Genomic DNA, 115343 nt, shown 5'->3' with positions numbered 1-115343 from the left:
ACATCGGCGTCGACGTCGCCGGCGGGACGGCCCTGCGTGCCCGCATAGATGGCGACGCGGCGCTGCAAGGCCTGGCGTTTGAGCACTTGCGGGCTCGATGACGGCACGAAGTCGACCACCTGGCGCAGCGGTATCATGACGGGCTTGCCGTTCGCGTCAAGCTTGCTCGAGGCCAGCGACAGGTCGGCCAGGTCGGCCACCTTCTGCCGGCCCGATTTGGGCAGCTGCACGTTGACGTCGTAGTTCTGTCCGTCGGATGCCAGCCAGTGGCTGACCGTGTCGCCGGCGACAAACGGGCGCAGGGCATTGCCGATCTGCTGCACCGACAATCCCAGGTCGCTGGCCAGTTCGTTATTGATCTTCACGGTGGTCGACGGATTGGCACCTTCCTGGCTGTATTCCATGTCGGCCAGGCCCTTGATGTTGCGCATCTTGTCCATCAGCGTGTGCGCCACCGCATCGAGCTTGCCTTCGTCCGTGCCGAGGATGGCGATGAAGATGGGGCGCTGGCCGACGGACAGGGTGATGCCGGCAATCGGCGCCAGGCGCTCGCGGATCAGCTTTTCCAGTTCCTGCTGCGAACGGCGCTTGTGCGTCTTGATGTCCGTCAGCTTCAGGTTCACCTCGGCCGCGTTGCGGCCATCGGGCGTGCCGATATTGGCCACCAGGCTGTCGATTTCGGGGAATTCCTTCAGGGCCGTTTCGATCTGGCGCACTTTGCTATCCGTGTATTCGAGGCTGGAGCCGACGGGCGTCTTGAAGCGCAGGTTGACCCAGCCCTGGTCCGTCTCGGGGAACATCTCGCCGCCGATCATGGGCACGAGCATCAGGCTGCCCGCGAACAGCGCCACGGCCGTGGCCAGGGTCGTCTTGCGCCAGCGCAGGGCCACTGCCAGCACCTTGCCGTACCAGACGTGCAGGCGGTCGATGCCCGTCTCGATCCAGGCCATGAAGCGGCCCAGCCACGGCACGTACTTGAAGCGGTCCTTGACGGGGTCGCGCCAGACGGACGACAGCATGGGGTCGAGCGTGAAGCTGACGAACAGCGACACGAGAACGGCGACGGCCACGGTGATGCCGAACTGCAGGAAGAAGCGGCCGATGATGCCGTCCATGAAGGCGACGGGCACGAACACGGCGACGATGGCGAACGTGGTGGCCATCACGGCCAGGCCGATTTCATTGGTGCCGTCGTTGGCCGCCTTGTAGTGGTTCTTGCCCATGCCCAGGTGGCGCACGATGTTTTCGCGCACGACGATGGCGTCATCGATCAAGAGGCCAATGCACAGGGACAGCGCCATCAGGGTCAAAAAGTTCAGCGTAAAGCCGAAGGCCTTCATGGCGATGAAGCTGGCCAGCACGGAAATCGGCAGGGTCAAGCCCGTGATGATGGTCGAGCGCCACGAATGCAGGAACAGGAAGACGATCACCATGGTCAGCACGGCGCCTTCGATGATGGTGCGCTTGACGTTATTGAGCTGGCTTTGCACGCGTTCCGATTCGTCGTCGAGCACGCGCAGGGTGATATCGGGCGGCAAGGTCTTTTGCAGGTCGGCCGCCACTTTCAGGATGCCGGTGCCTACTTCGACCACGTTGGCGTCCTGCACCTTGGTGATTTCCATGGTCACGGCCTGCTGGCCGTTCATGCGCGAGATCGACAGTTCTTCCTGCTCGCCGTCGACGACGGTGGCTACCTGGTCCAGGTAGACGGGGCCGATGGCGCGGCGCGCGACGATGATCTTGCCAAATTCGCGCGCATCCTTGATCTTGCCTTCCACGCGCACCAGTTGCTCGGCCGCGCCATGGCTGATGGAGCCGGCCGGCAAATTGGTATTCGTGGCCTGGATGGCGCGGATCACTTCATCGACGCCGATGCCCTGGGCATTGAGCTCGATCGGCTTCATGCTGATGAGGATTTGGCGCGCGCGCAAGCCGCGCAGCTTGACTTGCCCCACGCCGGCCACGCCCTGGAAGCGCTTGCTGATGATCTGCTCCGTCATGGTCGACAGCGCGCGCAGGTCATGCCCGGTGGATGTGAGCACGATGGTGGCGATGGGGCGCTCGTTGTCGCCTTCGGCGCGGGCGATGAACGGGTCCTTGGCTTCTTTCGGGAAGCGCGGACGCACGAGGGCCACCTTGTCGCGCAAGTCCTGCATGGCCTTGTCCATATTCGTCGACAGCTCGAATTCCAGGTAGACGCCGGCGCGTCCCTCCCACGAGTTGGCGCGGATGGTCTTGATGCCGCTGACGGTGTTGACGGCGTCCTCGATGGGGCGCGTGATGTCGTTTTCCACGGCCTCGGGCGAGGCGCCCGGGTAGTTCACTTCAATGGCGGCGAACGGGAACTGCACGCTGGGCATGCTCTCCACGCCCAGTCCCCGGTAGGAGAAGATGCCCAGCACCACAAGCGCCACCATGACCATGGTGGCGAAGACGGGATTCTGGATACTGACTTTGGTCATCCACATGGCTTAATCCTTCCGTGCCAGCACGGCTGCCGGCGCGGCGGGGGCGGCGGGCGTCGGTGCGGCGAAGGTCACGCCGTGGCCAGGTTTCACGCCATCGAGCTTGGCGACGATGACTTTCGCGCCCGGCACCAGGCCGGACGTCACTTCCGCATAGCCTTCATCCTCGTTGCGCAAGCCCAGGGTGACGGGTTGGGCGACGACCTTGTTGTTGACCAGCGCATACACGACGGGGCCCTGTTTTTCATTGCGCACGGCCGTCAGGGGCACGAGCGGCGCCACGGGCGAGCGCTCGGTGACGATGCTGCCCTTGGCGAACATGCCGCCGCGCAGCGCGCCATCGCCATTGTCGACGGCGATGTAGACGAGCATGGCGCGCGAGCCGCTCTCGGTGGTCGGGTTGATGCGCGTGACCTTGCCGGCGAAGTCGCGCGCGCCGAAGCCGTCGACCTTGAAGTGCACATCCTGGCCCAGCTTGATGCGGGGGATTTCCGCGCTGGGCACGGGCGCTTCCAGGGTCAGCTGGGCCAGGTTGACGATGGTGTAGACGGGCATGTCGGGCGAGACTTTTTCGCCGGCCTGCAGGTGGCGCTTGCTGACGATGCCGGCCATCGGTGCGCGGATCACCGTGTCGGCCAGCGCGATGCGGGCGATGTCGAGCATGGCGGCGGCGGACTTGACGTTGGCGCGCGCCAGGTCGACGGAGTTCTGCGTCGTGTCGTAAGCCGTCTGTGAAATGTATTTTTGCTTGAGCAGCGCCTGGCTGTTCGCTTCATTCTTGCTGGCCATCGACAGGCGCGCCTGCGCTTCGTCGAGCATGGCTTGCTGCTGCGTCAGGCGGGCGCGCTGGTCGGCCGCGTCCAGGCGCACGAGGATTTGCCCGTTGGCCACGTGCTGGCCTTCCTGCAAGGTCGTTGCCTCGATCACGCCGGAAACCTTGGCCTTGATGGTCGCCTGGGTCACGGGCGCCAGCGAGCCGGACAAGGGTAGGCTGATACTGAGGGCGCGCGCATCGATGGCGGCCACGTCGCCCTGCGCCAGTTCATGCACGGGCGTCTTTTCCTGCTCCTTCTTCTTGCTCGCCTGCTGTTCGGCCGCCTTGGCGGCTTGCTGCTTCGATTGCATCACCGTCCAGCCGCCGCCGGCCAGGCCCAGCACGACAAGGATCAAGACGGGCGTGCGCCAGCGCCGGCGGCGCGTGGCGGCAAGGGGGGAGGCGGGGGGCAGGGTCTCGTTTTTCATAGGTTTTTTAGTCAGGAGCGGCGCAGGGGTTCGGCGCCAGGTCTCGGTGCGGCCGGCCTGCGGCAGGCCGGGGGAATTCGGGTAGCGCATCACCGTGGCGGCCGCAGACAGCACGCCTGCCGCTGCGGCCGTTCACGGCGATGCGCATGTTGCCACTTTAGGAAGATTCAAGGCTTGCCGCCATCGCCGTGCGACAGATTGCACAAAATCGGGGCTGGAATGCAAAAAACGGCGACCGGAGACCACGGCCAGCATGCCCGCCATGCGCGTCACGATGCTTGCGCATCCTCAAGAAGCCGATTCGCTGGCGCGCAAGAATGGTCAAGATGGTTGCGCCACCGGACAGGCCATACGCCTGCCGGTTGTCGCGCGGCCGCGCCACAGGGGGCCTGATGTCTGATCGGATTGCCGGAGCCACCCCGTCGCCGGGCCGTTTGCTGGCCGCGGCCGAACCGCAGGCGGGGCCGGTCGGCAAGGCGCTCGATTTGCTGTCGATCATTGTTACCGCGATCGAACAGGCGCCCGGCCTGGCCGTGCGCGGCATCGACCGCGACGGCATGGTGCGCTACTGGAGCGCTGGCGCGGCGCGCCTGTATGGCGTGGCGGCCGAACTGGCGCTGGGCCAGCCGTGGGCCACAGTGGCCGCCGCGCTGCCCGGCGCCGCCAGCGTGGCCGAGGAGGCGGCGGGCGAACTGACGGCCGTGTGGGAAAGCGGCAAGGCGCGCAGTACGCGCCTGTGGAAGCTCGCTGCAGACGGGGCCGCGCCGCGCTGCATCTGCTCCACCGTGTTTCCCGTCATCCAATCCGGGCGTGTGCGGCAAGTGGTCTGCATCGATGTCGACATCACGGCCAGCGGCCAGGATGGGGTCGCGCAGGGCGCCTTGTTGCTGATGGGTGACAATTTCCGCCAGTTGTACGAGAAATCGGCCGACGCCATCCTGCTGTTGCGTGACGAGCATATCGCTGAAGCGAATCCGGCCGCCATTGCCCTGTTTCAATGCGAAGGCCGGCCACGGCTGCTGGGGCGCCGCCTCAGCGACTTTTCGCCTTTGCGCCAGCCCGATGGCGCATTGTCCTCGTTGCGCGGCACGCAGCTGGCCGCGCAAGCCCATGCCGACGGCAACTGCCGCTACGACTGGCGCTATCAGACATGCACCGGCGAGCTGTTCTGGGGCGAAGTGCTGCTCACATCCGTCACGCTTGACCACACCTATCTGTTTTATGCCGTGATCCGCGATATTTCCTCGCGCAAACTGGCCGAGCGGGCCCTGTACCTGTCGGCACAGGTGGTCGAACATGCGCGCGAGGCCATCGTCGTGATGGACCCGCAGCAGCGGGTCGTCAGCATGAACCCCGCGTACAGCGAGATCAGCGGTTACAGCCTGGACGATATGCTGGGCAAACCCTTCGTCCTGCACGGCGTGGAGCCGGACGCGCCCGCGTTTTTCGACCACGTGTGGGATGAGGTCGAGACGAACGGCTATTGGCAAGGCGACATCATGGGCCAGCGCAAGGCGGGCGGGCGCTACCCGGCCTGGCTGTCGCTGACGGCCATCCGCGACCCGCAGGGACAATTGAGCAATTACCTGGCCATCCTCAGCGACATCAGCGAGCGCAAGAAGAATGAGGAACACACGCGCCATCTGGCCGAGCACGATTTCCTCACCGACTTGCCGAACAGGGTGCTGCTGCTGGACCGGCTGTCGCTGGCGCTGGCGGCCGCGCGGCGCAAGCTGAGCATGCTGGCCATCCTGTACCTGGACCTCGACCACTTCAAGCACATCAACGACAGCATGGGCCACCACGTGGGCGATTTGCTGCTCAAGGAAGTGGCGCGGCGCCTCGTGCGCTGCGTGCGTGGCGTCGACACGGTCAGCCGGCATGGCGGCGACGAGTTCGTCATCATCCTGGCCGAGGTGGGCGGCATCGACCAGGTGGCCCACGTGGCGGCCAGCCTGCTGCATGCCGTGACGCAGGTGTACCAGCTGGGCGAATACGAACTGCATGTGTCGACCTCGATCGGCGTGGCCATCTTTCCCAGCGATGGAGACGGCATCGATACCCTCGTGCACAACGCCGACATCGCCATGTACCACGCGAAGGAAAACGGGCGCAACAATTTCCAGTTTTTCAATGCGGAAATGAATGCGCAAATCGTCGAGCGGGCCAGCCTGGAGCAAGGCTTGCGCGAGGCATTGGGCCGTGATGAATTCGTGCTCGAGTTCCAGCCCGCGCTCGATGTGGCCAGCGGGCAGATCCTCGGCGCGGAAGCGCTGTTGCGCTGGCATCACCCGCAATTGGGCGTGCTGCCGCCCGAGCGCTTCATCGCCGTGGCCGAGGAATGCGGCTTGATGGTGTCGATCGGTAACTGGGTGCTGCGCCACGCCTGTCTGCGCGCACGGGCCTGGCACGATGCGGGCCATGCCTGGAGAGTGGCCGTGAATCTGTCGCCGGCGCAATGCCTGCACAATAATTTATTGCTCAGCGTACAAGAAGCGCTGGCCGTGTCCGGTTTGCCTGCCGCCAGCCTGGAACTGGAAGTGACGGAATCCTTGCTGATGAAGGGCGGCGCACGTCTGGCCGGCGTGCTGGCGCAGCTGCGCGCGCTGGGCGCCAGGCTGGCCATCGACGACTTCGGCACCGGCTATTCGCGCCTGGCCAATCTGCGCCATTACCCGGTGGATAAACTCAAGATCGACCCCTCGTTCCTGCCCGCCGCCGTGGACGGCGCGGCGGGCGAGTCCGACACGGCCGTGGCCGCCACCATCATTGCCATGGCGCGTGAGCTGCAGTTGACGGTGATCGCCGAAGGCGTGGAAACGGCGCAGCAACTCGCGTATCTGCGGGGGCAGGGCTGCCAGCAATACCAGGGGCGCTTTGCCAGCGCGCAAGTCGAGGGCAGTGCTATGGGGAAGTTACTACATTAGTGACTGAGTTAATGGATATTTCCCAGCAGCTTGATGCGCGCCAGCACCTGGCCATGGTCGGACGCGTGTGGCAAGCCCAGCAGCAAATGGTCGTTGAGATAAGTCACTTCCTGCAGCACGCCGATGGCGCGCGGCGAGGCAGGATGAAAATGTTCGGACACGAGGATGTGGTCGATCGTCATGTAGGCGCTGTCGTGGATATTCGTGTAGCCCACGTGGCGCAAGGCATCCTGGCGCAACTGGATGGCGTTGGCGTCGTACAGGCGCGCGCGCATTTCCGGCATGTCACCATGCGGTTCGCACGGCGCGCCGGCACCCATGACGATGGCCGTGGTGACGGCATTGGCGATGTCGTTGAAGTCGCCCAGCACGATGCGGGGACGGCCGCTATGGCCCAGTTCGCTTGCCAGCACGCGCAGGGCCACGGCTTCCGCGCCGCGCCGCTGCAGCGAGCGCAGGTTGGCCAGCGCGTAGGCGGCCGCATCGTTGCCGTCGCCATGGCGGTAGTCGGGCCGGCGCGATTTCAAATGCACGACGACCACATCCGTGAGCTGCCCGCCAGGCAAGATGACCTGCACGTGCAAGGGCGCGCGGGCGAAGCGGCAGGCGTTGTCCTCGGCGGAGACGCTCACGCCGGCGGGAAAATCCGCCCAGGCCACACCGGCGCCCACCAGGGGCAAGCGCGACACGAGCGCCACCGTGGGCAGCATGCGTCCGGCGGGGTCCATCGCGTCGTAGCCGGCCACGGTGGCTTCGCGGTAATGGCGCGTGCGCGACAGCACGTCGCGCAGGGCCGCCTGCGAGAAAATCTCCTGGAAACCGATCACGTCGGCGTCGAGCAGGTCGATCTGCCGCGCCGTCCACTCCGCCTTGGCTGCGTATTGCGCCGGGCTCAACGGTTCCAGGTTGTCATACAATTTCGCCCCGGCGGGGGCAAGGTTGCAGACATTGAATGTGGCAAAGCGGATTTCTTCCTGCATAATTAGCACTCCTCACTGAACGATCAGCGTATCACGCATGGCTAAAAAAGAGCATATTTCCGAAACCCAGGCGACGCAGTTGCTGCGCAAGCATCAAGTTTCCTTCGAAGAACACCCGTATCCGTACGAAGAGCACGGCGGCACCAGCGTGTCGGCGCGCGAACTTGGCGTGCCCGAGCACGATGTGATCAAGACCCTGGTGATGCAGGACGAGGCGGCCAAGCCGCTGATCGTGCTCATGCATGGCGATTGCAAGGTGTCGACCAAGAACCTGGCGCGCGGCATCGGCTGCAAATCCGTCGAGCCGTGCAAGCCCGACGTGGCGCAGCGCCATTCCGGCTACATGATCGGCGGCACCTCGCCGTTCGGCACGAAGAAGACCATGCCCGTGTACGTGGAAGCGTCGATCCTGGACTTGCCGCGCATCTACATCAATGGCGGACGGCGCGGTTTCCTCGTCTCGTTGGCGCCACAGGTGCTTGTTGACTTGCTGCAAGCCAAGCCGGTGCAGTGCGCCTTGCAGGATTAAGAAAACCAGTCCCCGCCCTGTCCGTAGGCGGGGTGCTGGTGTATATTCTGCTGCGCCAGCCTCGATGCTGGTGTAATAAACACAATAAAGGGAAGAAATGAATCCAGTAATCACAACCGTGGCAATGACAGTGGCCGCTTACTTGCTCGGCTCGATATCGTTTGCCGTGGTGATGAGCAAGGTCTACGGCATTGCCGATCCGCGCACCTATGGCTCGAAAAATCCGGGCGCCACCAACGTGCTGCGCAGCGGCAACAAAGGCGCCGCCATCATGACCCTGCTGGGCGATGGTGCCAAGGGCTGGCTGGCCGTGTTCCTGGCCGACCACTTTGCCGGCGCGCTGGGCGTGGGCGACACGGCCGTGGCCCTGGTGGCCATCGCCGTCTTCCTCGGCCATCTGTGGCCCGTGTTCTTCCGCTTCGTCGGCGGCAAGGGCGTGGCGACGGCCCTCGGCGTGCTGCTGGGCATCAACCCATGGCTGGGCCTGGCAACCCTGGCCACCTGGCTGATCATTGCCTACGCATTTCGCTATTCCTCGCTGGCAGCCCTGGTGGCGGCCCTGTTCGCGCCGTTTTACTATGGCTTGCTGTTCGGCGTCGATCCCATCTTGCTGTCCGTCATCGTCATGAGCGTGCTGCTCGCTTACCGCCACAGCCAGAACATCGCGAATTTGCTCTCTGGCAAGGAAAGCAAGATCGGCGGCAAGAAGGATGCGGCCAAGGCGCCCGCCAAGAAAAAGTAAAATGCCGGGGTCAGACCCGCCGGGGGTAAGCGGCCTGATAGGGCGCATACCGATTCCGAAGGAACTGACCCCAACCTTGCGGCGCCGCGCGGTGCGGCCGCCACCGACTCGCGCAAAGGCTGCCACCATGACTGTTTCCACTCCCACTCCCGTCCGTATCGATTTCGTTTCCGACGTTTCCTGCCCCTGGTGCGTGGTCGGCCTGAAATCGCTGGAGCAGGCGCTGGACAAGCTGCAAGACACCGTCCAGGCCGACATCCACTTCCAGCCTTTCGAGCTGAACGCCAACATGCCGCCCGAAGGCGAGGACATCGGCGAACACATCGCCCGCAAATACGGTTCCACGCCGGAACAGATGGCGCAGTCGCGCGAAGCGATCCGCGCGCGTGGCGAGCAGCTGGGCTTTACCTTCGCCATGGACAAGCGTAGCCGCATCTACAACACGTTTGACGCCCACCGTCTGCTGCACTGGGCCGCTCTGGAAGGGCGCAAGAAGGAGCTCAAGATGGCGCTGTTCGATGCCTACTTCACGCAAGGCCAGGATCCGTCGTCGCACGAGGTGCTGCTGGCTGTGGCCGGCAAAGTGGAGCTCGACACCGTGAAAGCGGCCGACGTGCTGGCGTCCGGCGCCTATGCGGACGAGGTGCGCGCGCAGGAGCAGTTCTACCAGCAGAACGGCATCAACTCGGTGCCGGCCGTCATCATCAACGAGCGCCATTTGATTTCCGGCGGCCAGCCGCCTGAAGTGTTCGAGCAAGCCTTGCGCCAGATCATCGCCGGCGCCTGAACGAGGCGCCAATGGCGCGCGCCATGACGGTTAATTTCGGCTACACTCCGCAGTGAAGGAGGATAGCCAAATGCCAACAGCCCGCTGGAATGGCGCCGTCATCGCGCAAGCGACCGATGCGCAGGTGCAAGTCGTTGAAAACAATATATATTTTCCTTTGTCGGCCGTGACGCAGGACTATCTGCGTCCCAGCAGCCACACGAGCGTCTGCCCCTGGAAGGGCACGGCCAGCTATTACGACCTCGTCGTCGACGGCCAGGTCAATGCCAACGCGGCCTGGTATTACCCCCAGCCCAAGGATGCCGCCAAGCAAATTGCCGGCCACGTCGCCTTCTGGCGCGGCGTCAGCGTCGAGCGCTGACACTTTCTTTCCATACTAAAAATCAATAGAAAGCAGACGATGGATTTACGCCTCGCCGTGTACCAACTCGCCTCGGCCCATGCGCTCGATGCCCAACAAACCCGGCAGTTGCAGGAAGTGGCCGGTTTCCAGCGCGAACCGGCGCGCCTGGCCCACTGGCTGCCGCGCGGCGTGGCCGTGCTGGGGGCCGCCTTGCTGGGCATGGGCTTGATCTGCTGGGTGGCCGCCAATTGGGAAGACTTCGGCCGCATGGGCCGCTTTGCCTTGCTGCAAGCGGTGTTTGCCGCCGCCTGCGTGGGCGCGTTTGCCGTGCCCAAGGCGCGCGTTCCCTTGCTGCTGCTGGCCTTGCTGGCCATCGGCGGCCTGTTCGCTTACTTCGGCCAGACCTACCAGACGGGCGCCGATCCATGGCAGCTGTTCGCCCTGTGGGCCGTGCTGGCCTTGCCCCTGTGTTTTGTCGCGCGCAGCGACGTGCTGTGGACGCCGTGGATGCTGGTACTGTCGACGGCCGTCACGCTGTGGATGCAGGCCCACGTGCGCCATAGCTGGCGCATCGATTCGTCCGACCTGAGCATTTTCCTCAGCGGTTGGCTGGCCGTGCTGCTTGCCTGTGCGTTTGTCTCGCCCCTGCTGGCGCGCTGGACGGGCGCGGGCAGCTGGGCCCTGCGTCTGGGTCTGGTGCTGGCCACCATCCTCATCACGGGCACGGCCGTCAGCGCCCTGTTCGGCAATGAGATCGAGTCGCCGTACTGGGCCGGACTGGGCTTGCTGCTCGTCGCCGGCGTCCTGCTGGCCACCGGCCGGTTCTTTGACGTGTTCGGCCTGAGCGCCGTGGCGCTCGGTATCAACATCTTGCTGGTGGGCGGCCTGACGCACGTGCTGTTCAACGGCCATGGCGATGGCGTCGGCGCGCTGACCGTGCTGGGCTTGCTGGCCGCCGTGCTGCTGGCGCTGACCGTGCAAGGCATCCTGTGGCGCACGCGCCGGGAGGCGGCATGAGCAATATCAATACTCAACGAACCGACGCGCTCGCCACCCTGATCGACGACGCCACGCGCGCGGGCCTGTTGCCGCCGAACGCCACCCGCCCCGTGCAGGATGTTCGGCCGTGGCCGCTGGTGCTGATGACGGCCTTCGGCGCCTGGCTGGCCGCCATTCCCCTGATGATTGCGCTGGGCGTGGGCCTGGAAAGCATCGTGCGCCACGGTCCCGGCGCGTATGTGGTGGCCGTCATCGTGCTGGTCGTGGCCGTGCTGCTGATCCGCACGCGCGGCGTGGCGCTGTTTGTCGAGCAACTGGCCGTGCCCTGTCTGCTCGTGGGCGGCGGCTTGCTCGGCTATGCCCTGTATCGCGACTATTCCACGCAGACGGCATCGCTGCTGCTGTGCCTGGCATGCCTGGTGGTGGCCGCCGCCTTGCCGCGCGACTGGCTGCGCGTGCTGCTGGGACTGGTCGCCTGCGGCTTGCTGGGGCTGGGCATCGTCGATAGCACGCGCGACTGGATTTTCGAAAACGATCCTACGCAACTGTATCTGGCCTGGATGCTGGCCCTGGCACTGTGGCTGGCCGCCCACTGGCTGCAGAAGCAAGCGTTCAATGATGGCCGCGGCGCGCCCGTCGCCGCCTTCCTGGAATCGCTGTCGACGGGGTGGGTATTGGCGATCCTGCTGGGGCTGGTCTTCTGGTCGGGCATGACCTTCATGCTGGGCGGTGCCTTGGGCGGTGGCTTTGCCGGCGAAGTGGCGCGCGAAGTGACGCGGCACCAGGGTATTGCCTGGTATGCGCAGGCCTTGAATGGCGTGTCGCTCGTGCTGGCCGCGGCGGCTGCTGCCTGGACGGGGTGGCGCTGGCCGGCATTGCGCCAGTTGCCCGCCATCGGCGTGGCGCTGGTGCTGATCGTGCTGGCGTGGTTTATGCCAGGGCTGGGTCCGGTGCTGCTGATCCTTGCGTATTGCGTGACAAGCGGGCGCTCGCGCGTGGCCGTGGCGGCCGCGCTGGCGGCGGCGTGGATCATCGGCAGCTTTTATTACCAGCTGGCCTGGCCGCTGGCCAACAAGGCGGCGCTGCTGGCGATCGCGGGCGCCGTGCTGTGTGCGTTGTCGTGGCTGGCCACGCGCGGCGCCGTGCTGCACCTGGTGGAAAACAAACCGGCGGAGGTGGCGCTTGAGCGCCGTGCCGCGCGCCTGGGCGTGCTGGGCGGATTGTTGCTGGTGTTGTTGGTCGCCAATGGCGGCATCTGGCAAAAAGAGCAGCTCATTGCCAAGGGGGAAGCAATCTTCGTGGCGCTGGAACCCGTCGATCCCCGCTCGCTGATGCAGGGCGACTACATGCGCCTCAATTTCGTCAATCTGGGCGTGCTGAGCACGTTGGCCAGCGTGGAGCGGGCGCCCGGCCGGCCTTTCGTCGTGGCCAGGCGCGATGCGCGCGGGGTGGCGGAACTGCTGCGCCCGTACACCAAAGAGGCGCTGGGGCCCGGTGAATTCCTGCTCGAGCTGACGCCGAAGGATGGGAATTGGGTGCTGGTCAGCGATGCCTGGTTCTTCAAGGAAGGCGAGGCGGCGCGCTGGGAAAAGGCACGTTATGGCGAGTTCCGCGTGCTGCCCGATGGCCGCGCCTTGCTGGTGGGCATGCGCGGGGAAGATTTACAGGCGCTGTAGCCGCTTGATTGAACAAACCCAATGGCAGAATCCGGGGGGCGTAACCTGAGGGTACGACCCCAAGCCTTTGCTCTTGGGGTGGCCGCATCCTGTAAAATTGCCCGATGGATAATATTACGCATTCGGTCATCGGCCTCGGGGTCGGCGAACTGGTACACCGCAGCCTGCCGCCCGAGCCGCAGCTACCCGCACAGCGCACCCGGCGTGCGCTGTTTCTATTTTCGGCATGGTTTGCCAGCAACGCGCCCGACCTCGACCTGGTGCTGACCAAGTTGTTGCCGCGCCCCTTCGGCTACATGCTGCACCACCGCGGCCACACGCATACCTTGCTGCTGGCCTTGCCCCAGGCGCTGATCTTGCTGGCCCTGCTATGGCTGCTATGGCCGGGCGCGCGCCGGCTGCTGAAGGAAAGCGTGCCCGCCCGCATCGGCCTGGCCGCCTGCCTGCTGCTGGGATTCTGCTTGCACATGAGCATGGATTTCCTCAATTCCTATGGCTTGCACCCGTTCTATCCGTTTGACAGCCGCTGGCTGTATGGCGACATGGTCTTCATTGTCGAACCGATGTTCTGGGTGCTGCTGGGCGTGCCCGTGATCATGTCCTTGCGCTACGGCATCGTCAAAAGCGTGCTGCTGGCGGCGCTGGCGGCGGCCCTGTGTTTCTTCACCTATAAAACCTATCTGGCGCCCGCCTCGCTGGCCGTGCTGCTGGGGCTGGGCGTGATCCTGGCCGTGCTGCAGGGACGGGCCGGCGAACGGGGACGCGGTCCATTGCTGCTGGCTTTCGCGCTGGCCGCTACCTTCATCGGTACGCAGGGCGTGGCTTCCGCCCTTGGCCGTACGCGCATCGAGGCGGCCGTGCAGCGCCTGGACCCCGGCACGCGCGTGTGGGACGTGGCGATGACGGCATTCCCCAGCAATCCGCTGTGCTGGATCTATGTCTCGCTCGACAGCAAGACGGACGTGTACACCTTGCGGCGCGGCACCCTGAGCCTGCTGCCCGCATCGCTGGCGCCCGCCGCTTGCCCGGCCGGGCTGGCCGAGACGGGCAAGAAGGAGCAGCAGCTGGCGCCCGGCATCGCCGTGTCCGCCCGGGCGGCGGGCAGCCTGGCCGCCTTGCGCGCCTTGCAGGAAGACAATTGCTATGTCGACGCATGGTTCCGCTTTGCGCGCATGCCCAGGTTGAATGCGGACAAGTTGACGGACGTGCGTTTCAATCCTGGCATGCAGCCCAATTTCACGACCGTCGAATTGCAACAGTTCCGCAGCCGGCCATGCCCCGCCTACGTGCCGGGCTGGGACCGTCCCCGCGCGGACATGCTGGCGCCGCCGAAATAGAGAACGGATGTGTTGCTCTTAAGCAAAAAATATCGCATGTGCGCCTGTTTTGCAACGGCCCAGCATGCAATAATTGCCAATTCGGCATGGATATCATTAAGTTAGGACTATTTTGGAAGAGCAGCACGCCTTACCGTATTTGCGAGAAACCCTGCTGTTTCTCGCCCTGGCCGGGATTTTTATCCCGCTATTGCAGCGCCTGAAGGTCAACCAGGTGCTGGGCTTCCTCGCCGTCGGCGCCCTGTTCGGCCCGTTCGGCTTCGGCCTGTGGGCCGGCGACTTCACGTGGCTGACGTATTTCTCGTTCGTGCGGGCCGAGCAGGTGAGCGGCCTGGCCGAGCTGGGCGTGATGTTCTTGATGTTCATGATCGGCCTGGAATTGTCGACGGAACGGCTGTGGGCGCTGCGGCGCTGGGTATTCGGCGCGGGCGTGGGGCAGGTGGCCGTCAGCGCCTGCCTGATCGGCGGCGTAGCCTACTACTTTGGCCTGTCGCTCGAAGCGTCCATCGTGCTGGGCCTGGTGCTGTCGCTGTCGTCGACGGCCGTCGTGATGCAGTTGCTGACCGATCAGCGTTCCTTGCAGACGCCGGCCGGCCAGGCGGGCTTTTCCATCTTGATGTTCCAGGATTTGATGGTGGTACCGCTGTTCATCCTGATCGACGTGTTCGCCAGCGGGCGCAGCGACGACCTGGCCTACCTGCTCAGCTTTGCGGCCGTGAAATCGGCGGGCGCCATCCTGCTCATCTATCTGCTGGGACGCCGCGTGATCCGCCCGCTGTTCCAGTTTTTCGTCAAGAAACACCAGCCCGACGTCTTCATGGCCCTGACCTTGCTCAGTACTCTGGGCATCGCCGGCCTGACGTATCTGGCGGGCCTGTCGATGGCGCTGGGCGCCTTGCTGGCTGGTCTGTTGCTGGCGGAAACGGAATTTCGCCACGAAGTGGAAGTGACGATCGAGCCCTTCAAGGGCTTGCTGATGGGGCTGTTCTTCATGTCGGTGGGCATGCAGATCGACGTGCGCGAAATCCTCAAGTCGCCCGTGCTGATTCCGCTGGCCGTGCTGAGCCTGTTTGCCTTGAAAGCCCTGGTCATCAGCGTGATTTTCCGCATCGGCGGCTTTCACTGGGGGCGCGCCGTGGAAACGGGCGTGCTGCTGGGGCAGGGCGGCGAATTCGCCTTCATCGTCGTCGCGTATGCACTCGGTACCAAGCTGATCGGCCCGCAGGTGGCGCAGTTCGTCATGCTGGTGGTGGGCCTGAGCCTGTTCGCCACGCCGGCGCTGGCCAAGGCGGCGCGCGCGTTCGGCAACTGGTGGGAACAGCGCCACCACCATCAGCTGGCCGACCTGGCGCACGGCGCGCTGCCGCCGCAGGGCAGCACCGTCATCATCGCCGGTTTCGGCCGGGTGGGGCAGTTGCTGGCCAAGGTGCTGACGGAGCAGGATATCGCGTATGTGGCGATTGAAAACGACGCGCGCCTGGTGACGACCTTGCATCCGCGCGGTTTCCCCGTGTATTTCGGCGATGCCTCGCGCGCGGAACTGTTGCAAAAGGTGAATGCGGACCGGGCTGCCGCCGTCGTGCTGACCATGGACCATGCGGCCTCCGTGCTGCACGCCGTGAAATCGATCCGCCGCGAATATCCGCAGCTGCCCGTGTATGCGCGGGCGCGCGACGAGGCGCATGCCGTGGCCCTGATACAGGCGGGCGCCACCCTGGTCGTGCCCGAGGCGCTGGAGTCGGCGCTGCAGCTGACGGCCACGGTATTGCACGAGGTGGGCCTGTCGGAAGCGCGCACGACGGACATCGTGCAAGCCGAGCGCGACCGGCGCAATGCCGTGTTGCTGGCGAAAAAGCTGTCGTAGTGCTGCCGTAGCGCAACAGTGCGTGTCGCCGTGCTTTGTCAATTATCTATACAATAATAGTATATGAGCACATCAACCACATGAAAGCCGCGACGAAAAGCGGAGCGGCGCCCCTGACGCCGCAGCAGCTGGCGGCGCAGGAAACGCAGCAAAAATTTGGCAAGCCCGAGCGGGGCTGGCGCGAGAAGGTGTACACCGTTATCTTCGAGGCGGAAACGCGCACGGGCCGCGCCTTCGATTTGCTGCTGATCGCCGCCATCCTGATCAGCGTGACGGTGGTCGTGCTCAGCAGTGTCGCCTCCGTGGCCGAGCGCTATGGCACCTGGCTGACGGCGCTCGAATGGTTTTTCACCATTTTATTTACCATCGAATATTTCGCTCGCCTGTCGTGCCTGCAGCATCCTGTGCGCTACGCCAAGAGTTTCTTCGGTGTTATCGACTTGCTGGCCATCGTGCCGACCTACATCGGCTTGCTGCTGCCGGGTGCGCACGTGCTGATCGACGTGCGCATTTTGCGCCTGCTGCGCATGTTCCGTATCCTCAAGCTCACGTCGTATGTGCATGAATACACGGTGCTGGGGCGGGCCTTGCTGGCCAGCCGGCGCAAGATCCTCATCTTCCTGTCGTTCGTCATGATGGTGGTCTTTCTGCTGGGCACAGTGATGTACGTCGTGGAAGGGCCGGAAAACGGTTTCAGCAGTATCCCCACGTCGATATACTGGGCCATCAGCACCATGACCACGGTCGGTTTCGGCGATATCACGCCGAAGACCGACATCGGCCGCACCATCGCCTCGCTGATGATGTTGCTGGGCTGGGGCATCCTGGCAGTGCCCACCGGCATTATCAGCGCCGAGATGACGGTACAGCGCAGCTCCAAGCTGGTCACCACGCGTACCTGCCCCACGTGCCTGAAAGAAGGGCTCGACGACGATGCCAATTTCTGCAAGAACTGTGGTGTCGCATTGCCGCCGCTGGCCCGCGATTAGCGACTGAACCCTTCATCCACCGTTTTTACTTTACTTTTTTAAGGCCAACATGATTCCAGTTCGCCTGATCGCGACGGGCAAAGCCGTGCCGTCGCACAGCGTTACCTCCGCCAGCCTGGACCTGAAACTGGGCCATCCGGCCGGCTATACCCTGCGCAAGAGCGGCGTGCTGTCGCGCTTTGTCGCCGCGCCCGATGAGTCGCAAAGCCAGCTGGGCGCCGCCGCCCTGCTCGACGCGCTGAAGAATGCCAGCCTGCGCCCGGCCGACATCGATCTTCTGATCTGCGCCTGCGGCGTGCCCGAGCAGGCGTTGCCGAATACGGCCTGCTTCGTGGCCGAACACGCGGGTTTGCCGCCAGGCACGCAAAGCTTTGACGTCAACGCCAGCTGCCTCAGTTTCATGGCCGCCTTCCGCGTGGCCGCGTCCATGCTGGCCGGCGGCGCCTATCGGCGCATCGCCATCGTTTCGTCCGATCTCGCGTCGCGCGGGGTCGACTGGAGCGAGCCGGAAGCGTCGATGATCTTTGGCGACGGCGCCGCCGCCGTCATCGTCGAGCGGGGCGACGGCAGCGCCGGCATCCGCGCCTACAAGATGGGCACGTATCCGGAAGGGCGGCGCTACTGCGAAATTCGCGGCGGCGGCACCGAGCGCAATCCGCGCAACGGCTGCGAACCGGGCGACTATCTGTTCCGCATGGATGGCAAGGCCGTGTTCCGTCTGGCCGTCAAGGTGATGCCGGATTTCCTGGCGGAACTGATGGCCGAATCGGGCGCCGGGCTGGACAAGATCGACGTCGTCGTGCCGCATCAGGCCAGCCCGCTGGGCCTCGCGCATGCGGCGCGCATCCTCGACGTTCCCGATGCTAAAATCATCAAGATCTTTGAAACGCATGGCAACCAGGTGGCCGCGTCCTTGCCCACCGCCCTGCACGAGGCGGTGATGACGGGGCGGGCCGTGGCAGGCCAGCGTTTGCTGATGATGGGCACGGCCGCTGGCCTGACCATCGGCGGCATGATACTTGACCTGTGAAGGTGGTGTGATGAGGCGGATACTGGTCACGGGAGCGACGGGCGGCTTGGGGCGCAATGCCGTGCGCACCCTGCTGGCACAGGGCGTGGAAGTGCGCGCCACGGGCCGCAACGCCGCCGTGGGCCGCGAACTCGAACGCATGGGCGCGCAATTCGTCGCGCTCGACCTGGCGCAGGCCACGCCGCGCCAGGTCGACGAACTGGTGCGCGGCATGGACACCGTCTGGCACTGCGCCGCGCTGTCGTCGCCCTGGGGCGCGGAACGCGACTTCATCGCCGCCAACGTCACGGCCACGGCCCAGCTGCTGCGCGCTGCCGCCAGCCTGCACGTGGCGCGCTTCGTGCACATCTCCACCCCGGCCATCTATTTCGACTACCGCAACCGCTACGAGGTGCCGGAATCCTTCCGCCCCGACGCCTTCGTCAACGCCTACGCGCGCAGCAAGGCGATGGCGGAAAAACTGGTGCAGGAGTGCGTCGACCGCCAGCGCGGCATGACGTGCGTGATCCTGCGTCCGCGCGCCATCTTCGGCCCGCACGACCAGGTCCTGATTCCGCGTCTGGCCAGGGTGCTGCAGGAGCGCGGCGGCAAGCTGCCGCTGCCCAATGGCGGCGCGGCCACCATCGACGTTACCTATGTGGACAACGTCGTGCACGCGATGTGGCTGGCCACCGTGCACAAGACCATCGCTTCCGGCGCCGCCTTCAACATCACGAATGGCGAGCCGGCGCGCCTGTGCGATATCTTGCGCAGCCTGTTCTGCGGCCATCTGCAGCAGCCGTTCGAGATCGTCAGCGTGCCGTATCGCGTGCTGGCGGTAGTCGCGCGCCTGATGCAGTTCGCCTCGCGTTTTACGCGCCGCGAGCCATCGCTGACGCCCTACAGCATCGGTGCGCTCAGTTTCGACATGACGCTCGATAACGCCAAGGCGCGCAAGGTGCTCGGCTACCGCCCCATCGTCAGCCTGCAGGACGGCATCGCCCGCACGGCGCAGTGGATGCGCCAGGAAGCGGCGGCGCACAAAGTAGGCAAGGAGCGCAATGGCTAGCATCACCGCGTTTCGCGTCGGCCATTGCACCCATCCGTCGTGCATGGTCTTGAAAGGCAGCGGGCTGGCCAGCCGCTGCTTCCCCTCGCGCGCCTACCTGATCGAGACGCGCGCGGGCCTGTACCTGTGGGACACCGGTTACGCCGAACACTTCCGCGCGGCCACGTCGAAAGGCGTGTACCGCATGTATGCGTGGGTGACGCCGATTTTCTTCGATGAGAATGAGTCGCTGCAGGGGCAGCTGCGCGCGCATGGCGTCTCGCCCGGCGACATCCACACCTTGCTGCTGTCGCACTTCCACGCCGACCATATCGCCGGCATGCGCGACTTTCCCGGCGCGCGGCTGATGGCGTCCAAAACGGGCTGGGACGCCGTGCGCGGCCTGTCCGGCGTGGCCGCCGTGCGCCAGGCCTTCGTGCCCGAGCTGCTGCCGAACGATATCGCCGACCGATTGAGCTTTGTGGAAAGCGTGCCCGAGACGGCCCTGCCGGCGGCCCTGATGCCATTCACGCACGGGCGCGACGTCAGCGGCACGGGCGAAATCTACATCGTCGACTTGCCCGGCCACGCCATCGGCCATCTGGGCGCCTTCGTGCTGCAGGATGGCGGCTGGACCTTGCTGGCGTCGGACGCGGCCTGGGTGCCGGAAAGCTTCCAGCAGTTGCGCGGACCATCGGAATTGTCGTTCATCATCCAGCACAAGCGCGCGCCGTACTACGCCACCCTGAACCGGCTGCACCAGCTGCACCGGTCGGGCAATGCGCAGATCCGCATCACGCATGAAGACACGGTCGACTACATTGCCGTGGCGGGCCGCACGTGAAGCGTATTTTCTGGCTGTTGCTGTCGTACTGGCGCACGCGCCGCTTGCGCTTTGCGGACCGCGCGCAGCTGGACGCCTACCAGCAGCGGCAGCTGGCCCGTTTCATCGAGGTGCTGTGCGCGCGCAGCCGCTACTTTGCCCCATACCGCAACTTGCCGCTCGATGCCTGGCCGACCATGAACAAGGCGCTGATGCTCGAGCATTTCGACGCCATGAACACGCAAGGGGTGACTTTGGCGCAGGCGATGGACGCGGCCATGGCGGCCGAGCATAGCCGCGACTTCACGCCGGCCGTCGGCGACATCACGGTGGGCCTGTCGTCGGGCACCTCGTCGCGGCGCGCCGTGTTTACCGTCAGCCCCCGCGAAAAAGCCCAATGGGCGGGCGTGATGCTGGCCAAGGCGCTGCCCGATGGCCTGTTTTCCGGCGAAAGAGTCGCGTTGTTCCTGCGCGCGAACAGCAATCTGTACACGGCCGTACGTTCGCCGTGGCTGACCTTTGCCTTTTACGATCTGTTCGAACCGTTCGATGCGCTGTGCGCGCGGCTGGCGCAATACCGGCCATCCGTCATCGTCGCGCCGGCCCAGGTGCTGCGCCAGCTGGCCCTGCGCGCCATCGACGGCAGCCTGGCGCTGGCGCCGAAAAAAGTCATCTCCGTGGCCGAAGTGCTGGAAGCGCAGGACCGCGCGCTGATCGTGCAGGCGTTTGGCGCCGTGCATGAAATCTACCAGGCCACCGAGGGTTTCCTTGCCAGCAGCTGCGAACACGGCGTGCTGCATTTGAACGAAGAATACGTGCACATCGAGCCGCAGTGGCTCGATGCGGAACCGCGCCGTTTCGTGCCGGTGATTACGGACTTCACGCGCATCACGCAGCCCATCGTGCGCTACCGCCTGGACGACATCCTGATCGCGCGCGCCACACCATGCCCTTGCGGCCGCGCCACGCGCGCCATCGATGGCATCGAAGGGCGCTGCGACGATATGCTGCTCTTGCCATCCTTGTCATCGGCGAACGGTGGTGCCCCCATCGCCGTGTTTGCCGACGTGCTGACGCGCGCGTTTGCGCAAGCCTTGCCGTTGGACGCCGACTACCGCCTGGTGCAAACGGGCGATAGCGCCTTGCAGCTGCATGCGGCGCTGGACGATGTCGGCCTGGCCGCCCTGCGCGCGCACCTGGCAACGGTGCTGCGGGGCCTGGGCGTAGCCACCGACGGCCTGGCCTGGACGATGAGCGGCGAACTGCCTCCTTTTGACCCCACCATGAAACGGCGCCGCATCCGGCGCCTTGCCACCGCATGAAATCTGTAGACACCATGACGCTGTATTCCCGCCTGCTGCACTTGCTGGCCGGCTGGGGCAGCGTCGGCCTCGTGTATTTTTCCAGCGATTTGCTGCAAGGGCAGGGGGTACTGCTGCCCGAAACGGCCATCGACCGCGCCATTCCCTACAGCGACTCTGCCATCTGGCTGTACCTGTCCTTCTTCATCCTGATCCCGTACGCCTACCTAGCGGCCGATGCGGCCCGCGTGCGCTGGCTGGCGCGCGCCATGGCGCTTTCCGCCGTCCTGTGCGGCGTGGTCTTCCTGCTGTATCCGACCACGCTCGCCTACCCGCCCGTGGGCGAGGGCAATGCGTGGAGCACGCAGGCGCTGCGCATGCTGCAGGCGGCGGACTCCACGCAAAACTGCCTGCCTTCGCTGCATGGCGCCCTCACCCTGCTGTGCGTGTGGGCCTTGTGTGACAAACGCCACCTGGTTCGTTCCGCGCTGGCCCTGGTGCTGGGCGTGGCCATCTGCCACGCCATCATCGCGCTGCGCCGGCACGTGAGCATCGACCTGGCCGCCGGCCTGTTTGTTGGCATCGCTGGCGGCATGCTGGCGAAAATGCAGGTATCCTTGGCTGCCCGCCGCGCCGTTTCCATCAAAACCGCACCATGATGAATCCATTTGCCCTGTCGTTCCTGATCATGCTGGCCTTCGTGCTGGCCGAACTGCTGATACTCAAATGGGTACGCAAGACGCCCGTGCCGTGGAAGGACGTGATCTTCAACCTCAATTCCGGCCATATCCTGATGTGGGTGTTCCGCGGCGTGGAAGTGGCGGCCTTCGCTCTGCTGCTGCGCCATGCGAACCTGCACGTCGTCGACCAGTGGCCCGTGGTGGCGCAATGGATCTTCGCTTTTTTTGCCTGGGACCTGTGCTTTTACTGGATGCACCGGCTGCACCACAAGATTCCTTTGCTGTGGGCCGTGCACGTGGTGCACCACCAGGGCGAGCATTTCAACCTGTCGCTGGGCGTGCGCAATTCCTGGTATTCTTCGCTGACGAATTTCCCCTTCATCGCCATCCTGGCCGTGCTGGGCGTGCCGCTGGAAATCTTCCTCGTCGTCTCGTCGCTGCATTACACGGTGCAGTTCTATAACCACAATGCGCTGGTGAACAAATCCGGCATCCTCGATCGTTTCATGGTCACGCCCTCGCACCACCGCGTGCATCACGGCACCGATAAACGCTACATCAACCGCAATTTCGGCGGCACCCTGCTGCTGTGGGACAGGCTGTTTGGCAGCTTCCAGCCCGAACTCGAGGGCGTGGAAATGCGCTATGGCGTGAAGGGCATGACACCCACGCACAACCCGCTGCTGGCCAGCAACGGCAAACTATTTACATGGCTGCGTGCGCGTTTCCCCCACTGGCAGTCGCGCGGCACCTTCCACGTGCCCGAGCTGTTCATCGGCACCGGCGGCGTGATCCTGTTTGGCCTCGTGATCTATTACGTCAACCATGAAGCGGTGCTGGCCGGCGCGCAGCAGGCGATCCTGTTCGCGCTGATCTTCGGCGGCACCCTGGCGCTGGGCGGCCTGTCCGACGCGCGCCGCTGGGGCGCCATCGCCTGGGTCGCCATCGCGCTGGCCATGCCGGCCCTGTACCTGGGCTGGTATGGCGCGCGCGACGTGTGGGGCATGGTGTTTCTGGCCGCGCTGCTGGCGCATGGCCTCGATGGCGCGCGCCGCCTGTGGTGGCCGGCGGCAGCGGGGACGCGCGCGTGATGCAGCCTGTACCTTCGCTGCCGCCGCTGCGCTTTCAGCCAGCCCGCGATTCGGCCTTCCGCCGCGAATTGCGCGCCCGCGCCGACGCCTATCTGGCGGATGAAGGAACGCATCGCTTCGGCGACTGGCGTCTGCATGCGAAAACCGTGTTCCTGGCCGCGCTGGCGGTGGGCCTGTATGCGCTGGCCTTGAATGCCGGCAGCACCTGGCCGTTTGTCGCCAGCTATGTCGCTTGCCTGGTCGCGGCCATGGCGCTGGCCATGAATACCCTGCACGACGCGGCCCACAGCGCCGTCTTCCGCCGGGGATTCCTGAACCGCGTGCTGATCCGCCTGGTGGGCTTGCCCGTGGGCGTGGACACGGATTTCTGGACCATCCGCCACGTGCACTTTCATCACACGTATGCGAACGTGGAAGGCTATGACCTCGACACGGAGCCGAACCCCTTCCTGCGCCAGACGCCGTACCAAAGCTGGTCGCCCCAGTACCGCTATCAATACCTGTACTGGCCCGTGGTGGCGGCCCTGTCGCTGCCGTACCTGAACTGGTATGGCGACTGGCTGGACCGCTTCGGCAAGACGCCCGTGGCGGCGCATAGCCGCTTGCAGGGCTGGCGTGGCTGGCTGTCATTCCTCGGCTGGAAGCTGGGCCACGTGGCGCTGGTGCTGGCGCTGCCCATGTGGGTGCTGCAGCAGCATGGAATAGGTTGGGGCGTGGTGCTGGGCGCGTATTTCCTGGGCCAGATGATTGCCTCGTGCGCGCTGGTGGCGCTGATCCTCGGCACCCACTGGGCCGAAGTGGAATTCTTCCAGCCGGGCGCGGACGGCACCTTGCCGCACGACTGGTACCAGCACACGTTTTATACGGCCTGCGACTGGACGCCGAAACCGCGCGCGCTGCGCTGGCTCGGTTATTGGCTCGGCGGCTTGAACCTGCACCTCACGCATCACCTGTTCCCCACCTGGAATCACCGTCACTACCCGGCGCTGGCGCGCATCCTGGCCGAACTGGCGCCGCGCCACGGCCTCGTCTACCGCGAACTCGGTTATGGCCAGCTGCAAGAGTCGCAGCAGCAGTTCCTGCGCGCCATGGGCCAGCCGCCCGCCCGCACCTGACGAATCGTGCTTGACTCGGTTTCCGTTTCGTCTTACATTTCTGTAACGACAGAAATTGGAGAAAATCATGGAACTGAGTCCCACCACGCAAAAATATATCCTTCACTGGGGCGAGATGGGCACGCGCTGGGGCGTCAACCGCACGGTGGCGCAAATCCACGCGCTGCTGTTCCTGGCGAACGAACCGCTGACGGCGGAAGACATCGCGGCCAGCCTGAACGTGGCCAGGTCCAACGTCAGCAACAGCCTGAAGGAATTGCAAAGCTGGGGCCTGGCGCGCAGTACGCACGTGATGGGGGACCGGCGCGACCATTTCGTCGCCCTGCAGGATGTGTGGGAAATCTTCCGCGTCATCATGGAGGAGCGCAAGCGGCGCGAGATCGACCCCACCCTGACGGTGCTGCGCGAATGCGCGATCGAGGGCGAGCACGATGCGGCGATACCGCCGGCCACCCTGGAGCGCATGGGCGAAGTGCTGGCGTTTTTGGAAATGCTCAGCAGCACCTACAGCGACTATAAAAACCTGCCGCCGGCGACCTTGCAGCGCATGCTGGCCATGGGCGGCAAGGTGGCCAAGTTCCTCAGCCCGGAAGACAAACCTGGCAAGCGCGCAAAATCATGAACGGCCCTTCGGAAGGAGAACTGTTCAAGAAGGTGATGGGCGCGCAATGGCTGACCCTGCACCCCGATATCCGCCGCCGCTTCGAGAAAAATCCCGCGCCGGGCCAGCCCCTGTATTACCGGGGTGAACTCAGTGAACTCACCAGCTCGCGCCTGGGAAAATTCCTCGGCTGGCTGACGCGCCCCTTCATCGATGGCGCCCTGATCCCGCATGACGATCACGATTTCCCCGTCGATATCGAAGTCTATTCGCGCCCCGGCTGCCCGTTCATCTTCAAGCAGCGCACCTACCGCCTGCACGGGCGCGCGCCGATCCGCTTCACCTCCTACATGGCGGAAAGTGCGAAGGGTGAAGTGCTCGAATACGTGGGCATGGGCCTGGGCATGAAGCTGGTGCTGCACGTCGAAGACGGCAACCTGCACTTCACCAGCGACGGCTATTTTTGGGATCTTTTCGGCTGGCGCCTGCCGCTGCCCGGCGTGCTCACGCCCGGAAAAACCTTTCTGTGCCACCGCAATGAAACGCCGCAGCAGTTCAACATCCGCATCGAGATTCGCCACGCCCTGTTCGGCACCACGTTCACGCAGGCGGGCGTGTTCCGCGAATCGGCCGCACCGGAAATCAAGGAGACACCATGAATACGCATCTGCTGGCCCTGCAACTGATGGCGGCGCAAGGCTGCCTGGGCGCCTTCGACACCATCTACCACCATGAAATCACGGAGGCGCTGCCGCAAAAGGCGTCGGCGCGCCTCGAATTGACGATCCACGCGACGCGCGCCCTGATCTACAGTCTGCTGTTCGTGGGCCTGGCGGCATGGGAGTGGCATGGGGCTTGGGCCTGGGTGCTGGTCATCGTGTTTGGCGTGGAAATCGTGCTGACCTTGTGGGACTTCGTTGTCGAAGACCGGACGCGCCTCTTGCCCGCCACGGAGCGGGTCACGCACACGGTGCTGGCGATTAACGCGGGCGCCTTCATCGCGCTGCTGGCGTTGAACAGCAGCGAATGGGCGACCTTGCCGACGGCCCTCGTGTGGCAGCCGTATGGCTGGCTCAGCGTCTTCCTCGCCCTGTGCGGCGTGGGCGTGGGCTTGTCCGGCCTGCGCGACGCGTATGCCGTGTGGCAGCTGGGAAGGCGCCAAGTGCAAGAGACAGCAGAGCAAGAGGAGCAGCTGCGCTTTGCCAGCACGCCGCAGTCCGTGCTGGTGACGGGCGCCACGGGTTTCATCGGCCAGCAGCTGGTTGCCGCCTTGCTGGCCGATGGCCATGCGGTGACGGTGCTGACGCGCCAGCCGAAGCAGGCCGCGTGGACCTTTGATGGCCAGGTGCGCTGCATCCAGTCGTTCGACGAATTGGCGGATGCACAGCGCATCGACATGGTGGTCAACCTGGCCGGTGCGCGCATCGTCGGGCATCGCTGGACGGATGCGCGCAAGGCGGCCTTGCGCCGCAGCAGAGTGGCGCTGACGCAGGAGCTGGTGGCGTGGATCGCCCGCGCGCAGCACAAGCCACGGGTGCTGCTGTCGGCGTCTGCCATCGGCTACTACGGTGTGCAGCCGCAGGGCGACGACACGGAATTGACGGAGGAGAGCGCGCCGCAAGCCATCTTCATGTCGCAGCTGTGCCAGGAGTGGGAAGCGGCCGCGCGCCAGGCGGAACGCCATGGCGTGCAGGTGGGCTGCATGCGCTTTGGCCTCGTCTTCGGCCATCAGGGTTCGTTGCCGCAGATGCTGCTGCCGATACGCTTCGGCGTGGGCGGCCCGCTGGGCAGCGGCAAGCAGTGGGTCACGTGGGTGCATGTGCGCGACGTGATCCGCGGCATCGCCCATCTGGCGCGCCGCAGCGAAGAGCAGGCAGTCAGTGGCGCGTATAACTTCTGCGCGCCGGAAGCCATAGCGCAGCGCCGCTTCGTCCAGGTGGCGGGCGCCGTGCTGCACCGCCCCAGCTTCATGCCCACGCCCGCCTTCGTCATGCAAACCTTGCTGGGCGAGCAGGCCGATTTGCTGGTCGAAGGCCAAAGGATCGCGCCGCGCCGCTTGCTGGCCGACGGCTTTGCCTTCCGCTATCCGCAGCTGGAAGGGGCGCTGCGCAGCCTCTAGCCTGGCGTAGAATGGGGCATCGGAGGAACCGAACCATGCCCCGCTTCAGCCATACGATAGACAGCCATACCTATGCGTTCGCCAGCCTGAAGGAGCTGCTGGCCAAGGCCACGCCGCTGCGTTCGGGCGACGTGCTGGCCGGCGTAGCGGCCGCCAGCGCGCGGGAGCGGGTGGCGGCGCAGCTGGCGCTGGCGGACGTGCCGCTATCGCTGTTCCTCAACGAGGCGCTGGTGCCGTACGAAGAGGACGAGGTCACGCGCCTGATCATCGATAGTCATGACCGGTTCGCGTTTGCGCCGATTGCGCACCTGTGCGTGGGCGATTTTCGCGACTGGCTGCTGGACGATGCAACGGATACGCAAACGCTGTCGCAAGTGGCCGCCGGCATCACGCCGGAAATGGCGGCCGCCGTCTCAAAAATCATGCGCCTGCAAGACCTGGTGCTGGTGGCCCGCAAGTGCCGGGTCGTCACGGCCTTTCGCAATACCCTGGGACTGGAAAACCGCTTGTCCACGCGGCTGCAACCGAACCACCCGACGGACGACGCCACGGGCATTGCCGCCTCCATCCTCGATGGCCTGCTGCTGGGCAGCGGCGACGCCGTGATCGGCATCAATCCTGCCACCGACAATGTGGCGCAGGTGGTCTCGCTGCTGCACCTGCTCGACGCCGTCATCGACCAATACCAGATTCCCACGCAGTCGTGCGTGCTCACGCACATCACCAATACGATTGAGGCGATACGCCGCGGCGCGCCCGTCGACCTCGTGTTCCAGTCGGTGGCGGGCACGCAGGCGGCCAACCGCAGCTTCGGCATCGACCTGGCGCTGCTGGCCGAAGGGCAGGCGGCGGCCCTGTCGCTGGGGCGCGGCACGGTGGGTAACAACGTCATGTATTTCGAGACGGGGCAGGGCAGCGCGCTGTCGGCCGGCGCCCATTACGGCATGGACCAGCAGACGTGCGAAGCGCGCGCATATGCGGTGGCGCGCGCGTATCAGCCGCTGCTGGTCAATTCCGTCGTCGGCTTCATCGGCCCCGAATATCTGTACGACGGCAAGCAGATCATGCGCGCGGGGCTGGAAGACCATTTCTGCGCCAAGCTGCTTGGGCTGCCCATGGGCTGCGACGTGTGCTACACCAACCATGCGGAAGCGGACCAGGACGACATGGACGCCTTGCTGACCATGCTGGGCGTGGCCGGCTGCAATTTCATCATGGGCGTGCCGGGCGCGGACGACATCATGCTCGGCTACCAGAGCACCTCGTTCCACGACGCCCTGTATGCACGGCGCGTGCTGGGCTTGCGCCCTGCGCCGGAATTCGCGGCCTGGCTGGCGCGCATGCAGATCACGGATGGGCAGGGCCGTTTGAACACGGCGCTGGCGCCGGCCTTCCAGGCAGCCCTGCTGCGCCTGGACGATTAGGGAGCACGCATGGATGAAAACTATCCTTGGCAGGCGCTGCGCGCGCATACGGCCGCCCGCATCGCGTTGGGACGCCGTGGCGTGAGCGTGCCGACCAAGGCGCAGCTGGCGTTCCAGCTGGCCCACGCGCAGGCGCGCGACGCTGTGCACCTGGCGCTCGATGGCGAGGGCCTGGCGCGCGTTCTCGCCGCGCAGGGGCAAGACTGCGTGCAGCTGCACAGCGCGGCCGCCACGCGCGCCGACTATCTGCAGCGGCCCGACCTGGGGCGTCGGCTCGATGATGCTTCACGGGCGCGGCTGGCCGCCACTGCTGCGGGAGTCGACCTGGCGCTGGTGGCGGCCGATGGCCTGTCGGCGCTGGCCGTGCAGCGCCATGCGGCACCGTTCCTGGCCGCCCTGCGCGAACGGCTGGCGCTGGAGACGTGGACGCTGTCGCCGCTGCACATCGTGGCGCAGGGACGGGTGGCCGTTGGCGACGAGGTGGGGCAACTGTTGCAAGCGAAGGCCGTGCTGGTGCTGATCGGCGAGCGGCCGGGCTTGAGTTCCCCGGACAGCCTGGGCCTGTACCTGACGTGGGCACCTGCAGTGGGCTTGTTCGACGAGCGCCGCAACTGCATTTCGAACGTGCGCCCCGAGGGGCTGGCGTATGCGCAGGCGGCGTACCGACTGCACTACCTGCTGTCGCAGGCGTTTACAAGGCAGCTGTCGGGCGTGGAATTGAAGGATGAAACGGTGGAAGAGGGCGCGGCCCTGGCGGGCGCGCGCAACTTCCTGCTGAAGTGATCAGACTTCCCGGATCTCGTCCAGCGGCCAGCGCGGGCGCACGTTGAACGAGTAATCGTGCTTGGCGGCGTCGGGATTGATCTGCAGGCGCATGGCGCCCGCAAAGGCGATCATGGCGCCGTTGTCGGTACAGAATTCCAGCTCCGGGTAATACACTTTGAAGCGCTTCTTGGCGGCGGCCGCATTGAGCGAGGCGCGCAGTTGCGCGTTGGCGCCCACGCCGCCGGCGATCACCAGGCGTTTCAAGCCCGTGTGCTTGAGGGCCGATATGCATTTGGCCGTCAGCACGTCGACGATGGCGTCGACGAAGCCGCGCGCGATATTTGCCTTGTCCTGTTCGCAGATGTTCGCGATGACTTTTTCTTCGTGGTTTTTCACCACCGTCAGCACGGCCGTCTTCAGTCCCGAAAAACTGAAGTTGAAATCCTTCGAATGCAGCATCGGGCGTGGCAGTTTATACGCGAGCGGATCGCCGAATTCGGCCAGGCGCGAAATGGCGGGGCCGCCAGGATAACCGAGTCCCAGCAGCTTGGCCGACTTGTCGAACGCTTCGCCGGCCGCATCGTCCAGGGTTTCGCCCAGCATCGTGTACTGGCCCACGCCATCGACGCGCATCAGCTGCGTATGGCCGCCCGACACCAGCAGGGCGATGAAGGGGAATTCCGGCGGCTCGGACGCCAGCAAGGGCGACAGCAGATGGCCTTCCAGGTGGTGGATGCCCAGCACCGGCTTGTTGATGGCCAGGCCCAGGCTGCAGGCAACGGAGGAGCCGACCAGCAGCGCGCCGGCCAGGCCAGGACCTTGCGTGTAGGCGATGGCGTCGATCTCGGGCAGGGCGATGCCGGCCCTGGTCAGGGTTTCTTCGAGCAGCGGGATGGCGCGGCGGATATGGTCGCGCGACGCCAGTTCCGGCACCACGCCGCCATATTGCTCGTGCATGGCGACTTGCGAATAGAGGGCGTGCGACAGCAGGCCGCGTTGCGTGTCGTACAAGGCCAGGCCGGTTTCGTCACAGGAGGATTCGACGCCAAGAACAATCATGAAGGTGCTAAATAGGGAGGAGTAATCCGCCATTGTAAAGGAAAGCCGGGCAGTCCACCGTGCGGCCGGTGCACCATTTCAGCGGCAGTGTGCACTTGCGCAGTGCGGCGCGGTGCCATTTTTCCCTGGATTTTGGCCGCTTTGCGCCTGTGCCGGCACTGGCACCGCTCTTGCTTATGCAAGCGTGTACCTTTCTCGAGGGAGTTCGCGATGCCGGAACAATGGAAAATGATTTGCCGCCTGAAGGATATGCCGCTGGCGGGTGCGCGCATGGTGCAGCGGGGCCTGGCGTGGCAGGATTTGCCGGGCGTGGCGCTGTTTCGCGCGGCTGACGATACGGTGTACGCGCTGCTCGACACGGTGCCCTGCCTGGGCGGCCCGCTCGCGCAGGGAGTGCTGATGGAGAAAAACCTGATGGGGCCGAAGAACAGCTGGATCATCGAGCTCGATTCGGGCCGCCTGGTGGCGCCCGTGCAGGGCATGGCGCGTATGTACGCCGTGCGCATCCTGGACGGACGCATTTATCTGGACTTGAAGGAACTCAATGTCCCGGCCAGCAAGGCCGAGCAGGCGCTGGCCGGCTCGTTTGCGCTGCTGCCGCATGTGCAGATGGCGTGATATGTCTCGTGGTGGTGTCGGCTTACGTGCTGTGCGCTAAGCCGACCTACGGCCGGCCGGGTAGGTCGGATTAGGCCCACAGGGCCGTAATCCGACAACATTGTTGGCGGTATATTTACGCCGGGCGATTGACGAGGTGCGCATGCGCATCGCGCAGCATGGTCGCCGTCGTGTCCCAGTCGATGCAGCCGTCGGTGACGGAGCAGCCGTAGGTCAGTTGCGACAGGTCTTGCGGGATCTTCTGGTTGCCGCCGACGATGTTCGATTCGATCATCACACCCACCAGCGAGCGGTTGCCCTGGCGGATCTGGTTGACCACGTCGGCCATCACCAGCGGTTGCAGTTCCGGCTTCTTGTAGCTGTTCGCATGCGAGCAGTCGACCACCAGGTTGGCCGGCAGCTTGGCCTTGGCCAGCGCCTGTTCGGCGATGGCGATCGAGACCGAATCGTAGTTCGGACGGCCGTCGCCGCCGCGCAGCACCACGTGGCCGTACGCGTTGCCGCGCGTGCGCACGATGGCGACGTTGCCTTCGCCATTGATGCCCAGGAAGGAGTGCGGATGCGCCGACGACAGGATCGCGTTTACCGCGATGCTGATGTCGCCATCGGTGCCGTTCTTGAAGCCGACTGGCGTCGACAGGCCCGACGACATTTCGCGGTGCGTCTGCGATTCCGTCGTGCGCGCGCCGATGGCGGTCCAGGCGATCAGGTCGCCCAGGTATTGCGGCGAGATCGGGTCCAGCGCTTCGGTGGCGGTAGGCAGGCCCAGTTCGCACACGTCGAGCAGGAACTGGCGCGCCTTTTCCATGCCTTCATTGACCTTGAACGAATCGTCCATGTACGGGTCGTTGATATAGCCTTTCCAGCCCGTGGTGGTACGCGGTTTTTCGAAATACACGCGCATCACCAGCAGCATCGTGTCCTTGACTTCCTCTTGCAGCGCTTTCAGGCGGCGCGCGTAATCGAGGCCGGCGACGGGGTCATGGATCGAACATGGGCCGACGACGACGAACAGGCGCTGGTCCTTGCGGTCGATGATGTTGCGCAGCGCTTCGCGGCCGCGGCTGACGGTGTCGAAGGCGCTCTCCGACAGGGGCAGCTTGGCGTGCAGTTCGGCCGGTGTCGGCATGGGCGCGAAAGAGGTGACGTTGATATTTTCGATGTCTGGCGTATTCATGATTCTGGCTCGGCTTTCGCGATTGCGTTCTTTAAGAGGCAATAGTGTAGCGGAAATGCGGCCTGGCGGCGGGGATGGGGGCAAAACGGCAATGCTTCAGTTGTTTTTATGGCAGGGCCGGCACGCTGCCGGCCTCTGTGCGTTCAATGGCCGCCGGCCAGGCTGGCGCCAACGCTGTAGCGGGCGATGCGCTGGTAGTTGCCGGCCAGCTCGGGCGGCCGGGGCAGGCCGGGATGGCGCTTCACATGCTCGAGGATGGCGCTTTCGTGCTGGCGTATCTGCGCGTCGAGGCAGGCGATCTGCTGGCGCAACAGGGCGTGCAGCGCATGCTGGCCAGCCTGCAGATGCGCATTCAGGCGCGCCGATTCCTGCTGGCGCACGCCTTCGATGGCGTGCAGGCGGCGCAGCCATAGCCGCAGTTCCACGTAGGCGGGCGAGGGCGGCGTCCAGCGCGCGGGGCGCCTGTGCGCACAGTAGTTGGCCAGCACCACGGCGCTGTGCGCCGCGTCATCGGGCAAGCCCTGGCCGCGCAGATAGTCGTCCAGTTGCGCGGGCTGCGCATCGCAAACCACCATGCCCATGTCGGCCAGCATGCGGGCTGGTGCCTCGCTGTATGGCATATCGAGGCGCATGCAGACGCGCAAGCCGATGACGGGAATGTCGTTCCTTTGCAGCCAGCTGCGCAGCCAGCGGTAGCCGGCCACGTCGTTTTCCAGCACTTTGCACAGCACTTCGTTACCCGAGAGCAGCACGGCTTTCAGCAGCAGCTTGCTCGTTTCGATGCCGACGAAGGCCGTTTCCCGTTTGATCGCGTGTTCCATGATGAGTCCCCCTGTGCAGTCTTATACGCAGCGGTGGCGCGTTTGGATGCAGCCGCGATGCGGATTCATTCAAAAAAGAGCTTGAAAGACTGTTGCATAGTCGCCTAAGCCGCCTGCCTGCCCGTCTGCAAGGGAAAAAATCCGTGTAAGCTGGCGCCATGACGACTGTTTCCATACCCCATACCGATGTGGCCGGTGAGCCATTCCCCGCAGCACGTTTCATCAAGGAAATAGGACGCGGCAAGAACGGCGCGCGCAGCATGACGCGTGACGACGCCTGCGCCCTGTACCGCGCCATGCTCGAGGGCCGCGTGTCGGACCTGGAGCTGGGCGGCATTTTATTGTCGATGCGCATCAAGGGCGAGTCCGTGGACGAGATCGCGGGCTTCCTCGACGCTGCCGAAGCGTCATTTGCCCCGCTGGCCGCGCCGGCCGGCGAATTTGCCCCGATCATCATTCCCAGCTACAACGGCGCGCGCAAGATGGCCAACCTGACGGCCTTGCTGGCGCTGCTGCTGGCGCGCGCGGGCGCACCCGTGCTCGTACATGGCGTGACCAGCGATCCAGGCCGCATCACGACGGCCGAAGTGCTGGCCGCGCTGGGCGTGCCCGCTTCCACGGACCATGCGCAAGCCGAGGCCGCCATGGTGCGCGGGGAGGCCGCCTTCCTGCCCATCGAAGCGCTGGCGCCGCGCCTGGCCTGGATGCTGTCGCTGCGGCGCGTGCTGGGCGTGCGCAATTCCACGCACACCCTGGTGAAAATCATGCAGCCGTTTGGCGGTCCTGCCCTGCGGCTGGTGTCGTACACGCACCCGGAATACCTGGAAATGCTCGGCGAATATTTCCTCACCGCCTCAGATCCCGCGCGCGGCGACGCTTTCCTCATGCGCGGCACGGAGGGCGAGACGGTGGCCAACGCCAACAAGGCGCAGCAGATCGACTGGTTCCATGGCGTGGAACGCACGGTGCTGGTGGAAAAGCAGTTGCTCGTGGAAGAGTTGCCGCATTTGCCCGCCGAGCGCGATGCGGCCACCACGGCGGCCTGGATCGCGGCCGTGCTGCGCGGCGAGGTGCCCGTGCCGCCATCGATCGCCGAGCAGGTGGCGCAATGCTTGACGGCATCGCGACAGATTGCGGCACGGCCGCGCTAGCCGCGTCGCCGCAGTTTACAATGGCGTCTTTGTAATCAGCGGTGACCGGAATTTTTATGGCAAAACAATTTGATGTGGCAGTGATCGGCGCGGGCGCGGCCGGCATGATGTGTGCGGCTGTGGCCGCCCAGCAGGGCAAGCGCGTGGTGTTGATCGATCACGCGGCCAAGCTGGCCGAAAAGATCCGCATCTCGGGTGGTGGACGGTGCAATTTCACCAATATCAACGCCACCCCGCAGAACTTCCTCTCGGAAAACCCGCATTTCTGCAAGAGCGCGCTGTCGCGCTACACGCCGCAGGATTTCCTCGCGCTCGTGAAAAAATACCGGATCGGCTACCACGAGAAGCACAAGGGCCAGCTGTTTTGCAATGAATCGGCCGAGCAGATCATCGACATGCTCAAGGACGAGTGCGCCGCTGGCGGCGTGCACTGGCGCATGCCGTGCAAGATCGACAATGTTGTCCAGCAAGCGGATGGCGGCTTCGTGCTGCAGACCGATAGCGGCGACATCGAGACGGCCAGTATCGTCATCGCCACGGGCGGCCTGTCGATTCCGAAGATCGGCGCCACGGATTTTGCCTACCGCATCGCCAAACAATTCGACTTGACGATGGTCGAGCCGCGTCCGGCCCTCGTGCCGCTGACGTTCGATGCGGCCAGCTGGGCGCCGTTCGCGGAATTGTCCGGCATCGCGCTGGAAGTGGATGTGGAAACGGGTAGCCTGAAAGGCCGCAAGGCAACGGGCGCGCGTTTCCGTGAAGACTTGCTGTTCACGCACCGTGGCCTGTCGGGCCCGGCAATTCTGCAGATTTCCAGCTACTGGCTGCCGGGCGAGCCCATCGTCATCAACCTGCTGCCGGAAGTGGACGTGGCGCAGACCTTGATCGAAGGCAAGGGCACCTTGAAGAAGCAACTGGGTAATATCGTCGCCCAATGGCTGCCGCAGCGCCTGGCTGACTGTTTGCTGGCCGTCAACGGCCTGGCGCCGGACGCGCGCATCGCCGACATGCCCGACGCGCAGCTGCGCAAGCTGGGGCAAGCCATCAATGCCTGGTCCATCGTGCCGAACGGTTCTGAAGGCTACCGCAAGGCCGAAGTGACGCGCGGCGGCATCGATACGCGCGAACTGTCGCAGCAGACCATGATGGCCAATAAGGTGCCGGGCCTGTATTTCATCGGCGAATCGGTCGACGTGACGGGCTGGCTGGGCGGCTACAACTTCCAGTGGGCCTGGGCTTCGGGCGTGGCGGCAGGTATTGCCTTGCAGTAAGCAAGTCTGTAGGATGGGGTTCTGGCGCCCCGTGCGCCCACCCCGGTGCGTGGTTTACGCCACATTCCGGCAGCGACAGCAGGCTGCATGCCGCACGCAAGTGGGGGAGGGGCTTCCCTTTCCGAATAAAAGCTGCTACTATCTATCTCTTCCTATACACCACCTCAACGGTTTGAATTTTACATGACCACTATTCGCCTTAAAGAAAACGAGCCGTTCGAAGTCGCAATGCGTCGCTTCAAACGCACCATCGAAAAAACGGGTCTGCTGACCGAATTGCGCGCTCGCGAATTCTACGAAAAGCCAACAGCTGAGCGCAAGCGCAAGCTGGCAGCTGCTGTCAAGCGTCATTACAAACGCATCCGCAGCCAACAACTGCCGAAAAAATTATTCTAAGACTGTTCAGTCAGAACCAACCCGGGTAGTTCGGCGCATTGTTCGCCACGGGTTTTGTTTTGATTCGCCTGAAGTGATACTTCAGATGAGTCGCATACCCGCTCCGGTTCGCCGCAGCGGGTTTTCGCTTTTGTGGCCGCCTGCTTGGAGTGCCTGCACGAGCATCGAACCCCACTTACCAACACGAGGATTGCCATGAGCTTGAAAGAACAAATTACCGAAGACATGAAAAACGCCATGCGCGCCAAGGAAGCGGGCAAGCTGGGCACGATTCGCCTGTTGCTGGCGGAAATTAAGCGCAAGGAAGTCGACGAGCGCATCGAACTGACGGATGTCCACGTGACGGCCATCGTGGAAAAGATGATCAAGCAGCGCAAGGATTCGATCACCCAGTTCGAAGCCGGTGGCCGCGCCGACCTGGCTGACATCGAAAAAGCCGAGCTGGTCCACCTGACGGGCTACATGCCTGCCGGCCTGTCGGACGAAGAAGTGGCGGCCGAAGTGGCTGCCGCCGTGGCCGCCTCTGGCGCCGCCGGTCCGCAAGACATGGGCAAGGTCATGGCCATCGTCAAGCCGAAGCTGGCTGGCCGCGCCGACATGACGGTGGTGTCCGCCCTGGTCAAGAAAGCCTTGACGCCGGCAGCGTAAGCAACAATAGTAGCAAGGGCTGCCAGCCGTCGCGCTGGCAGCCTGTTAACAGCCCACACGTTGACCTGGCTCAACCTCAGGCCACGTGCGGTAGTATAGTCTGACCTATAACAAGACCCGCCCTAGCCAGTGATACCTCAATCCTTCATTTCCGATTTGCTCAACCGCGTCGATATCGTCGATGTCGTGGGGCGCTATGTGCAACTGAAAAAAGGTGGCGCCAATTTCATGGGCTTGTGCCCGTTCCACAGTGAAAAGTCGCCCAGCTTTACCGTCAGCCCCACCAAGCAGTTCTATCACTGCTTCGGCTGTGGCGCGCATGGCACCTCGATCGGCTTCCTGATCGAGTACTCGGGCATGGGCTTTGTCGACGCCGTCAAGGACCTGGCGCAGAACGTGGGCATGGTCGTGCCTGAAGCGGACGACAAGATTCCGCCAGCCCAGCGCGCGCAGATCCAGGCGCAGAGCCTGGCCCTGTCCGACGCCATGACGCAGGCGTGCGATTATTACCGGGGGCAATTGCGCCACGCGCCCGAAGCCATCGCCTACCTGAAGAACCGGGGCTTGACGGGCGAAGTGGCCGCTCGCTTCGGCATGGGTTTTGCGCCCGGCGGCTGGGACAATCTGCGCTCCGTCTTCCCTGAATACGACGTGGTAGCCCTGGCCGAGGCCGGTCTTGTGATCGACAAGGTCGATGAGGAAGGCAACAACCGCAAGCGCTATGACCGTTTCCGCGAACGCATCATGTTCCCGATCCGCAATACCAAGGGGCAAGTGATCGCCTTTGGCGGCCGCGTGCTCGACCATGGCGAACCGAAATACCTGAACTCGCCGGAGACCCCCTTGTTTTCCAAGGGTTTCGAACTATATGGTCTGTTCGAGGCGCGCCAGGCTATCCGCGACGCCGGCTACGTGCTGGTGACGGAAGGCTATATGGACGTGGTGGCGCTGGCGCAGATGGGTTTCCCGCAGGCAGTGGCGACCTTGGGCACGGCGTGCACGCCGACTCACGTGCAAAAACTGCTGCGCCAGACCGATAACGTGATTTTCAGCTTCGACGGCGACAAGGCCGGCCGCCGCGCCGCCCGCCGCGCGCTGGAAGCGAGTCTGGCCCACGTGTCGGACAATAAAACGATCAAATTCCTGTTCCTGCCCTCGGAACACGATCCGGACAGTTATATCCGCGAATTCGGCGCCGAGGGGTTTGAACAGCAAGTGCACGAAGCCATGCCGCTGTCGCAATTTTTGCTGAAAGAAGTGTCGGGCGAGCATGATCTGTCGGAACCTGAAGGGCGCGCCCGCGTGCAGTTCGACGCCAAGCCGCTGCTGCAGCTGATGGCGCCGTCGTCGCTGCGCCTGCAGATCGTGCGCGGCCTGGCGCAACTGACGCAATCTACGCCGGCCGAGATTGAAGCCCTGTTCGAGCTGGCCAAGCCTGTTGCCGTGGCGCACCGGGCGCCGCCGAAATCGGGCCGCCCCGTGCCTGTCGGGCTGGAATTGAAGATCATGCGCATGCTGGTGGCGCATCCGCCGCTGACGATGCGTATCGACGAAGCCGCCCTGGCCGCCTTCCAGCATCTGGGGCCGGACGCGGCGCACAGTCTGGGGCAGCTGGTGGCCGTGGGCCAGGCCTTGGGCGAACACGGCAGTTTTGCCGCGCTGGCGCAGCAGTTGAAGGAGCTTGGCAGTGAATACGACGAGATCATCGGCGAGATCGCGGCCGGCACGGAATCCGATTACGACAGCGAATTGTCGTGGCTGGTGAGTACCATCCGCGAGATCAAATTGAATGCCTTGAAGGCGGAATTGCAGCAATTGTTTGCCTCGGGTTTGCCATCGGAGAAAATTGGTGTACGCTACCGCGAAATCATGCAGGAGCAGGGGGCGCTGGAACGCGAGCGCGACGCCGAGTTGGTGAATCGCTAACCTTGCTCTGAGGGTATGGCGCGCACTGGAAAAACATTTTTCGCGTGCTATAATTAAATGCTAAGTATTGTGTGCTTTGGCAAGCTAGTTCTGTTTCGTAAATAGTATTTGTTTTCAGTAAGTTAGGCTCTTGATCGGCGCGGTGGATCGTGTCGGCAGCCAGGGCCAACAGGCGCTTTCGGCGTTGCGGGCAAGGCTCGCAGACGCTGGCAAGCCGCGCCAGGCTCTCGCTCCCAACGCGGTCGATGCAGGAATTTTTGCCGAGGCGGCTGGCAACAGCCGGTGGACAGGAATTGCTGCGCTTCCCGCGGATCGTGGCCGATGAGGTGTAAGTAACGTAACAGTGTCGAATTTGCGTAGTCGGCAGGTTCGAAGATGGTGGTTCCCGCAGGTAGACAGGGAACTGGCAGCAAACTTTATCCTAATCCACCGTAAAGCAAGTCGTTGTGTAATCGAAAGCGCCTGTGCCAATCAAGAAACCCGAATCCAAAGCGGCTGCAAAGCCCACTAAAGTTACCACGAAAGCCGAAAAGGCGCTCGACCGGCCAGAAGCGCGCGTCACCAGCGCGCCTGTGGTCAGCCAGACCACCGACGCCGCCACCCTGGCCGCGATCGATACGTCCGGTTATGTCTTGCCGTCGGTAAAAGTGCCAGGCCGCCGCGGCCGCAAGCCTAAAGAATTCCAGCCAGAAAATGATGAAGTCGCCGCCCTGAACGCCGTCGAGCGGGCCGAACTGAAGGCCGTCGACAAGGCCAAGGCCAAGGACCGCAAGGCGAAAGAGCGCGCACTGCTGAAGGACGCGTTCTCGTCCGACACGGAAGCGAGCGAGGAAGAACTCGAGCGCCGGCGCCAGAAACTCAAGACCCTGATCAAGTTCGGCAAGGAACGCGGTTTCCTGACCTACGCGGAAATCAACGATCACTTGCCTGAAAACATCGTCGATCCGGAAGCCATCGAAGGCATCATCGGTACCTTCAATGACATGGGCATCGCCGTCTACGAGCACGCGCCCGATGCGGAAACGTTGTTGTTGTCCGATAACGTTGCCGTCGTCACCAGCGACGACGAGGCGGAAGCGGCAGCCGAGGCCGCATTGTCGACCGTCGACTCCGACTTCGGCCGCACCACCGACCCCGTGCGCATGTATATGCGTGAGATGGGCTCGGTCGAGCTGCTGACGCGCGAAGGCGAGATCGAGATTGCCAAGCGCATCGAAGATGGCTTGAAAGACATGATCCAGGCCATTTCCGCCTGCCCCGTGACGATCGCCGAGATCATCGCCGCCGCCGACCGCATCGCCAACGAAGAGATCAAGATCGACGAAATCGTCGACGGCCTCGTCGATGAAAATGAACCGGTTGCCGCCGCCCCTGTCGTGGCCGCGCCCGTCGAAGAAGACGAGGAAGAAGGCGAAGCGGAAGAAGAGGAAGAAGAAGAGGAAGAAGAAGCGAGCGCTTCGGGCGCCGCCGGTTTCTCGGCGGAACAGCTGGAAACCCTGAAACGCACGGCGCTGGAAAAATTCGCTATCATTTCGCAGCAATTCGACAAGATGCGCCGCGCCTTCGAGAAAGAGGGCTATAACTCGAAACCGTACGCCAAGGCGCAGGAAGCCATTTCGCAAGAATTGCTGGGCATCCGCTTCACGGCCAAGGTCGTGGAAAAGCTGTGCGACACCCTGCGCGGCCAGGTCGACGAAGTGCGCCATATCGAGAAGCAAATCCTCGACGTGGCCGTGAACCGCTGCGGCATGCCGCGCGCCCACTTCATCAAGGTCTTCCCGGGCAATGAAACCAACCTCGACTGGGTCGATGGCGAAGTCAACGCAGGACACGCGTACAGCGCCATCCTGGGCCGTAACATTCCGACCGTCAAGGAACTGCAGCAACGCCTGATCGACCTGCAAGCGCGCGTTGTACTACCGCTGCCTGACTTGCGCAACATCAACCGCCAGATGGCGGCCGGTGAAATGAAGGCGCGCAAGGCCAAGCGCGAAATGACGGAGGCCAACTTGCGCCTGGTTATTTCGATCGCCAAGAAATACACGAACCGCGGCCTGCAATTCCTCGACCTGATCCAGGAAGGCAATATCGGCCTGATGAAGGCCGTCGACAAGTTCGAGTACCGCCGCGGCTACAAGTTCTCCACGTATGCGACCTGGTGGATCCGCCAGGCCATTACGCGCTCGATCGCCGACCAGGCGCGCACGATCCGCATTCCCGTGCACATGATCGAGACGATCAACAAGATGAACCGCATCTCGCGCCAGATCCTGCAGGAAACGGGCGCGGAACCCGATCCGGCCACCCTGGCGATCAAGATGGAAATGCCCGAGGACAAGATCCGCAAGATCATGAAAATCGCCAAGGAACCGATCTCGATGGAAACGCCGATCGGCGACGACGACGATTCCCACCTGGGCGACTTCATCGAGGACAACAACACCCTGGCGCCGGCCGATGCAGCCCTGCACGCCTCCATGCGCGGCGTCGTCAAGGACGTGCTCGATTCCCTGACGCCACGCGAAGCGAAAGTGCTGCGCATGCGTTTCGGCATCGAGATGTCCACCGACCACACGCTGGAAGAAGTGGGCAAGCAATTTGACGTGACGCGCGAGCGCATCCGCCAGATCGAAGCCAAGGCACTGCGCAAGCTGCGCCACCCATCGCGCTCCGACAAGCTGAAAAGCTTCTTGGAAGGCAACTAGAAGCCAATAGGGCTTGACGTACGCCCCTGATACCCCTATCCTCGCGTGTCCGTTTCCAAAACGGCCGCGCGAGGCGGGCATCAACAGCGCCGCCACGCCGCAGTCCCCGGGCCTCTAGCTCATGCTTGGTTAGAGCAGCGGACTCATAATCCGTTGGTGCCGTGTTCGACTCACGGGAGGCCCACCAGAATTTAGCAAGAATAGAACAAGCCCCGGCGGGTGACTGCCGGGGCTTTTTTTGCGCGTGACAATTAGCGCAAGGTGTGGTCGTTCGGATGGGCTGGTTCTGGCTTCGTCACTAATTTCATCTTATAGCGGTACGGAGTGCATAGGAGGTGCTGTGTACTTTGCCTGGCGTTCGACCTTGTATTTGCAATTAAGTACGCTACAGGTCATTATCGTTGTTCAATGCGGCTATGGTTGGGCTTGTGTCTGAATGGCGGACCTGAGGTAGTTCGGGTTTTCAGGACAGTTAATTAAGCACACGAAAGTGTGCTTCCACTTGCGCTGGTTGTAGTGGTCAACCCATCCCGGACACTACGTTAAGTTTTTCTTCGGCGACGGCCGGTGCCAATCCGTGATTAAACTGATGTGGCCGTATCCAGTTATACCGGTGCATCAGGTAATGGCTGATGTCCCGTTGTGCTTCCTGTGCCGTCATGTAACCAGTTGACGGCAGCCATTCAGTTTTGAAGCTGCGGAACAGCCGTTCCATCGGAGAGTTATCCCAACAATTTCCCCGACGGCTCATACTCTGTCGTATCCGCCTTTTCATTTGAACCGCGTTGCCATGGATTCTGTGGATCGCAGAAGTAGACCTGGATGTCGGTGGCCAATGTAAAGCGTTTATGCCCAGCGAGCTCGCTGCCACGATCCCAGGTCAGTGATTTATATAGTTCTTGGGGGAGCCTGCGGGCATTGTCGATCAATGCGTTGACCACCGTTTCGGTATTCTTGGCGGCGACCTTTATCAGCATGACATAGCGCGTCTGGCGCTCAACCAAGGTCACGATCTGGCTGTTGTGGCTGCCACATAGCAGGTCCCCCTCCCAATGCCCAGGCACCGCTCGATCCATTGCCGTCGCTGGACGTTCGCTGATCGACACCGCGTCGACAATTCTGCCGTGGTTGTCCGTCTTTTGGGTGTGATGACGTGAGCGGCGCATGGCGCGCGTACGGCGCAAGTGTTCCAGCAGCTCCTTCTTTAAAGCGCCTCGGGCTTGGATATAGAGGCTGCGGTAAATGGTTTCGTGCGACACGTGATACTCCTCGTGGCCCGTGAACAGCTGCTTGAGCCAGCCAGCAATCTGTTCTGGCGACCACTGCAATTGGAGCTTGCTGGCAACCATGTTGGCCAACATGCGGTTCTCCGTCAGCTTACAAGGTTTGGGGCGCCGCGTCTGATCCCAAGCATGCTGATCCGCTTGAGTTGCACGATATGCTTCGCGGCCACCATTGCGCTTGAGTTCCCTGCTGATGGTCGATGGTGCGCGTCCGAGGCGTCTGGCCAGCGCGCGGATGGATATGCCGGTAACGATTGCACGCGATACCTCCTCGCGCTCGGCCAGTGTCAGGGCCAGTCTGGAACGGCATCGCTGCACTGGCCGTATGCCACCAGATTCGGCCAGAATCCGCTGTATCGACGAATGATTGCGATCAAATAGCTGGGCTATCATCTGCAGGGAGTCGCCTTGCTTCCAGCGTTCCCACATCAAGGCCTTCTGGCTCTCGGTGTAATAAATTCGTGGTTTCTGTTTCATCTTCAACACTCCTGTAGCCTAGGTGTTTAGGTTAGAGTGTTGCGACCACGGATTGAATCCGCAACTACAACCTAACCCCGCCACTCACGAATTGGACTCGACGGTCGTGCACCTATCAGTCAATGGCGAGGCTTGATGGAAATCTGTGCACTCTAGACAAATTGCCGTCGATACGGATGAGCGCCTACTGGCAATCAACCTGATGCCTGCCGATATCGCCGACTCCACTAGGGCACAACTGGTGCTTGATGGGGGGTGGTACGGCGCTGGCCGTGGGGCAAACACCTGTTCGATGCAGCGTACGACCGTCGCAAATCGGTGGACAAGGCTGGGTTCATGGAGTTCACGGTGTGGAAGTCGTACGGCGACTGGAAAGCCTGCAAGGCTTCGCGGTTCAACGCTGGGGCGCCGAACGTACCTTCGCCTGGCTGATGCGTTACCGGCGACTGGTACGTGACTATGAATAGCGTATTGACGTGTCAGAGAACATGATTTACATGACAATGGAATCGTTGCTGTTACGTCGACTAAATGTCTGTTAGGTTATTAAACCGTCTCTAACTAAAGCAAGCATGAACAATTTTATTGTTTCCATTTTCAAATCGTTTACTGCGTGAGCATTCGGAGACATTTTTCTTAGAATATGCTGGGAATTGCTCTTGCAGTGTAGAAATCAAGCTGCAGCATCACGTTTGTATTCGAAATGTTGATGACTTACTCCTTGAGTAACAAAGTCCGCATCGGCCGGTATCGGTTCCCAGAAAAAATCGCGCTTGAAAATGGGAATTTTGTCGAATTTTTTTGAACGAAATATCCATCTATTTTTCTTGATCTCGCTATAGCGATCCCCCTTAAACTGTTGATGTATAGCGGTGAAAGGCAGCAGTCTTTCAGCAATGTCAGAAAAGGATAAACTAGGATTATTGTTTTTAAATTTCTCAAAAACTTCAAATTGATCTCTGCAAATAATTTGAATGGCTGTTTCGGGGAATTTATAACGGGGAGACCAAAGAACGTGCCATCCTGATTCAATTTCGTTAATGAAATTAACAAGGCGCGGCGTAAGAATATATGCATCAGATTCAATGTGAATAATCTTGTCAACTGCTAATTCATTTGCAATATTAATAGAGTGAAGGAAACTCCGCCACCAACCAGGGTAAGCAGACCCACTTTGGCGACCTAAGTTGTCATCAAATCGAATGATAAGATTGGTATCATTGTGCAGTGATAAAGGCGAACTATGATGTACCGTATTTATGATTTTTTCTGATGGAAGATATGGTGAGCCATCATCAATCATAATTTTTCTTATTGCATTGATTGGCATGGTTTCATAGTAGTCGAGCCATCGCTGATATCGACTTTGCCAAGACTCGGCATCTTTGATGAAACTTGTGCAAAAAATAATAGATTTCATTAACTAATAGCTTTCTTTATATTGTAAAAAATAGTAATTTTTTGTGTTGTAAATATAAAAATCGGCTACTATTTTACCAGACTGTTGTCAATATTGGTGAATTGCAATTTTGATAGTATTTTTTGCCGAGTTTGGCTGTGTGGCGAAAATTTGGGGGCCACCTAGTGATAGCATTATTGCGAATAGAGAAAATGAATTTTTTATTGCCGGTTTAGAGTGTCCGACAGAACCTATGAATGTATCGCTAGCAAATGGATATGTAGGAAAGCGAGAGGAATACCAGGTGTATATCGAAAGTGCATTCGTAGTGGATGGACAACCTGTCGAAATTCTGGACCTAATCGCATGAGTTCGACATTCCGGTGCTATGCCATTGAGTCGCGTGAGCGTCTCAATGGCATAGCGGGCGTCGGTGGTGCTTACTAGCCATGGTGGGCGCGCGATGCAGTGGCCTTGTAAGCATGCAATTTGGCAGAACATCCTTTGGTCTTCCGGACAGGCCTGTCTAGACGTATATTAATTCGCATGGAATAAGACGCTCCCGCCTGAACCTTGAATCGACAAAGGCCTTGTCTCTCTTGAGGCGATTCACGTGGCTGTGGACAGTGTCAGAGAGGAGGCATTGCGCATATCGGTCTTCCGACGGTCAGTTTAACTTTTTGCGGGCATGTTTGCATACGCTGGTCATGACGCAGCAGGTCTCGGCGAAGTCGAGGGGGAGGCTTTTTAGACGTGGTGCGATCACTGTAGCGCCAGCGCCACAAGCGCAGGCGAATACTTACTCATGTGTTGCTTTGGAGCTCGTTTGCGCTGGCTGGCTCGCCGTGATCCGCGCCAGCGGGGGAGCCATTACGGGTAATCCCCATTTTTAGAGCGTGCTAAAAGTAGAGGTTAAGCGGCCAAGGCAAGCGTCTGTTTTGGTGTGATGCCGCCAAGTGCCATGTTGGGCTGGTCGTGATTGTAAGTCCACAGCCAGCGGGTTGCAAAATCCTGGATATCATCAAGTGTTTCAAACAGGTGATGCGCCAACCAATCGTAGCGCACCGTGCGGTTATAGCGCTCGACATAAGCGTTCTGCTGCGGCTGTCCAGGCTGGATGAAGTCGATGCGAATGCCGCGTTTGGAGGCCCAGGTCAGCGTCACGGCGCTGATGTATTCCGGGCCGTTATCGCAGCGAATGACCTGGGGTTTGCCACGCCATTCGATGATCCTGTCGAGGGAGCGGATGACGCGTTCGGACGGCAAGGAGAAATCGACCTTGATGCCGAGTCCCTCACGGTTGTAGTCGTCGATCACATTGAACAATCGGATGCTTCTGCCGTCGGCCAGTTGGTCATGCAGGAAGTCCATCGACCAGGTGTCGTTGATTTGTGCAGGCACGGCCAGCGGCAGCGGCCTTTCCCGCACCAGCCGATGGCGTGGCTTGATACGCAGGTTTAGTTCCAGCTCACGATAGATCCGACAGACCCGCTTGTGGTTCCATTTAAACCCCTTCACGTTGCGCAAAATACAGGAAGCACAGGCCGAAGCCCCAGTTGCGCTGGTTGTTGGTCAGGCGTACCGGCCAGTCATCGAGCTTGGCGCGATAGCGATAACAGGTCTGGCTAATGCAAAATGCCTGACAAGCCAGTCCTATGGTGGCTGAACGCTGGGCCACGGCCCATTGCGCCATCTCCCGCCGCTGAGATGGCGCTACCATTTTTTTGTCAGGGCCTCCGCGACGATCTCGGCTTTCAAGCGCTCCTCGGCATACATCTTTTTCAGGCGCCGGTTTTCGTCCTCCGGCTCCTTCATGCGGGCCATCAGCAAGTCGTCCATGCCGCCAAACTTGGAGCGCCATTTATAGAACGTGGCATTGCTGATGCCGTGCTCGCGGCACAGCTCAGGGACTGGTGAGCCGCCCTCGGCTTGCTTGAGGATGGCGATGATCTGGCTATCGGTAAAACGGGACGTCTTCATGTAGAACTTTTAAAAATCTGAATTTGAAAAATTCTACTTTTAAACGCGATCATTTGGCGGGGGGATTACCACTTGACCTCGATTTACCTACGGACATGGTTTTGCTGGCAAACTCATAATCCGTTGGTGCCGTGTTCGACTCACGGGAGGCCCACCAGAATTTAGCAAGAATAGAACAAGCCCCGACAGGTGACTGCCGGGGCTTTTTTCGTGCTGTCGTACAATCGCGGCATAGCGATTGATGAAGGATGGAACGACATGACGGCTGAAGTGAAGATTGACGATATCGTGGTCGGTGATGGCAAGGCGGCGGCGCGTGGCGCGCTGATCACGGCCCATTACCGGGGCTGGCTGGAGGATGGCACGGAGTTTGACTCGTCGCACAGGCGGGGTGAGCCTTTCCGCTGTGTGTTGAGCAATAACAAGGTCATCCAGGGCTGGATTTTGGGTTTGCATGGCATGCAGGTGGGCGGCAAGCGCAAGCTGTGGGTGCCGGCGGCGCTGGCGTATGGCGAGCGGCAGGTGGGGTTGATTCCGCCGCATTCCAATTTGATCTTCGAGATTGAGCTGCTGGAAGTACTGACGCGCGATTGATGTCTGGACGGCGTAATCAGGCAGATACGACGCCGGCTTTTTTCAGCAGCAGTTGCTCGACATCGGCGCGCAGCGCCTGTTGCGTGGGAAAGTTTGCATAGCGCAAGGTCACGTAGCCGGCCAGCCTGAGCATGGCGTCGCGCTCCTTGTCCTGGCGTTCTCGGCCTGCATGGCTGCGGTCATCGAGCTCGATCACGGCGATGACGTGCAGTTGCTGGCTGCACAGGACAAAATCGGCCACCTTGCGGTCGAAGCGGTTTCTGTTTGCCCACCCCTTCGCCGTCACCAGCGCGGAAAACGCCACTTGCGCCAGCACCGTGCATTCCGGCAGGGCTGTCTGCAGCAGGTGGTACATCTGTTGTTCGCGCGCCGTCATCACGGGTTTTCTGTGCAGCTTCAATGGCCTGCGGGACTTGGCCGCCTGGCGCGTTGCCAGCATGGCAAAGAACAGGATCAAGGCCGCGATGGCGATCAGGGCGGTGTGGGAAGGCATAAGCTGGCACCAATATGGACGAGTCCTGATGGTACGCGAGTAGCGGCGCGTTTTCGTGCCGCTGCCAGCGTATTTCAGGTGATGCGCTTGTTGGCGATCAAGCCTGTTTCAAGTTGACCGGTATCACGTTCAGCGCCGGCACGATGTCATGCAGGCTGGCCACTTCATAGGTGGGGATGGCGGCCGAGGTATTGGCCATGCTGTCCGGGTTGAACCAGCAGCTGGCGATGCCGTAGCGGTTGGCGCCCAGGATGTCGGCGTCCAGGCGGTCGCCGATGATGATGGTCGCGTCCTTGCTGAATGCGCGCGCCATGTTGGCGGCATATTCGAAGAAGCGCACGTCCGGCTTGGCGTGGCCGCACGCTTCGGAGGTGGCGACGAAGGAGATGTAGTCGCTCAGGCCGGAGGCGGCGATGCGGCGGTTCTGGATGGACTCGACGCCGTTGGTGATGATGCCCACTTCGCCGATACGCGACAGCGTTTCGCACACTTCTCTGGCGCCATCGATGAGCACGACCGTGTCCGGCAGGGAGTCCAGATACAGACGGCTGGCCAGTTCCGGGTCGATGGCGATGCCGTTCAGTGCAAGCGTCTTGCGGAAGCGTTCCACTTTCAGGAAATCCTTGCTCACGTCGCCCGTCTCAAAACGTCTCCACAGGTCGACGTTGATCGCCTGGTATTGGGAGAACAACGCGTCAATGCCGTCGCGCAAGCCCAGTTCGTGCATGGTGTGCAGGAACGAGCGTTTTTCGGAGGCCCGGAAGTCGAGCAGGGTATCGTCGAGGTCAAACAGGAATAGCTTGTATTTCATGGCGTGTCATTGAAAGGAACTTGTCTTGCATCGTAGCACGTAGCGATGAGTTCGGTTGGCCGTGCCCTGTGAGGAAGATCCGCTACAACCGCCGCCAGACTTGTCACACGCACTTCGTTTTTCCCCATGAGCATGCATGAGAAATTCGGCCCAGCGCACTATCTGCACTGAAAACTTATTATCTTCGTTCGCTGTTGAATGGCTGCGGTGCACTGTTTGACTCCCGGCAAATCCATGCGCAGGTAGCGTTCGGTACCGGCATATAGGCAGTCCACTTGAAACAGATAGTGGGGGGCATCGAAATTGATATTCCAGCGTTGATACAAGGTGCCGGCACGTGTCCACTCCCTGATCGGGGCCAGGATAGGCAAGGCTGCGCCATCCACCGGCGGCTGATCCGCCGGATAGGACAGCACGCGCACGCTGTCGAGCCTGGCGACGGGTAGGTTCCAAGTCGATGGAGCCGCTTGCGGGCAAGAAAGAGGGGTTGCTGCAGTTGGCTGCATCGTCGTGGCCGCGATAGCCAATGCCAGCAGTGCGAGCGGCTTCATTCGACCACCGAATAGAGTTCGGGGCGATCAAAGCAAAGAGGCACGGGCGCCAGTGAGGTGCCTGGCAAGGCTGACGCACTCGCCATTTCCTACGATCTCTTTTTGCTTTGCATAGTCGGCACGCGCAATGTAGGGCATAGCGTTCTCTCTGTGGTTGACGGTAGAGAGAGCGTACGCAAGATGCGGGCAAGTATCTTGATGTGCGCCAGGGCAATACGACGCATTGACGCGTGTCATGGCCCTGGCGCACGGGCAACCTTACATATCCACCCACCAGTTGAGCAAGGTTTCATCATCGTCATCATCGAGGTTGACGTAGATGTTTGCGAAGTACCATTCGACGCCCGTCGCTTCGCGGAAGGCGTCGAAGGGACCGTTGACGTTGTAGATGCCGTGGTGTCCCGGCACGCTGAAGGTGAGGTTGCCCTTGTACTGGCCGTCCATGGTGCCGCCCAGCTGGCTTTGCACGTCGCGTTCGAGCTGGTCCACTGCCTCTTGCGACACATCGTCGGCATAGATCTGGATGCAGAAGTTGCCGCCGCGTTTTAATACTTCGGCGGGGGCGAGCGGGTCGGCGATGTTGACGATGTCGCCGCGCGCCAGGTTCAGGGTCAGACCGGGCGAGGCCAGCAGTTCGTAGACGTGCTCGTCGATCTGGCGCGCCGGCAGGGTTTCATACACGGGGCCGTCGGTGTTTTCGCCTGCCAGTACGCGGATGTGCGGCAAGCCTTCGCAATTGATGTCTTCCATTGACTCTTTCATAGTGCCGGCGCGCTGCGGTGTGGGTCGTGCCGGCTTGTGGTTTATTGCAATATTGTACCGGCTGCGTGCCAGCTGGCGGGTAAGCAACGGTGCAAACGAGGAGAGGCAATGGAGAATGCGGTGCGGGCAGGCAGCTGCTTATGTGGCGTCGTGCGCTTCAAAGTGACGGGCGATCAAGTGTGCTCGACGGGGAGCCAACACTCTGGAATGAAAAAAGCACGCCGAAGCGTGCTTGCGCGGATGACTTGCGCTGAGTATTAGTTGTGTGCGCTGATGCCGCTGCGGAATTGTTCGAAACCGGCGCGGGCGGCCTTGTAGCAATTGCCGGCGGCCGCTTCCAGGCCTTCGCGGTCGAGTACTTCGACCGTGCCGCGGCGGTACTGGATCAAGCCTTCGTCCTGCAGCTTGCGGGCCGTGACGGTGATGCTTTCGCGGCGCACGCCAAGCATGTTGGCCATGGTGTCTTGCGTCACCTTCAGCTCGTTCGACAGCGAACGGTCGAGGCGGTCCAGCAGCCAGCGGCACAGTTTTTGTTCGATGCTGCAATGGCGGCCGCCCACCACGTTCTGCGCCATTTGCGCAAACATGGCGCTGGTGTAGCGCATCAGCAATTGCGCCAGGGCGCCGCCTTCATTGAACACTTCGCGCAGGAAGGCCGTTTTCAGGCGGTAGCCGTAACCGGCCGTTTGCACGATGGCCGTGCAGGTGGCGCGCTCGGCTTCGTACAGCACCACGCCAGCGACGCCTTCGCGGCCGACGACGGCGATCTCGGTGGTGGCGCCGTCTTCCATCACATACAGCAGCGAAACGATGGCGTTGGTGGGGAAGTACGTGTATTCAATCTTGCCGCCGCAATCGAACAGGTGCTTGCCGGCAGGCAAAGCGACCAATTCCAGTTGGCAAAACAGGCGCTCCAGATCGGCGCGCGACAAGGCACGCAGCAATTCGTTCTGTTGCGCGCCCGTGATGCTGATCATGGGCGTGGCGGGTGCGGCTTGCCAGTTGTGCTGGGCGGCTGCGTGGGCATTCGTTGCTGGTGTCAGGTTGCTATAAGCTTTGTACATGGTAGGGCCTCATCTTCTGATTTTGTTGGATGGCGCTGCTTTTCTGGCTTGCTAGCGTTGTGCTGAATCTTGTATCCACTATAGAACCAGAGGGTGCTGGCGGGCATCGGATGAGCCGACGTGCTTATGTAGGCTGGGAACATTGCCCCGTGTCATCCGACTCCTACGCCTGCTGCTGCATTTTTCCCTGTGGAAACAAGCGTGCTTGAGTAAAAAACGCCACCTTGCCGCTATGCGTGAACTTTGGCCGCACGCCGCGATCAAACCACTCTGCGCTGCAGTACGACGGTGATAAAATGTTGCATTGCGGAAATTTGATTTGTGTGCCGGTATGAGCTTGCTCTCCATCACTGCTCACTTTTGTCCCGTTTGTTTAATGAAGGAAAGCAACGCATGAAATGGTTTTTTGATTTGAAAATTGCCACCAAGCTGATCTTGTCGTTTGGCGCCGTGCTGTTATTGACGGCGGCCTTGGGCGTGTCGGCGATCTTGTCCATGGCGCGCATCAATACCGCGTCGACCGACCTGTCCGACAACTGGATGCCCAGCGTGCTGACGGCCATGAATATGCGCAGCGATGTCAGCGATTTCCGCCGCTGGGAACTGGCGCACATGCTGGCCGCGCAGGATGCCGACATGGCGCAGAACGAAACGCGCATGACGGAAACCCAGGCCAAGCTGAAGGCCGATGCCGACAAGTACCGCGGCCTGATTTCCTCAGCGGGCGAGAAGGAAGTGTTCGAGCGCTTCCTGGCGCTCAACGAAGAATTCATGCGCCTGCATGCAACCATGCTGAGCCTGTCGCGCGAAATGAAAAAGGAAGAGGCGCGCGCGCTGGCCGTGGGGCCGTCGACCAAGGTCATGCTGGACATGATGGTGGCGCTCGATAAACTGGTGTCGATTAATACGGACGGCGGCATGCGCTCGAGCGCTAGCGCCGATGCAACCTATGCGGCCTCGCGTGCCAGCCTGATCGGCTTGGTGGTGGGTATCGTCGTCATCGGCATGCTGCTGGCGCTGTGGGTTGCGCGCAGCGTGGCGCGTCCGCTGATCGAGGCCGTTGGCGTGGCGCGCCAGGTGGCCGCTGGCGATCTGACGGCACAGATCGTTGTGCAATCGCAAGACGAAACGGGGCAGTTGATGCAGGCCCTGAAAGACATGAATGCCAGCCTGCAAAAGCTGGTGGGCCAGGTACGCAGCGGCACCGATACCATCGCCACGGCGTCGAGCCAGATTGCCGCCGGCAACCAGGATTTGTCGTCGCGCACGGAAGAGCAGGCCAGTTCGCTGGAAGAAACAGCCTCGTCGATGGAAGAGCTGACGTCGACCGTGAAGCAGAATGCGGACAATGCGCGCCAGGCCAACACCATGGCGCTGACCTCGTCGAGCATCGCCATCGAAGGTGGCAAGGTCGTCGGCGAAGTGGTGGGTACGATGGCGTCGATCAACGAATCGTCGCGCAAGATCGTCGATATCATCGCCGTCATCGACGGCATTGCTTTTCAGACCAATATCCTGGCCTTGAATGCCGCCGTCGAGGCGGCGCGTGCGGGCGAACAGGGGCGCGGCTTTGCCGTCGTGGCCACGGAAGTGCGCAACCTGGCGCAACGCTCGGCCGCGGCGGCCAAGGATATCAAGGTCCTGATCGGCGATTCGGTCGAGAAAGTCGAGGCGGGATCGAAACTGGTCGACCAGGCGGGCCGCACGATGGATGACATCGTTGCCAGCATCACCCGCGTGACGGACATCATGAGCGAGATCACGGCCGCCAGCAGCGAGCAGAGCGCCGGTATCGAGCAGGTTAACCAGGCCATTGCCCAGATGGACCAGGTGACGCAGCAAAATGCGGCCCTGGTGGAAGAGGCGGCCGCGGCAGCCGAATCGATGCAGGAACAGGCCGCCAGCCTGAGTGCCGTCGTCAGCGTCTTCAAGCTTGACGTGGCCAGCGCCGCCGCGCGCCCGCCGCGCGCGCCCGCCACCGTCAAGGCGCCGGCAGCCGTAGCGCCAGCAATGGCGTCGCGTCAACTGGCCAGCACCGCGCGTCGCGCGGCGCCAGCCGATGAGTGGGAAAGCTTTTAATGTAAATAAAGTCAAGCACGCTTGCGCGGCTTTTTGATGCCCTGGGTGGCGGGCGCGGCAGCGGCTTGCTGGCGCTGCTGCCAGGCCCGCAGGGCCTCTTCGTAGGCGGCCAGGTCTTCCTGATACATTTCCAGCACGCAAAAGGTGCAACCGCTATGGCAGCACTCGTCATTGCCCGGTTTGCTGGGCGCTTGTGGTTGCGGATCGTGGGCTAAGGGCGGGGTGGGCATGGTGAGGGCAGGGAGTGGAGCAGCAGGCATAGCAGCTGGCATAGGAGCTGGCATGATACGGCATCCCGGCGTGCCGTTGCTGGAACGCTTTTTGCTCAAAAATCACGGTTTCCGTGTACAGTTGCGGTGAATTAGGGTATCGTTTACAGCACTGATATTGTATCTTCTGCGCGCGATGTTCCGCCGGCGCGATCTCCGCCGCCATCGCAGCACATCTCTTCGACGCTCCCGCATACGCCTTCCAGCATGTCCCGGAGCACGGAGGTGCCGCAAGAACAATGATCCATGGCTTGCAAGACGGAGCTGCCTGTGCCCCGAAATGTTGTTTATTGAGAAAGCATGGCTTCCGCAGTGCGGAGGCACACCAGAAAATTTATGTCTGAAACCGAATCGACTCCTACGCCCAGCCCGGCGATTGCCCCTGAAGCGGCGCCCGCCGCCGCTGCGCCTGCACCAGCACCTGCCGCATCCGCTGCTCCCAGCCTGACTTTTGCCGACTTCGGCCTCGCGCCTGAAATCCAGCGCGCACTGACCGACCAGGGCTACACCCATCCGACACCGATCCAGGAACAAGCGATCCCCGTCGTGCTGCAAGGCCGCGATGTGATGGGTGCCGCGCAAACGGGCACCGGCAAGACGGCCGGTTTTTCCTTGCCGATCATTCAGTTGCTGATGGCGCATGCCAGCAGCAGCATGTCGCCGGCACGCCACCCGGTGCGCGCGCTGATCCTCACGCCGACGCGTGAACTGGCGGTGCAGGTGGCAGAAAACGTCAAGGCTTACGCCAAGCACACGCCGCTGCGCTCGACCGTCGTCTTCGGCGGCATGGACATGAAACCGCAAACCGTCATCCTGCGCGGCGGCGTGGAAATCGTCATCGCCACACCCGGCCGCTTGCTCGACCATATCGAGCAAAAGAACATCAGCCTGAGCCAGGTGCAAATGCTGGTCATGGATGAAGCGGACCGCATGCTGGACATGGGCTTCCTGCCGGACTTGCAACGCATCATCAACTTGCTGCCGAAGCAGCGTCAGAATCTGATGTTCTCGGCCACGTTCTCGCCAGAAATCAAGAAACTGGCCGCCACCTTCCTCAACGATCCGCTGACGATCGAAGTGGCGCGCAGCAACCAGACGGCCGACAAGGTCACGCAAGTGGTCTACAAGGTGACGGAAGACCAGAAGCATGCCCTGGTAGCCCATCTGTTGCGCCAGCGCGACCTGAAGCAGGTCATCGTCTTCTCGAACACCAAGATCGGCGCTTCGCGCCTGGCCCGCGTGCTGGAACAGGAAGGCATGAGCGCCACGGCGATTCATGGCGACAAGAGCCAGCAGGAACGCATGGCGGCGCTGGAAGCGTTCAAGAAGGGCGAGATCGACGTGCTGGTGGCCACCGACGTGGCGGCGCGCGGCCTGGATATTTCCGACCTGCCTTGCGTCATCAACTTCGACTTGCCGTACAACGCGGAAGATTATGTGCACCGCATCGGTCGCACGGGCCGTGCCGGCGCCTCGGGCGACGCTATTTCGATCTACTCGGATAAAGACGAGCGCCTGCTGGCCGATATCGAGAAACTCATCAAGCAAAGCATCAAGCGCGGCGAATTGACGGGTTTCAACCCGGCTCCTGCCCGCAGCAGCGACAGCGAGCGTCGTCCGCCGCGCCGCACTGAAGGTGGCGAGGCGCGTCCCTCGCGCGCGCCGGAGGGCCGCCATGCCGGCGAGAGCCGCGACAGCCGCTCCGCCGAGCGCGGTGCGCGTCCTGCCTTTGGTCCCGGCGCCCGCCGTGAGAAGGCCGATCCCTGGTTCCTGAAGCCATATGAGCCCGCCAAAGCAGCCGCTCCCGCTGCCGCCACTATCGCGCCTGCCGCGGCCAAGCCGAAGCAGAAGGTGGCCGCGTTATTGGGTGGGTTGTTGAAGCAATAAGTAGAGCAACCAGCAAACAGCGTTTGCTGGTTGCTGGAGTTCTTTGCTGCGCCATTTTTTATTGAGGAGAGTGGCGACGTATTGATTTCCTGGCGACGGGATCGCCATGCGCGTAACTGTACCGACTATGTTCATACCGGTACAGTTGCGCGTTTTACTTTGTGTCGTGACGTAGTATTGACGGCTGGGAGGGGACACATATGCCGTTAGCGCTGCGCGAATGGGAGTATTGACGACCGTTCTGGCTACCAGACTGTTACTCTGGCCGGGGGAGCCTCTCAGCAGGCCAATACCATCCTGCCGAGAGCGCATTCTCAGTCGCTTAATTGTGTGCGATTTGCAACCCACCATTGGCGCGATAGCGCAATCAGGCAGGCAAGGACGAAGCCAAGCAAGGCGCTCGCCACCAGCGCTGTCGAGAGGCGGGTGGTGCGGTTTTCCGGCAAGCTCGGGCCGGCGATAAAACGGCTTTTTTCCAGATACAGATTGATCGAATTCTGATTGTCGACCGTAATCTTGTTGTAAACCTCTTTGACCAGTTCATCATTCAAGTTCTTGTTCTTAAAAGCGCGCTCTTTGCTGGCTTCCAATGCGCGCAATACGGCTTCGCCGGATTTATTGGCGTCGAGTTCAGCCTTGGCGAAATCGTAGTAGTCACGTAGCAACAGATTTTGTTGCTGTTCCCGTTTAGCCTGGTAAATGGCTTCTTCCGCTGCATTGGCCTCGACTTCCGCACTCATCAATTGCGTCACTGGCGATAGGTAGCGTGAGTTTTCATCCGTCACAGTGACGACTTGAGATGCTACTTGCACCTCGGATTTCGGATAACGGGAAACTATCTGCTTAAGATTGCTGATGCGCCTACCGTATTCGGCCAATTTCTCTTTGCTGCCAATGATGTCATTGTCAAGTTTTGTGATTTTTGCCGTAATTTCCAAATGCTTAAAGCGCAGTGCATCGGTATAGATCAGGTAGACAATCGTGTCGATCGTGTAGTGTCCCAGTAGGGCAACGATACGCTGCGCCTCTTCTGGCGTGCGGGCTTCGTAACTGATGCGCAAACCGATTACATTATTGCTATTTTCCTTCGGTTGCTCCATCAAGTCTTTTGCATCGAGTTTGGTAAAAGGGAAAATTGGCACGATGGTCGTGTTCAAGTTTTTTTCGTTGGTAATGTTGCCGCGTAGACTGAGTATGCCGGGAGTATTCTCGAGTTTGGTGGCGCGCACATAGTCATCGAAGCGGCCACGGCTGCCAATCGCCGCCGAGTATCGCTTGTAGTCACTGAGTTGGATGCCGGCAGCGGCTGCCTTGATGTCGTTTGACTTTGGCGTTTTTTCTGTTTGCAGGGGGATGGGGCCGCCAAATTGCAAAAAACCCTCACTCTTGTACTTGGCAAAAAACAGTGTACTACCCAGCCCCAAGGCAATGCAGGCCACGGTGATTCCAGCAATCATGCGACGCGCATGCCATAGTGTACTCAGGAGATCGGTCAGGGAAATCAGACCTTCGTCGTATTCTGTGCTGTGTTGAGCGAACTCTTCCTGCTTTTTCATGTAATTTCTCAAATTATGTATAGATGAATAATATGTACAGAGGAGGACCTGCAGGCACTTGTGCTTTGTCGGCTGTGCGGTCTCTCCCTGGCTCCGGCATCAGCCGCGCAATGCCCGTGCCTTATTTCTTTCGGACCAGATCAAGTCCTCAATGCCGCATTGCGGCGTGTATTCCTTCACCGCCTTCAACAGTACGGTCCGCACATCCTCATAGGCGAAGCGCTTGCAAGCGTCATCGAGCTCAGCCAGCAGTAGCTGCAATTCGGCGTGCGGTATTTCAGATTCCTGTGCGCGCATGATCAGCGGGTGATCTGTCCCCTCGACATTGTCTCCGATGAGCAGTTCTTCGTATAGCTTCTCGCCGGGGCGTAGCCCGACATGTTCGATTTCGATGCCGTCCGGGGACGACTTGCTCTTCACTTCGAGTCCGCTCAAATGTACCATGCGTTCGGCCAGATCCATGATCTTCACCGGAGCCCCCATGTCGAGCACGAAGACATCACCGCCTTCGCCCATTGCGCCGGCCTGCAGCACCAGTTGCGCCGCCTCGGGAATGGTCATGAAATAGCGCGTAATTTCGGGGTGAGTCAGGGTGATGGGGCCACCGGCCATGATCTGCTTGCGGAACAGAGGGACGACTGAACCGGACGACCCCAGCACGTTGCCAAAGCGTACCATGCAAAAGCGCGTCCTGCCGCGTTCCTGTGCAAAAGCCTGCAGTATCAGTTCAGCCAGGCGTTTTGTCGAGCCCATCACATTTGTCGGGCGCACGGCCTTGTCGGTAGAAATCAGCACAAAGCATTTGACTCCGGTTTCCATCGCCGCTTGCGCAATGCTGAGTGTGCCAAAGACGTTGTTGCGCACGCCTTCGACAGGGTTATATTCCACCAGTGGAACATGCTTATAGGCGGCGGCATGATATACCGTTTCCACCGTGAAGGTACGCATGATCATTGTGCATTTTTCCGTGTCCAGCACAGAACCCAGGAAGGGAATCAGTTCGAGCTCCTGCCCATGCAGGTGTTTCAGTCCCTTCAGCTCCTGCTTGATCGAGTACAGCGCAAATTCAGACATTTCCAGAAGAATGAGTCTCGATGGTTGCAGGCGGAGGATCTGGCGGCACAGTTCAGAGCCGATCGAACCGCCAGCGCCAGTCACCATCACCGACTTGCCGGTGATGCAGCTGGCAACCAGATTCAAGTCTGGCGCTACTTGATCACGGCCGAGCAAGTCTTCGATTTCAATGTCGCGGACGTCTTGCAGGCGCTGTTCGCCGCTGACCAAGCTTTCGACAGGAGGAGTTACCTTGATCTTCACCTTGAACACTTCGAGCTTGTCGAGAATGCGTTTTTTTTGACTTTTCGTCAATGACGGCATGGCGAGCAGAACTTCACTGATATTTCGTTTGGCAATCAGTTCTGCCAAGTCCGACGGAGCGTGTACCTTGATCCCGGCCATGGTCGTACCTCTAAGCTCCTTCATGTCGTCGATAAAGGCCAACGGCTGATATTCGTGCCCTGCGCGCAAGGCTGTGGCTAGCTGTGTCCCAGCCTTGCCTGCGCCATAGATGGCAACACGAACTGCCTTGTGCTCTGCATTGGCTTGCAGCAGGAAGCCGCGTGCCAGAAATCTGCTTGCCACCACATAGGTGATTGCACTCACCCAGTAAATACCAAAGACACCGCGGGAAAGCCCTTGCATATGTGTCAGAAATGCACCCAAGGCCACCAGCAGCGCCACCGAGATCGTCACGCCCAATAAAATGACGTAAACGATTTTCTGGTCAATGAAGCGTATGACGGCGCGATACAAACCAAGACGGATAAAAATGGGAATCGAAATGAGTGGAGCTGCCAGGATAATCCACAAATATTGGCGGAATAAACTGTAATCGACGACGTCATACCGCAGAAGAATGGCAAGGGCGAATGTCAACGGTAAAAGAAATAAATCAGCCGTTGCCGCGATCATTTGTTTATGGAAACGCGATATATCAAGAAAGGATTTCATGTCACTATTGTAGCGTGGTGGTGGTGGTGGTGGTGTTGTTGAGCAGTGGTATTGTTTATGATGCCTGCTCAACAATATGACGGCAAAAACCACATCAAGGTAAAGTTGGTATCTAGTGCGTTACGCCATCTCTGCGCACGACCTTCAGGAAGGTCAGGAAGATAATCTTTATGTCGAAGAAAAGAGATTGCTGCTGCATATACTCAGCATCCAGCCTTACTTTTTCAGGTATTGCCAATTCATCGCGTCCGCTGACCTGGGCCAAGCCAGTCAAACCCGGCAATATTGTGCTGACACCCTGTTGTGTGCGCAGTTCAATAAGGTCTTGCTGATTGAACAGCGCCGGACGGGGTCCCACGAAACTCATGTCGCCGCAGAGGATGCTCCACAACTGGGGTAACTCGTCAAGGCTGGATTTACGCAGAAATGAACCTGCCGGGGTCAGGAATTGCTTCGGGTCAGTTAGCAAATGGGTCGCTACGGCCGGGGTCCCTGTACGCATTGTACGGAATTTTGGCATGCGGAAAATACGATTGTGCCGGCCAACGCGGTCTGACCAGTATAGAACTGGGCCGGGTGAGGTCACTTTGACCAGTAGCGCGACCAGGATAATCGGCGGTAGCAGCAGGATGAGCGCGATTAGTGACAGAGTGAAATCGAAAAACTTTTTCATGTTAGAACCGTTAATGGAGGGATAGAAAAGCGGAGGCAGTTTTGCGCACCGCTTCAGGCAGACTCACCACCGGCAACCAGTCCAGAGTTTGCTTAGTATGTGAAATATCCACTTGCAGTGATTCCAGCAAGCGCCGTGCTTGCGTCGATTGCCCCAGCAGGGAGGCAACGAAGGTAAGGCATGACGCAGGTATAGGAAGCAGGCAGGCACGCTTGCCCATCGCCGCCGATAGCATCTTGAGCAATTCTCCAATGTTGACATCGCAGTCATCCGAGACCATGAAGGTCTCACCAGCCGCTCTGGGGTGGGAGCTGCAGAGTATGAGCAGATCGACGAGATTGTCTAGGGCCACCATGCTGCGGCGATTATGTACGGCTCCCAATGGTAGCGGCAGCCCGGTTTTGGCCAACCGCATCAGACGATGAAAATTGGCGCGTACGCCAGGACCGTACACCAAAGGCGGTCTCACGATCACCACTTCCATACCGCTTTGTCGGGAGAATTCTCTCAGCGCGCATTCGGCTTCGTGCTTGGATTGGCCATAAGGGTCCTGTGGTGCGGCGACATCTGATGCAGTGAAGGGTTTCGTCAACGTGGACTCCCCGTTCACCTTTACGCTGCTGACAAAGACAAATCGCTTCACGCCTTGTTGTGCGGCCTGCCGTGCGAGATTCATTGTTGCCGCAACGTTGATTTCCCGGTAAGCGCCCAATGCATCGGCAGCGTTCTCCTGCATGACATGTACTCGGGCTGCCAAATGAATGACAACGGAACAAGACTCCAGCGCTTCAGTCCATTTCGTTGTCGCGCTCAAATCACCGATTGGAAACGTGGATGGCGTCATTTTCGTTCGCGCGGCTGCGGAAAATTGGAGTTGGCGCCGCGTCAGTTCTTCGCACAGCGCGGCGCCGACAAAACCATTGGCGCCAGTAATCAATATTTTTTGCATTATTATAAGATAAGATTCTTGCGGTATTTTATGACGGCGGCACAGTTGATTCTGTAAGATAGAGTAAGCTTTGTATCTATTTGCAACAACATCTAAATAAAGCACCCCAGCCATGTGCGGTTATCTATTTCATACCCATGCGCAGGCATATCTGTTACCTGTTATGCGCATCGTGCATGTCTGTTTAATCGCTGCTATTGAAAAAAGCATGAACGCAAGTTATAAATCCGGCGAATGGCGTACTTGCTTTAGAAAAGGACTCGCAGCATACCATGCCAAGATGGCCGCCACTTCTGTTTCCATGGCATGCCACCTTTTTCTTATACCTCATCACTATCGATGCAACACTTCTTGGGGTGTGAGTTGCGACCTACTTTTTTATCGCAGGGTGCCAATGGATTGCGCTTGTCAGCGTCGCTCCAGTCAAGCGCAACACCAGGCAGCTTGTTGGCTGGGATTGTCCGAAACGCGGGTGCCAGGTGCTTTCCACGATTTTGAGCGTTCCTCCCGTGAGCCCGAAGTCGACAAGCTGGCCTTCCGGTAACCTTAACTGGCATTGCTGCTGCGAAACCCCATCCATGATGCGGACATCGGGATGCAAGTGGAAGTGTGCTTCTGCCTGGCCGAAGGCGCCGCTTACAGTGTCGCCCAGTTCCAGGGAACCAGGCGCGATGTGCCATATACGGGTGTGCAGGTTTTTTCCGGGAAGGCGATGATAGCCGTCGTGCGCGCAAGAGACCGAGATTGCATCTTGGCCTGGATTGATCTGCAATGCTGTGGTGCGGGCGCGGCGCGCAACACGAAACCCGCTCCATACTTCGGAGGAATCTTGCTGGTCGACGCAGACCGTGTTGTGGGCGCTGGTGCCGCGCTGGCGTAGACGCTCAGTCCCAAGGCCGTATTCTGAGGTGCCGGAATTGACGAAGACGCGCTGCCCAAATAAAGACAGCTCGAATGACAGGGTATCGGCGTGGGCATGGCCAGGCAGGTAGTCCGGTCCAATTGGTCCTATATCGAGTAAGGCCACTGCCTGGTCTTGTTGAATGCGCAAGTAGCCGCTATCGGAAAGGTGATGTACACCGTCCGACAGGGAGGGTACACAGACATGGCCAAGCCGTGACGCATACCTTTCCAGTTCCGGTGTCGGCACGGCAATGTCGAAAGCGGCGTCATTGAAGAAGCTGATTCTCCGGTCAGGGTGGCTCATCGCCAGCAGCCAGAGGTACATGGGGCCTGCCAAGGCACGCCAGCTATCGGCCAGCGTGCGTGCACGTGCGTCGAGAGCCGCGCCGAACGCTTGCGTCACATTGTCTAGGTCAAGGATATCTTCCAGCGCGAGCGCATGGTACATCGTGCTGCGTTCGAACTGGCCCCCGTCGGGCAGGATCTGCTCGGGAATTTCGCTGGCCAGTATTTGCATTCCCGTTGCCAGCCATTCCGCTGCTTCGGATCCCGAAAAAAAGAGTCCGGCAAAAATCAATGCCTTTGCGTTTGCAAACAGGTGGTTGCCTAACAGGTGGATCTCCAGTCGCTTCGACAGCCAGCGCACCTGGGCTGCCAGGCTGTCAAGTTCTACTGGCGACAGTGGCATGCCGTTCAGCGCCCATTTGATCCAGTTGATGACTCGCAGCGAAGTCGGGTAAGGCTCCCAGCCACTACCTTGCCCAGGCGGGTTTTCGCGCATCCAGCGGCCCAGCAAACGGTGATGTTGCGGCCCCTGCCCGGCTGCGTCATCGCTGTGCAGCATATCGAAATAGTGCAGATTGTAGCGCCACAGTTTGCCTACGGCAGGATCGTCCCAGCCCTGCAGCGTATCTAGGTCGTGTGTTTCATTCAGGAAGCAAAAAACAGCCTCTCCCGAAAGGCTGGTCGCGCGCGCCGCTGGCACCACCCATATGCCTGACAGTGGACGCAGCGGCGGGGCCGGACGCAAGTCGGCACTTACCGGCTTGTACTTGAACCAGATCCGGCCATAGAACTGAATAGGTTTCAGGTGCCGCAAGGTGTGCCAGTACTTGAGCGCCACGCTGTTCATCGGATCACCCACACGCAGGCGGCGAATTTTTCGCCTGCTCCACCGTACTGGCTCAGCATTGTGCAGCGGTGGCTAGCGCGATCGTCACCCGGCTCACTTCCATGACTTCATCGTATGGAATAGGGGCTTTTCCGGTGTCTTGCATTGCTGCGACGAATGCCGCCGCGCATTGCTTTTGTCCCTTGTCCTGGCGCCAAAGATTCATCTTGGAAAAACCAGGCCAGCCAAATGCCGTCAGCTTGCGGAAGTTGTCTAACTGCAATACCCGACCGCTGGTGAAAATTTCGAGTCGTTCTTTCGGGAAGGCTTTGCTGCCATTGGCCAAATAGTGAATGGTGCCGATCGAGCCATCCGCGAAACCGAGCTGAAGTGCGACGGTGTCAGTGGTGGCCGCTTGCATCTTGTGTACGCGGTATTCGGTAATCTGTGAGCCAGCAAGAAAGCGTAGCAGATCAATGAAATGACATCCCTCACCCACGATGCGCCCTCCGCCCACTTCATTGTCCTGTGTCCAATGCTGTGCCGGAATGGCGCCAGCATTGACCGTCATGACGAAGGTCTTCGGCTCGTGCATACTGTTCAGCAAGGATTTGATCTTTTGAATATGCGGCGCGAAGCGACGATTGAAACCGACCATGATCATGGCTGGATGGCCTGCTAGGGCTGCGGCGCGGTATGCCACGTCGATCTTGTCCAGCTCTTCGGCGTGCAAGGCCAGGGGTTTTTCAACAAATACATGTTTGCCGGCAGCGAGCGCCTGGCAAACGAGCTTGGCATGGCTATCATGGCGAGTGCTGATGACGACGCCATGAACCTGCGGATCAGTGAATACCGAATCGGTATCCGTCGTGGTGGCGTGGAAACCGAATTTGCGCCCCGCATGGACGCCCGACACGCCATTGTTCGACACCACTGTTTTCAGCGTCGCGGCTGCGCTCTTGAAGGCGGGAATCAAGACCGCCGTAGCATAGTTGCCCGATCCGATGAAGGCCAAACCAGCTCCGCGAGGCCCGGCGTCCGCCAGTGCAACCGTACGCTGGCGCAATACCGTGTCGGGAATGACCTTTTCGGATGGATATTCCAGCAAAATACCGAGCGCTGGTGCTGTGCCCGACAGCAGGGCATAGGCACTTTCTGCCTGGTCGATAGTGAAGCGATGCGAGATCAGCGCGTCAACGTTGAGTCGGCCGTCGGCCATCATGTCGAGTACGGCCTCGAAATTGCGCTGCTCAGTCCAGCGTACTAGGCCGACCGGATAGTCCTGGCCTTTTTCCTCGTAATTCGGGTCGTAGCGGCCCGGTCCATAGGAGCAGGAGACCTGGAAGCTGAGCTCTTTTTCATAGAAATCGGCGCGTGACAGTTCCAGCCCGGTGACGCCGACCAGTACGATGCGTCCGCGCTTGCGCGACATCAATGCGGCTTGATGCACCGGTTCGTTGCTGGTCGTCGAGGCGGTGATGAGTACAGCGTCGACGCCGCGCCCGCGCGAGAAGGCACTGGCCGCCGCCAGGGGGTCTTCGCCAGCGCTCAGATCGACGACCTCGGCACCATATTGTTTGGCTAGCTGCAACTTGGCAGGATCGTAATCTATGCCCAGTACGCGGCAGCCATGTGCGCGCAGCAATTGCACTGTCATCAGCCCGATTAAACCCAAACCTGTCACTACGACTGCTTCACCGAGAGTTGGTTGTGCCAGGCGGATACCTTGCAGGCCGATCGACGCCAGCACGGTGAATGCGGCCTGGTCGTCGGAGACACCTGGCGGAATCGTCGCGCACAGATTCATAGGCACGCTGACCACTGCCGCGTGCTTGCCGTTCGATATTACGCGGTCGCCCAGCGTGATGCCGTTAACGCCCTGTCCGGTTTGCAGCACCGTGCCGACATTGCAATACCCCAGAGGCAATGGCTGATCGAGCTTGTTGAATACCGCTTCTAGGGTCGGCGCCAGCCCGTCCGTTTTAATTTTGTCGAGTACCATGCGCACCTTGTCTGGTTGCTGGCGGGCTTTCTCGATCCATCCCGCCTTGCCGAACTCGACCAACATTCGCTCGGTGCCGACGGAGACCAGCGTGCGTGATGAGCGTATCAATACCGCACCTTTGCCCACATTAGGGCAGGGCACGTCGGCCACAGTAGTAGCGCCTGTTTTCAGGCTTTGCAAAATTTGTTTCACTTATTACTCCATACCTCTGAGAGGATTAAATAGCGCCGTCGTTCCGTTGGCCCGCTTTCAGGACCAACGCGTCCTTGTCTTGACGGTTGGGATAGTTGATCAGGACGGCGCGATACGTGCCCTTGAAAACAAACAGGCTGCCGGCAGCGGCACCAATAATATCGAAGCGGCGAATCAGGTCGCTCACGTCCTGCAGACTGCCGGCGCCGCCCAAAGCTGTCATGGGCAGCGTAATCGCGGCCCGTACGGTGTCGATCAGGTCGACATCGTAGCCCTTCATCTGGCCATCGCGCTCGATCGAGTTGATGACAATTTCGCCGGCGCCAAGTGCCTGCATTTTCTTTGCCAGTTCGGCCGGGCCGAGGCCGCTACCTCGGCTGCCATTGTGCGTGAATACCTCGTATTTGCGGAACAGGCCGCTCTTCTTGACGTCCAGTACAACAACGACGCTTTGGCTACCGACCTTTTCGGCTGCACGGGAGACGAGTTCCGGATCGGTCAGCGCCGCCGAGCTCAGAGCGACCTTCTCGACGCCAAGGCCGATGATCGTTTGTATCTGCTCGACCGTTTTCACGCCGCCGCCATAGCACAGGGGCATGCGGCATTCCGCTGCCAGCGACTTGATCAGTGCATAGTCGGGCTCGCGCCTGTGTACGGTGGCATCGATATCGATGACGATCAGTTCGTCAACTTCTTTCTCATTGAAAATGCGCACGGCGTTAAGCGGGTCGCCGACATACTTTGGGCTGCCGAAGTTGACGGTCTTGACCAACCCGCCATTCTGGATCAGTAGGCAGGGAATAATTCGTGGTCGTAACATCTTACAGCTCCGCAAAATTCTGTAACAACTGGATGCCCCATTGATGACTCTTTTCGGGGTGGAATTGCACGCCAAAGACATTGCCGGAATTGACGCTGCACGTGAAGGGGCCGTTATAGTCGGCCACCGCCAGCACATCTTCCTGCTTGTGCGGGGAAAAATAATACGAATGCAGGAAGTAGAAGCGTGCGTTCGTTTCCAAGTTCTTGAACAGGCTGTCGGGACGCTGCGGCACAACGTCATTCCAGCCCATGTGCGGCAAATGGGTTTGGTGCACCATGTGCGTGTCGTCGAAGCGTTTGACGTCGGCATCGATCCAGCCGAGGCCGGGCAAGCTGCCCTCGTCGCTGCGCGTGGCGAGCATCTGCATGCCGACGCAGATGCCGATGACGTGGCTGTATTCGCCCTGCACCAGTTGGTCCAGGCATTCGCGCATACCCGATTCCTGCAAGCGCGTCATCGCCCAATCGAAGGCGCCTACGCCTGGCAGGACGATTTTTTTCGCACCGCGCAACTCGGCAGCGTTGGTGGCGATCGTAACCGGAATGCCGAGGCGCTTGTAGATGTTGGCGACGGCCAGTACATTACCCAAGCCATAGTCGACGATGGTGATCATCGTTTGCCGCCCAGCTCCAGGCCAAGGAATTTCATGACCTTGGCGCCAAACAGGTAGAAACTTTCCTGCGACTTATAGTCTTTATAGCTTTTGTTCGGGGCATCCATATAGCTTTGCAGTTCGGCCACGGTAATACCCAGCTTTGTGGCCACGTATTCGAATTCCTGGCGTGCCACGTCCTCGCTTAGGGCTGGCTGTTTCAGGTTTTCCAGAGCTTGAGCTCGGGTCATCTGATTGGTCACGATTAGACTTGCGTACTGAACGCGACGGGTATCATAGCCAAATTTCTTTGGCAACCAATAACCTTCGTAGAAGCGCGTGAAGCGCGATTCGAAGTGCTTTTGCGGATATGGCTGCCAGTCGAATTTCTGCTTGAGCAGTTCAACAGCCTCTTCCTTGATATATGGTCCGAAGTTAAGCGGACGCACAATTTTAATCCCTTTGATGTAGGGTAAGTAAATCTTGTGGCGCAAGATGGAGGTTGTCGGGAAATTCTTCAGGGCCTTCTTGCCGAAGCGTCGGTGAATGTCGTGCAATTGGATGGAATCTGACTGATAGTACATCCATTCGATGGGATTGCGAATGCACTCGGTCGACAGGTTGGCCCCGGTCAGAATGTACTTGATACCATGTTTTTCGGCGAACTTGTACATCGTCGCGAAGAAGGCGTAGTCTTGCGGGGTATCAATGTGCGAGACGCCGGACTTGAAGAAAGCCAGCTGCAGGTCGCGCATTTCCTGCCAGTCGATTACTTCGGTGTACAGGTCGAGCTTGAGGCAATCGACAATGCGTTCGATATTGTTAACCGCTTCTTGCGAGTTCCAGCCAGCATCGACATGGAATACCAGCGGCCGCAAACCCAGTTTCTCCTTCGCGATATACGTCAGGTAGGAACTGTCGATGCCACCGCTCATGCCAATGATGCAATCGAAATCCTTGCCTTTGCCGGCAACCTTGATGGCGGCGGCGAGCTTGTCCAACTCCTGCTGGCCACGCGCATCCGTGTGCCAGTTTGGGGCAATTTTTTCCTTGAAAGTGGTGCAGTGATCACAGACCCCGTTCGCGTCAAAGGTAATCTTTGAATCGGACGTGTCCATCACGCAATTAGTGCAAATTTGATAATTTAACGTGGCAGCGGACGACATAATCGTTCTTATTCCTAGAGGTTGATGTTGCAATTATATTGGCTTAGTACTTATGTTTCAAAGCGGGGCGCTCGACGACATACCAAGAAAACATCGCGGCCACGATACTGATGATGACCGTGGCTAGGACGTTGATGCCTGCAGAAAACACCCCGGTGAACAACAGCACATTGATGACCGGCATATGGTAGAGATAGAGCCCGTAGGAAAAGTCTGTTTTACGGATAACGGCGGTTATTTTAGCAGGCAGTGCCAGTTGTGCCGTGCCAAACTTGAGTAGTAGCGCAACGAGCAACACGACGGCAACCGGATTGATGCCGTTTTCTGCATTCCGTTCATAACTGCCGATGAAGTTCATCGCTAGCAAGTAGGCGGGTAACAGGTATTTGTACTCGAAGCGTTTGATCTTGCTAATCCAGTCTTCGTTGAGCGCGATGAGGCAACCCAGCAGGAAAATATAGATCCAAGGAGCGAATGACACGTACAGCAATTTCATGTACATGATGCTCCAGTCCAAGTGCTGCCCAAGATAGACGTTGAGTGCCATCGACAACAAGAATAACAGTATCAGAAAGGTCTTGGCGCGGCGTGCAAGATAGTAGATGACGGGCATTAGCAAGTAAAACTGCAGTTCAATCGATACGGTCCACAGCGCGCCATTCAAGACACCGACGCCAAAGCCCCGCATGAACTCCGGGTTGTAGAACTGCAATATCGTCATTTGGCCGGTCAACCACATAAAGAACGACGACAAGCTCAGGCCAGGAGTCGGCAAATAGCCTAGGATGAACACTGTGGCGGTCGACAGCAGGATACACATCCATAGCGCCGGATAGATGCGCAGTACGCGGTTCTTGAAGAACGCCAGCAGGCCTTTTCCTTCCATGCGCTGGTAGGAGGAGCAGATCAGATAGCCGCTGAGGAAAAAAAACGTTGGTACACCGGGGAAAACTTTTAAGACCTCGACGGCATATCCACTAATCCCGAAATGGTTCAGCGCATGCACGCTCATGACCTGCAACGCGGCTAGCAAGCGGATCAGATTGAAATTATTGTGGTGACGTGGTGGCGTATTCATGAACTAGCGGTCCTGTTTCTGAGCGGGTGTGGCAGAAATTTTCCGCTGAGAGCGAAAAAGAAGGCGAAAAAATAGAAATCAAAAATCGTCGGGAACAAGATTGGTTCCGTCGCGCAGCGAAACAATACGATTAACAGCATGCTTCCGGAAAATGCCTTCACAGACGATGGTAGCCTTCTCCGCAGCAGAGCCAGGGGAAAGGCCGCCAAGGAAAGCAGGTACAGCGCACCGAAAATATGATGCGCGCGCACAAAGGAGTTATGGGGATTGCCATTGAAGTCGGACTCGATACTGGTGCCCTCGTAGTCGGCTCCGGTCAGTGCGCTCGCCCAGTTAATTTGGTTCATGTAATCGGTCAGGATGCGCTGACGCGGTTCGTCAACGAGCCCGGAGCCAATTTTTGTATTGGATTCGACGAAATCGACGATCTGGTCAGCAAAGTAAATCGAAACCAGAAATACTGCTCCAAGACCGAGCACGATGCTGCGCAGACCGCGCAGGTTGGACCTCCAGGACAAGTAGGACAACAGATTGACTGCCAAAATAGCTGTGGAAGCGAGGATGGAGCCGCGGCCGTAGCCGATGATGCAAATAAATAAGGTTAGCGAAGCGGTGATCAGACTTGCCTGGCGGTGGCGCAGGAATTTTAGCGCGGAATAGGTCGCCTGCAGCACGATGAGATAGGACGTAATGCCATTGCTGCTGGAATCGGGAATCAGGTTTTCCAATGGAAAGTCACTGAACCCGGTGACAAACAGTGCGGCAAACAGTGCTGCCAAAGCCGTTAGAAGTGAATATTTGCAAGCTACCAGCAGTGCATCTTTATCACGGCTCAGTACGAATGCAGCGGCCATGGACAGCAGGGATACGCCGTAGTGCATCGGGGCTGTCCAACTACGCATTGTGCTTAGCGGCAGCATCACTGTGAGAGTGCAGAGGAGCAAGAGCATTACGTAGCGCTCGACGTTGTTAGCCATCCGAAACATATGGACGTTGCGCAGCACGAGGCACAAAGCCACGCCGATATAGAGGCCCACCAGCCACTCAATGCGCAAGGCAAAGGCGGCAACCAGCAGTATCAGGAAAGCGGTGTACGCGAGGTGTTTCGCGTGCGCGGTGGTGAAGATCATCGCTGCCTTATTTCGCCAAAAAATCCAGTAACTGTACGTACCGCTCGTCAAAGGCATCAAAGGATTCTGCCGGTCGCTTGCTATCAATATTGTGCGCGAGCCAGGCGGTCAAGCTGGCTTCCGATTCCGAAATGAGCTCGACCAGACCGGCCTTTTTATAGTAAGAGTAATAGTCACCCTTGGATTCATCCGCCCGCAAGTTCGGGTCGAGCAGCGCTGATTTAATGCCCACCTGTGCCGCCTCTATGCAGACAGAGCTATTCCATGATACGTGCAAGTCGATATCGCGCAGAACGACTGGTAGTGGCGCCCGGGTTGCCAGTTCCCATTCCGCGTAGCCGCGCAGCGATTGGTCGAAGTATTTGATGAAGTTAGGGCCTTCATGTGTGGCGAAGCCTTGAATCTGATTCGGGTGCAGGCGAAGCAGCCAGCGATAAGTCGATGCAGTCTTGCGGATGACCTGTTCCAGTTCCTCTCCAATGAAGCCGTTTGGAATATTCGTGCAGCCCCAGGAAAGACTCATCATGACTGTTTTGCGTTCATCTCGGACAGTGCGCAACTGGTAGTCGGCGGAAAGCTCCCGCACCAAAGCATCGTTAGCTGCTGGACGGGTAAAGCGCGCCAGCCAGCGGTTGCCAATCACATTGGTGGCGACACCCTTCGGCGCGGCCCATTCGCGGATGACCTCGGCGCTTCCTTCATCCCAGCACAGGAAGGCGTTCGGCAGGTATTCGATTGGATCGGCCGCACGGAACGAGGCACCATACCATGGGTGGGTTTCTGCGATGACGCCATGCTGGACGTCGGCAACCCATACGCCGCGTTTGTGGCAAGCTACGCATAGTTCGCGCGACGGCTGGATGCCAAAGACTTTCTTTGCCTTGGTTTGATCCAGTATGTCACCCCAGATCCGCTCTTCCATCGCCGAATAGGGGTAGGCTGCACGTGTGAACTTTGCCAACAGGCGCTTTACCACTAGGGCGCGGGCAAAAGCGCCTTCCGGCGAATACACGCGTGCATAGCTCAGCTCGCCCTTCACGGTGGAGATGATACGCGCCACGCTGATGCAGGCGACGCCGCGTTGGGCCAGGTCGTCCTCCATTGTATCGATCAATGGAGAATAATATTTTCCCTTGTGCAATAGGCTGCGGTCGTTATCGTGGGCGACAGTCAGTACTGGCACCTCATCATAGCGAATTTTCTCGATCTTGAAACAATCGAGCATAATTTTTTTTATAATTGCATAGTCCATGCTTAGTCAATCTAAAGTGGTTGGTTCAGGGAGCGTGGGCGAGTCGGCTGGCAAGAAGCGTACAGCCGCCGAGCATTAATGTCGCCAATGCTGGTCCTTGCCATAACAGGTGAATCTGCCACCACTGGCGGGCGTGGAAAAATACGCCGATCGAGCGCAGCAGCATCATCGCAAAAAATCCAGCGTAGACGCCGAGCACGCCAAGCGCCAGCATCAAGGCGGCCCAGGCGATCAGACCCGCGATACTTGTTACCAGTGTTATATTCATCAGTTGATGGCCCTTGCCATGCACCAGATAATAATTCTGGATGTGCCACCACGGGATTGACACGGCGTAGGCAGAGAAGAGGAAAAACATTTCCAGTTCAAGATGCTGGTAGGGGCGCAGCGAAGGGCCGACGGCCTGCATCAGTAGCGGCAGGATGAGTAGCACGACACCGCCGAACAAGCCTAGTGCCAGACCTTGCAAGCGGTAAAATTGCTGGTTCCTGACTTCGACTTCGCCTATCGTCAATTCATGCACCAACTGGAAGAAACGTGGGCTCCATACTTGATTGAGGGAGGTTGCCACCAATTGCATGACCGACGAGATGGAATAGGCGAAGGTAAAACGTGCCACGTCATTGGGGTTGAAAAAATATTGAACGAGGTAGGTATTGCCGTAGCCGCTCAGCCATCCGAGCAGGACAATCAGAATGAAGGGCGCGATGCGTGCCAGAATCAGCCTGACGTCGCCGCCCCGGCGTGCAAAACCATAGGACGGAACTTTTTTCCACGCCAGCGCAAGCAATGACAATAGCAGTCCTAGCGCGGTACCTGCAAAAAAAGCCGGTACTGTGCCCATCGCCGCGAAAGCGAGAAAGCCGGCCAGCAGGCCGACCACTGCTGGTAGCGAATTCAGACACAGGGATGCCAAATGTTTTTCTTCGAGGCGCGTGAGCAGGGCTTGCAGGGTAAAGAAAGCGGTAATGATGCCCGTTGCGGCGACCAGTAGCAGTTCCATCCATGATGCTGGCGTACTGGATACGATGAGGCGGTAGCCGAGCAAGGTCAATATGGTTGACAATACAGCTAGCAACATGAATACCGTGTTGGCGGCACTGAACAGGCTGGTTCGTGCTTCCCCAGCGGGACGGTCCCTCAGCATGCCCACTACCGACTCAATGATGCCTGCAATAGCGAACGCGGTGATCCCCGTTTGTAGTGCATAAAACAGGCCAAATTGCGCATACGCGTCTACCGGTAGCGAGTGAGCCAGCCACAGGAACAGAAGCAGTCCCAACCCTTTTTGCACGCCAGCACTGCCCGCGTAAGCGATGGCAAATACGGCGCGCGAATTGAGGGCGGGCAGGGACTGTAATAAGGTGCGTGCCCGCGCCTTGAGCGGGGCTTGCGAACCGGTGCGCGGTTCACTCATGTGCGAACGAGGTACCGATGGCGGATGGTTCTGTAGATACCAATGGCAAGGGCACGTACAATTTTCAGATTTGCGCTCAAGGTGGTTCCAAAACGGGGCTGGCCCAGGCGCTCCCTGGTTTTCAATGGAAACTGGACGACAGGCGTGCCGCTCAGGACGCTATGGATAGCCAATTGCGTGCCAACTGAACGGTACGTATCGAATGCGCCCAGCTTTCGATACAGATCGATGTGATAGCCTTTAACGCCGCATAACGGATCATCCATCCCCCACATGCGCCTGCCGACCAGGCAGAACAGGGTTTCGCCGAGCCGCTGCTGCACGTCACGCACACCTACGGTGAGCCGGGCGCCAGCCTGCAATATGCCAACTGCGGCGATCAGGGCGGCCGTGTCATGCTGACCATCGGCATCAATAGTAATCACGAACTCACAACCGAGACGCGCCGCTTCGGCGAAGCCGCTGTCAATGGCTGCGTCGTAGCCCCGGTTGACGCCGTGGCGCACGACTACGGCACCGCCTTGCAGCGCCAGCGCGGCAGTGTCATCGGATGAGCCGTCATCGACAACAATTGGCAAGGCGATACCTTGCAAACCGCTGATGACCTGAGCGATCGTTGCGGCCTCGTTCCATGCTGGAATGACGGCCGCGATTTTTCCGCCGTGCTGCCGTGTCACGTCAGAGATCCGATGCTGATATGCTGGCCAGCGACTCCATTGACCGACAAGGTTTTTCCAATTACCTGTGTGATGCAATATGGTGGCAATGCATCTGCTGGGCACGGGCGCAGAAAATTCAGGTGCTCGGCGCGTAGCACCGTGCCTGCTGGCAAGTCAGTGGCCAAGCGAATTGCGCGGCGTTGCAGAACCACGGTTTTGCTTTCATTGTCTTCCACGCGCTTGATGCCCGTTCCCAGAGCAAATTCCAGTTCACGCGTGCGCTCGACCATGTCGCGCCAAGATGCAGGATCCATGGAAAAGGCATGATCAGGTCCGACTCGCTTGGTGTCGTCGGTGAAGTGCTTCTCGATCATGCGAGCCCCCAGAGCTACTGCGCCGAGCACGGTTGCGTGGCCTGGCGTGTGATCACTGAGGCCTAGCACCATGTGCGGAAACATTTCCCGGTAGCATTTCAGTACATTGAGCTGGATGTACTTAAAATTTTCGAGTTCTGCGGTGTAATTGGTGTTGCATTGCATTAAAGCGAGGTTCGGATTAATCGCCAGGCCCGCAGTAACGGCACGTAGCACATCGTCCATTGTCGAGGCACCTGTCGCCAGGATATAGGGCTTCTGCTTGGCCGCTATGTACTCAATGATCTCCACCCAAGTGATGTCGCCGGAGCCCACCTTGTACGCGGGAACGAAGGGATCGATAGCATCAACCAGATCGAGTGCGTAGGGGCTGGTGAAAAAGGTAATACCCGCTTTTTTACAGGTTTCGACCAGCGCTGGTGTCCAGCCCAGGCCGACGGAAGCATCTTGGTAGACGTCGAATACGGACTTTTTCCATTTAGACTGGTGCGACTGGTCACCGCTGAGAGCCTTGAAGCCATGGTCGCTGACGATGGTGTCCGCCTTGAAATGCTGGAACTTGGCGGCATCGGCGCCGGCTTCAGCTGCCATGTAAATAAGGTCCTTTGCGCGTTCCAGGTCGCCGTCATGGTTAGCGGCAATATCGGCGATGAAATACGTCGGGCCATCATTGCTGATGGTCTTGTTATCAATAGTCAATTCAGAATTAACGCGCAGCATTTTCATACTCCTTACAAACGCTATAAATTTCTTTTTGTAAAATAGGCATTGGCATACCCATGGCTGCTTCAAACTTTGCCACGTCAAGCCGCATATCTTTCGGGCGGTAGGCTGTCAGGGGGCTGCTACTGGAGCTGCCGCGGCGCATGTTTGCGCTGGACAGATTCAGTTGCTGCGCCAATGTGAAGGCGAAATCGGCTTTTGACAGACCATCTCTGCTGCCAACGTTGAAGACGCCTTGTAATGAGCGTGAGATCACCTGCTCGATGAGCGAAACCAGCGTCCCGAGAGACAAGGGACTGAATAGGACGTCATCGAATACGGTAATGGATTCGTCTTGACGCAGAGCACGCACGAGCCAGTCGCTAAAGCTGGTGCGGCCCGGGCACTGGCTGACGCCGAAGAAATTCGTACGCAGAATCGTATGCGGCACGGTTGCCGCGGCCAGTTCGCCTGCATATTTTGAAAAACCGTAGTAGTTCGATAGCACAACCTGATCTTCCCGGTGTGGGCCGGACGCATTGTACACTTGATCGCTAGAAATATGGATCAGATGGACATGCCGTGCAGTGTCGCGCATCCACGCGGTAATATTCTCGACGATCTTGGTATTCACGAGGTAGGCTTGCTGCGGCGACCTCTCACATTCGTCCACATTGGTCAGGGCGATCAGATTGACGATGGCATCCGGCATTGCCGAGTCCAAGCACGTACGCATGGCATCGTCTTGTGTCAGATCAGCCCGTGCGCCCGCAGCGGCCGCATTGGTGACGACCGTATGACCGCACTGGCGCAGGTATGGCACGAGCGTGCTGCCCATTAATCCTGTTGCCCCCAGTACCATTACACGCATCGGTGTCATTTCTCGAAACTTTGCAGCGTGGCGCGCAGGATTTCAGCCTGGCGTTCTGCATCAGCTAAATTCCAGTAATTCGTTTTGAACTGCAGCAGACGCGGTGCAATGCGTTCCGCAACCGGGCACAGGCCAGGTTTGTATTGCGCGCGGTTCTCAGCAGAGATGAAATCTTCACGGCCCAGCAGGTTCATGGTTTCGAACATCGGCTCCAGATATGTCAGTTTCCATGCCGCATACACGCCGTCGCCACCCAATTCCACGAAGCGATCCCGGAACTCATGCCAGGTTATATCCGTGTGGTCGAGACGCGCCACCCAAGTCCAGTAGGTATTGACGTATTCAGGGCCGACGAATTGCGGTTTAAACCAGTCAAAACCCTTGGCTGCATTTGTAAACAGTGCCGCAGCATCTATCCGTGTTTGCACCAGTGGCTCGATATTTTCGACCTGAGCCAGCGCCACTGCTGCGCACAGTTCGGGGATGCGGTAATTCCAGCCCATCGTCACGTGGCGCGAGTAGTATGGATCTTGAATATCTTTCTTGGTAATCTTTGCCTTTGTTGCGCCGACGCCAGCGTAGCCGAGAGATTGGACCTTGCGGATCTTTTCGGCCAGTTCAATGTCGTCGGTGATAATCATGCCGCCTTCGCCACTGCTCAGATGCTTCGAGCTCTGGAAGCTGAAGCTGGCGCAATGGCCGAGTGTGCCGACGATTTTTCCTTTGTACTTGCCAAGGAAGCACTGTGCATTGTCTTCAATTACAAACAAGTTGTGCTGCTTGGCCAGTGCCATGATCGCATCCATGTCCGGCGACATGCCATACAGGGCCACGGTGATGATGGCGCGGGTTTTTGGCGTGATGCGCGCGGCGATCGATTCGGCGCTGATCTGGAAGGTATCCGCATCGACATCGGCGAATACTGGCGTGGCGTTTGCTTGCAGTACGGCAAAGGTCGTCGCCGACATCGTCAGCGGCGGTACGATGACCTCATCGCCTGGGCCGATGCCATATGCCTCCAGTGCGGCGTGCATGGTCGCCGTGCCATTGACGAAGGAAATTGCATATTTGGCGTCGAAACGTTCGGCAAAGGCTTCCTCCAGGCGGCGCATCATGCCCGATCCCTTCGAGCTTCTGAACTCCGAATCTATCACCTCGGTGACATATTTCAGTTCGTTGCCATACAGTCTTGCGGCGGTCGCGGATGCTTGCTTGGTGGTCGTCATTTTTCCTCTGATTTCAAAGATTTAAAGTATCCCTCGTTGCGGATGGTGTCGGCATTGAGAAGGCGAATGTGCGGGTTCGATTCAAGCCACTTGATCACGGCCTGATAAGGAACCAGCGGCTGGTCCTGAAACTGCGTATAGACATGCTGCATGAATTCGAGATCCTGTGGCTTGTCCACAGTCCAGCGCCAATCTTGCAGTTCTATGTCATGGGTAAAATTCATCGCCTTGAATAGCGCGCTGTTTTTCCAGATATAAGGAGTCACGTGCTCGCGCTCGGAAGGCAGTTGTGCCTCGTGGTGTGCTGTCTCGAGCGCCGCGAAGGTGAATGCCTCGACATCGAGACCTTCGGGGAATGTCGGCGTAATCGTATTCGAACAATAGGCCAGGCTCGCGTCATCGAGAAGGAGGCGCACTGCGCGGTCGATAATCTGCGGATCCTTCAGCGGGTCGTCGGCGGTGATTCGGACAATGTGCGTTGCGCCATGCAGGCGCGCGCATTCATAATAGCGCGATAAAACGTCGTCCATTGAGCCCCGGAACACGCCTGCCACACCGCCTGCCTGCACATGCTCGGCGAGGATGTCGTCTTCCTTGCTGAGCGTCGTCGCCACGACGATTTCGTTGATTAAGCTGGCCGCAGCAACGCGTTCGATAATGCGATCGATCATGGCTCGGCCGGCAATATCGGACAAGACCTTGCGTGGCAAGCGGCTCGATCCCATTCTCGCTTGAATAATTGCAACAATTTTCATTTTTACTGTGTTCCTTACCTCGTTCGTTGCGTGCGGATGCTTACGCGTTCCATAATACGGGATTCAGGATACGGACATCGTTGCAACTGAAGTCGGCAAAATGAATTGGAGGAGAGGGAGGGAAATTGCCGAACAATTCATTTAATTGTTCAATGGACTCGACCCCGACAATAATACGTGCAATTTCCGGTATTCCCAGCAAGTGGTGCAGCGCTGCGTGCGCAGGACTGACGCCTGCCTGCGTACAGTTGTCGCGAAACGCCGTCAGCACGGGCCGAACGCTATCGAAGTTAGGGGCGAGCGTGGCAGGGTCGGCCAAGAGCAATCCTTGCAGAAAAGCTGATCTTGCATGGATTTCGATACCTTTTTCGTTAAGGCGGCGCAGCGTCCCGGACTCGATGAGCCGTCGGTCCAGCCAGTTTATTGGTAATTGAATAAGATCAATGGGGAAACGATCTGCGATCTTCTCGGCCACTTCTCCCGTATAGGCGGACACGCCGATTTTTCGCACCAGCCCGGCATCTTTCAGAGCCAATAGCTGTTGATAGACGTGGCCCCCGCCAGGTGCCAGCAGTTCGTCCGAGTTGTGAACCATCAAGCCATCGACTGAAGCGCGTCGCAGCGTCCCCAGCGCAGCTTGCAATTTTGCGCCCAAGGTTTGTGCGTCAGCTGCCGTGAAGTCGGCTGGCAGGCGCGGCGTCTTGGTAATCATAGCGAAATGTCGTGCTTCTTCGGCGCACTGACCCAGCACACTTTGCGAGGCGCCGTATTCATGCGCGGTGTCGATGACCGAGAGGCCAAAGTGGCGTGCCGCAATCAGTATGTTGCGTACCGCATCCTGCGATGGCATACCTTGGGTATTGAACCGGCCATAGGACATGCCAAACTGGGCGGCACCTATGCCAAAACGCGCCAACACTCCGGCGTTGGAAGGGAGGGGGGGCTCGATCATTCCTGGCGGGACTGGATTCAAATATAACTCCTTACTTGCTTGCACAGTACCCGGCACTATATGCCGGGTTGTTTCGTTCGGCAGTATGACGGGGCCGCGTGAAAATTAAACCTTATCGATCTCGTTTTTGTGCTGTTCGATCCACGAGCGCAAGTCAGGAATGCTCATCCATTCGCGATTGTTGTCGCTGGAATAAACGAAGTTTTCTGGTACTTTGATGCCATCCTTGATGCGGAACGGATCTTCGCTCCAATTATGAATCGCAGGCAGAATTTTGAAATGTTCCGCATATTCGTAGGTCAGCAAAGCATCTTCGGCACTAATCATCTGCTCATGCAGTTTTTCGCCAGCGCGAATGCCGATGGTTTCTTGCGTGCAGGTATCGTCGACGGCATTGGCAACATCGGTCACCTTCATTGACGGAATTTTCTTGACGTAGATTTCGCCGCCCTGCATATCTTCAAAGGCGTGCCAGACCAGTTCGACGCCTTGTTCTAGCGTAATCATGAAGCGGGTCATGCGTGGGTCGGTAATAGGCAGTACGCCTTTATCCTTAATCGATAGGAAGAAGGGAATGACCGAACCCCGTGAACCCATCACATTGCCATAGCGGACAACACCGAAGCGACAGCCATCCGCACCAGCATAAGAGTTTCCTGCTACAAACAATTTATCCGATGCCAGCTTCGTCGCACCATACAGATTCACAGGGCTACTTGCTTTGTCTGTCGATAAGGCGACGACGCGGCGCACCTTCTTGTCTATGCATGCATCGATAAGATTCATTGCGCCGTTGATATTCGTTTTCACGCATTCAAACGGATTATATTCGGCAGTCGGAACAATTTTTGTGGCCGCCGCATGTACTACATAATCGACGCCATCCAACGCTCGGTACAGACGTTCACGATCGCGTACATCACCGATGAAGAAACGGATACGTGGATCGCCTTGAAAACGTTTTGCCATTTCCCATTGCTTCATTTCATCCCGAGAATAAATAATAATCTTTTTTGGATTATATTTAGCGAGTGTCATTGGCACAAATTTATTGCCAAAGGAGCCAGTCCCGCCAGTCACCAGAATGGTGGAATTTGTAAACATATTCGTTATGCCCTTAAGTTATTAAAGTCCGATAATATCGCAGCCGACTTTTTTGGCGCGACGATTGCAGGGTAATATTGAGCCGGCGGCCATTCTTGTCGCATTGACGAAGTCCCGCATGATCGAGAGAGGGCAACTGTCCGGATTGCCCTGTTGCGCAGTTCATTGTCACTGGCCCATCTGCAGATGGCAATCAGGGAAATGGTGTGTCGTAAACAGGACCGATGTCAAGAGCGATATTGCTGAAGCAACAGCTCGGCTAACTATAGCGGTGTGCGCGTGGCAAGATCGTTGCGCACTTCAGTGCATATTGCATATTCATGCCGCGTAACATAGTCTGCAAGCCTGCGGTCAGGACGAAGTGCACGATCTTATTGTGTTAACTATAATAATTTCATGCTGGCAAGTTTCCTTTGCTTGTAGTGTCGGAGGCATAGCATCAGTGGTGCCAACTTAGTTCAAATACGCTATAGAAATGTGTGCGGCAATACTATTGCTCGCAAGAATGACGGCTATCTTGACTTGATATGTTACTCGAAATTGTAGCAAGAACGAAGTACTTTTCGTGTTTTCCTTTCGTGTAAAGTCAACCTTTACTTGTTACTCTTTCACTCTGCAGTGTATTGTCTTTAAGGCATTGCGTTGAAAATGCCCAGGTCCAAATACCTGCCTTCGAGGTAGTCTGTGTCACTTAGATCACTTCCTGCATCAAAGAATCGGGGACCAAGTTTCAAATCTCAATTGATTATTCGCGAAGTAAACGGTTATCATCCCAGACTCATGATTGTGAGAGGCGCCAATCGGTGTATCTCGCATGTATCTGATTCGGGCGAGTACGCTTGCCCGCCGCAGACCGGCAACATGTCCTCGGAACGTATATATGGCATGCGGTGTCCCGCTCTTGCGGGGCGTGGACCGGAGAGGCCACCCAAGTGCGGCGGCGTCGATAGTTAATTTTCCTGCATCGTATCGCTCCATCCGCTGGTATACAGGATACCGGTGGTTGTTGACGCTGCATTTTTTAGACGGTTTGACAAGGCTGAGGCTGATATAGCCAGGCCGGGAGATGCAATGAAGAAACAATTGAAAGTGCTGACAGTATTCGGCACCCGTCCTGAAGCGATTAAAATGTCGCCTTTGGTGCGCCAACTTGCCCTACATCCGGGCATCGATAGCAAGGTTTGCGTCACGGCGCAGCACCGGCAAATGCTCGATCAAGTACTTGACCTGTTCGATATCACGCCCGATTTTGACCTTGATATCATGCGCCCGGACCAGAATCTGTATACGGTCACGACCGATATTCTGCAGAATATTGCTGAAGTATTCGCCGAGTTTCGTCCCGACTACGTGCTGGTACACGGCGATACATCAACGACGTTCTGCGCCTCGCTGGCTGCGTTTTACCAGCGCATTCCGGTTGGCCATGTCGAAGCTGGCTTGCGCACGGGAAATTTGTATTCACCCTGGCCGGAGGAGGCCAACCGACGGCTAACCAGCGTGCTTGCCGAGATGCATTTTGCTCCGACGGCCGAGTCGAGTGGCAACTTGCTGAAGGAAAACGTGGACGCTGCTCGTATCGTCGTCACGGGTAATACCGTCATTGACGCTCTTGTCATGGTGTGTGACAAGTTGCGAGCCTCGTCGCAGTTGTACCAGGAACAGGCCGCACGTTTTCCATTCCTGCGCGAGGATGCGCGGGTCGTGCTCGTTACTGGTCACCGCAGGGAAAATTTTGGCGGCGGTTTCGAACGTATTTGCATCGCACTGCAACGCTTGGCGCAGCAATTCCCGACCGTTGACTTCGTCTACCCCGTGCATTTGAATCCGCATGTCCAAGAGCCCGTAAATCGATTGCTGAGCGGTGTCTCTAATGTACATTTGGTCGCTCCGCAGGAGTACTTGCCATTTGTCTTCCTGATGATGCGCTCCTATCTGATATTGACCGATTCTGGTGGCATCCAGGAAGAGGCGCCTTCGCTGGGCAAGCCGGTGCTGGTCATGCGTGACACCACCGAACGGCCCGAGGCGTTGGCCGCTGGAACTGTGCGCCTGGTCGGTACCGATGTCGAGCGCATCGTTGCCAATGTCACTGAGTTGCTCTGTGATGAGGAAGCGTACGGAGCGATGAGTATTGCTCATAATCCGTACGGTGATGGAGCGGCGAGTGTGCGTATCATTGACGCGCTTCTAGCACATCATGTGCAGCAGGCGGCCAAGCCGGCGGCACTTTAAATTCAACAGGAGTTATATCAAGTGAATCAAAAATTCAATTCAATTTCAGTGATCGGTTTGGGGTACATAGGTTTGCCCACGGCAGCCATGTTTGCGTCGCGAGGTGTCAAGGTGATTGGCGTTGATATTAGCCAGCACGCAGTCGACACCATCAATGCCGGTAAGATTCATATTGTTGAACCTGAACTGGATATGCTCGTACATGCCGCTGTCACCGAGGGCTGCTTGCGTGCAACTACCCGCCCGGAAGCCGCCGACGCTTTTCTTATCGCGGTGCCGACTCCGTTCAAGGGTGTGCATGAACCTGACCTGAGTTACGTGCGTGCAGCGGCCGAGTCGATCGCGCCGGTGCTAAAAAAGGGCAACATCATTATTCTCGAGTCGACCTCGCCGGTTGGCACGACCGAACAGATGCTGCAATGGATGCAGCTTGCGCGTCCCGACCTGCGCTTCCCCATCAGTGCGGCGGACGCAGACGTCGATGTACATGTGGCATACTGTCCTGAACGCGTACTTCCCGGTAACGTGGTGCATGAACTGGTGGCCAACGACCGCATCATCGGTGGTGTGACAGCGCGCTGTGCTGCGCTGGCCGCCGATGTGTATCGCATCTTTGTGCGGGGTGAGTTACTGCATACCAATGTCCGCACGGCGGAAATGAGTAAATTGGCTGAAAATGCGTTCCGTGATGTGAATATTGCTTTTGCTAATGAACTCTCTCTGATCAGCGACAAGCTTGATATTAATGTTTGGGAATTGATATCTCTCGCGAATCGCCATCCACGCGTCAATATTCTGCAGCCTGGCTGCGGCGTGGGGGGGCATTGTATCGCCGTCGATCCATGGTTCATCGTTGACAAAACGCCGCAGCAGGCGCGTTTAATCCGTACTGCCCGCGAGGTGAACGATCATAAGCCGGAATGGGTGTTGACTCAGGTGAAAGAGGCTGTTGACGCACGGGTTGCTGCGGGGAGGGCCGAATCGACGCTGACGGTAGCCATGCTGGGTTTGGCATTCAAGCCCAACATTGATGACTTGCGAGAAAGTCCGGCCCTGAGTATTGCAGAAAAATTTGCTGCAAGCACCGGCGCCCGCCTGTTATTGGTGGAGCCAAATATTGATGCCTTGTCTGGTCCACTTGCGCAGCATGCGCTCGTTTCCGTTGAAGACGCCGTTGCCCAGGCTGATATCCTTGTGTTGTTGGTTCGCCACAGCGACTTCAAGGGTATTGACGCCAAGCTGACACCTGGCGCGACGCTGTTGGATATCGTCGGTAACTCCTACGCCTGAGTATCGTTGGGAGGGCATGGTTTCAGGCGCTATTGCAGTAGAACAGAAGGAAAATGAATGAGAGTTTTGCTGTTGAGTTTTTATTATACGCCCGATCTGTGTCCAGGTTCGTTTCGTGCCGCGTCCCTGGCGAATGCCCTGCTGGCTACCTTGCCAGCAGGTTCCCATGTCGATGTGATTACGACCATGCCGAATCGTTACAGCAAATTTTCGGCCGTGGCGCCAGAAGTTGAAGAGCACGCTGGCTTGACGATTCGGCGTATTAGCCTGCCTGCACACCAGAGCGGCATGCTGGATCAGTCGAAAGCCTTCCTTGCCTTTGCCCGCAGTGCAATCAAGCTGGCCAAATCAGCAGAGTATGATCTGGTCTGCGCAACCTCATCGCGCCTGATGACGGCCGTACTGGGCGCCTGGATCGCGAGGAACCGTTCCGCTGCGCTGTACCTTGATATTCGTGACATCTTCGTCGATACCATCAAGGATGTCTTGCCCAAGCGTCTGGCCGGTATCGCCAAGCCGGTGTTTTCCAGGCTGGAAAAGTGGACGATCCGCCGTGCCAACAAGGTCAACCTGATTTCCGCAGGATTTGCCGACTATTTCTTAAGCCGTTATCCAGATCAGAAATTTTCGTATTTTACCAATGGAATTGATGACGAGTTCCTGTATATCGGCATGGGTGATAGAGCCGTTTCCACTCCTGTCGAGCCACTTATTTCGATTGTTTACGCTGGTAATGTCGGCGAAGGGCAGGGCTTGCATCTGATCTTGCCCGCGCTGGCTAAGCGTTTGCGCGGACGCGCACGGTTTACCGTAATCGGCGATGGCGGGCGGCGCGCGGCGCTGGAAAGCGCGCTGAGCGAGGCGGGTAGCGATAATGTTTCCTTCCTTCCACCGATGAAGCGGCAGGAATTGATCGCAGCATACCAAGCTGCGGATGTCCTGTTTGTGCATTTGAACGATTACGATGCGTTCAAGAAAGTACTACCCTCGAAATTGTTCGAGTACGGGGCCAGCGGGAAGCCAGTATTGGCGGGGGTGGATGGCTATGCGGCGAAATTTGTTGCTGAGGAAATACCGAATGCGGCCGTTTTTTATCCCTGCGACGCTGACGCCGCAGTCGCGGCCTTTGATCGCCTCGTGATCCAAGATACGCGTCGTGAACAATTCGTGGCCAAGTTTTCCCGCATGAACATCGCCAGGGAGATGGCCGGCGATATCATCGCTTCCTGCCCACGGCCTTGAATCCAGGCAGTGGTTGCAGCGCGGAGGGACGTTTCTTGTCCGGCGCGCTGCAACCCGAAGACTTAGAGTCCGTTCTTGTCAAAACAATGCGGGCAAGACACCTCATACACATATTCCGGCGCCAGTTGCTGGCGCGGCGTGACGACGGCGCGGCAGACGAAGCACTGCACGGTTTCCGTCGGTTCCAGTTTTGGGTTCAGGGCCGTGCGGTAGTCGAACACGAAGCAGTCGCCTGTGTAGTGCTCGCCGCCCACTTCCTCGAAATACTTGAGGATGCCGCCGTCGAGCTGGTACACGCTGTCGTAGCCGATTTCCTTCATGTGGATGGCGGCCTTTTCGCAGCGGATGCCGCCCGTGCAGAAGGTGACGACGGTCTTGCCTTCCAGCTCGTCCTTGTGGGCGGCGGCCACGGCCGGAAATTCCGTAAACTTGTCGATCCGGTAATCGAGCGTGTTGTTGAACGTGCCCACGTCCACTTCAAAGGCGTTACGCGTTTCCATCATGACCACGGGCTTGCCTGCATCGTCGACGCCGGCATCTAACCAGCGCTTGAGCGTGTGCGCGTCGACGGACGGGGCGCGGCCCAGTTCCGGCTTGATCAGCGGCATGCGCATGGTGATGATTTCTTTTTTCAGCTTGACCAGCATGCGCTTGTGCGATTGCTCGTTAGACAAGCTTTCTTTCCATTCCAGATCGGCCAGACGCGCGTCGCTGCGCACCCAGGCGAGGAAGCTGTCGATATGCTCGCGCGTGCCCGACAGGAACATGTTAATGCCTTCCGGCGTCAGCAGGATCGTACCCTTCAGTTCCAGCGCCAGGCATTGCTCCTGATACAAGGGACGCATGGCTTCCGTATCGTCGAGCGTGATGAATTTATACGCGGCGATATTGACAAACGTGGCGGCCAGCGGGCTGGCGGCGGCGGAAACGGCGGGTGTTGCTGGGGTGATGGCTTGCATGATGGCGATCGGCTTAGACTGAACAGCCGATATTATAAGCCCGACAGGCCAGGCAGGATACCCGGTCCGTACGCGCGACGCGGTAGAATAGACCCCATTGAATTTTGCACGAAACGGTACACAGGATGGAAATGGTAATGCAAGAGGCCGGCGCTCCGGCAGGTTCACAGCAAGCGATGCAGCCCGGTCCTGCTTTCGTCCATTTGCGCGTGCACTCGGAGTACTCGATCGTCGATGGCCTGGTGCGCATCGACGACGTCGTCAAGGCGGCGGCGAAGGACAAGCAGGTGGCGCTGGCCGTCACCGACCTGTCGAACCTGTTTGGCATGGTCAAGTTCTACAAGGAAGCGCGCGGCAAGGGCATCAAGCCCATCGTCGGCGTCGACGTGTGGATCACGAATGACGATAACCGCGAAAAACCGTCGCGCTTGCTGTTGCTGGCGAAAAACCGCATGGGCTATCTGCAGCTGTGCGAACTGCTGTCGACGGCCTGGCTGACGAACCAGTACAAGGGCCGCGCCGAGTTGCGCATCGAGTGGCTGCAGGCGCTGGCGACGAATACCTACGACCTGTACCCGGGCGAAAGCGCGGCCAATGGCTTGATCGTGCTGTCCGGCGCGCACTTCGGCGATGTCGGTACCGCCATCGAAAATGGCAACCTGGCTCTGGCCGAGCGCAATGCGCAGCGCTGGGCCGAGATTTTCCCCGGTCATTTCTATATCGAAATCCAGCGCGGCGGCCAGGCCAACCAGGAAGCGCAGGTGCGCCATGCGGTGGCGCTGGCGGCCAAGCTGGGCTTGCCCGTGGTGGCCACGCATCCCGTGCAATTCATTTCCCCTGAAGAATTTATTGCCCACGAAGCCCGCACCTGTATCGCCGAAGGCGAAATGCTGGCCAATGCCAAGCGCGTGAAACGGTTTAACGACAGCCAGCGCTTCCTGTCGCAGGCCGACATGGCGGAACTGTTCGCCGACTTGCCGGCCGCGCTGGCCAATTCCGTGGAAATCGCCAAGCGCTGCAATCTGACCTTGACCCTGGGCAAGCCGCAACTGCCGAACTTCCCCACGCCGGACGGCATGACGATCGACCAGTTCCTCGTTGCCGAATCGCAGGCGGGCCTGGAAAAACGCCTGATACAGCTGTATCCCGATCCCGAGCGCCGTGAAAAGGAGCGTCCGCGCTACGAGTCGCGCTTGAAATTCGAGACGGATACGATTTGCAACATGAAATTCCCCGGCTACTTCCTCATCGTGGCCGAGTTTATCCAGTGGGCCAAGGAAAACGGCGTGCCCGTCGGTCCGGGCCGTGGTTCGGGTGCGGGTTCGCTGGTCGCGTATTCGCTGCTCATTACCGACCTCGACCCATTGCAGTACAACCTGCTGTTCGAGCGCTTTTTGAATCCCGAACGCGTCTCGATGCCCGACTTCGATATTGACTTTTGCCAGGAAGGGCGCGACAGAGTCATTCAGCACGTCAAGGATTTGTATGGCAAGGAGGCGGTCTCGCAGATCGCCACCTTCGGTACCATGGCGGCCAAGGGCGCGATCCGCGACGTGGGCCGCGTGATGGACTTCGGCTACAACTTCTGCGACGGTATTTCGAAGCTGATCCCGTTCAAGCCCGGCAAACCCGTGTCGATCGCGGACGCCATCGAGGAAGAACCGCTGCTCAAGGAGCGCCTGGAAAACGAGGAAGAGGTCAAGCAGCTGCTGGACCTGGCGCAGCAGGTCGAAGGCATCACGCGCAATATCGGCATGCACGCGGGGGGCGTCTTGATTGCTCCCGGCAAGCTGACGGATTTCTGCCCGCTGTACACGCAGGGCGGCGATTCGGGCGTCGTGTCGCAGTACGACAAGGATGACGTGGAGGCCGTCGGCCTCGTGAAGTTCGACTTCTTGGGTCTGACCACGCTGACCATCCTCGACCGCGCCGTGCGCTACATCAAGCAGCTCGATCCCGCGCAGGCGAACTTCGACCTGGCGACCTTGCCGCTGAACGACAAGCCGTCGTACGACTTGCTGACCAAGGCCAAGACCGTGGCCGTGTTCCAGCTCGAGTCGCGCGGCATGCAGGGCATGCTGAAAGACGCGCGTCCCGACCGTTTTGAGGACATTATCGCGCTGGTGGCCTTGTACCGTCCGGGCCCGATGGACCTGATTCCCGACTTCTGCAAGCGCAAGCACGGCGAACGTTTCGATTATCCCGATCCGCGTACGGAATCGATTCTGTCCGAAACCTACGGCATCATGGTGTATCAGGAGCAGGTGATGCAGATGGCGCAGATCGTCGGCGGCTACTCGCTGGGCGGCGCCGACATGCTGCGCCGCGCCATGGGTAAGAAGAAGGCCGAAGAGATGGCCGAGCACCGCGAGATCTTCCGCGCCGGTGCGGCAAAAGATGGCTTGACGGCGGAAAAGGCCGACGAGATCTTCGACTTGATGGAAAAGTTCGCCGGCTACGGTTTCAACAAATCGCACGCTGCGGCCTACGCCTTGCTGTCGTACCACACAGCCTATTTGAAAGCGCATCACACGGCCGCCTTCATGGCAGCCAACTTGTCGCTGGCCATGGACGACACGGACAAGATCAAGATCCTGGTGGAAGATTCGCTGGAAATCTGCAAGCTGACCTTGTTGCCGCCGGATATCAACGAATCCGATTACCGCTTCACGCCGAGCGGTGCGCCGCCGTCCGTCAGCGGCAAGAAAGTCACGCAGATCCGCTATGGCCTGGGCGCCGTGAAAGGCTCGGGCCAGAACGCCATCGAAGCCATCATCGCCGCGCGCGAGGCGGGCGGGCCGTTCACGAGCCTGTTCGATTTCTGCAAGCGCGTGGACAAGAAGCAGATCAACCGCCGCACCATCGAGTCCCTGATCCGCAGCGGCGCCTTCGATTGCCTGAAGGTCGACCGCGCCATCCTGCTCGCATCGGTGGCATTCGCCATGGAATGCGCCGACCAGGCCGCCAAGGCGGCAAACCAGGTGAGCCTGTTCGGCGGCGACGACAGCGACATGGTGGCGCCGCCCGAGTACGTCAAGGTACCCGTGTGGACCGATAAACAGCGCCTGACGGAAGAAAAGATCGCGCTGGGCTTCTACCTGTCCGGCCACCTGTTCGATTCGTATGCGCCCGAGGCACGCCGTTTTGCGCGCACGAAATTGTCGGAACTGTCGCCGTCGCGCGAACCGCGCATGATGGCCGGCGTCATCACGGGCTTGCGCACGCAGATGACGCAACGGGGCAAGATCCTCATCGTCACCCTGGACGACAAGAGCGGCACGGTGGAAGTGACGGTGTATGGCGAATTATTTGACTCCAACCGGAAAATCTTCAAGGAAGATGAATTCCTGGCCGTCGTGGGCAAGGTGTCGGAAGACCGTTTTTCGGGCGGCTTGCGTATCACGGCCGAGAGCGCCTTCGACATCATCGCCGCGCGCGTGCAGTATGGCCGCCAGCTGGGCCTGACCTTGCCGGCCACCCTGGACGCCAAGCGCATCCGTGACGTGATCATGCCGCACCGCGCCGAGACGGGATTGCCGATCGCCGCGCGGGTCAGCCCGCAAGGCGTCAGTTGCGTGCTGCAGTTTGGCGATGAGTGGAAAGTGGCGCCATCGGATGAGTTGCAGATGGCGCTCGAGCAAATGCTGGGCGCACAAGAGGTGGCGGTCGAATACTGACCGGCACCACCCGGCAGACAACAAAGCCAAACCGCAGACATGCTGGTTTGGCTTTTTTCGTTTACATGTCTTTCAGGCCCGTGATCGCATAGCCTTTGGCGGCGATCTGCTGGTGCGGCTGTTCGATATGGTAGTCGGGCAAGATTTCGGCATCGTCGGCCACTTCGCTGGCGCGTGTTTCGAGCTGCCAGTCGGTATTGGTCACTTCTTCCGGAATGAGCTTTCCTTCCGGCACGGCGAGGTAGGAAAAAATGCCGTCGTGCTCGGCCCGGCGGTAGATGTCTACGCGCATGAATGCCTCCTAGTAAGCGTTGGGGGAACCGGCGCACCGCAGTGCATGCCGATAGCGCTAGCGTAACAGGATTGTGCCGTGCACGGGTTGTAGCGTGTGCCGCAGGAGCAGGGACGCTCAGGCGATGGCGGAAGCGTAGTCGTCGTCTTCGCCGAGCATGGCCGATTGCCGCACCTCGCCGGCGGCCGCCGCAGCACCTGCCATGGCGGCTTGCAGCGGGCTGCGATGGGCGTCGAGGCCGCTACGCAGGCAGGCGATCATGTCCAGTGTCAGTTCGTGGCGCTTGCGTGCTTCCGAGCGTTTTTTGGAAGGAATTTCTTGCAGCGCGGGAAAGGGCAAGTTTTCGCACTCCAACTCAAAATCGCCATCCTGGCGCACTTGCGCGCCCAGTTCTTGCCATAGCAAATTGTAGTCGGCGAACAAACGGCCTTTCTTGGCGGAGTGGTGCACGGCGCGGTTGATATTGCCGACAAGAAGCATCTTGCGGCAGCCGTGTTCGTACCCCAACTGGCGCACCAGGCGCACCATCAGGGTCTTCGGACGCATGCCGTGCAAGTCGCGCGTTGCCTCGCGCACGCGGTGCGCGCTGTCCTCGCCCTTCGGGCCTTGCAGGCAGCCGATGCGCATGCCCAGGGTGGCGCGCAGCTGACTGCCGAAGAAGGAAAAGGCGATCGAATACAGCACGTCGCCGTCATCCATCAGTTGCAGCACCATCTCGCCTTCGCGGTCCATCGGATGCAGCGAACACAGCTGCAAATGGTAGGGCGCGCCCGATTTTCCCGCCACCGTGCCCAGGCGTACGGGCCCGTGCGCCGCTTGGCCCATCAGCTTGCCCCAGCCTTGCTGCAAGATGAAATGGTAGTGCTCGGCCAGCAACTCCACGCGCTGCTGGCAATTCAAGGTCAGGCTCAGGTAAGGGCGGTAGACCTTGTGGATCATGTGCGGATAGGCCTGCACCAGGTCATGAAATACTGGATGCGAGTTCAGCAGTTGCAGCCAGAGGCGAGTCTGGCGCTGCTGCACGCGGGCGCGCAGATGCAGCTTGAGCATTTCGCGCCAGCGGCGCATGCCGCTCGGCATCGCCATCAAGCCGTCAGACAGGGTAATGGTTGGCATCATTGTGGCGTGGCAATGCGTGCTGCATGCATGGAAGGGATGGTATGGTCGGAAAACCATGTCATCTTATGCACGCCATCTCCCCCTGTAAATTGGCGAAACAGCGTACGGGTTCCCCTTATGCCAACCCTGTTTTAATAGCGGTAGGTGACGTACACGGCGCCGATCGGCGAGGTCTTGCGCTGCACGATGGGGCTCTTGGCCGCGTCGCCCAGGCGGCTCTCGACGCCGACCAGGGTATTGATGCCCCAGCGCGCATCGAAGCGGTGCTCCCAGTTGACGGTGGCTTGCGCTTCATAGAAACCGGCCTTGGGCGTGTATTGCTTGAACGAGGTGTTCGCGGCCTGAGTGGCCGTCACGCCATACATGGTCTGCACGTATTTGCGCTCGCCCCAGCCCAGCTGGCCGCCGATGGTCACGCTGTCCTTTTGCATGCCCTTGGCGTCGGACCTGCCGTAGACCTGGCCCGTCGCTTCGAAATGCACGTTCGCGCCGTTTTCGCGGTTCGACAGGGGAATGTCGCTCGACACGCTCAGCGACAGGCCCGGCAATGGCGAATAGCCAGCGCTGAGCAGGGCGCTGGCGTTGCCTTTGACTTCGCCCATGCCCTTCAGGTAATCGCTGCCGCCCCAGCCGTTGGCGCCATTGCGTTTGTGGTCTTCGCGGTTGCCGCGGTAGCCCAAGGCAGCGCTGTAGCTGAAGGGGCCGGCCTCGCCGCCATAGCCGATGCCACGCGAGGTGCTGAAGAACAGGCCATTGGCCATGGCGTAATCGAGGATGATCAGTGGCGAGGCCGACAGCTTGTCGGCGCCGGAATAGCTGGACACGGCGGCGACACCGCCGCCGATGGTGAAGACATTTTCCGCAGCCGGTTCGGCCGCCGCGGCAGCCAGGGGATTCAAGCTCAGGCCGCAAGCCAGCGCCAGCGAGGTCAACAAGGTTGTAGATGCGTGCATGGAGTTTTCCGTCAGGTGGAGAACCGAGTCCGGAGTGGCTCGATTGACTGCCGACAGTATCTGCCCTTGCCATGAAGGAAAAATGAGCCTTTTATTAAGATTGCATGAAGAGCGCTTCTTTACCCTTTCTTCAGCTTGCGGTGGTTTAATACTCACCATGAAGATACTGCTGATTGAAGACGATATGGACCTGGGCAATGGCGTGCGGATCGCCTTGCGCGACCAGGGCATGCAAGTGGTCTGGGTGCGCAGCCTCGAGGATGCGGCGCGCAGCATCGAGCACGACAGTTGCGAGCTGGTGTTGCTGGACCTGGGCTTGCCCGATGGCGATGGCCTCGATTTGCTGGCCCGCTTGCGCGCGGCCCGCCTGCCCGTGCTGATCCTCAGCGCCCGCGACACGCTGGAACAGCGCTTGCGGGGCCTGGACGGCGGCGCCGACGATTACCTGGTCAAGCCCTTCGTGCTGGCCGAGCTGCTGTCGCGCGTGCGCGCGCTGGCGCGCCGCAGCTATGGTTTCGACGGCGACACCATCGAGTTGCGCGGCCTGCTGCTGCAGGTACCCACGCGCCGTGTCAGCGTGCATGGCCGGCCGGTGGAGCTCACGGCCAGTGAATATGCGCTGCTGAAGACCTTGCTGATGCGCGCCAACCGGGTCATCACGCGCCGCGTGCTGGAAGAACATATCTTGCCCGGCGGACTGGCCAATGCCAGCAATACCCTCGATGTGCACATGGGCAACCTGCGCCGCAAGATAGGAGAAGGGTATATCCGCACCGTGCGCGGCGTCGGCTATGTCATCGACCAGCAGGGCGAACCGTCCACCGCGCCGGGTACTGGCGCATGATGGGGCGTTTCTGGGCCATGCTGCGCCGGCCTACCCTGGTGCGCCGCCTGATGATGGCGCAAATGCTGATGCTGACCATGGTGTGGAGCCTGGCCGTGGCGTATGTGATGGTCGAGGGGGCGGACGAAGCGAGCAATGTGAGCCGCGGCGTCCTGCACGCCATTATCAGCGTGGCCGATAACCTGGCCGAGCAGCCGCAGCGCCAGGAACAAAGCTTGCGCGCCATCGACGAAGCTTTGCGTGAAGAGTTTGAAACGGGACAGGTGCCGGAACTGGCGCCGCGCATCCTGGTCTGGCGCGAAGGCAAGCTGGTCTACAAATCGCCCGATGCGCCCAGCGGTATCCGCAGCGCCGGCCCGGAGCAGATGGAAGTGGTGTACGTCAAGGGCCAGGCCTGGCGCAGCCGCAGCCTGGCCGAGGGCAGTACGCGCGTGACGGTGCTGGAAGCGGGAGGCGCCTGGCAATTGTTCATCACGATCAATTCACGCGGTTACTACCTGCTGCCGCTGCTGATCAGTCTGCCGTTCCTGCTGGTGCCGGCCTGGCTGTCGATCCGCCTTGCCATGCGCCCGTGGCGCAAGCTGGCGCAAGAGGTAGCGGCGCGCGGGCCGCAGGATTTGCGGCCGCTGGCGTTCAAGCCGCCGCATGGCGAACTGGCGGCACTGGTCGACAATATCAATGCGCTGCTGCAGCGGGTTGATGCCAGCGCCGCACGCGAACGCAGCTTCATCGCCGATGCCACGCATGAGCTGCGCACGCCTCTGGCAGCCATGCGCGTGAATGTCGAGGCCTTGCAGGGCCAGGTACATGATGCGCGTCAGCAAGAGCTGCTGGACGGTATCTTGAACAGCGGCAACCGGGCCGCGCGCCTGGTGGGCCAGCTGCTGCAACTGACGCGCAGCGAAGTGCAGGCGGGCGCGGGCGAGTTGCCGCGGCGGCAGGCGCTCGACACCTTGCTGCAAGACCGCCTGGCGGCCCTGTCCGGACTGGCCCAGGCGGGCGATATCGAGCTTGAATTGCAAGCCAGCGTCTCGCTCAGCGTGCCGGGACAGCGCGAAAGCCTCGTTTCGTTGATCGACAACCTGGTGGAAAACGCCATCAAGTACAGCCCGCGCGGCAGCAGCGTGACAGTGTCGCTGCATGCGGAGCGGGGCCAGGCCGTGTTGCATGTGGCCGACCAGGGACCGGGCATCGCGCCGGCGCTGTATGAGCGCGTGTTCGACCGCTTTTTCCGCGCGCCGCAGCAGGTGCAGCCAGGCAGTGGCCTGGGCTTGTCCATCGTCGCTTCCGTCGTGCGCCAGCATGGCGGCACGATTCAGCTGCACAGCGGTAACGGCGGCCTGGGCTTGCTGGTGGAGGTGCGCTTGCCCTTGGCCGTGGTCTGACCGCGCTGGCAGGTTTTGCGGTATTGCATGAAAATTATGTCATGTGCATATAACGCAAGATGACATGGCGTGGCGCACGCTTGCGATGCATAATGCGGGACAGTTAAAAAAACACCGTTATGCGTCTATTCCTGTCCCGCTACCTGCCGTATCCCGCCTTTGTCGGCCTGTATCTGCTGTTTGACTGGGCCACGTATATCGACCCGATGTACGGGCTGAACATTACCCCGTGGAACCCCGATCCTGCGCTGGGCCTCGTGTTTTGGCTGATCCATGGCCGCAAGGCGGCGCTGCCATGGTTCATCGCCCTGGTGGCCGGCGAGGTGCTGGTGCGCGGCATGCCGGCAGGCCTGCCCCTGACCTTGCTCTGTTCGGCGTGGCTGGTGCTCGGCTATGGCGGTATCGGCGCAGTCCTGCGCCGCAGTTTCAGCAGCAGCGACATCTTCGACAACCGGCGCCGCCTGAGCGCCTGGGTTCTCATCGTGCTGCTGGGCACCGCGCTCAATGCGCTCGGCTACATTTCCCTGCTGTCGCTCACGGGGCGCATACCGGCCGGCGAATGGGGCACGGCCGTCTGGCGTTTCGGCATTGGCGACACGGTCGGCATGCTGGTGTCGATGCCGCTGATCTGGGTGCTGTTCAGCGAGCGCGGGCGCGAGCGCCTGCATGCCGCCGTCTGGCGCTGGGAAACCCTGGCCTACCTGGCCCTGGCCAGCTTCGTGCTGTGGAGCCTCTTCGGTTCCATCGTGCGTTCCGAATACAAGCATTTCTACTTCCTGTTTCTTCCCGTCATCTGGGCCGCATCGCGCCAGGGCTTGCACGGCGCCATGCTGGCCGTGTTTGTATTGCAGCTGTGCATCATCACCCTGGTGAAATGGACGCATGCCGTCGATATCCAGTTCTATGAACTGCAACTGCTCGACGCCGTGCTGGCGCTGGTGGGCTTTTTTATCGGCATCGTCGTCGATGAAATGCGGCAAGTGGCCGATGAGCTGAAGCACACGCTGCGCCTGGCGGCCGCCGGCGAAATGGCGGCGGCCTTGGCGCATGAGCTGAACCAGCCGCTGACGGCCTTGTCGACCTATGGCAAGGCGTGTGAATACCTGCTGGAACGGGGCGAGAGCGGCGTCTTGCTGCAAGGCGCCATCGGACACATGATCGTCGAATCGGGACGCGCCGCGGACGTGGTGCGCCGCCTGCGCGACTTTTTCCGCACGGGCGCGATGCAGCTCGAGGCGGTGCGGGCGAGTGAGCTGATCGAGGGCCTGGTACGCCAGTTCACGCCGCTGTTCCACGAGCATGGCATCGAGCTGGCGCTGGCGCCGCCGTCGCCGCTGGCCGTCAACGCGGACCGCCTGCAAATCGAACTGGTACTGCGTAACCTGCTGGCCAATGCACAGGATGCGGTGATGGGCCAGCCGCGCGGCCAGCGCCGGATCACGGTCTCGGCCGAGCCGCGCGAGGGCGGCCGGCTGCGCCTGTCCGTGGAAGATAGCGGCCCCGGCATTTCCAGCAGCCTGGCCGCACGCCTGTTCGAACCGTTCGTCTCGACCAAGGCCAGCGGCCTGGGGCTGGGGCTGGTGCTCAGCCGCAGTATCGTCGAAGCGCATGGCGGCCAGCTATGGGCCGAAGTGGGCAAGCATGGCATGTTTCGTTTTATCCTGCCCCTGGCGCACGCCGGTGCAGGCGCTACGGGAGAGTATGGTGACAAGTAATTTGACGGTGTTTATCGTGGACGACGATCCCGCCGTGCGCGATGCGCTGGGTTTGCTGTTGGGCATACGCGGCTACCGCACGGCCCTGTTTTCCTGCGGCGAGGATTTCCTGCACAGCTGGCGGCCCGAGTGGGCCGGCTGTCTGCTGATCGATATCCGCATGTCGGGCATGGATGGCCTGAGCCTGCAGCGCTGCTTGCTGGAGCGCAAATGCCTGCTGCCGATCATTATCATTACGGGGCACGGCGACGTGGCGCTGGCACGCCAGGCATTCAAGGCGCAAGCCAGCGATTTCCTGGAAAAACCATTTGATCACGATAAGTTGCTGGCCGCCATCGATGAAGCGTTTTCGCGCGAGGCGCATGCGCGCGGCCAGTTGCAGCGCCAGGTGGACGGGCTGGCCTTGCTGCGCGCCTTGACGCCGCGCGAGCGCGAAGTGATGCAGTTGGTGGTGACGGGTCAGCACAACCGCGATATCGCCCCGGCGCTGGGTATTTCCGTGCGCACGGTGGAGGTGCACAAGGCGCGCCTGATGGACAAGCTGGGCGTCGATAATGTGGCCGATCTGGTGCGCATCAGCATGCTGGCCTCCGGCTAGCCGCTGAAGCGTTCTCTAGGCGATGGTCTGCAATACCTGATCGCTTGAAATCGCCTTGACCCAGTCGCTGCGCCGCGCCACCGTGATGACGGTGCTGTTGGCGCTGTCGAAGGGGGCCCATTCCGGATTCTTCTTGCGCATCAATGCCACCACGGGCACATGCACGGCGTTCGCCAGATGCATGATGGATGTTTCCACCGAAATAATCAGGTCGCATTGCGCCAGCATGGCCGGCAGCTGGAAAAAATTGTCGACGGCACTGAAGGCTTGCGTGCGCGGCAAGTTGTGCGCCTGCACGACGGTATTCACCTTGGCCAGTTCCTGCGGCATGGCATTGATCAGGAAGCAGGCATGCTGCCATTTCGGCATCGCTTGCATGCGCTTGATCAGCTCGGCAATGCGCTCCAGGGGCCAGCCGCGCTTGTGCGATTTGGCAAACGGGTTCAATAGCACGAGCGGCCCCTGGCGCGGGGCAAAGCCCCAGGCGGCCAGCTGCTCCTGCGCCTGCTGCAATGCGTGCTCGGGAATGTGCACGAAGGGATAGCGTTCGGCCACGGGAATGTCGAGTCCCGTCAATTGATGGAACCAGTCCGCATATACGCTGCTGATATGGTGTTCGCCGGCATCCTGACCCGCATACGAGGCCAGCACGGCGTCGATCTTGCGGTAGGCCAGGTAATGCCAGGGGCGTAGCGGGCTGAACGGCTTGCGCGTGCCGATCACCAGCCCGTGCGGGCTGATTGCGCGGGCAAGGTCCGCATATTGCTGTGGCCGTACGTGGGCAAGCGACACGACGACAGGATAGTGCTCGGCCTTGGCTTCGCGCAGTGACTCTTCGTACAGTGCGGGGCTATAGGTCTTGCGGTACACCTTGGAAAACAGGCCCGACTGTTCCACCCAGTCGTACAGCGAATAGGTGCGCAAGCTTTCCCATTGTTTGGCGTCGGATGTGCGGCGTACTTCGTCCACCCACAGGTGGATCTTGATATGCGGGTAGGCCGCGGCAAAGGCGCGGAAACCGTTTTGCAGGTAGGTGAAGTCTCCCAGCGCCAGATGGGCGATGAAAAGAATTTTGTCCGACTTTTGTAGAAGTTCGGCGGGAATCAAGGGCGTCATGTATCAGTACGATTTCAGGTATTCATTCGGTGGTGTCATAGCACTTGCTGGGAAAATTGCAGGCGATGGAGGTTGGCATACGCGCCGTTGGCATCCAATAATTGCTGGTGACTGCCGGTTTCCATTATTTTCCCGTGTGACAATACCACGATACGGTCCGCACGTTCAATTGTTGATAGCCGATGAGCAATAACTAAGGTGGTTTTTCCTTGCATCAGGTGCTCGAGTGCCGCTTGCACGGCCCGTTCCGCCTCCGTATCCAGTGCCGAAGTGGCTTCATCGAGGATCAGGATGGGCGCATCCTTGTAGATCGCGCGGGCAATGGCCACGCGCTGGCGCTGGCCGCCGGACAGGCGCGAACCGTTGTCGCCCAGGCGCGTTTCCAGGCCGTCGGGCAAACCGTCGATGACGTCCGACAGGAAGGCTGCCGCGGCGGCCGCTTCGATGCGCTGCCGGTCCGGGACCGCATCGCCATACGCGATGTTGGCGGCCAGGGTATCGTCGAACAGCACCACCTGCTGGCTGACCATGGCGATCTGGCTGCGCAGGCTGGTCAGGGCGATGGCATCGATATTCTGTCCATCGAGCAAGATTTCACCGCTGCTGGCCGAGTAAAACCCGGGCAGCAGGCTGACCAGGGTAGATTTGCCGCCGCCGGACATGCCGACAAAGGCGACCGTTTGCCCTGGCGCGATGCTCAGGTCGATGTGCTGCAGGGCCGGCTCCGGATGTCCGGGGTAGGCAAAGCTCACGTCCTTGAATTCGATGCAGCCTTTGCTGCGGCCAGCGAGCGGCTTGCCGCCCGTGCGTTCCGGCGTCTTGTCGATCAGCAAAAAGACTTCCTCCGCGGCGGCCATGCCGCGCTGCAGGGGACCGTTGACTTCGGCCAGTTGCTTCAAGGGCGTCAGCAGCATCAGCATGGCCGTGATGAAGGAAACAAAGCCGCCGACCGTGATCTGACCCTGCTCCGACTGGAACAGAGCCATCACGATGACCAGGGCCACGGCGGCGGCCGTGATCACCTGCGTGATGGGCACAGTGGCGGAAAAGGTCGTCGTCATGCGCATGCTGTAGCGGCGCAATTGTTCGGCGCGTTCTTCGAAGCGGGCTTTCTCGTAGGCCTGGCCGCCGAAGATCTTGATCACTTGCTGCGCGCGCGTGGTTTCCTCGATGACCTGGGTCAGCTCGGCATTGACGGCCAGCGAGTCGCGGTTGAGTTTTTTCAGGCGCTTGCCCGTGGTGCGCACGACGATGGTCAGCACGGGCAACAGCACCAGGGTGACCAGGGTCAGGGCCCAGTTCAGGTACAGCAGCCACGCCAGCAGGCCCAGCACGGTCAGCGAGGAGCGCACGATCGAGGTAAACACCTTGGTCACCATCTCGATGATCTGCTGCACTTCAAACATGATGGAGTTGATGACTTTGCCCACCGTGTGCGTGTTGTAGAAGTCGATGGGCAAGTTCAGCATGCTGGCAAACATCCGGCGCCGCAATTCGTTGAGGATGCGCGTGGAGACATAGCTCATCAGGTAGCTGCTGGCAAACGTCGAGGCGCCGCGGATGGCAAAGATACCGATGACGATCAGTGGCACCAGCCAGAAGGAAAAATTCACCTTGCCGCCAAAACCATTGTCGAGCAGCAACTTGAGCGCATACGGCAGCAGCGGTTCCGTGCCCGCCGTGACGACCATCGCCAGCAGGGCCAGGGCCAGGTGTTTTTTATACGGCGCGTGCAGCGCGGTGAGGCGCTTCAGGTCGGGCGTCAGCATCGGTACGATTCCTTGCAGGGGGCAGCAAAAGCGGTCAGGCGAAAAACAAGCTCAGGCGGTGCGTTCTTGCTGGCGCAACAGGGCCCACAATATCACCATCGGGAAGACCAGCATGATGATGCCGATATTCAAGGTTAGCGAGCTCGTCGTCAGGCCAAAAATCATATAGCAGGTGCACAGTATCACGCCTGCCAGTGCATATGGCTGGGCTGCAGGAGCACTGTGGCGCAGGGCGCGGCCAAACAGTGACAAGGGGATGAGGAAGAGCGCCAGCAAGGCCATGACGCCGACGATGCCGCGTTTGACAAGCGTATCGAGGTAGTCGTTGTGGGCATTGGTATAGTTTTTAACGAGCGCATTCAATTTGCCTTCGTCAGCTAACTGTTGCTTTGCAGCCAGATAACCGCTGCGGCCCATGCCCAACCAGATATTGTCATTCGACATAACCCAAGCGGTGCGCCACATTTCCATGCGTTGACCGATGGAGGTGGTCACCGTCTCTCTGGATTGGAACTGTTTTATTTCATTGACCGCTATTGCTATGCGTTCAGGTACGCGGGAGTTAGGAAGTGTATAAGCCAGTGTAGACACTATCAGGAGTGCACTCAGCAAGGTGGCCATGTAGCGTGCTCCGCGGCCTTTTGAGTAGTGGTACAGGAAAAGACAGCCGCAGACGGGAAGTACTAGCCAGCCGCCGCGGCTGACACTGATGATGGACCCCACGATGCCAGCCAGTCCGCCGGCAAGCAATAGCATCCTCCATGCGAGGCGATGGCTCCGCGTGTGCACCCAGCCCAGGCCGCAAAGGGATAGCATGCCAAGCAGTACGCTGACGTTGCCATAGTGGATGGCATTGCTGGTCGCTGCTTGCGGACGGTACATTTCCAGTACGAGGATTTGCCAGGATGCTAAAGCGGCACCGCTGATGGCACCTATGGCAACTCCACTCCACCATGCTGCGGGGCGAGGTGGATAGGCGAGTAGTAGCAGCAGTACCGGTGTGGCCAGCAGCGCGCGCAATGGCATGTCGAGTTCGCGGGCCGGATCTGCGTGGAACAGCATGTTAGCAGTGAAAACACAGAAATAAAGCAACAGGGTGCCGAGCAGCAGATAATCCTGACGTTGTAGGTTCAGGCGCGGACGTTTCCATAGCAGGCAGATGCTGGCAATCAGAAGGGTCAGGGCACCTAATGAATAGCCGCTGGTAACAGCCAGCGCCAATGCCGAAAAAAGAAAAACACAAACAGAAGTCAGGCCGAGCATGAATATCCTTGGTAACGCACGTGTCGCCATGATGGCAACTGTAGCAACATAAAGTAGGCGTCATTGTAATCGAAGGTGGCTGCAAAAACGCCTGTACGGAATTGACTCTTCGACAACTATGTGAACGGTCTCAAGGAGGAGAATGTAAAAAACCATGGTTTTTAGCCATGGTTTTTTTGTAAGCAATGGTAACTTGCTGTTATTTTGCCAAGGCCGCAAGGCCTGTCATGCGTCTCAGGCGGTGGCTGGCACGCGCGTGGCGACGCCGGTGGCGATGGCCGCTTGCGATACGGCAGGCGCGACCCAGCTGCGCAGACGCTCGTCGAACGGCGACGGTATCAGTTGCAGCGGGCTCAAGGCGCTGCTCTCGTGGCCCGGCAGCGGCTCCTTGGCCAGCGCGGCAATGGCGCGCACGCAGGCCAGTTTCATTTCTTCGTTGATGGTGGTGGCGCCCACGTCGAGCGCACCGCGGAAGATGTAGGGGAAGCACAGCACATTGTTGATCTGATTCGGGTAATCCGAGCGGCCCGTGGCGACGATGGCGTCGTCACGCACGGCATGCACTTTTTCCGGGGCGATTTCCGGATGCGGATTGGCCAGGGCAAAGATCAAGGGCTTGGCGGCCATCGATTCAACCATCTGCGCGCTGACCACGCCGCCCTTCGAGACGCCGATGAAAATGTCGGCGCCGACCATGGCATCGGTCAGGTCGCGGTCGCTCGTGTCGTTCGCGTAGCGCGCCTTGTTCTCTTCCATGTTGGCATCGCGGCCCGGGTAGATCACGCCTTGGCTGTCGCACACTTTCAGCAGCGACTTGTTCAGGCCCAGCGAGACCAGCAAGTCCAGGCAGGCGATCGAGGCCGCGCCGGCGCCCGAGACGGCCACCTTGACGTTGCCGATATCCTTGCCCACCAGTTCCAGGCCGTTCAGGATGCCGGCCGCGACGATGATGGCCGTGCCGTGCTGGTCGTCGTGGAAGACGGGAATGTTCATGCGCTTGCGCAATTGCTGTTCGATGTAGAAGCAGTCGGGCGCCTTGATGTCTTCCAGGTTGATGCCGCCGAAGGTCGGCTCCATGCGCACGACGGTGTCGATGAACAGGTCGGGGTCGTTCTCGGCCAGTTCGATGTCGAATACATCGACGTCGGCGAACTGCTTGAACAGGCAAGCCTTGCCTTCCATGACCGGTTTGCTGGCCAGCGGGCCGATATCGCCCAGGCCCAGCACGGCCGTGCCATTCGTGATCACGGCCACCAGGTTGCTGCGCGACGTGTAGGTGCCGGCCGTGCGCGGATCTTCCACGATGGCTTCGCAGGCGAAGGCCACGCCCGGCGAGTACGCCAGGGTCAGGGCGCGGGCGTCGCCCAGCGGTTTGGTTGGCGTGACGGAAATCTTGCCCGCGCGGGGTTCCGCGTGATAGGCGAGGGCGGCTTCTTTCAGGTTGAAGGTCTCGCCGTTCTGTTCGGCGTGCTTGCTGTGCGAAGTAGACATAGGAATTCTGGGAAGGGCATGCATGGCCCGAGTGGTAAGTCCGAGCCATGGTATGCAAGCGTTTGCACGCTGTCAAGGCTGGATTGTACTTAAGCGTAACAAAACCGCTTTGGGCAGCGGCATTATTTCAATGCAAGCGTTTGCTCGGTTTTTGACGGAATGGGCATTTTTTACGATAAAATCACGGTATTGCGATCCGGGAAGCCCATGACAAACAAGAACCCCACCTTAAGCGACGTTGCGCGGGCCAGCGGCGTGCACTTTTCCACCGTGTCGCGCGTGATGAACCCGGCAACGCGCCAAATGGTCAGCGCCGAGGTGGCCGCGCGCGTGCTGGCCGAAGCGGGCCGGCTCGGCTACCGGCCCAACCGCGCCGCCTCCACCTTGGTTACGCGCAAGTCGCGCATCATCGGCGTGGTCTTGCCCGACATTACCAACGCGGTTTTCCCGCCCATTCTGCTGGGCATCGAGGAAGGCTTGCGCAAGCATGGCTACCTGGCCATCGTCGCCAACGTGGGCGCCGACGAGGAAGAACAGCTGTTCGTCATCAACCGCCTGCTGGGGCAGCAGGTCGACGGCCTGATCCTGGCCACGGCGCGCCGCGACGATCCCGTCATCAAGATGTGCATCGACCAGAATGTGCCTGTCGTGACCGTCAACCGCAGCGATGAAAACGGCGTGGCGTCCTGCGTCGTCAGCGACGACGTGGTCGGCATGCGCCTGGCCGTCGAGCACTTGCTGGCGCTGGGCCACCGCCATATCGCGCACATTGCCGGCCCGGAAAACCTGTCTACCGGCCACGTGCGCCGCCTCGGTTTCCTGGCCGCCATCCAGGCCAGCGAACTCGATCCTTCGCAAGCGTTCGTCTTTGAAAGCAGCGGCTATTCGCGCGAATGCGGCAAGGAGGCGTTGCTGGAACTGCTGCGCCATTCGCCGCAAACGACGGCCGTGGTGACAGGCAGCGACCTGGTGGCCCTCGGCTGCTACGACGCCATCCGCGAACTGGGCTTGAGTTGCCCCGAAGATATTTCCGTCGTGGGCCACAACGACATGCCGTACATGGACATGATCCGCCCACCGCTGACCACCATCCGCATCCGCCACCACGGCATCGGCACGGAAGCGGCCCGGCTGATCCTGCAAACCATCGCCTCGCCCGATTCGCCGGTGCTCGACGTGCGCCTGAAACCCGAACTGGTGGTGCGCGAATCGACGGCCGCGCCGCGCGCCTGACACCTTCTTGCCCTTCTTTCTGCCGAGTATGTTTAAATCTTGATATTGATAATGATCAAGGCAACGCCATGCAGACGAGAGCCAAGCAAGCACAGCAGGGAGGCCGCTGATGCCGAAAAATTTCGGCATGCCCGGCAACGCCTGGCGCTATGCGCTGGGCAGCGATTATGGCTATTGCTCGCCCTTGCTCGACGGCATAGAGTTTGAAAACGAGTGGGTCACCATCCGCGAATCGGCGATCCGCATCCGCGCCGGCTATGCCTGGGATGGCTGTTCACCCTGCATCAGCGTGCTTGGCCTGTTTTATGTGGGCACGCCCGATGGCGCGCAGCACCTGGGCTTGCCGGCCACCTATCATGCCAGCCTCGTGCATGACGTGCTGTGCCAGTGGCGCGCCGACATTCCCGTCAGCCGCGCGCAGTCGATCGCCATTTTCCACCAGTTGCTCAGGGAAGTGCGCTTCCCTTTGGCGGGACTCTATGCGGGCGCCGTCTTCCTGTTCGGGCCACGGCGCGGCTTCATGCGGCCTGTCGCGCGCACTGCGGTGGCGGCCCCGCACCCGCCGGGCGCAACATTAAAGCGGCGCTGACGCCGCCGCCGACGCGCCATGATGTTAAACTGGCGCCCCTCATCGATTCTCTTGCCCTCTACCGCCATGACCAAAACCAACACGCCTTCCCCAAAACGCCGCGAAGAGGGCGTCGCCAAGCTGACCGTCAATCCCTTCCTGGACGCCGAGTTTTACGCGCGCATGCGCGACTACACGGAGCGCGATGCGGCCATCATCAAGGAACTGAAGGCGATCGCCGAGATCCGCGCCGGCAACAAGCAGCCCGATCCCCGCCTGGCGCCGTCGCTGCAAGCATTGCGCGATACCGTCAAGAAAGGTTTGACCTTTGGCGAGATGCTCGACCGCATGGCGGCCGGCAAGGAAAAAGGCCTGTGGGAACCATGGATGACGACCTTCGGCATCGAGATCCGCGCCGTCAACTACGGCGCCGGCCCGCGCAACGCCTGCCTGGTGCTGGACCTGGCCGCGAATGCTCCGGCGCACGCCATGTTCGCCAAGGCCGGCATCCAGAATTGGCGCAGTCTGGCCGCCGACGACTGCTCCGTCGTGCGCTCGGAAAAGGCGACGGAAACCACGCCCTTGAAAGTGTATGCCGTGTTTTACCTGGATCCGCTGCCGGCCTGAACCAGTAGCACTATCGCTAACGCAATCAGCATTACGCCTGACAGCCGTTCCAGGGCAGGCAGCGCACGCGCGAAGCGCTGCCGCAGGGCGCTGCTGCCGATAGCCAGCGCCACCGCCATATCCCACGCAAGCACGGCAAAGACCATCCACGCGCCATACGCCGCCATCGCGGCCGGGCTCGTTTGCCTGGCGGCCAGCACGGTGGCCAGGCTGACGTAGAACAGCGCATTCTTCGGATTCAGGATGGCGGAGACAAACCCTACCACCATACCGCCGCGCCAGCGCGCCTTGCCGGTGGCGGGCGCGGCTTCCAGGCTGCTCTTGCCCGCATGGCGCAGGAACAACCAGCCCAGATACAGCAGATAGGCGCAGCCCGCCAGCCGCACCACCATGAAGGCCGTACTGCCCGCCTTCAGCACCGACAGTCCTGCAAACGCCGCCACGATAAAAACCGCATTGGCCACGGTAATGCCCATGCAGGTGCCGGCGGCGCCGCGCCAGCCGTGGGCCAGCGAAGTGCGCGCGATCAGGAAAAAATCGGGGCCGGGTGACAGCAGGGAAAGAAAGTGGGCGGCGGCGATGAAGAGGAAATCCTGCATGGGGTTCGGCTCGGGCAATGGCGATGCGCGAGTATGCAGGGGCAGGCGGCAGCCTGTATTGAAGAAAATTGCAGCTTAGCGGTAGCGTCCCGGCGTGATGCCCGTATGGGCTTTGAACACGCGCTGGAAATGGCTCTGGTCCGCAAAGCCCAGTTCATGCGCCAGCTGGGCCAACGCCGTCCCCGCCTGCAAGCGGCTGCGCGCGCGGTTGACGTGCGCGTTCAACTGGAAGGCGTGCGGCGTCATGCCCGTGGCGGCGCGAAAGGCACGTATCAATTGATACGGGCTCAGGCCCGCCGCTTGCGCCATTTGCCGCAGGCTGGCCGACGGTTGCGTCTGCAGCGTTGCGAGCACGGGCGCCAGCCGTTGCGGCACGGGCTTGCGTTCCGAGGGCAGCACGTCTGCACGGACGCTGGCGCAAGCGCCCAGGAAGGCCAGCAGCGCCGCATCTTTCTCCGCCGCGCCGGCCGTTGCAAACAGCAGTGCATTCATGGCGCAAAACTGCGCGTACAGCAGCGGGCAGTGCAGCACCGTCGCTGTGTCGCCATCGAGCCCCGGCGCGTGTGCTTGCAGCCATTGCGCATCGAGATGCAGCATCTGGTAGCTCCACAGGGTGCCAGGCAGGGGATTGCAGGCGTGCACGCAACCGGCCGGCACCAGCACCAGGCTGCCATTGGCGAGCATGGCCTGGCCATCCTGGCTGCCCGTAAAGATGCTGCCGCCGGAGTCGACGGCACCGATGGAAAACGTGGGATGGCTGTGCGGCTTGTAGCACGCCCGGCTGTGGCAGGCGCGCCGGCTCTCCACGTGGGGCAAGGCCGGATCGCGCCAGAAGGCGGTGGTATCCGACATGACTACATCAGGATGACGTCGTACTGCTCCTGGTGGTAGGCATTCTCCACCTGCAGCGAGATTTTCTTGCCAATGAAATCACCGAGCATGGCCAGGTGCTGCGACTCTTCTTCCAGGAACAAATCCACGACTTCCTGCGACGCGAGGATGCGAAATTCGCGCGGGTTGAACTGTTTTGCCTCGCGCAGCAGTTCGCGCAGGATTTCATAGCAGATCGTGCGCGAGGTCTTGACTTGGCCCTTGCCGGCGCAGGCGGGGCACGGTTCGCACAGGATGTGGGCCAGCGATTCGCGCGTGCGCTTGCGCGTCATTTCCACCAGGCCCAGCGGGGAGAAATTGCTCACCGACACTTTGGTGCGGTCGCGCGACAGCGTGCGTTTCAGCTCGGCCAGCACGGCGTTGCGGTGCTCGGCATTGTCCATGTCGATGAAGTCGAGGATGATGATGCCGCCCAGGTTGCGCAGGCGCAGCTGGCGGGCGATGGCGTGCGCCGCTTCCAGGTTGGTCTTGAAAATCGTGTCGGCGAAATTGCGCCCGCCGACGAAACCACCTGTGTTGACGTCGATGGTGGTCATCGCTTCCGTCTGGTCGACGATCAGGTAGCCGCCCGATTTCAGGTCGACCCTGCGGCCCAGCGCGCGCAGGATCTCTTCTTCCACGCCATACAGGTCGAACAGCGGGCGCTCGCCCGTGTAGTGCTGCAGGCGCGTCAGTTCGCTGGGCGTGTAGATTTCCGCGAATTCACGCAATTTCACGTAGTTTTCGCGCGAATCGACCTGGATGGTGGCCGTTTCATCGCCGACGAAGTCGCGCAGCACGCGCTGCGCCAGGCTCAAGTCCTGGTGCAGCAGGCTGGTGGCGGGACGCGTGCGCGCGCCGTGCGTGATGGTGCTCCAAGTCTTGCGCAGGTAGTCGACGTCCGCCTTCAGGTCCGCGTCGGACGCGTCCTCGGCCATGGTGCGCACGATGTAGCCGCCCTTTTCGTCGGGTGGCAGCAGGCTTTGCAGGCGCACGCGCAACTGCTCGCGTTCCGCTTCCTTTTCGATTTTTTGCGAGATGCCGATGTGCTTGTCTTGCGGCAAATACACGAGCATGCGCCCGGCGATGGAAATCTGCGTCGACAGGCGCGCGCCCTTGGTGCCGATCGGGTCCTTGATCACCTGCACCGTCAGCACCTGGCCGTCGAAGAGGATTTTTTCGATGGGCGCCGGCGTGGCGTTCTGGCCGTCGTGGCCGCGCGCTTCCCAGATGTCGGCCACGTGCAGGAACGCGGCGCGCTCCAGGCCGATGTCGATGAAGGCCGATTGCATGCCCGGCAACACCCGCACCACCTTGCCGGAATACACATTGCCGGCCAGGCCGCGCGTGAGCGTGCGCTCGATGTGCAATTCCTGCACGGCGCCCTGCAGGATGAGGGCGACGCGCGTTTCTTGCGGCGTGATATTGATCAGGATGTCTTCGTTCATGGAGGCGCGGGAGTGGAGGCAACGAATGACATCATACCCGGGATCAGGGCAGGGGCAAACCAGCTAGCCGCAGCAATTGTGCGGTTTCGTACAGGGGCAGGCCCATGATGCCGGAATGGCTGCCTTCGATATGCTCGACGAACAGGGCGGCGCTGCCCTGGATGCCGTAGGCGCCGGCCTTGTCATACGGTTCCGGCGTGGCGCAATACGCGGCGATCGAGGCGGGCGAGAGCACGCCGAAGCGCACTTGCGATACCTGCGTGCGCTGCTCGGCAAAGTTTTTGTAGTGCACGGCGATCGAGGTGAGTACCTCGTGCGTGCGGCCCGACAGCTGCTCCAGCATGGCCACGGCTTCCGCGCGGTCGGCCGGTTTGCCGAGGATGACGCCGTCGATGGTGACGGTGGTGTCGGCCGCCAGCACAGGACGCGGGGTCAGGTGGCGGCGGCGCACGAGGTCCCACGCGAAGGCGGCTTTTTCATTCGACACGCGGGCGACATAGTCGAGCGCCGACTCGCCGGGGAAGACTTCCTCGGTGACGTCGGCGCCGCGCGGGCCGTCGCTGCGCAGCAGCAGCAATTCGAAATCGACGCCGATCTGGCGCAGCAGTTCGCGCCGGCGCGGGCTTTTGGAGGCGAGGTAGATCTTGTGATCAGCCGTTTTCATGGGGGAGTTCAGACGCGGTGATAGGGGTGGTTTTGCGTGATCGACCACGCGCGGTACAGCTGCTCGGCGAGGATCACGCGCACCACGCCGTGCGGCAGGGTCATGCTGGAAATGCGCAGCATGCCTTCGGCACGTGCCTTGAGTTGCGGATCGAGGCCATCGGCGCCGCCGATCAGGAAAGCCGTATCACGGCCATCCTGCTGCCACGTCATCAATTGCTGCGACAGGCCGACGCTGGTCAGGTCCTTGCCGCGTTCGTCGAGGGCGATGATGCGCACGCCCTTGGGCAGGACGGCTTCGATGCGCTCGCGTTCGAGCGCCATCGCCGTGGCGGCGGTCTTGCTGCCGGAACGCTCCACCGGCTTGATTTCTTTCAGCACGATGCGCAATTCCGGTGGCATGCGCTTCGCGTATTCCGCGAAGCCCGTCTCTATCCAGGCCGGCATTTTATGGCCGACCGCAGCGATGATGAGCTGCATCGAGGCTTACTCTTCGACTTTTTTGATACGCTTGATCACGGTTTTTGCCGGTGCGGCATCGGCTGCCGGCTTGGCCGCGCGTGGGGCGCGTACTTTTTTCTCTGGCAGCGCTTTCAAGGCTTTCACGGCAGCCGCTTCGGTCTTGGTTGGCGCGACTTTCACGGTCTTGCCGACGGCTTTGGAAGCGGTGGCTTTTTTCGCCGGGGCTTTCTTGGCGGCGGTGGCAGCCGTGGCTTTCTTGGCCGGTGTCTTTTTCTCGATCACGGGCGTCGCTTCCACATTGGCCTTGCTTGCCGCCAGATGGCCGCTGACCTTTTTCGGCTCGTCGCCGGCCGCTTTTTTCGGCGCGCGCTTGGCGGCACCCAGCTTGACCGGCGTGTCGCCCCAGATTTCTTCCAGGCGGTAGTAGGCGCGGATAGGCGCTTGCATGATGTGGACGATCATGTCGCCCAGATCGACCAGCACCCACTCACCGGTTTCCTCGCCTTCCATGCCGATGATCTGGCCGCCGGCGTCCTTGACCTTGTCGCGCACCGAGGCGGCCAGCGCCTTGGTTTGACGGTTCGAGGTGCCGGAAACGATCGCGATGCGGTCGAACAGGCTGGTCAGGTGACTCGTTTCGAAGACGGCGATGTCTTGGCCTTTGACGTCTTCAAGGGCGTCAACGACGAGGGTTTGCAGTTTTTTGATGTCCATTTAGCTTTTGTATAAATTATGTTGTTCAATATAGTCTAGCACTAGCGGGGAAACAAGCGAGTTCGCCCGATTCCCCCGTTGTAATGCCGCACGTATTTCGGTGGCGGAGATATCCACCGCGAAGTCCTGTGCCAGATAAGTCAGACCGTGCGGCGTGTTGCGGATGCTTTCCAGAGACCCCAGGCGGCGCGAAAATTCGTCGGCGACCACTTGCGGTACTGCTGTGTCATTCAGCGCGAAGCCGGGGCGGGCCGCGACGCAGATATGCGCGTATTCAAATAATTGCTGCCATTCGCGCCATGTCGCGAGCCGTTGCAGCTGGTCGGCGCCCATCAGGAAAACGATGGAAGCGCGCGGTCCCAGCTCGGCGCGTACCTGGCGCAAGGTATCGATGGTGTAGCTGGCCTGGCCATGTTCGCTGCGCTCGATTTCCTGGCGGTCGATCACCACGGGCAGGGGCAGGCCGGCAAAGGCCAGGCCGGCCATCTCGGCGCGCTGCTGGCCGGTGGCGCCCAGGCTGCCCTTTTGCCAGGGCGCGCCCGCCGGTATCACGCGCAGTTCATCGGCGTGCAGCAGGCTGGAAAAATGCGTGCCAAGCGCGACATGGCCACTATGTACCGGATCGTAGCTGCCGCCGAGCAGCGTCACGCACGCCGTACCACTTTCCTTCACGCCTGCAGCCAGTCGCGATGCACGAGGAAGTCAGTATACAACGCCGCTTCCGGACTGCCCGCTTCCGGGTGCCAGTCGTAGCGCCACTTGACCACGGGCGGCATCGACATCAGGATCGCCTCGGTGCGTCCGCCCGACTGCAGGCCGAACAGGGTGCCGCGGTCGAAGACCAGGTTGAACTCGACATAGCGTCCGCGCCGGTAGCACTGGAAATCGCGTTCGCGTTCGCCGTACGGCGAGTCCTTGCGGCGCGCCACGATCGGCACATAGGCGTCGATGAAGGCGTCGCCGGCGCTGCGCATCATGGCGAAACTGTCGTCAAAGCCCAGGGCGTTGAAGTCGTCGAAGAAAATCCCGCCGGCGCCGCGCGCTTCGCGCCGGTGCTTCAGGTAGAAATAATCGTCGCACCACTGTTTGAACTTCGGATGCAGCTCGTCGCCAAATGGCGCCAGCGCATCATGGCACACCTGGTGGAAGTGCTTCACGTCGCCCGCGTCGCCGTAATACGGCGTCAAATCCATGCCGCCGCCGAACCACCATACGGGTGCGCCATCGGCATTGACGGTGCTGAAAAAGCGCACGTTCATGTGCACCGTGGGCGCGTAGGGATTGCGCGGATGCAGCACCAGCGACACGCCCATCGCTTCCCATGCCTTGCCACCCAGTTCAGGGCGCGCAGCCGCTGCCGATGGCGGCAGCGCGGCACCGGTGACGTGCGAAAAATTCACGCCGCCCCGCTCGAACACATTGCCTTCCTCGATCAGCCGCGAAATGCCGCCACCGCCCTCGGGGCGTTGCCAGGCATCGGTCAGGAAGGGCTTGCCGTCCTGCGCTTCGAGCGCCTGCACGATACGGCTTTGCAAATCGAGCAAATAAGCCTTGACGGCCGAAGGGGAGGGAGTTGACGACATCGCGTGGGCCGACGAGGCCGAAATAAAAAAGTAAGGACGGATTGTACCCTGTTACGCGTTTTTGTGATAGGGCGGCGCTGGCGCTGTGGTTTTGCGGCTGGCCGCGCGCATCGTCCGCGACCAGCGCCTGCTATAGCATGCGCAATTGCTGCAGCACGGGCAGTTTGTCACGCAGGAACTCGTCGATGGCTGCGTTGAGCAGCTGCTGATGCTCCGCCTCGTCGGCGCATTCCGCGCCCTCATTGAGCAGGCGGCGCCCGTAGCGCGCCATGGCGCTGGCCGCCCGCGCCTGCAAGGCGGCCAGGTCCGGCTGTTCCCCTTCCTGGATGAGCAGCAAAAACAGCAGCCGGTCGATGAATTCCGTGTCGATGCCGCTGCCTGCCAACGGTGAGCACAGGATGCGGTTGCCGTCACCGTAGCGCAGCTGCGCGCCGATGGCCTGGTTCAGGCGGCGCGCGGCCGCGTCGCCGCTGCCGTCCTGCGCCCCAGCCGGGAAATACATCACGACCTGGCTGCCGGTGACCAGCATGGCAGCCACCTCCGCCAGGCTTTGCACGCTTTGTCCGGGCAGGGAGGGCAGCGTGGCCAATTCGGCCAGGCTATGTGGGCCGGTCGCCAGCGCGTCGCAGACGGCGCCGTAGACTTGCTCGTTTCCCGTCACGACGCCTGCCTTGGTCTGGAAGGTAAAGGCCATTTTTTCACGCGGCACCAGCATGGCCAGGTGCACGCTGGCGAGGCACTCGGCCTGGCGCACGGCCCCCATGCGGCGCGCGCCCCGCACCAGCACATCCTTGCGGAAGCTGGTATTGAGAAAATAATCCTTCATCATTTCGCGCATGGCGGCGTCGGGCAGCAAGTCGATGGTGGCTTGCTGGTCGGCGTTCAGATACAGCGCGGGAAAGGCAAAAGGCAGGTCGGCGGAGCCGGCAAAATCGAGCTTGGCGCGCGCCACATCGCGCATCACGTCCGTGTGGTACAGCGGCTCCCAGTTCTGGTTCAGGTATTCATGCACGCTGTAATGGGGATCGCTGTTGATGAGCGCATTGAGGCGCGGCGCGAGTGCGGGATTGTCCGCGATGTAGCCAGCCTGCAGGTTCTGCAGCTGCTGCACGTAGGCGATGCCAGCCTGCATCTGCAAGTCGCTGCGTCCGGGGAAACTGTTGGAAAACTCCAGCAGCAGACGCTGCAGGGGCAGGGCGGAACTCCAGCCAGGCATGGCGTTATAGCTGAGCGAAACGATGCCGCCCGGTTTCAGATAGCGCGCGATGAAGTCGACGATATGCTGGCGGTTCTCCCGGTTGACCCAGGTGTAGATGCCGTGCAGGGTAATGAAGTCGAACTGCGGCAGATCGGGCACGTGGCCCTGGGCCAATTCTTCGAAGCTGTTTTCCAGCAGGGTCAGATTGCTTGACTGGGCCTCGGCCGCCAGGGCGCGTGCGCCGGCGACATGCGCGGGGTTGAAATCGTTGCCGTAGAACCGGCCGTTGGCATTGGCGGCCGCCAGGACGTTGAGCGTCTGGCCGCGGCCGAAGCCCAGTTCAAAGTAGGTGTAGGGCTGGTCCAGGGGCACCGGTTCGATGCTGTTGAGGATGCAGCTGAAATTGAGGTGATGCGGACTCAGGTCGCTGTAAAAACCGTTGGTGTACTCGATATCCGACACGTATCCTTCATTCCAGGCCATGGTTTCCCCGCGTTGGTGGCAAAACGGCAGTATGCCATCATGGCCGCCTGCGCGGGAAGTGCGCTGTGGTTTAATGCGCCGGCGGCGTGGCGCCGTCCTGCACCACGGTGATGGAGAGCTCCGGCCCGGCGCCGGGCAGGCGCGCGCTCTCGACGGCGTGCGCGGCGTTCTGCCGCAGGTCAGGCCGTTCGATGCCCGGCTCGGCGATAGCGGCGGGAGAGGGCGCCTGCTTGCCGATAATGGCGCTGGCCGCAAAGACCAGTGCCAGCAGTAGCAGCGCGGCCTTAACCCATGTTCCCGGACGCGCATACACGGGGCGCTCGCGGCGGTGCTGGCGCGCTGCGGCGTCGACGATGATGCGGGCCAGCTCGGAGCCGCTCTGGCGGGCGCGCAGGCGCAGCGCCTCGAATTGGGGCGTGGACAAAGTGCCTTGCCGGAGCATGTCGCGCAGGGCGGCGACCGGCGTGATGAGCAGGCGGTCCTCCGGCAAGCGGGCATGCGCGGCGTCGCGCTGCCACTGGTCGATAACGTCTTCGTCGTACAGGGTGTCGATGGCCTGGCGGTTGACCTGGCGCAGCGCGTCGGCGGCCAGTTGCTGGCGTTCGAGCAGTGCCGCGCCGTCATGCTGGCGCGGCAGCTCGCGTACCCGCCGCAGGAAGACGTCCTGTGGCAGCAAGTCCGTGCGCAGCAGCCATGCCAGGGTGTCGACGGGCCCCGCACCGGCGGCCAGCTCCGGCACGTCGATATCCTCTTCTTCGTTGTGATTGCGCTGCAGTTCGATGATGTCCAGTTCGGCGATGGCGTCGTCGAGTTCATTGTCCGTGACCAGGCCGAGCTGGCGCACCTGGGCGAGGGCGGGGGGGAGTTGGCTGGGACTAGGCATGGGCCACATCTTAGCGCAAGGCCCGTTTTTTCGGCGCGCCCATGCAAACGGGGCCGGGGCGGATGACTTCCGCGCCGGCCCCGCCGTTTGCCGCTAAAGGGCGTGCTTGGTGCTAGTGCTTCAAACCGCGCCAGCCGATGTCGCGGCGGTATTGCGCGCCGTCGAAATGGATTTTTTCCACGGTTTCATACGCCTGCTTTTGCGCCATCTTGATGCTGTCGCCCAGGCCGACCACGCACAGCACGCGCCCGCCGTTGGTGACCAGGCGTTCGCCATCGATGCGGGTGCCCGCATGGAAGGTGACGGAGTCAATCGTTTCGGCCGGGATGTCGCCGATCGCCGTACCCTTGACCGGATCGTCCGGGTAGCCGGCGGCGGCCATGACGACGCCAACGGCCGTGCGGCGGTCCCATTCCAGTTCCACGGCGTCCAAGGTGCCGTTGACGGCGTGTTCCATGACGGTGACCAGATCGGTTTTCAGGCGCGCCATGATCGGCTGCGTTTCCGGGTCGCCCATGCGGCAGTTGAATTCCAGCGTCTTCGGCGTGCCCTTGTCGTCGATCATCAGGCCCGCGTACAGGAAGCCCGTGAACGTGATGCCATCCTTGGCCATGCCCTGGATGGTCGGCACGATGATTTCGCGCATGACGCGCGCATGCATGGCCGGCGTGACGATGGGTGCCGGCGAGTACGCGCCCATGCCGCCCGTGTTCGGGCCCTGGTCGTGGTCCTTCAGGCGTTTATGGTCCTGGCTGGTGGCCAGCGGCAGGATGTTCTTGCCGTCGCACATGACGATGAAGCTCGCTTCTTCGCCGGCGAGGAATTCCTCGATGACGATGCGCGCGCCGGCGTCGCCGAACTGGTTATCGGACAGCATCATGTCGACCGCCTGGTGTGCTTCTTCCAGGGTCATGGCAACGACGACGCCCTTGCCGGCAGCCAGGCCGTCGGCCTTGATGACGATGGGCGCGCCCATGGCGTCGACGTAGGCATGCGCGGGAGCGACGTCGGAAAACGTCTGGTAGGCGGCCGTCGGGATGCCGTGGCGCTGCATGAAGGCCTTGGCGAAGTCCTTCGACGATTCCAGCTGCGCCGCTTCCTTGGTCGGGCCGAAGATTTTCAGGCCGCGCGAGCGGAACAGGTTGACGATGCCGGCGGCCAGCGGCACTTCCGGGCCGACGACGGTCAGGCCGATGTGTTCCTGCTGAACGAAGTCGGCCAGCAATTGCGGGTCGCTGATGTCGAGGTTGACCAGGCGCGCATCGCGCGCGGTGCCGCCGTTGCCCGGCGCGACATACACCATCTGTATGCGTTCGGACTGGGCCAGTTTCCAGGCCAGGGCGTGTTCGCGGCCGCCAGAGCCGACTACCAGAATTTTCATAGGGACCGTTCGTTCAATGTGGGTTGCAGGGCGGCGGTGCCGCCCTTGAGAGCAGAGTGATTAATTCTCTATTAACGCGTTGGTAAACACTTCCTGGACGTCGTCCAGCAGTTCCAGCGCATCGATCAGCTTTTGCATCTTGACGGCGTCGTCGCCCGAGTACACGGTTTCCGTCGCCGGTTTCATGATGACTTCGGCCACTTCGGCCTTGAAGCCGGCCGCTTCCAGCGCTTCCTTGACGGCGGCGAAATCGTGCACGGGAGTCACCACTTCGAAGCCGCCTTCTTCATCGGCGATGACGTCGTCGGCGCCCGCTTCCAGGGCCGCTTCCATCAGCTTGTCTTCGTCGGTGCCCGGCGCGAACAGCAACTGGCCGCAGTGCTGGAACATGAAGGCGACCGAGCCTTCGTTGCCCATGTTGCCGCCGTTCTTGTTGAAGGCGTTGCGTACTTCGGCCACCGTGCGCACCTTGTTGTCGGTCATGCATTCGACGATGACGGCCGCGCCGCCCACGCCGTAGCCTTCGTAGCGCACTTCTTCGTAGTTGGCGCCATCGACGCCGCCGCTGCCGCGGTTGATCGCGCGCTGGACGTTGTCTTTCGGCATATTGGCGTCAGCCGCCTTGTCGACCGCCAGGCGCAGGCGCGGATTGGTGATGGCGTCGGCGCCGCCCATGCGGGCCGCAACCGTGATTTCCTTGATCAGGCGCGTCCAGATTTTGCCGCGCTTGGCATCGGTGGCAGCCTTTTTGTGCTTGATATTGGCCCATTTGCTATGTCCTGCCATGTCGAATCTTCCTTAGACGGGTGTTCAATTGTGGCCGACATTTTAGCATATCGGCCCCCTGGCAAGCGGCATGGCCCCGTCATCAGGATGACACAATCTGTTGCTAAAGTGACGCGCTTTCACCATATCGAGGGCGCGACATCATGGCAAGTCAAATGGACAGGCGGCAATTTCTGAAATTGGGCGGCTTCATTACCGTCTCCGTGGCCACCGCCGGCCTGGCCGCCTGCGGCAGCACCGATTACAGCGATCCTGGCGTGCCGCTCGCTTCGGGCGGCGACTGGAAATTCCCGCAAAGCGTGGCGTCGGGCGACCCGCGCGCCGACAGCGCCATGCTGTGGACGCGCGTCGTGCCCGCCAGTTTCGATGCCGTCGCGCCTGCCGTTGCCGGCAAGTCCGACGTGGCCGTGCGCCTGATCGTCAGCGCCAGCGACAATACGGCCGCCTTGGGCAGCAACACGGCCCTGGCGGGCACGCCCATCGTCGATGCGAAATTGCCATTGAAAGCCGATTTCGACAATACCTTGCGCCACAAGGTGACGGGCTTGCAGCCTGGCCAGGTGTATTTTTACCAGTTCATCGCCGGCGACGTGCGCTCGAACGTGGGCCGCTTCAAGACGGCGCCTGCCGCCACGGCCGACGTGTCGCAGCTGCAGTTCGCCTACCTGACGTGCCAGGACTGGAGCATCAACCACTGGGGCGCGCTGTCGCACATCGCCGCCAATGAAAGCCTCGATTTCATCGTCCATCTGGGCGACTACATCTATGAAACTGTGGGCGAAGCGTTCCAGAGTGGCGCCGTGGAAAGCCGCCACGACCAGTTGAAATTGCCCGACGGCACTTTCAAAAGCGGCGCGTCCGGCGCGAAATACGCGACCACCGTGGCCGATTACCGCTACCTGTACAAGAAATACCGCACCGATGCGCGCCTGCAGGCCGTGCACGAGCGCTTTGCCTTCATCGCCATCTGGGACGACCATGAATTCACGGACGACGCCTGGCAGGACGCCTCCACCTACGAAGGCATCGTGGCCGCCGACGGCAGCGATCTGCACCAGCCGGCCCGCCGCCGTAGCGCCAACCAGGCGTGGTTCGAATACATGCCGGCCGACGTCACGTTCGATAGCGCCGCGACCACGTTCCAGAACATCCAGATCTACCGCGATTTCCAGTTTGGCAAACTGATGCAGCTGGTGATGACGGACGAGCGCCTGTACCGCGCCGACCATGCGATCGCCGAGTCGACCATCAACCCGGCCACGGGCAAGCCGCTGGGCAGCATCGGCAGCCGCTACCTGGTGCCGCAAGCGCTGTTCGACAGCGTGGAAGGACAGAAAATGGCGGCCGCCACCAAGGCCGGCGCCGACCCGCTGGCCGCTGCCGGCATGCTGGGCAGCACGCAACGCGACTGGTGGAAAAGCAAGATGAAGGCGGCGACCTCGACCTGGAAGCTGTGGGGCAATGAAGTGTCCCTGTTGCGCATGGGCTTGAATGGCACGGACGCGATCGCCACCTTGCTGGCGCTGAGCGCCATGAGCAAGGTGGGCCAGGCCATCGCCAGCACCCTGCCTCTGGTGGGGGGCAGCGTGCCGCTGGCGTCCGCCATCGTGGCAGCTTCCACGGCGGGCGCGGCGCAAAACGTGGCGCAAGCGGCGGCCATGGCCATTGCCGGTGCTGCAACCAACGCCAGCGCGCAGGGCGCCGCTGCCGTGGGCGCCGGCTTGAGCGCGGCCCAGGCCGGCATCACGGTGGCCGCCTACAACAGCGCTTCGCCGGCCGCCGCTGCGCAAGTGATCGCCTTCGGCTGGATCAAGCCCGACGTGCAGGCCAAGGGCGCCGCATCGAGCTTTGTTGCCGCATCGGGCCAGCAAGCGGCGCTGGCGCCGTTCTTCACGCGCTTCCTGCTCAATTGCGACCAGTGGGATGGCTACAACAGCGAGCGCAAGAATTTGATGGCGCATCTGAAAACCAATGCCATCGGCAACGTGGTGGCGCTGACCGGCGATATCCACTCGTTCTTTGCCGGCACCGTCAGCGACGACTTCGACGCAGCGGGCGGCGGCACGCCCGTCATGGTGGACCTGGTGTCGGCCGGTGTCAGCTCCGATTCCTTCTTCAGC

At 60.5% G+C, this 115343-nt stretch carries 96 protein-coding genes, 1 tRNA gene and 4 pseudogenes (2 of these 101 cut by a window edge); 45 read left to right on the top strand and 56 right to left on the bottom strand.

The features are described from left to right. On the bottom strand, positions 1 to 2468 hold the 5' portion of the coding sequence (locus MRBLMS1_RS19810; protein ID WP_485881337.1) for an efflux RND transporter permease subunit. It extends 649 nt beyond the left edge of the window; the window shows 2468 of its 3117 coding nt (coding positions 1–2468); its start codon is at positions 2466 to 2468; its stop codon lies beyond the left edge, outside the window. Between the two features lie 3 nt (positions 2469 to 2471). Continuing rightward, positions 2472 to 3707: an efflux RND transporter periplasmic adaptor subunit gene (locus MRBLMS1_RS19805; RefSeq protein ID WP_485881335.1), complete on the bottom strand. Its 1236-nt coding sequence runs from the start codon at positions 3705 to 3707 to the stop codon at positions 2472 to 2474. A gap of 392 nt (positions 3708 to 4099) precedes the next feature. On the opposite strand from MRBLMS1_RS19805, the gene MRBLMS1_RS19800 reads away from it, so the two are divergent. Further along, entirely contained in the window at positions 4100 to 6634 is a 2535-nt protein-coding gene (locus MRBLMS1_RS19800) for a sensor domain-containing protein (protein WP_485881333.1), read from the top strand. 8 nt (positions 6635 to 6642) lie between these two features. Here the strand turns inward: MRBLMS1_RS19800 and MRBLMS1_RS19795 are convergent, their stop codons facing one another. After that, entirely contained in the window at positions 6643 to 7614 is a 972-nt protein-coding gene (locus MRBLMS1_RS19795; protein WP_485881331.1) for an endonuclease/exonuclease/phosphatase family protein, read from the bottom strand. A 37-nt stretch (positions 7615 to 7651) separates the two neighbouring features. Here MRBLMS1_RS19795 and ybaK point away from each other — a divergent pair, with 37 nt between their 5' ends. The 21 genes from ybaK to eutC all read left to right on the top strand — a co-directional run bounded on the left by ybaK (position 7652) and on the right by eutC (position 28874). Then, positions 7652 to 8143, top strand: coding sequence for a Cys-tRNA(Pro) deacylase (gene ybaK, locus MRBLMS1_RS19790; RefSeq protein ID WP_338679671.1), 492 nt, complete (start codon positions 7652 to 7654; stop codon positions 8141 to 8143). A 97-nt stretch (positions 8144 to 8240) separates the two neighbouring features. Continuing rightward, positions 8241 to 8885, top strand: coding sequence for a glycerol-3-phosphate 1-O-acyltransferase PlsY (plsY, locus tag MRBLMS1_RS19785; protein WP_223278936.1), 645 nt, complete (start codon positions 8241 to 8243; stop codon positions 8883 to 8885). A 127-nt stretch (positions 8886 to 9012) separates the two neighbouring features. Then, complete coding sequence (locus MRBLMS1_RS19780; RefSeq protein ID WP_485881329.1) at positions 9013 to 9672, top strand: DsbA family oxidoreductase; 660 nt, start codon at positions 9013 to 9015, stop codon at positions 9670 to 9672. A gap of 70 nt (positions 9673 to 9742) precedes the next feature. Further along, entirely contained in the window at positions 9743 to 10033 is a 291-nt protein-coding gene (locus tag MRBLMS1_RS19775) for a DUF427 domain-containing protein (RefSeq protein ID WP_128141995.1), read from the top strand. 39 nt (positions 10034 to 10072) lie between these two features. Beyond that, on the top strand, positions 10073 to 11032 hold the full coding sequence (locus MRBLMS1_RS19770; protein WP_485881326.1) for a DUF2157 domain-containing protein: 960 nt from the start codon (positions 10073 to 10075) through the stop codon (positions 11030 to 11032). Then, on the top strand, positions 11029 to 12690 hold the full coding sequence (locus tag MRBLMS1_RS19765; RefSeq protein ID WP_485881324.1) for a GDYXXLXY domain-containing protein: 1662 nt from the start codon (positions 11029 to 11031) through the stop codon (positions 12688 to 12690). Before MRBLMS1_RS19770 ends, MRBLMS1_RS19765 begins: the two co-directional genes overlap by 4 nt. Positions 12691 to 12794: 104 nt before the next feature. After that, positions 12795 to 14027 carry a metal-dependent hydrolase gene (locus MRBLMS1_RS19760; protein ID WP_485881322.1) on the top strand — a complete coding sequence of 411 codons (1233 nt, stop codon included), beginning with the start codon at positions 12795 to 12797 and terminating at the stop codon, positions 14025 to 14027. Positions 14028 to 14139: 112 nt separating this feature from the next. Then, the gene (locus MRBLMS1_RS19755) at positions 14140 to 15891 is read left to right on the top strand and encodes a cation:proton antiporter domain-containing protein (RefSeq protein ID WP_128141999.1); all 1752 of its coding nucleotides are present in this window, start codon (positions 14140 to 14142) and stop codon (positions 15889 to 15891) included. An 80-nt stretch (positions 15892 to 15971) separates the two neighbouring features. Continuing rightward, on the top strand, positions 15972 to 16880 hold the full coding sequence (locus MRBLMS1_RS19750; RefSeq protein WP_436479988.1) for an ion transporter: 909 nt from the start codon (positions 15972 to 15974) through the stop codon (positions 16878 to 16880). 49 nt (positions 16881 to 16929) lie between these two features. Beyond that, positions 16930 to 17910, top strand: a complete 981-nt coding sequence (locus MRBLMS1_RS19745; protein WP_485881319.1) for a 3-oxoacyl-[acyl-carrier-protein] synthase III C-terminal domain-containing protein — start codon at positions 16930 to 16932, stop codon at positions 17908 to 17910. A gap of 10 nt (positions 17911 to 17920) precedes the next feature. Further along, positions 17921 to 18958: an NAD-dependent epimerase/dehydratase family protein gene (locus MRBLMS1_RS19740; protein WP_456150965.1), complete on the top strand. Its 1038-nt coding sequence runs from the start codon at positions 17921 to 17923 to the stop codon at positions 18956 to 18958. Then, positions 18951 to 19781 (top strand): MBL fold metallo-hydrolase, encoded by an 831-nt coding sequence (locus tag MRBLMS1_RS19735; RefSeq protein ID WP_485881317.1) that lies wholly within the window; start codon positions 18951 to 18953, stop codon positions 19779 to 19781. Before MRBLMS1_RS19740 ends, MRBLMS1_RS19735 begins: the two co-directional genes overlap by 8 nt. Continuing rightward, on the top strand, positions 19778 to 21082 hold the full coding sequence (locus tag MRBLMS1_RS19730; protein ID WP_485881315.1) for a F390 synthetase-related protein: 1305 nt from the start codon (positions 19778 to 19780) through the stop codon (positions 21080 to 21082). The genes MRBLMS1_RS19735 and MRBLMS1_RS19730 overlap by 4 nt, the downstream gene beginning before the upstream one ends. A 14-nt stretch (positions 21083 to 21096) precedes the next feature. Then, the gene (locus tag MRBLMS1_RS19725; RefSeq protein ID WP_485881313.1) at positions 21097 to 21720 is read left to right on the top strand and encodes a phosphatase PAP2 family protein; all 624 of its coding nucleotides are present in this window, start codon (positions 21097 to 21099) and stop codon (positions 21718 to 21720) included. After that, the gene (locus tag MRBLMS1_RS19720) at positions 21717 to 22832 is read left to right on the top strand and encodes a sterol desaturase family protein (protein ID WP_485881311.1); all 1116 of its coding nucleotides are present in this window, start codon (positions 21717 to 21719) and stop codon (positions 22830 to 22832) included. The genes MRBLMS1_RS19725 and MRBLMS1_RS19720 overlap by 4 nt, the downstream gene beginning before the upstream one ends. Beyond that, positions 22832 to 23947 carry a fatty acid desaturase family protein gene (locus tag MRBLMS1_RS19715; protein WP_485881309.1) on the top strand — a complete coding sequence of 372 codons (1116 nt, stop codon included), beginning with the start codon at positions 22832 to 22834 and terminating at the stop codon, positions 23945 to 23947. Before MRBLMS1_RS19720 ends, MRBLMS1_RS19715 begins: the two co-directional genes overlap by 1 nt. A gap of 67 nt (positions 23948 to 24014) precedes the next feature. Next, on the top strand, positions 24015 to 24569 hold the full coding sequence (locus tag MRBLMS1_RS19710) for a GbsR/MarR family transcriptional regulator (protein ID WP_485881307.1): 555 nt from the start codon (positions 24015 to 24017) through the stop codon (positions 24567 to 24569). Further along, positions 24566 to 25207: a DUF4166 domain-containing protein gene (locus MRBLMS1_RS19705; protein WP_485881305.1), complete on the top strand. Its 642-nt coding sequence runs from the start codon at positions 24566 to 24568 to the stop codon at positions 25205 to 25207. Before MRBLMS1_RS19710 ends, MRBLMS1_RS19705 begins: the two co-directional genes overlap by 4 nt. Beyond that, positions 25204 to 26667, top strand: coding sequence for a TIGR01777 family oxidoreductase (locus tag MRBLMS1_RS19700; RefSeq protein WP_485881303.1), 1464 nt, complete (start codon positions 25204 to 25206; stop codon positions 26665 to 26667). Before MRBLMS1_RS19705 ends, MRBLMS1_RS19700 begins: the two co-directional genes overlap by 4 nt. Positions 26668 to 26702: 35 nt before the next feature. Then, a complete protein-coding gene (locus tag MRBLMS1_RS19695; protein ID WP_485881301.1) occupies positions 26703 to 28091 on the top strand; it encodes an ethanolamine ammonia-lyase subunit EutB in 1389 nt (462 codons plus the stop codon). A gap of 9 nt (positions 28092 to 28100) precedes the next feature. Next, entirely contained in the window at positions 28101 to 28874 is a 774-nt protein-coding gene (eutC, locus tag MRBLMS1_RS19690) for an ethanolamine ammonia-lyase subunit EutC (protein ID WP_485881299.1), read from the top strand. Here the strand turns inward: eutC and tsaD are convergent, their stop codons facing one another. Beyond that, the gene (tsaD, locus tag MRBLMS1_RS19685; RefSeq protein WP_485881297.1) at positions 28875 to 29915 is read right to left on the bottom strand and encodes a tRNA (adenosine(37)-N6)-threonylcarbamoyltransferase complex transferase subunit TsaD; all 1041 of its coding nucleotides are present in this window, start codon (positions 29913 to 29915) and stop codon (positions 28875 to 28877) included. A gap of 210 nt (positions 29916 to 30125) precedes the next feature. Here tsaD and MRBLMS1_RS19680 point away from each other — a divergent pair, with 210 nt between their 5' ends. Beyond that, positions 30126 to 30533 carry a nitrite reductase (NAD(P)H) small subunit gene (locus tag MRBLMS1_RS19680; protein ID WP_128142011.1) on the top strand — a complete coding sequence of 136 codons (408 nt, stop codon included), beginning with the start codon at positions 30126 to 30128 and terminating at the stop codon, positions 30531 to 30533. Positions 30534 to 30648: 115 nt separating this feature from the next. Here MRBLMS1_RS19680 and MRBLMS1_RS19675 read toward each other — a convergent pair whose 3' ends face one another. Together MRBLMS1_RS19675 and MRBLMS1_RS19670 are read right to left on the bottom strand one after the other, a co-directional pair. Beyond that, positions 30649 to 31710, bottom strand: a complete 1062-nt coding sequence (locus MRBLMS1_RS19675) for a 3-deoxy-7-phosphoheptulonate synthase (protein WP_070254320.1) — start codon at positions 31708 to 31710, stop codon at positions 30649 to 30651. 143 nt (positions 31711 to 31853) lie between these two features. Continuing rightward, the gene (locus tag MRBLMS1_RS19670) at positions 31854 to 32531 is read right to left on the bottom strand and encodes a hypothetical protein (protein WP_485881294.1); all 678 of its coding nucleotides are present in this window, start codon (positions 32529 to 32531) and stop codon (positions 31854 to 31856) included. A gap of 158 nt (positions 32532 to 32689) precedes the next feature. On the opposite strand from MRBLMS1_RS19670, the gene ybiB reads away from it, so the two are divergent. The 7 genes from ybiB (at position 32690) to MRBLMS1_RS19635 (ending at position 40815) form a co-directional block, all read left to right on the top strand. Then, positions 32690 to 33682 carry a DNA-binding protein YbiB gene (gene ybiB / locus MRBLMS1_RS19665; protein WP_485881292.1) on the top strand — a complete coding sequence of 331 codons (993 nt, stop codon included), beginning with the start codon at positions 32690 to 32692 and terminating at the stop codon, positions 33680 to 33682. A 56-nt stretch (positions 33683 to 33738) separates the two neighbouring features. Beyond that, positions 33739 to 34953, top strand: a complete 1215-nt coding sequence (locus tag MRBLMS1_RS19660) for a BaiN/RdsA family NAD(P)/FAD-dependent oxidoreductase (protein WP_046686141.1) — start codon at positions 33739 to 33741, stop codon at positions 34951 to 34953. 183 nt (positions 34954 to 35136) lie between these two features. After that, the gene (gene rpsU / locus MRBLMS1_RS19655; RefSeq protein WP_008451879.1) at positions 35137 to 35349 is read left to right on the top strand and encodes a 30S ribosomal protein S21; all 213 of its coding nucleotides are present in this window, start codon (positions 35137 to 35139) and stop codon (positions 35347 to 35349) included. Positions 35350 to 35544: 195 nt separating this feature from the next. Then, a complete protein-coding gene (locus MRBLMS1_RS19650) occupies positions 35545 to 35997 on the top strand; it encodes a GatB/YqeY domain-containing protein (protein ID WP_485881288.1) in 453 nt (150 codons plus the stop codon). A 129-nt stretch (positions 35998 to 36126) separates the two neighbouring features. Then, positions 36127 to 37923: a DNA primase gene (gene dnaG, locus MRBLMS1_RS19645; protein WP_034746977.1), complete on the top strand. Its 1797-nt coding sequence runs from the start codon at positions 36127 to 36129 to the stop codon at positions 37921 to 37923. A gap of 464 nt (positions 37924 to 38387) precedes the next feature. Next, positions 38388 to 40628 (top strand): RNA polymerase sigma factor RpoD, encoded by a 2241-nt coding sequence (gene rpoD / locus MRBLMS1_RS19640; RefSeq protein ID WP_034746980.1) that lies wholly within the window; start codon positions 38388 to 38390, stop codon positions 40626 to 40628. 108 nt (positions 40629 to 40736) lie between these two features. After that, a tRNA-Ile gene (locus tag MRBLMS1_RS19635) sits at positions 40737 to 40815 on the top strand. 333 nt (positions 40816 to 41148) lie between these two features. On the opposite strand, the pseudogene MRBLMS1_RS19630 reads toward MRBLMS1_RS19635, so the two are convergent. The 4 genes and pseudogenes from MRBLMS1_RS19630 to MRBLMS1_RS19615 all read right to left on the bottom strand — a co-directional run. Then, positions 41149 to 41394 (bottom strand): annotated as a pseudogene (locus MRBLMS1_RS19630) (integrase core domain-containing protein); the annotation flags it as partial. Then, positions 41366 to 42388, bottom strand: a pseudogene (locus MRBLMS1_RS19625) (IS30 family transposase); the annotation flags it as partial. The pseudogenes MRBLMS1_RS19625 and MRBLMS1_RS19630, both read right to left, overlap by 29 nt. A gap of 673 nt (positions 42389 to 43061) precedes the next feature. Next, positions 43062 to 43718, bottom strand: a complete 657-nt coding sequence (locus tag MRBLMS1_RS19620; protein ID WP_485881284.1) for a hypothetical protein — start codon at positions 43716 to 43718, stop codon at positions 43062 to 43064. Positions 43719 to 44699: 981 nt separating this feature from the next. Next, positions 44700 to 45767: pseudogene (locus MRBLMS1_RS19615) on the bottom strand (IS3 family transposase). Between the two features lie 258 nt (positions 45768 to 46025). Here MRBLMS1_RS19615 and MRBLMS1_RS19610 point away from each other — a divergent pair. After that, the gene (locus MRBLMS1_RS19610) at positions 46026 to 46361 is read left to right on the top strand and encodes an FKBP-type peptidyl-prolyl cis-trans isomerase (protein ID WP_485881282.1); all 336 of its coding nucleotides are present in this window, start codon (positions 46026 to 46028) and stop codon (positions 46359 to 46361) included. A 16-nt stretch (positions 46362 to 46377) separates the two neighbouring features. On the opposite strand, the gene MRBLMS1_RS19605 is transcribed toward MRBLMS1_RS19610, so the two are convergent. From MRBLMS1_RS19605 to MRBLMS1_RS19585, 5 genes are all read right to left on the bottom strand, one after another. Next, positions 46378 to 46854 (bottom strand): DUF2726 domain-containing protein, encoded by a 477-nt coding sequence (locus tag MRBLMS1_RS19605; protein WP_485881280.1) that lies wholly within the window; start codon positions 46852 to 46854, stop codon positions 46378 to 46380. 97 nt (positions 46855 to 46951) lie between these two features. After that, the gene (locus MRBLMS1_RS19600) at positions 46952 to 47665 is read right to left on the bottom strand and encodes a YjjG family noncanonical pyrimidine nucleotidase (RefSeq protein ID WP_485881278.1); all 714 of its coding nucleotides are present in this window, start codon (positions 47663 to 47665) and stop codon (positions 46952 to 46954) included. A gap of 158 nt (positions 47666 to 47823) precedes the next feature. Beyond that, positions 47824 to 48216, bottom strand: a complete 393-nt coding sequence (locus tag MRBLMS1_RS19595) for an STY0301 family protein (RefSeq protein WP_485881276.1) — start codon at positions 48214 to 48216, stop codon at positions 47824 to 47826. Between the two features lie 258 nt (positions 48217 to 48474). Beyond that, complete coding sequence (locus MRBLMS1_RS19590) at positions 48475 to 48966, bottom strand: DUF4265 domain-containing protein (protein WP_485881274.1); 492 nt, start codon at positions 48964 to 48966, stop codon at positions 48475 to 48477. Between the two features lie 269 nt (positions 48967 to 49235). Beyond that, complete coding sequence (locus MRBLMS1_RS19585) at positions 49236 to 49955, bottom strand: Crp/Fnr family transcriptional regulator (protein WP_034747863.1); 720 nt, start codon at positions 49953 to 49955, stop codon at positions 49236 to 49238. Between the two features lie 480 nt (positions 49956 to 50435). Between MRBLMS1_RS19585 and MRBLMS1_RS19580 the strand changes: the two genes are divergently transcribed. Next, positions 50436 to 52121, top strand: a complete 1686-nt coding sequence (locus tag MRBLMS1_RS19580; RefSeq protein ID WP_485881272.1) for a methyl-accepting chemotaxis protein — start codon at positions 50436 to 50438, stop codon at positions 52119 to 52121. Positions 52122 to 52132: 11 nt separating this feature from the next. On the opposite strand, the gene MRBLMS1_RS19575 is transcribed toward MRBLMS1_RS19580, so the two are convergent. Further along, positions 52133 to 52351, bottom strand: coding sequence for an oxidoreductase-like domain-containing protein (locus tag MRBLMS1_RS19575; protein WP_485881270.1), 219 nt, complete (start codon positions 52349 to 52351; stop codon positions 52133 to 52135). Between the two features lie 375 nt (positions 52352 to 52726). Here MRBLMS1_RS19575 and MRBLMS1_RS19570 point away from each other — a divergent pair, with 375 nt between their 5' ends. After that, positions 52727 to 54277, top strand: coding sequence for a DEAD/DEAH box helicase (locus MRBLMS1_RS19570; protein WP_485881268.1), 1551 nt, complete (start codon positions 52727 to 52729; stop codon positions 54275 to 54277). 314 nt (positions 54278 to 54591) lie between these two features. Here the strand turns inward: MRBLMS1_RS19570 and MRBLMS1_RS19565 are convergent, their stop codons facing one another. The 20 genes from MRBLMS1_RS19565 to pseB all read right to left on the bottom strand — a co-directional run bounded on the left by MRBLMS1_RS19565 (position 54592) and on the right by pseB (position 77777). After that, a complete protein-coding gene (locus tag MRBLMS1_RS19565) occupies positions 54592 to 55833 on the bottom strand; it encodes a lipopolysaccharide biosynthesis protein (RefSeq protein ID WP_485881266.1) in 1242 nt (413 codons plus the stop codon). Between the two features lie 99 nt (positions 55834 to 55932). Beyond that, the gene (locus tag MRBLMS1_RS19560; protein WP_485881264.1) at positions 55933 to 57843 is read right to left on the bottom strand and encodes a polysaccharide biosynthesis protein; all 1911 of its coding nucleotides are present in this window, start codon (positions 57841 to 57843) and stop codon (positions 55933 to 55935) included. A 112-nt stretch (positions 57844 to 57955) separates the two neighbouring features. Continuing rightward, entirely contained in the window at positions 57956 to 58516 is a 561-nt protein-coding gene (locus MRBLMS1_RS19555; RefSeq protein WP_485881262.1) for a sugar transferase, read from the bottom strand. A gap of 10 nt (positions 58517 to 58526) precedes the next feature. Then, on the bottom strand, positions 58527 to 59465 hold the full coding sequence (locus MRBLMS1_RS19550; protein WP_485881260.1) for a UDP-glucose 4-epimerase family protein: 939 nt from the start codon (positions 59463 to 59465) through the stop codon (positions 58527 to 58529). A gap of 370 nt (positions 59466 to 59835) precedes the next feature. Next, a complete protein-coding gene (locus MRBLMS1_RS19545) occupies positions 59836 to 61500 on the bottom strand; it encodes a heparinase II/III family protein (protein WP_485881258.1) in 1665 nt (554 codons plus the stop codon). Between the two features lie 52 nt (positions 61501 to 61552). Then, a complete protein-coding gene (locus MRBLMS1_RS19540; protein WP_485881256.1) occupies positions 61553 to 63676 on the bottom strand; it encodes a bi-domain-containing oxidoreductase in 2124 nt (707 codons plus the stop codon). A gap of 25 nt (positions 63677 to 63701) precedes the next feature. Continuing rightward, complete coding sequence (locus tag MRBLMS1_RS19535; RefSeq protein ID WP_485881254.1) at positions 63702 to 64496, bottom strand: AglZ/HisF2 family acetamidino modification protein; 795 nt, start codon at positions 64494 to 64496, stop codon at positions 63702 to 63704. A gap of 1 nt (position 64497) precedes the next feature. Next, positions 64498 to 65112 carry an imidazole glycerol phosphate synthase subunit HisH gene (gene hisH / locus MRBLMS1_RS19530; protein WP_485881251.1) on the bottom strand — a complete coding sequence of 205 codons (615 nt, stop codon included), beginning with the start codon at positions 65110 to 65112 and terminating at the stop codon, positions 64498 to 64500. Then, complete coding sequence (locus MRBLMS1_RS19525; RefSeq protein ID WP_083411622.1) at positions 65109 to 66257, bottom strand: N-acetyl sugar amidotransferase; 1149 nt, start codon at positions 66255 to 66257, stop codon at positions 65109 to 65111. Before MRBLMS1_RS19525 ends, hisH begins: the two co-directional genes overlap by 4 nt. Positions 66258 to 66300: 43 nt before the next feature. Next, entirely contained in the window at positions 66301 to 67335 is a 1035-nt protein-coding gene (locus MRBLMS1_RS19520; RefSeq protein WP_485881249.1) for an acyltransferase family protein, read from the bottom strand. Then, positions 67332 to 68465, bottom strand: a complete 1134-nt coding sequence (locus MRBLMS1_RS19515) for a hypothetical protein (RefSeq protein ID WP_485881247.1) — start codon at positions 68463 to 68465, stop codon at positions 67332 to 67334. The genes MRBLMS1_RS19520 and MRBLMS1_RS19515 overlap by 4 nt, the downstream gene beginning before the upstream one ends. A gap of 7 nt (positions 68466 to 68472) precedes the next feature. Beyond that, positions 68473 to 69717 (bottom strand): hypothetical protein, encoded by a 1245-nt coding sequence (locus MRBLMS1_RS19510; protein WP_485881245.1) that lies wholly within the window; start codon positions 69715 to 69717, stop codon positions 68473 to 68475. A 25-nt stretch (positions 69718 to 69742) separates the two neighbouring features. After that, entirely contained in the window at positions 69743 to 71134 is a 1392-nt protein-coding gene (locus tag MRBLMS1_RS19505) for a lipopolysaccharide biosynthesis protein (RefSeq protein ID WP_485881243.1), read from the bottom strand. Then, on the bottom strand, positions 71131 to 71811 hold the full coding sequence (locus MRBLMS1_RS19500; RefSeq protein ID WP_485881241.1) for a glycosyltransferase family 2 protein: 681 nt from the start codon (positions 71809 to 71811) through the stop codon (positions 71131 to 71133). The genes MRBLMS1_RS19505 and MRBLMS1_RS19500 overlap by 4 nt, the downstream gene beginning before the upstream one ends. Beyond that, positions 71808 to 72887 (bottom strand): N-acetylneuraminate synthase family protein, encoded by a 1080-nt coding sequence (locus MRBLMS1_RS19495; protein WP_485881239.1) that lies wholly within the window; start codon positions 72885 to 72887, stop codon positions 71808 to 71810. The genes MRBLMS1_RS19500 and MRBLMS1_RS19495 overlap by 4 nt, the downstream gene beginning before the upstream one ends. Then, positions 72874 to 73731, bottom strand: a complete 858-nt coding sequence (locus MRBLMS1_RS19490; RefSeq protein WP_485881866.1) for an SDR family oxidoreductase — start codon at positions 73729 to 73731, stop codon at positions 72874 to 72876. The genes MRBLMS1_RS19495 and MRBLMS1_RS19490 overlap by 14 nt, the downstream gene beginning before the upstream one ends. A gap of 14 nt (positions 73732 to 73745) precedes the next feature. After that, positions 73746 to 74966 carry a DegT/DnrJ/EryC1/StrS family aminotransferase gene (locus MRBLMS1_RS19485; RefSeq protein WP_485881237.1) on the bottom strand — a complete coding sequence of 407 codons (1221 nt, stop codon included), beginning with the start codon at positions 74964 to 74966 and terminating at the stop codon, positions 73746 to 73748. Next, entirely contained in the window at positions 74963 to 75721 is a 759-nt protein-coding gene (locus MRBLMS1_RS19480; RefSeq protein WP_485881235.1) for a cytidylyltransferase domain-containing protein, read from the bottom strand. Before MRBLMS1_RS19480 ends, MRBLMS1_RS19485 begins: the two co-directional genes overlap by 4 nt. 40 nt (positions 75722 to 75761) lie before the next feature. Further along, the gene (locus MRBLMS1_RS19475; RefSeq protein WP_485881233.1) at positions 75762 to 76694 is read right to left on the bottom strand and encodes an aldo/keto reductase; all 933 of its coding nucleotides are present in this window, start codon (positions 76692 to 76694) and stop codon (positions 75762 to 75764) included. Positions 76695 to 76778: 84 nt separating this feature from the next. Then, positions 76779 to 77777 (bottom strand): UDP-N-acetylglucosamine 4,6-dehydratase (inverting), encoded by a 999-nt coding sequence (gene pseB / locus MRBLMS1_RS19470; RefSeq protein ID WP_485881231.1) that lies wholly within the window; start codon positions 77775 to 77777, stop codon positions 76779 to 76781. 1071 nt (positions 77778 to 78848) lie between these two features. On the opposite strand from pseB, the gene wecB reads away from it, so the two are divergent. The 3 genes from wecB to MRBLMS1_RS19455 are packed head-to-tail and all read left to right on the top strand — an operon-like array spanning position 78849 to position 82544. Then, complete coding sequence (wecB, locus tag MRBLMS1_RS19465) at positions 78849 to 80012, top strand: non-hydrolyzing UDP-N-acetylglucosamine 2-epimerase (protein ID WP_485881229.1); 1164 nt, start codon at positions 78849 to 78851, stop codon at positions 80010 to 80012. Positions 80013 to 80033: 21 nt separating this feature from the next. Then, on the top strand, positions 80034 to 81302 hold the full coding sequence (wecC, locus tag MRBLMS1_RS19460; protein ID WP_485881227.1) for a UDP-N-acetyl-D-mannosamine dehydrogenase: 1269 nt from the start codon (positions 80034 to 80036) through the stop codon (positions 81300 to 81302). A 57-nt stretch (positions 81303 to 81359) separates the two neighbouring features. Further along, positions 81360 to 82544: a glycosyltransferase family 4 protein gene (locus tag MRBLMS1_RS19455; RefSeq protein WP_485881225.1), complete on the top strand. Its 1185-nt coding sequence runs from the start codon at positions 81360 to 81362 to the stop codon at positions 82542 to 82544. Positions 82545 to 82606: 62 nt separating this feature from the next. Here the strand turns inward: MRBLMS1_RS19455 and MRBLMS1_RS19450 are convergent, their stop codons facing one another. Continuing rightward, positions 82607 to 83503, bottom strand: coding sequence for a sulfurtransferase (locus MRBLMS1_RS19450; RefSeq protein ID WP_485881223.1), 897 nt, complete (start codon positions 83501 to 83503; stop codon positions 82607 to 82609). Positions 83504 to 83640: 137 nt separating this feature from the next. Between MRBLMS1_RS19450 and dnaE the strand changes: the two genes are divergently transcribed. Continuing rightward, positions 83641 to 87180, top strand: coding sequence for a DNA polymerase III subunit alpha (dnaE, locus tag MRBLMS1_RS19445; protein WP_128142030.1), 3540 nt, complete (start codon positions 83641 to 83643; stop codon positions 87178 to 87180). A gap of 61 nt (positions 87181 to 87241) precedes the next feature. Here the strand turns inward: dnaE and MRBLMS1_RS19440 are convergent, their stop codons facing one another. The 3 genes from MRBLMS1_RS19440 to MRBLMS1_RS19430 form a co-directional block, all read right to left on the bottom strand. Then, complete coding sequence (locus MRBLMS1_RS19440) at positions 87242 to 87472, bottom strand: DUF6139 family protein (RefSeq protein WP_034747058.1); 231 nt, start codon at positions 87470 to 87472, stop codon at positions 87242 to 87244. Between the two features lie 117 nt (positions 87473 to 87589). Beyond that, positions 87590 to 88591: a VirK/YbjX family protein gene (locus tag MRBLMS1_RS19435; protein WP_485881221.1), complete on the bottom strand. Its 1002-nt coding sequence runs from the start codon at positions 88589 to 88591 to the stop codon at positions 87590 to 87592. A gap of 131 nt (positions 88592 to 88722) precedes the next feature. Next, a complete protein-coding gene (locus MRBLMS1_RS19430; RefSeq protein WP_485881219.1) occupies positions 88723 to 89544 on the bottom strand; it encodes a MipA/OmpV family protein in 822 nt (273 codons plus the stop codon). 157 nt (positions 89545 to 89701) lie between these two features. Between MRBLMS1_RS19430 and MRBLMS1_RS19425 the strand changes: the two genes are divergently transcribed. From MRBLMS1_RS19425 to MRBLMS1_RS19410, 4 genes are all read left to right on the top strand, one after another. After that, positions 89702 to 90388, top strand: a complete 687-nt coding sequence (locus MRBLMS1_RS19425) for a response regulator (protein WP_230518478.1) — start codon at positions 89702 to 89704, stop codon at positions 90386 to 90388. Continuing rightward, positions 90385 to 91773, top strand: coding sequence for a sensor histidine kinase (locus MRBLMS1_RS19420; RefSeq protein ID WP_128142034.1), 1389 nt, complete (start codon positions 90385 to 90387; stop codon positions 91771 to 91773). Before MRBLMS1_RS19425 ends, MRBLMS1_RS19420 begins: the two co-directional genes overlap by 4 nt. 119 nt (positions 91774 to 91892) lie before the next feature. Beyond that, positions 91893 to 93488, top strand: a complete 1596-nt coding sequence (locus tag MRBLMS1_RS19415; protein ID WP_485881217.1) for an ATP-binding protein — start codon at positions 91893 to 91895, stop codon at positions 93486 to 93488. Further along, positions 93475 to 94086 carry a response regulator transcription factor gene (locus MRBLMS1_RS19410; RefSeq protein WP_456150912.1) on the top strand — a complete coding sequence of 204 codons (612 nt, stop codon included), beginning with the start codon at positions 93475 to 93477 and terminating at the stop codon, positions 94084 to 94086. The genes MRBLMS1_RS19415 and MRBLMS1_RS19410 overlap by 14 nt, the downstream gene beginning before the upstream one ends. Before the next feature lie 15 nt (positions 94087 to 94101). On the opposite strand, the gene MRBLMS1_RS19405 is transcribed toward MRBLMS1_RS19410, so the two are convergent. The 4 genes and pseudogenes from MRBLMS1_RS19405 to MRBLMS1_RS19390 all read right to left on the bottom strand — a co-directional run. Then, positions 94102 to 95202, bottom strand: a complete 1101-nt coding sequence (locus MRBLMS1_RS19405) for a glycosyltransferase family 9 protein (protein ID WP_485881214.1) — start codon at positions 95200 to 95202, stop codon at positions 94102 to 94104. Positions 95203 to 95237: 35 nt separating this feature from the next. Then, on the bottom strand, positions 95238 to 96971 hold the full coding sequence (gene msbA, locus MRBLMS1_RS19400; protein ID WP_485881212.1) for a lipid A export permease/ATP-binding protein MsbA: 1734 nt from the start codon (positions 96969 to 96971) through the stop codon (positions 95238 to 95240). Between the two features lie 51 nt (positions 96972 to 97022). After that, positions 97023 to 98234, bottom strand: coding sequence for an O-antigen ligase family protein (locus MRBLMS1_RS19395; protein ID WP_485881210.1), 1212 nt, complete (start codon positions 98232 to 98234; stop codon positions 97023 to 97025). Positions 98235 to 98486: 252 nt separating this feature from the next. Continuing rightward, positions 98487 to 99725, bottom strand: a pseudogene (locus MRBLMS1_RS19390) (malic enzyme-like NAD(P)-binding protein); the annotation flags it as partial. Between the two features lie 207 nt (positions 99726 to 99932). Between MRBLMS1_RS19390 and MRBLMS1_RS19385 the strand changes: the two are divergent. The 3 genes from MRBLMS1_RS19385 (at position 99933) to MRBLMS1_RS19375 (ending at position 102153) form a co-directional block, all read left to right on the top strand. Beyond that, the gene (locus MRBLMS1_RS19385; protein ID WP_128142040.1) at positions 99933 to 100958 is read left to right on the top strand and encodes a LacI family DNA-binding transcriptional regulator; all 1026 of its coding nucleotides are present in this window, start codon (positions 99933 to 99935) and stop codon (positions 100956 to 100958) included. 109 nt (positions 100959 to 101067) lie between these two features. Then, a complete protein-coding gene (locus MRBLMS1_RS19380; RefSeq protein ID WP_485881207.1) occupies positions 101068 to 101547 on the top strand; it encodes a hypothetical protein in 480 nt (159 codons plus the stop codon). Between the two features lie 66 nt (positions 101548 to 101613). Continuing rightward, a complete protein-coding gene (locus MRBLMS1_RS19375) occupies positions 101614 to 102153 on the top strand; it encodes a hypothetical protein (RefSeq protein ID WP_230518487.1) in 540 nt (179 codons plus the stop codon). Here MRBLMS1_RS19375 and MRBLMS1_RS19370 read toward each other — a convergent pair. The 12 genes from MRBLMS1_RS19370 to MRBLMS1_RS19315 form a co-directional block, all read right to left on the bottom strand. Continuing rightward, positions 102129 to 102752, bottom strand: a complete 624-nt coding sequence (locus MRBLMS1_RS19370; protein WP_485881205.1) for a LysE family translocator — start codon at positions 102750 to 102752, stop codon at positions 102129 to 102131. The genes MRBLMS1_RS19375 and MRBLMS1_RS19370 overlap by 25 nt on opposite strands. A gap of 75 nt (positions 102753 to 102827) precedes the next feature. Further along, on the bottom strand, positions 102828 to 103604 hold the full coding sequence (locus MRBLMS1_RS19365) for an AraC family transcriptional regulator (protein ID WP_485881204.1): 777 nt from the start codon (positions 103602 to 103604) through the stop codon (positions 102828 to 102830). A 2-nt stretch (positions 103605 to 103606) separates the two neighbouring features. Continuing rightward, the gene (rng, locus tag MRBLMS1_RS19360) at positions 103607 to 105070 is read right to left on the bottom strand and encodes a ribonuclease G (RefSeq protein WP_034747098.1); all 1464 of its coding nucleotides are present in this window, start codon (positions 105068 to 105070) and stop codon (positions 103607 to 103609) included. 43 nt (positions 105071 to 105113) lie between these two features. Next, positions 105114 to 105734: a Maf family protein gene (locus tag MRBLMS1_RS19355; RefSeq protein WP_139091136.1), complete on the bottom strand. Its 621-nt coding sequence runs from the start codon at positions 105732 to 105734 to the stop codon at positions 105114 to 105116. A gap of 8 nt (positions 105735 to 105742) precedes the next feature. Further along, positions 105743 to 106213, bottom strand: coding sequence for a 23S rRNA (pseudouridine(1915)-N(3))-methyltransferase RlmH (gene rlmH, locus MRBLMS1_RS19350; RefSeq protein WP_035821794.1), 471 nt, complete (start codon positions 106211 to 106213; stop codon positions 105743 to 105745). Between the two features lie 6 nt (positions 106214 to 106219). After that, the gene (gene rsfS / locus MRBLMS1_RS19345) at positions 106220 to 106909 is read right to left on the bottom strand and encodes a ribosome silencing factor (RefSeq protein ID WP_070301341.1); all 690 of its coding nucleotides are present in this window, start codon (positions 106907 to 106909) and stop codon (positions 106220 to 106222) included. Next, the gene (nadD, locus tag MRBLMS1_RS19340; protein WP_436480055.1) at positions 106910 to 107557 is read right to left on the bottom strand and encodes a nicotinate (nicotinamide) nucleotide adenylyltransferase; all 648 of its coding nucleotides are present in this window, start codon (positions 107555 to 107557) and stop codon (positions 106910 to 106912) included. It lies immediately after the preceding gene. A gap of 20 nt (positions 107558 to 107577) precedes the next feature. After that, positions 107578 to 108492: an oxygen-dependent coproporphyrinogen oxidase gene (hemF, locus tag MRBLMS1_RS19335; protein ID WP_485881201.1), complete on the bottom strand. Its 915-nt coding sequence runs from the start codon at positions 108490 to 108492 to the stop codon at positions 107578 to 107580. A 130-nt stretch (positions 108493 to 108622) separates the two neighbouring features. Then, entirely contained in the window at positions 108623 to 110173 is a 1551-nt protein-coding gene (locus tag MRBLMS1_RS19330; protein ID WP_485881199.1) for a class I SAM-dependent methyltransferase, read from the bottom strand. Positions 110174 to 110243: 70 nt separating this feature from the next. Further along, positions 110244 to 111056 (bottom strand): hypothetical protein, encoded by an 813-nt coding sequence (locus MRBLMS1_RS19325; protein WP_485881197.1) that lies wholly within the window; start codon positions 111054 to 111056, stop codon positions 110244 to 110246. Between the two features lie 112 nt (positions 111057 to 111168). Further along, positions 111169 to 112437, bottom strand: coding sequence for a phosphoribosylamine--glycine ligase (purD, locus tag MRBLMS1_RS19320; RefSeq protein ID WP_456150900.1), 1269 nt, complete (start codon positions 112435 to 112437; stop codon positions 111169 to 111171). A gap of 60 nt (positions 112438 to 112497) precedes the next feature. Then, positions 112498 to 113223 carry a YebC/PmpR family DNA-binding transcriptional regulator gene (locus MRBLMS1_RS19315; protein WP_312439819.1) on the bottom strand — a complete coding sequence of 242 codons (726 nt, stop codon included), beginning with the start codon at positions 113221 to 113223 and terminating at the stop codon, positions 112498 to 112500. Positions 113224 to 113366: 143 nt separating this feature from the next. Here MRBLMS1_RS19315 and MRBLMS1_RS19310 point away from each other — a divergent pair, with 143 nt between their 5' ends. Next, positions 113367 to 115343, top strand: partial view of an alkaline phosphatase D family protein gene (locus MRBLMS1_RS19310; RefSeq protein WP_485881194.1) — the 5' portion only. The gene runs 507 nt beyond the window's last position; the window shows 1977 of its 2484 coding nt (coding positions 1–1977); its start codon is at positions 113367 to 113369; its stop codon lies off the right edge, out of view.

The sequence above is a fragment of the Massilia sp. LMS1-1-1.1 genome (genome assembly GCF_040815535.1).
In the GTDB taxonomy this organism is placed as follows: Bacteria; Pseudomonadota; Gammaproteobacteria; order Burkholderiales; family Burkholderiaceae_D; genus Janthinobacterium; species Janthinobacterium aestuarii.
The sequence above is the reverse complement of the archived record's forward strand: the minus strand, read 5'-3'. Positions and strand labels throughout refer to the sequence as shown.

What these genes read in the sequence shown, in the direction of transcription:
- tsaD (WP_485881297.1), bottom strand. Translation starts at nt 29,915, where the DNA reads ATGATTGTTCTTGGCGTCGAATCCTCCTGTGACGAAACCGGCCTGGCC.
- msbA (WP_485881212.1), bottom strand. Translation starts at nt 96,971, where the DNA reads ATGCTGACGCCCGACCTGAAGCGCCTCACCGCGCTGCACGCGCCGTAT.
- MRBLMS1_RS19675 (WP_070254320.1), bottom strand. Translation starts at nt 31,710, where the DNA reads ATGAATACGCCAGACATCGAAAATATCAACGTCACCTCTTTCGCGCCC.
- MRBLMS1_RS19525 (WP_083411622.1), bottom strand. Translation starts at nt 66,257, where the DNA reads ATGTCGTCCGCTGCCACGTTAAATTATCAAATTTGCACTAATTGCGTG.
- MRBLMS1_RS19725 (WP_485881313.1), top strand. Translation starts at nt 21,097, where the DNA reads ATGACGCTGTATTCCCGCCTGCTGCACTTGCTGGCCGGCTGGGGCAGC.
- MRBLMS1_RS19505 (WP_485881243.1), bottom strand. Translation starts at nt 71,134, where the DNA reads ATGAGTGAACCGCGCACCGGTTCGCAAGCCCCGCTCAAGGCGCGGGCA.
- plsY (WP_223278936.1), top strand. Translation starts at nt 8,241, where the DNA reads ATGAATCCAGTAATCACAACCGTGGCAATGACAGTGGCCGCTTACTTG.
- MRBLMS1_RS19490 (WP_485881866.1), bottom strand. Translation starts at nt 73,731, where the DNA reads ATGGTACTGGGGGCAACAGGATTAATGGGCAGCACGCTCGTGCCATAC.
- MRBLMS1_RS19365 (WP_485881204.1), bottom strand. Translation starts at nt 103,604, where the DNA reads ATGTCGGATACCACCGCCTTCTGGCGCGATCCGGCCTTGCCCCACGTG.
- MRBLMS1_RS19705 (WP_485881305.1), top strand. Translation starts at nt 24,566, where the DNA reads ATGAACGGCCCTTCGGAAGGAGAACTGTTCAAGAAGGTGATGGGCGCG.
- MRBLMS1_RS19680 (WP_128142011.1), top strand. Translation starts at nt 30,126, where the DNA reads ATGCCGGAACAATGGAAAATGATTTGCCGCCTGAAGGATATGCCGCTG.
- MRBLMS1_RS19560 (WP_485881264.1), bottom strand. Translation starts at nt 57,843, where the DNA reads ATGAAATCCTTTCTTGATATATCGCGTTTCCATAAACAAATGATCGCG.
- rpsU (WP_008451879.1), top strand. Translation starts at nt 35,137, where the DNA reads ATGACCACTATTCGCCTTAAAGAAAACGAGCCGTTCGAAGTCGCAATG.
- MRBLMS1_RS19740 (WP_456150965.1), top strand. Translation starts at nt 17,921, where the DNA reads ATGAGGCGGATACTGGTCACGGGAGCGACGGGCGGCTTGGGGCGCAAT.
- MRBLMS1_RS19585 (WP_034747863.1), bottom strand. Translation starts at nt 49,955, where the DNA reads ATGATCAGCATCACGGGCGCGCAACAGAACGAATTGCTGCGTGCCTTG.
- MRBLMS1_RS19325 (WP_485881197.1), bottom strand. Translation starts at nt 111,056, where the DNA reads ATGCCTAGTCCCAGCCAACTCCCCCCCGCCCTCGCCCAGGTGCGCCAG.
- MRBLMS1_RS19715 (WP_485881309.1), top strand. Translation starts at nt 22,832, where the DNA reads ATGCAGCCTGTACCTTCGCTGCCGCCGCTGCGCTTTCAGCCAGCCCGC.
- hisH (WP_485881251.1), bottom strand. Translation starts at nt 65,112, where the DNA reads ATGATCACCATCGTCGACTATGGCTTGGGTAATGTACTGGCCGTCGCC.
- MRBLMS1_RS19710 (WP_485881307.1), top strand. Translation starts at nt 24,015, where the DNA reads ATGGAACTGAGTCCCACCACGCAAAAATATATCCTTCACTGGGGCGAG.
- eutC (WP_485881299.1), top strand. Translation starts at nt 28,101, where the DNA reads ATGGATGAAAACTATCCTTGGCAGGCGCTGCGCGCGCATACGGCCGCC.
- MRBLMS1_RS19430 (WP_485881219.1), bottom strand. Translation starts at nt 89,544, where the DNA reads ATGCACGCATCTACAACCTTGTTGACCTCGCTGGCGCTGGCTTGCGGC.
- MRBLMS1_RS19750 (WP_436479988.1), top strand. Translation starts at nt 15,972, where the DNA reads ATGAAAGCCGCGACGAAAAGCGGAGCGGCGCCCCTGACGCCGCAGCAG.
- ybiB (WP_485881292.1), top strand. Translation starts at nt 32,690, where the DNA reads ATGACGACTGTTTCCATACCCCATACCGATGTGGCCGGTGAGCCATTC.
- MRBLMS1_RS19805 (WP_485881335.1), bottom strand. Translation starts at nt 3,707, where the DNA reads ATGAAAAACGAGACCCTGCCCCCCGCCTCCCCCCTTGCCGCCACGCGC.
- MRBLMS1_RS19760 (WP_485881322.1), top strand. Translation starts at nt 12,795, where the DNA reads ATGGATAATATTACGCATTCGGTCATCGGCCTCGGGGTCGGCGAACTG.
- MRBLMS1_RS19575 (WP_485881270.1), bottom strand. Translation starts at nt 52,351, where the DNA reads ATGCCCACCCCGCCCTTAGCCCACGATCCGCAACCACAAGCGCCCAGC.
- MRBLMS1_RS19520 (WP_485881249.1), bottom strand. Translation starts at nt 67,335, where the DNA reads ATGAATACGCCACCACGTCACCACAATAATTTCAATCTGATCCGCTTG.
- MRBLMS1_RS19415 (WP_485881217.1), top strand. Translation starts at nt 91,893, where the DNA reads ATGCGTCTATTCCTGTCCCGCTACCTGCCGTATCCCGCCTTTGTCGGC.
- MRBLMS1_RS19595 (WP_485881276.1), bottom strand. Translation starts at nt 48,216, where the DNA reads ATGAAGCCGCTCGCACTGCTGGCATTGGCTATCGCGGCCACGACGATG.
- MRBLMS1_RS19330 (WP_485881199.1), bottom strand. Translation starts at nt 110,173, where the DNA reads ATGGCCTGGAATGAAGGATACGTGTCGGATATCGAGTACACCAACGGT.
- MRBLMS1_RS19395 (WP_485881210.1), bottom strand. Translation starts at nt 98,234, where the DNA reads ATGCTCGGCCTGACTTCTGTTTGTGTTTTTCTTTTTTCGGCATTGGCG.
- MRBLMS1_RS19600 (WP_485881278.1), bottom strand. Translation starts at nt 47,665, where the DNA reads ATGAAATACAAGCTATTCCTGTTTGACCTCGACGATACCCTGCTCGAC.
- MRBLMS1_RS19485 (WP_485881237.1), bottom strand. Translation starts at nt 74,966, where the DNA reads ATGACGACCACCAAGCAAGCATCCGCGACCGCCGCAAGACTGTATGGC.
- ybaK (WP_338679671.1), top strand. Translation starts at nt 7,652, where the DNA reads ATGGCTAAAAAAGAGCATATTTCCGAAACCCAGGCGACGCAGTTGCTG.
- MRBLMS1_RS19435 (WP_485881221.1), bottom strand. Translation starts at nt 88,591, where the DNA reads ATGATGCCAACCATTACCCTGTCTGACGGCTTGATGGCGATGCCGAGC.
- MRBLMS1_RS19545 (WP_485881258.1), bottom strand. Translation starts at nt 61,500, where the DNA reads ATGAACAGCGTGGCGCTCAAGTACTGGCACACCTTGCGGCACCTGAAA.
- hemF (WP_485881201.1), bottom strand. Translation starts at nt 108,492, where the DNA reads ATGTCGTCAACTCCCTCCCCTTCGGCCGTCAAGGCTTATTTGCTCGAT.
- MRBLMS1_RS19440 (WP_034747058.1), bottom strand. Translation starts at nt 87,472, where the DNA reads ATGCGCGTAGACATCTACCGCCGGGCCGAGCACGACGGCATTTTTTCC.
- MRBLMS1_RS19670 (WP_485881294.1), bottom strand. Translation starts at nt 32,531, where the DNA reads ATGGAACACGCGATCAAACGGGAAACGGCCTTCGTCGGCATCGAAACG.
- MRBLMS1_RS19550 (WP_485881260.1), bottom strand. Translation starts at nt 59,465, where the DNA reads ATGCAAAAAATATTGATTACTGGCGCCAATGGTTTTGTCGGCGCCGCG.
- rng (WP_034747098.1), bottom strand. Translation starts at nt 105,070, where the DNA reads ATGAACGAAGACATCCTGATCAATATCACGCCGCAAGAAACGCGCGTC.
- MRBLMS1_RS19315 (WP_312439819.1), bottom strand. Translation starts at nt 113,223, where the DNA reads ATGGCAGGACATAGCAAATGGGCCAATATCAAGCACAAAAAGGCTGCC.
- wecB (WP_485881229.1), top strand. Translation starts at nt 78,849, where the DNA reads ATGAAGAAACAATTGAAAGTGCTGACAGTATTCGGCACCCGTCCTGAA.
- MRBLMS1_RS19535 (WP_485881254.1), bottom strand. Translation starts at nt 64,496, where the DNA reads ATGTTACGACCACGAATTATTCCCTGCCTACTGATCCAGAATGGCGGG.
- MRBLMS1_RS19700 (WP_485881303.1), top strand. Translation starts at nt 25,204, where the DNA reads ATGAATACGCATCTGCTGGCCCTGCAACTGATGGCGGCGCAAGGCTGC.
- MRBLMS1_RS19610 (WP_485881282.1), top strand. Translation starts at nt 46,026, where the DNA reads ATGACGGCTGAAGTGAAGATTGACGATATCGTGGTCGGTGATGGCAAG.
- MRBLMS1_RS19405 (WP_485881214.1), bottom strand. Translation starts at nt 95,202, where the DNA reads ATGACGCCCTTGATTCCCGCCGAACTTCTACAAAAGTCGGACAAAATT.
- purD (WP_456150900.1), bottom strand. Translation starts at nt 112,437, where the DNA reads ATGAAAATTCTGGTAGTCGGCTCTGGCGGCCGCGAACACGCCCTGGCC.
- MRBLMS1_RS19510 (WP_485881245.1), bottom strand. Translation starts at nt 69,717, where the DNA reads ATGGACTATGCAATTATAAAAAAAATTATGCTCGATTGTTTCAAGATC.
- MRBLMS1_RS19410 (WP_456150912.1), top strand. Translation starts at nt 93,475, where the DNA reads ATGGTGACAAGTAATTTGACGGTGTTTATCGTGGACGACGATCCCGCC.
- MRBLMS1_RS19385 (WP_128142040.1), top strand. Translation starts at nt 99,933, where the DNA reads ATGACAAACAAGAACCCCACCTTAAGCGACGTTGCGCGGGCCAGCGGC.
- MRBLMS1_RS19555 (WP_485881262.1), bottom strand. Translation starts at nt 58,516, where the DNA reads ATGAAAAAGTTTTTCGATTTCACTCTGTCACTAATCGCGCTCATCCTG.
- MRBLMS1_RS19570 (WP_485881268.1), top strand. Translation starts at nt 52,727, where the DNA reads ATGTCTGAAACCGAATCGACTCCTACGCCCAGCCCGGCGATTGCCCCT.
- MRBLMS1_RS19565 (WP_485881266.1), bottom strand. Translation starts at nt 55,833, where the DNA reads ATGAAAAAGCAGGAAGAGTTCGCTCAACACAGCACAGAATACGACGAA.
- MRBLMS1_RS19770 (WP_485881326.1), top strand. Translation starts at nt 10,073, where the DNA reads ATGGATTTACGCCTCGCCGTGTACCAACTCGCCTCGGCCCATGCGCTC.
- MRBLMS1_RS19455 (WP_485881225.1), top strand. Translation starts at nt 81,360, where the DNA reads ATGAGAGTTTTGCTGTTGAGTTTTTATTATACGCCCGATCTGTGTCCA.
- rsfS (WP_070301341.1), bottom strand. Translation starts at nt 106,909, where the DNA reads ATGGACATCAAAAAACTGCAAACCCTCGTCGTTGACGCCCTTGAAGAC.
- MRBLMS1_RS19420 (WP_128142034.1), top strand. Translation starts at nt 90,385, where the DNA reads ATGATGGGGCGTTTCTGGGCCATGCTGCGCCGGCCTACCCTGGTGCGC.
- MRBLMS1_RS19515 (WP_485881247.1), bottom strand. Translation starts at nt 68,465, where the DNA reads ATGATCTTCACCACCGCGCACGCGAAACACCTCGCGTACACCGCTTTC.
- MRBLMS1_RS19580 (WP_485881272.1), top strand. Translation starts at nt 50,436, where the DNA reads ATGAAATGGTTTTTTGATTTGAAAATTGCCACCAAGCTGATCTTGTCG.
- MRBLMS1_RS19745 (WP_485881319.1), top strand. Translation starts at nt 16,930, where the DNA reads ATGATTCCAGTTCGCCTGATCGCGACGGGCAAAGCCGTGCCGTCGCAC.
- MRBLMS1_RS19425 (WP_230518478.1), top strand. Translation starts at nt 89,702, where the DNA reads ATGAAGATACTGCTGATTGAAGACGATATGGACCTGGGCAATGGCGTG.
- MRBLMS1_RS19495 (WP_485881239.1), bottom strand. Translation starts at nt 72,887, where the DNA reads ATGCTGCGCGTTAATTCTGAATTGACTATTGATAACAAGACCATCAGC.
- MRBLMS1_RS19800 (WP_485881333.1), top strand. Translation starts at nt 4,100, where the DNA reads ATGTCTGATCGGATTGCCGGAGCCACCCCGTCGCCGGGCCGTTTGCTG.
- MRBLMS1_RS19355 (WP_139091136.1), bottom strand. Translation starts at nt 105,734, where the DNA reads ATGAAAACGGCTGATCACAAGATCTACCTCGCCTCCAAAAGCCCGCGC.
- MRBLMS1_RS19370 (WP_485881205.1), bottom strand. Translation starts at nt 102,752, where the DNA reads ATGCAGGATTTCCTCTTCATCGCCGCCGCCCACTTTCTTTCCCTGCTG.
- MRBLMS1_RS19590 (WP_485881274.1), bottom strand. Translation starts at nt 48,966, where the DNA reads ATGGAAGACATCAATTGCGAAGGCTTGCCGCACATCCGCGTACTGGCA.
- MRBLMS1_RS19660 (WP_046686141.1), top strand. Translation starts at nt 33,739, where the DNA reads ATGGCAAAACAATTTGATGTGGCAGTGATCGGCGCGGGCGCGGCCGGC.
- MRBLMS1_RS19795 (WP_485881331.1), bottom strand. Translation starts at nt 7,614, where the DNA reads ATGCAGGAAGAAATCCGCTTTGCCACATTCAATGTCTGCAACCTTGCC.
- rlmH (WP_035821794.1), bottom strand. Translation starts at nt 106,213, where the DNA reads ATGCAGCTCATCATCGCTGCGGTCGGCCATAAAATGCCGGCCTGGATA.
- MRBLMS1_RS19775 (WP_128141995.1), top strand. Translation starts at nt 9,743, where the DNA reads ATGCCAACAGCCCGCTGGAATGGCGCCGTCATCGCGCAAGCGACCGAT.
- pseB (WP_485881231.1), bottom strand. Translation starts at nt 77,777, where the DNA reads ATGTTTACAAATTCCACCATTCTGGTGACTGGCGGGACTGGCTCCTTT.
- MRBLMS1_RS19650 (WP_485881288.1), top strand. Translation starts at nt 35,545, where the DNA reads ATGAGCTTGAAAGAACAAATTACCGAAGACATGAAAAACGCCATGCGC.
- MRBLMS1_RS19375 (WP_230518487.1), top strand. Translation starts at nt 101,614, where the DNA reads ATGACCAAAACCAACACGCCTTCCCCAAAACGCCGCGAAGAGGGCGTC.
- MRBLMS1_RS19695 (WP_485881301.1), top strand. Translation starts at nt 26,703, where the DNA reads ATGCCCCGCTTCAGCCATACGATAGACAGCCATACCTATGCGTTCGCC.
- MRBLMS1_RS19720 (WP_485881311.1), top strand. Translation starts at nt 21,717, where the DNA reads ATGATGAATCCATTTGCCCTGTCGTTCCTGATCATGCTGGCCTTCGTG.
- MRBLMS1_RS19780 (WP_485881329.1), top strand. Translation starts at nt 9,013, where the DNA reads ATGACTGTTTCCACTCCCACTCCCGTCCGTATCGATTTCGTTTCCGAC.
- MRBLMS1_RS19450 (WP_485881223.1), bottom strand. Translation starts at nt 83,503, where the DNA reads ATGCAAGCCATCACCCCAGCAACACCCGCCGTTTCCGCCGCCGCCAGC.
- MRBLMS1_RS19480 (WP_485881235.1), bottom strand. Translation starts at nt 75,721, where the DNA reads ATGAAAATTGTTGCAATTATTCAAGCGAGAATGGGATCGAGCCGCTTG.
- MRBLMS1_RS19765 (WP_485881324.1), top strand. Translation starts at nt 11,029, where the DNA reads ATGAGCAATATCAATACTCAACGAACCGACGCGCTCGCCACCCTGATC.
- MRBLMS1_RS19380 (WP_485881207.1), top strand. Translation starts at nt 101,068, where the DNA reads ATGCCGAAAAATTTCGGCATGCCCGGCAACGCCTGGCGCTATGCGCTG.
- dnaE (WP_128142030.1), top strand. Translation starts at nt 83,641, where the DNA reads ATGCAAGAGGCCGGCGCTCCGGCAGGTTCACAGCAAGCGATGCAGCCC.
- MRBLMS1_RS19735 (WP_485881317.1), top strand. Translation starts at nt 18,951, where the DNA reads ATGGCTAGCATCACCGCGTTTCGCGTCGGCCATTGCACCCATCCGTCG.
- MRBLMS1_RS19605 (WP_485881280.1), bottom strand. Translation starts at nt 46,854, where the DNA reads ATGCCTTCCCACACCGCCCTGATCGCCATCGCGGCCTTGATCCTGTTC.
- MRBLMS1_RS19620 (WP_485881284.1), bottom strand. Translation starts at nt 43,718, where the DNA reads ATGCCAATCAATGCAATAAGAAAAATTATGATTGATGATGGCTCACCA.